Annotated in this window: 93 protein-coding genes, 3 tRNA genes, 1 other RNA gene, 4 pseudogenes and 1 CRISPR repeat array (2 of these 102 running past the window's edge); of the genes and pseudogenes, 40 read left to right on the top strand and 61 right to left on the bottom strand. The window is 65.1% G+C overall.

Annotation, left to right across the window (positions count from 1 at the left end):
- The 3 genes from ACMHYJ_RS09875 to ACMHYJ_RS09865 all read left to right on the top strand — a co-directional run.
- Positions 1-181, top strand: the final stretch of a protein-coding gene (locus ACMHYJ_RS09875; protein WP_414245997.1) for a hypothetical protein. It extends 464 nt beyond the left edge of the window; only the last 181 of its 645 coding nucleotides appear in the window; its start codon lies beyond the left edge, outside the window; the stop codon is at positions 179-181.
- Positions 182-332: 151 nt separating this feature from the next.
- Positions 333-842 (top strand): peptidylprolyl isomerase, encoded by a 510-nt coding sequence (locus tag ACMHYJ_RS09870; protein ID WP_414246036.1) that lies wholly within the window; start codon positions 333-335, stop codon positions 840-842.
- Positions 843-900: 58 nt separating this feature from the next.
- Positions 901-1,644 carry a UDP-2,3-diacylglucosamine diphosphatase gene (locus ACMHYJ_RS09865; RefSeq protein ID WP_414246035.1) on the top strand — a complete coding sequence of 248 codons (744 nt, stop codon included), beginning with the start codon at positions 901-903 and terminating at the stop codon, positions 1,642-1,644.
- A gap of 83 nt (positions 1,645-1,727) precedes the next feature.
- Here ACMHYJ_RS09865 and ACMHYJ_RS09860 read toward each other — a convergent pair whose 3' ends face one another.
- A complete protein-coding gene (locus tag ACMHYJ_RS09860) occupies positions 1,728-3,308 on the bottom strand; it encodes a TerC family protein (protein ID WP_414246034.1) in 1,581 nt (526 codons plus the stop codon).
- Between the two features lie 13 nt (positions 3,309-3,321).
- Positions 3,322-4,104 (bottom strand): inositol monophosphatase family protein, encoded by a 783-nt coding sequence (locus ACMHYJ_RS09855; protein ID WP_414245996.1) that lies wholly within the window; start codon positions 4,102-4,104, stop codon positions 3,322-3,324.
- A gap of 39 nt (positions 4,105-4,143) precedes the next feature.
- Here ACMHYJ_RS09855 and ACMHYJ_RS09850 point away from each other — a divergent pair, with 39 nt between their 5' ends.
- Positions 4,144-4,983 (top strand): RNA methyltransferase, encoded by an 840-nt coding sequence (locus tag ACMHYJ_RS09850; protein ID WP_414245995.1) that lies wholly within the window; start codon positions 4,144-4,146, stop codon positions 4,981-4,983.
- Positions 4,976-5,485 (top strand): annotated as a pseudogene (cysE, locus tag ACMHYJ_RS09845) (serine O-acetyltransferase); the annotation flags it as partial. The gene ACMHYJ_RS09850 and the pseudogene cysE, both read left to right, overlap by 8 nt.
- Before the next feature lie 524 nt (positions 5,486-6,009).
- Here cysE and ACMHYJ_RS09840 read toward each other — a convergent pair.
- The 8 genes from ACMHYJ_RS09840 to ACMHYJ_RS09805 all read right to left on the bottom strand — a co-directional run bounded on the left by ACMHYJ_RS09840 (position 6,010) and on the right by ACMHYJ_RS09805 (position 14,210).
- Complete coding sequence (locus ACMHYJ_RS09840) at positions 6,010-6,870, bottom strand: mechanosensitive ion channel family protein (protein ID WP_414245994.1); 861 nt, start codon at positions 6,868-6,870, stop codon at positions 6,010-6,012.
- A gap of 642 nt (positions 6,871-7,512) precedes the next feature.
- Positions 7,513-8,580: an ABC transporter substrate-binding protein gene (locus ACMHYJ_RS09835; RefSeq protein WP_414245993.1), complete on the bottom strand. Its 1,068-nt coding sequence runs from the start codon at positions 8,578-8,580 to the stop codon at positions 7,513-7,515.
- A complete protein-coding gene (locus ACMHYJ_RS09830) occupies positions 8,565-9,749 on the bottom strand; it encodes an NAD(P)/FAD-dependent oxidoreductase (RefSeq protein ID WP_414245992.1) in 1,185 nt (394 codons plus the stop codon). Before ACMHYJ_RS09830 ends, ACMHYJ_RS09835 begins: the two co-directional genes overlap by 16 nt.
- Positions 9,742-11,172 carry an NAD(P)/FAD-dependent oxidoreductase gene (locus tag ACMHYJ_RS09825; protein WP_414245991.1) on the bottom strand — a complete coding sequence of 477 codons (1,431 nt, stop codon included), beginning with the start codon at positions 11,170-11,172 and terminating at the stop codon, positions 9,742-9,744. Before ACMHYJ_RS09825 ends, ACMHYJ_RS09830 begins: the two co-directional genes overlap by 8 nt.
- Positions 11,169-11,474: a (2Fe-2S)-binding protein gene (locus ACMHYJ_RS09820; protein WP_414245990.1), complete on the bottom strand. Its 306-nt coding sequence runs from the start codon at positions 11,472-11,474 to the stop codon at positions 11,169-11,171. Before ACMHYJ_RS09820 ends, ACMHYJ_RS09825 begins: the two co-directional genes overlap by 4 nt.
- A gap of 14 nt (positions 11,475-11,488) precedes the next feature.
- The gene (locus ACMHYJ_RS09815; RefSeq protein WP_414245989.1) at positions 11,489-12,283 is read right to left on the bottom strand and encodes an ABC transporter permease; all 795 of its coding nucleotides are present in this window, start codon (positions 12,281-12,283) and stop codon (positions 11,489-11,491) included.
- A gap of 5 nt (positions 12,284-12,288) precedes the next feature.
- Entirely contained in the window at positions 12,289-13,143 is an 855-nt protein-coding gene (locus tag ACMHYJ_RS09810) for an ABC transporter permease (RefSeq protein WP_414245988.1), read from the bottom strand.
- Positions 13,144-13,145: 2 nt separating this feature from the next.
- Complete coding sequence (locus tag ACMHYJ_RS09805; protein ID WP_414245987.1) at positions 13,146-14,210, bottom strand: ABC transporter ATP-binding protein; 1,065 nt, start codon at positions 14,208-14,210, stop codon at positions 13,146-13,148.
- Positions 14,211-14,444: 234 nt separating this feature from the next.
- On the opposite strand from ACMHYJ_RS09805, the gene ACMHYJ_RS09800 reads away from it, so the two are divergent.
- Positions 14,445-15,305 (top strand): IclR family transcriptional regulator, encoded by an 861-nt coding sequence (locus ACMHYJ_RS09800; RefSeq protein WP_414245986.1) that lies wholly within the window; start codon positions 14,445-14,447, stop codon positions 15,303-15,305.
- A 118-nt stretch (positions 15,306-15,423) separates the two neighbouring features.
- Positions 15,424-16,998, top strand: coding sequence for a serine hydrolase (locus ACMHYJ_RS09795; protein WP_414245985.1), 1,575 nt, complete (start codon positions 15,424-15,426; stop codon positions 16,996-16,998).
- 23 nt (positions 16,999-17,021) lie between these two features.
- Here the strand turns inward: ACMHYJ_RS09795 and ACMHYJ_RS09790 are convergent, their stop codons facing one another.
- The 5 genes from ACMHYJ_RS09790 to ettA all read right to left on the bottom strand — a co-directional run bounded on the left by ACMHYJ_RS09790 (position 17,022) and on the right by ettA (position 21,511).
- Complete coding sequence (locus ACMHYJ_RS09790; RefSeq protein ID WP_414245984.1) at positions 17,022-18,089, bottom strand: 5'-methylthioadenosine/S-adenosylhomocysteine nucleosidase; 1,068 nt, start codon at positions 18,087-18,089, stop codon at positions 17,022-17,024.
- 32 nt (positions 18,090-18,121) lie between these two features.
- Positions 18,122-18,679 carry a DUF2799 domain-containing protein gene (locus ACMHYJ_RS09785; protein ID WP_414245983.1) on the bottom strand — a complete coding sequence of 186 codons (558 nt, stop codon included), beginning with the start codon at positions 18,677-18,679 and terminating at the stop codon, positions 18,122-18,124.
- 18 nt (positions 18,680-18,697) lie between these two features.
- Complete coding sequence (locus ACMHYJ_RS09780) at positions 18,698-18,925, bottom strand: hypothetical protein (RefSeq protein ID WP_414245982.1); 228 nt, start codon at positions 18,923-18,925, stop codon at positions 18,698-18,700.
- A 187-nt stretch (positions 18,926-19,112) separates the two neighbouring features.
- A complete protein-coding gene (locus ACMHYJ_RS09775) occupies positions 19,113-19,670 on the bottom strand; it encodes an isochorismatase family protein (RefSeq protein ID WP_414245981.1) in 558 nt (185 codons plus the stop codon).
- A 167-nt stretch (positions 19,671-19,837) separates the two neighbouring features.
- Positions 19,838-21,511, bottom strand: coding sequence for an energy-dependent translational throttle protein EttA (gene ettA / locus ACMHYJ_RS09770; protein ID WP_414245980.1), 1,674 nt, complete (start codon positions 21,509-21,511; stop codon positions 19,838-19,840).
- A gap of 150 nt (positions 21,512-21,661) precedes the next feature.
- On the opposite strand from ettA, the gene ACMHYJ_RS09765 reads away from it, so the two are divergent.
- On the top strand, positions 21,662-22,138 hold the full coding sequence (locus ACMHYJ_RS09765) for a hypothetical protein (protein ID WP_414245979.1): 477 nt from the start codon (positions 21,662-21,664) through the stop codon (positions 22,136-22,138).
- A gap of 70 nt (positions 22,139-22,208) precedes the next feature.
- Here ACMHYJ_RS09765 and ACMHYJ_RS09760 read toward each other — a convergent pair whose 3' ends face one another.
- Together ACMHYJ_RS09760 and ACMHYJ_RS09755 are read right to left on the bottom strand one after the other, a co-directional pair.
- Positions 22,209-23,150, bottom strand: a complete 942-nt coding sequence (locus ACMHYJ_RS09760; protein WP_414245978.1) for a glycosyltransferase family 2 protein — start codon at positions 23,148-23,150, stop codon at positions 22,209-22,211.
- Between the two features lie 186 nt (positions 23,151-23,336).
- On the bottom strand, positions 23,337-23,465 hold the full coding sequence (locus tag ACMHYJ_RS09755) for a hypothetical protein (protein ID WP_003803595.1): 129 nt from the start codon (positions 23,463-23,465) through the stop codon (positions 23,337-23,339).
- Positions 23,466-23,541: 76 nt separating this feature from the next.
- Here ACMHYJ_RS09755 and uvrA point away from each other — a divergent pair.
- The 5 genes and pseudogenes from uvrA to ACMHYJ_RS09730 form a co-directional block, all read left to right on the top strand.
- Positions 23,542-26,451, top strand: a pseudogene (gene uvrA, locus ACMHYJ_RS09750) (excinuclease ABC subunit UvrA); the annotation flags it as partial.
- 78 nt (positions 26,452-26,529) lie between these two features.
- A pseudogene (locus ACMHYJ_RS09745) lies at positions 26,530-29,163 on the top strand (excinuclease ABC subunit UvrA); the annotation flags it as partial.
- On the top strand, positions 29,160-30,422 hold the full coding sequence (gene pabB / locus ACMHYJ_RS09740; protein WP_414245977.1) for an aminodeoxychorismate synthase component I: 1,263 nt from the start codon (positions 29,160-29,162) through the stop codon (positions 30,420-30,422). The pseudogene ACMHYJ_RS09745 and the gene pabB, both read left to right, overlap by 4 nt.
- A 15-nt stretch (positions 30,423-30,437) precedes the next feature.
- Positions 30,438-31,181, top strand: a complete 744-nt coding sequence (locus ACMHYJ_RS09735; protein ID WP_414245976.1) for an aminotransferase class IV — start codon at positions 30,438-30,440, stop codon at positions 31,179-31,181.
- Positions 31,182-31,264: 83 nt separating this feature from the next.
- Complete coding sequence (locus ACMHYJ_RS09730) at positions 31,265-31,927, top strand: C40 family peptidase (protein ID WP_414245975.1); 663 nt, start codon at positions 31,265-31,267, stop codon at positions 31,925-31,927.
- A gap of 257 nt (positions 31,928-32,184) precedes the next feature.
- On the opposite strand, the gene ACMHYJ_RS09725 is transcribed toward ACMHYJ_RS09730, so the two are convergent.
- Positions 32,185-32,550, bottom strand: coding sequence for a DUF2325 domain-containing protein (locus tag ACMHYJ_RS09725; protein WP_414245974.1), 366 nt, complete (start codon positions 32,548-32,550; stop codon positions 32,185-32,187).
- A gap of 259 nt (positions 32,551-32,809) precedes the next feature.
- Positions 32,810-33,772, bottom strand: coding sequence for a CysB family HTH-type transcriptional regulator (locus ACMHYJ_RS09720; protein ID WP_414245973.1), 963 nt, complete (start codon positions 33,770-33,772; stop codon positions 32,810-32,812).
- 177 nt (positions 33,773-33,949) lie between these two features.
- Between ACMHYJ_RS09720 and ACMHYJ_RS09715 the strand changes: the two genes are divergently transcribed.
- From ACMHYJ_RS09715 to ACMHYJ_RS09700, 4 genes and pseudogenes are all read left to right on the top strand, one after another.
- Positions 33,950-35,356: an MBOAT family O-acyltransferase gene (locus tag ACMHYJ_RS09715; protein ID WP_414245972.1), complete on the top strand. Its 1,407-nt coding sequence runs from the start codon at positions 33,950-33,952 to the stop codon at positions 35,354-35,356.
- On the top strand, positions 35,343-36,659 hold the full coding sequence (locus ACMHYJ_RS09710; RefSeq protein ID WP_414245971.1) for a DUF459 domain-containing protein: 1,317 nt from the start codon (positions 35,343-35,345) through the stop codon (positions 36,657-36,659). The genes ACMHYJ_RS09715 and ACMHYJ_RS09710 overlap by 14 nt, the downstream gene beginning before the upstream one ends.
- A 16-nt stretch (positions 36,660-36,675) precedes the next feature.
- Positions 36,676-38,010 carry a GDSL-type esterase/lipase family protein gene (locus tag ACMHYJ_RS09705; RefSeq protein ID WP_414245970.1) on the top strand — a complete coding sequence of 445 codons (1,335 nt, stop codon included), beginning with the start codon at positions 36,676-36,678 and terminating at the stop codon, positions 38,008-38,010.
- A gap of 97 nt (positions 38,011-38,107) precedes the next feature.
- Positions 38,108-39,413: direct repeats of the CRISPR family, unit length 32 nt; unit sequence GTTTCAATCCACGCGCCTACATGAGGCGCGAC.
- A 98-nt stretch (positions 39,414-39,511) separates the two neighbouring features.
- Positions 39,512-40,662: pseudogene (locus ACMHYJ_RS09700) on the top strand (IS3 family transposase).
- A gap of 179 nt (positions 40,663-40,841) precedes the next feature.
- Here the strand turns inward: ACMHYJ_RS09700 and ACMHYJ_RS09695 are convergent.
- On the bottom strand, positions 40,842-41,318 hold the full coding sequence (locus ACMHYJ_RS09695; RefSeq protein ID WP_414245969.1) for a PBECR2 nuclease fold domain-containing protein: 477 nt from the start codon (positions 41,316-41,318) through the stop codon (positions 40,842-40,844).
- 239 nt (positions 41,319-41,557) lie between these two features.
- Between ACMHYJ_RS09695 and mutS the strand changes: the two genes are divergently transcribed.
- Positions 41,558-44,158, top strand: a complete 2,601-nt coding sequence (gene mutS, locus ACMHYJ_RS09690) for a DNA mismatch repair protein MutS (protein ID WP_414245968.1) — start codon at positions 41,558-41,560, stop codon at positions 44,156-44,158.
- A gap of 31 nt (positions 44,159-44,189) precedes the next feature.
- Here the strand turns inward: mutS and ACMHYJ_RS09685 are convergent, their stop codons facing one another.
- Complete coding sequence (locus ACMHYJ_RS09685; RefSeq protein ID WP_414245967.1) at positions 44,190-45,293, bottom strand: substrate-binding domain-containing protein; 1,104 nt, start codon at positions 45,291-45,293, stop codon at positions 44,190-44,192.
- Between the two features lie 203 nt (positions 45,294-45,496).
- Between ACMHYJ_RS09685 and ACMHYJ_RS09680 the strand changes: the two genes are divergently transcribed.
- The 8 genes from ACMHYJ_RS09680 (at position 45,497) to cysG (ending at position 56,796) form a co-directional block, all read left to right on the top strand.
- The gene (locus ACMHYJ_RS09680) at positions 45,497-45,976 is read left to right on the top strand and encodes an NAD(P)H-dependent oxidoreductase subunit E (protein WP_414245966.1); all 480 of its coding nucleotides are present in this window, start codon (positions 45,497-45,499) and stop codon (positions 45,974-45,976) included.
- A gap of 1 nt (position 45,977) precedes the next feature.
- Positions 45,978-47,540: a formate dehydrogenase beta subunit gene (locus tag ACMHYJ_RS09675; RefSeq protein WP_414245965.1), complete on the top strand. Its 1,563-nt coding sequence runs from the start codon at positions 45,978-45,980 to the stop codon at positions 47,538-47,540.
- Positions 47,541-47,551: 11 nt separating this feature from the next.
- Positions 47,552-50,419, top strand: coding sequence for a formate dehydrogenase subunit alpha (fdhF, locus tag ACMHYJ_RS09670; RefSeq protein WP_414245964.1), 2,868 nt, complete (start codon positions 47,552-47,554; stop codon positions 50,417-50,419).
- Positions 50,420-50,433: 14 nt separating this feature from the next.
- Positions 50,434-51,288, top strand: a complete 855-nt coding sequence (fdhD, locus tag ACMHYJ_RS09665) for a formate dehydrogenase accessory sulfurtransferase FdhD (RefSeq protein ID WP_414245963.1) — start codon at positions 50,434-50,436, stop codon at positions 51,286-51,288.
- The gene (locus ACMHYJ_RS09660; protein ID WP_414245962.1) at positions 51,285-51,545 is read left to right on the top strand and encodes a formate dehydrogenase subunit delta; all 261 of its coding nucleotides are present in this window, start codon (positions 51,285-51,287) and stop codon (positions 51,543-51,545) included. Before fdhD ends, ACMHYJ_RS09660 begins: the two co-directional genes overlap by 4 nt.
- Before the next feature lie 211 nt (positions 51,546-51,756).
- Positions 51,757-53,565 (top strand): assimilatory sulfite reductase (NADPH) flavoprotein subunit, encoded by a 1,809-nt coding sequence (locus ACMHYJ_RS09655; protein ID WP_414245961.1) that lies wholly within the window; start codon positions 51,757-51,759, stop codon positions 53,563-53,565.
- 35 nt (positions 53,566-53,600) lie between these two features.
- Entirely contained in the window at positions 53,601-55,262 is a 1,662-nt protein-coding gene (gene cysI, locus ACMHYJ_RS09650) for an assimilatory sulfite reductase (NADPH) hemoprotein subunit (protein ID WP_414245960.1), read from the top strand.
- 115 nt (positions 55,263-55,377) lie between these two features.
- On the top strand, positions 55,378-56,796 hold the full coding sequence (cysG, locus tag ACMHYJ_RS09645; protein WP_414245959.1) for a siroheme synthase CysG: 1,419 nt from the start codon (positions 55,378-55,380) through the stop codon (positions 56,794-56,796).
- A gap of 108 nt (positions 56,797-56,904) precedes the next feature.
- Here cysG and bamC read toward each other — a convergent pair whose 3' ends face one another.
- The 4 genes from bamC to ACMHYJ_RS09625 form a co-directional block, all read right to left on the bottom strand.
- On the bottom strand, positions 56,905-58,032 hold the full coding sequence (bamC, locus tag ACMHYJ_RS09640) for an outer membrane protein assembly factor BamC (RefSeq protein WP_414245958.1): 1,128 nt from the start codon (positions 58,030-58,032) through the stop codon (positions 56,905-56,907).
- Position 58,033: 1 nt separating this feature from the next.
- A complete protein-coding gene (gene dapA / locus ACMHYJ_RS09635) occupies positions 58,034-58,936 on the bottom strand; it encodes a 4-hydroxy-tetrahydrodipicolinate synthase (protein WP_414245957.1) in 903 nt (300 codons plus the stop codon).
- A gap of 117 nt (positions 58,937-59,053) precedes the next feature.
- Positions 59,054-59,707, bottom strand: a complete 654-nt coding sequence (locus tag ACMHYJ_RS09630) for a site-2 protease family protein (protein ID WP_414245956.1) — start codon at positions 59,705-59,707, stop codon at positions 59,054-59,056.
- A 110-nt stretch (positions 59,708-59,817) separates the two neighbouring features.
- Positions 59,818-60,447: an L-threonylcarbamoyladenylate synthase gene (locus ACMHYJ_RS09625; RefSeq protein WP_414245955.1), complete on the bottom strand. Its 630-nt coding sequence runs from the start codon at positions 60,445-60,447 to the stop codon at positions 59,818-59,820.
- A gap of 123 nt (positions 60,448-60,570) precedes the next feature.
- Between ACMHYJ_RS09625 and ACMHYJ_RS09620 the strand changes: the two genes are divergently transcribed.
- The 5 genes from ACMHYJ_RS09620 (at position 60,571) to ACMHYJ_RS09600 (ending at position 63,532) form a co-directional block, all read left to right on the top strand.
- Positions 60,571-60,646: transfer RNA gene (locus ACMHYJ_RS09620), tRNA-His, on the top strand.
- 92 nt (positions 60,647-60,738) lie between these two features.
- The gene (locus ACMHYJ_RS09615; protein WP_414245954.1) at positions 60,739-61,167 is read left to right on the top strand and encodes a multidrug/biocide efflux PACE transporter; all 429 of its coding nucleotides are present in this window, start codon (positions 60,739-60,741) and stop codon (positions 61,165-61,167) included.
- 63 nt (positions 61,168-61,230) lie between these two features.
- Complete coding sequence (locus tag ACMHYJ_RS09610) at positions 61,231-61,470, top strand: hypothetical protein (protein WP_414245953.1); 240 nt, start codon at positions 61,231-61,233, stop codon at positions 61,468-61,470.
- A gap of 10 nt (positions 61,471-61,480) precedes the next feature.
- Complete coding sequence (locus ACMHYJ_RS09605; protein WP_414245952.1) at positions 61,481-62,935, top strand: phospholipase D-like domain-containing protein; 1,455 nt, start codon at positions 61,481-61,483, stop codon at positions 62,933-62,935.
- 117 nt (positions 62,936-63,052) lie between these two features.
- Positions 63,053-63,532 carry a carboxymuconolactone decarboxylase family protein gene (locus tag ACMHYJ_RS09600; RefSeq protein ID WP_414245951.1) on the top strand — a complete coding sequence of 160 codons (480 nt, stop codon included), beginning with the start codon at positions 63,053-63,055 and terminating at the stop codon, positions 63,530-63,532.
- A 61-nt stretch (positions 63,533-63,593) separates the two neighbouring features.
- Here ACMHYJ_RS09600 and ACMHYJ_RS09595 read toward each other — a convergent pair whose 3' ends face one another.
- The gene (locus ACMHYJ_RS09595) at positions 63,594-64,811 is read right to left on the bottom strand and encodes a trans-sulfuration enzyme family protein (RefSeq protein ID WP_414245950.1); all 1,218 of its coding nucleotides are present in this window, start codon (positions 64,809-64,811) and stop codon (positions 63,594-63,596) included.
- Positions 64,812-64,986: 175 nt separating this feature from the next.
- Between ACMHYJ_RS09595 and ACMHYJ_RS09590 the strand changes: the two genes are divergently transcribed.
- The 5 genes from ACMHYJ_RS09590 (at position 64,987) to ACMHYJ_RS09570 (ending at position 69,493) form a co-directional block, all read left to right on the top strand.
- Positions 64,987-65,063, top strand: a tRNA-Arg gene (locus ACMHYJ_RS09590).
- A gap of 310 nt (positions 65,064-65,373) precedes the next feature.
- Positions 65,374-66,654 carry a phospholipase A gene (locus ACMHYJ_RS09585; protein ID WP_414245949.1) on the top strand — a complete coding sequence of 427 codons (1,281 nt, stop codon included), beginning with the start codon at positions 65,374-65,376 and terminating at the stop codon, positions 66,652-66,654.
- A 22-nt stretch (positions 66,655-66,676) separates the two neighbouring features.
- Entirely contained in the window at positions 66,677-68,575 is a 1,899-nt protein-coding gene (locus tag ACMHYJ_RS09580) for an LTA synthase family protein (RefSeq protein WP_414245948.1), read from the top strand.
- A 39-nt stretch (positions 68,576-68,614) separates the two neighbouring features.
- Positions 68,615-68,691: transfer RNA gene (locus ACMHYJ_RS09575), tRNA-Pro, on the top strand.
- A gap of 394 nt (positions 68,692-69,085) precedes the next feature.
- Entirely contained in the window at positions 69,086-69,493 is a 408-nt protein-coding gene (locus ACMHYJ_RS09570; RefSeq protein WP_414245947.1) for a DoxX family protein, read from the top strand.
- Here the strand turns inward: ACMHYJ_RS09570 and ACMHYJ_RS09565 are convergent.
- From ACMHYJ_RS09565 to ppk1, 8 genes are all read right to left on the bottom strand, one after another.
- On the bottom strand, positions 69,490-70,875 hold the full coding sequence (locus ACMHYJ_RS09565) for a sensor histidine kinase (protein ID WP_414245946.1): 1,386 nt from the start codon (positions 70,873-70,875) through the stop codon (positions 69,490-69,492). The two genes, ACMHYJ_RS09570 and ACMHYJ_RS09565, sit on opposite strands and share 4 nt — an antisense overlap.
- Positions 70,872-71,543, bottom strand: a complete 672-nt coding sequence (locus ACMHYJ_RS09560; RefSeq protein ID WP_414245945.1) for a response regulator transcription factor — start codon at positions 71,541-71,543, stop codon at positions 70,872-70,874. Before ACMHYJ_RS09560 ends, ACMHYJ_RS09565 begins: the two co-directional genes overlap by 4 nt.
- Positions 71,543-71,887: a PepSY domain-containing protein gene (locus ACMHYJ_RS09555; protein WP_414245944.1), complete on the bottom strand. Its 345-nt coding sequence runs from the start codon at positions 71,885-71,887 to the stop codon at positions 71,543-71,545. Before ACMHYJ_RS09555 ends, ACMHYJ_RS09560 begins: the two co-directional genes overlap by 1 nt.
- Before the next feature lie 329 nt (positions 71,888-72,216).
- Positions 72,217-73,011: a phosphate ABC transporter ATP-binding protein PstB gene (pstB, locus tag ACMHYJ_RS09550; RefSeq protein ID WP_414245943.1), complete on the bottom strand. Its 795-nt coding sequence runs from the start codon at positions 73,009-73,011 to the stop codon at positions 72,217-72,219.
- A gap of 15 nt (positions 73,012-73,026) precedes the next feature.
- Positions 73,027-73,887 carry a phosphate ABC transporter permease PstA gene (pstA, locus tag ACMHYJ_RS09545; protein WP_414245942.1) on the bottom strand — a complete coding sequence of 287 codons (861 nt, stop codon included), beginning with the start codon at positions 73,885-73,887 and terminating at the stop codon, positions 73,027-73,029.
- Between the two features lie 8 nt (positions 73,888-73,895).
- Positions 73,896-74,831 (bottom strand): phosphate ABC transporter permease subunit PstC, encoded by a 936-nt coding sequence (gene pstC / locus ACMHYJ_RS09540; protein WP_414245941.1) that lies wholly within the window; start codon positions 74,829-74,831, stop codon positions 73,896-73,898.
- Between the two features lie 150 nt (positions 74,832-74,981).
- Positions 74,982-76,028, bottom strand: coding sequence for a phosphate ABC transporter substrate-binding protein PstS (pstS, locus tag ACMHYJ_RS09535; protein ID WP_414245940.1), 1,047 nt, complete (start codon positions 76,026-76,028; stop codon positions 74,982-74,984).
- A gap of 227 nt (positions 76,029-76,255) precedes the next feature.
- Positions 76,256-78,325, bottom strand: a complete 2,070-nt coding sequence (gene ppk1, locus ACMHYJ_RS09530; RefSeq protein WP_414245939.1) for a polyphosphate kinase 1 — start codon at positions 78,323-78,325, stop codon at positions 76,256-76,258.
- A gap of 66 nt (positions 78,326-78,391) precedes the next feature.
- On the opposite strand from ppk1, the gene ACMHYJ_RS09525 reads away from it, so the two are divergent.
- Positions 78,392-79,900: an exopolyphosphatase gene (locus ACMHYJ_RS09525; RefSeq protein ID WP_414245938.1), complete on the top strand. Its 1,509-nt coding sequence runs from the start codon at positions 78,392-78,394 to the stop codon at positions 79,898-79,900.
- Positions 79,901-80,004: 104 nt separating this feature from the next.
- On the opposite strand, the gene ACMHYJ_RS09520 is transcribed toward ACMHYJ_RS09525, so the two are convergent.
- Positions 80,005-80,784 carry a helix-turn-helix domain-containing protein gene (locus ACMHYJ_RS09520; protein WP_414245937.1) on the bottom strand — a complete coding sequence of 260 codons (780 nt, stop codon included), beginning with the start codon at positions 80,782-80,784 and terminating at the stop codon, positions 80,005-80,007.
- A 392-nt stretch (positions 80,785-81,176) separates the two neighbouring features.
- On the opposite strand from ACMHYJ_RS09520, the gene ACMHYJ_RS09515 reads away from it, so the two are divergent.
- A complete protein-coding gene (locus ACMHYJ_RS09515) occupies positions 81,177-82,904 on the top strand; it encodes a methyl-accepting chemotaxis protein (RefSeq protein ID WP_414245936.1) in 1,728 nt (575 codons plus the stop codon).
- A gap of 84 nt (positions 82,905-82,988) precedes the next feature.
- On the opposite strand, the gene ACMHYJ_RS09510 is transcribed toward ACMHYJ_RS09515, so the two are convergent.
- The 5 genes from ACMHYJ_RS09510 to ACMHYJ_RS09490 form a co-directional block, all read right to left on the bottom strand.
- Positions 82,989-83,735 (bottom strand): GNAT family N-acetyltransferase, encoded by a 747-nt coding sequence (locus tag ACMHYJ_RS09510; protein WP_414245935.1) that lies wholly within the window; start codon positions 83,733-83,735, stop codon positions 82,989-82,991.
- On the bottom strand, positions 83,736-85,079 hold the full coding sequence (glmM, locus tag ACMHYJ_RS09505; RefSeq protein WP_414245934.1) for a phosphoglucosamine mutase: 1,344 nt from the start codon (positions 85,077-85,079) through the stop codon (positions 83,736-83,738).
- The gene (gene folP, locus ACMHYJ_RS09500) at positions 85,076-85,930 is read right to left on the bottom strand and encodes a dihydropteroate synthase (RefSeq protein WP_414245933.1); all 855 of its coding nucleotides are present in this window, start codon (positions 85,928-85,930) and stop codon (positions 85,076-85,078) included. Before folP ends, glmM begins: the two co-directional genes overlap by 4 nt.
- Before the next feature lie 21 nt (positions 85,931-85,951).
- The gene (ftsH, locus tag ACMHYJ_RS09495) at positions 85,952-87,856 is read right to left on the bottom strand and encodes an ATP-dependent zinc metalloprotease FtsH (RefSeq protein WP_414245932.1); all 1,905 of its coding nucleotides are present in this window, start codon (positions 87,854-87,856) and stop codon (positions 85,952-85,954) included.
- 130 nt (positions 87,857-87,986) lie between these two features.
- Positions 87,987-88,640, bottom strand: coding sequence for an RlmE family RNA methyltransferase (locus tag ACMHYJ_RS09490; protein WP_414245931.1), 654 nt, complete (start codon positions 88,638-88,640; stop codon positions 87,987-87,989).
- Between the two features lie 17 nt (positions 88,641-88,657).
- Between ACMHYJ_RS09490 and ACMHYJ_RS09485 the strand changes: the two genes are divergently transcribed.
- The gene (locus ACMHYJ_RS09485; protein ID WP_414245930.1) at positions 88,658-89,263 is read left to right on the top strand and encodes a YhbY family RNA-binding protein; all 606 of its coding nucleotides are present in this window, start codon (positions 88,658-88,660) and stop codon (positions 89,261-89,263) included.
- 96 nt (positions 89,264-89,359) lie between these two features.
- Here the strand turns inward: ACMHYJ_RS09485 and greA are convergent, their stop codons facing one another.
- The 5 genes from greA to carA all read right to left on the bottom strand — a co-directional run bounded on the left by greA (position 89,360) and on the right by carA (position 97,076).
- A complete protein-coding gene (greA, locus tag ACMHYJ_RS09480; protein ID WP_414245929.1) occupies positions 89,360-89,836 on the bottom strand; it encodes a transcription elongation factor GreA in 477 nt (158 codons plus the stop codon).
- 396 nt (positions 89,837-90,232) lie between these two features.
- Complete coding sequence (locus ACMHYJ_RS09475) at positions 90,233-91,564, bottom strand: solute carrier family 23 protein (RefSeq protein ID WP_414245928.1); 1,332 nt, start codon at positions 91,562-91,564, stop codon at positions 90,233-90,235.
- A 184-nt stretch (positions 91,565-91,748) separates the two neighbouring features.
- Complete coding sequence (locus ACMHYJ_RS09470; protein WP_414245927.1) at positions 91,749-92,645, bottom strand: SDR family oxidoreductase; 897 nt, start codon at positions 92,643-92,645, stop codon at positions 91,749-91,751.
- Between the two features lie 8 nt (positions 92,646-92,653).
- Complete coding sequence (gene carB / locus ACMHYJ_RS09465) at positions 92,654-95,893, bottom strand: carbamoyl-phosphate synthase large subunit (RefSeq protein ID WP_414245926.1); 3,240 nt, start codon at positions 95,891-95,893, stop codon at positions 92,654-92,656.
- Between the two features lie 16 nt (positions 95,894-95,909).
- Positions 95,910-97,076, bottom strand: a complete 1,167-nt coding sequence (gene carA, locus ACMHYJ_RS09460; protein ID WP_414245925.1) for a glutamine-hydrolyzing carbamoyl-phosphate synthase small subunit — start codon at positions 97,074-97,076, stop codon at positions 95,910-95,912.
- A 157-nt stretch (positions 97,077-97,233) separates the two neighbouring features.
- On the opposite strand from carA, the gene tal reads away from it, so the two are divergent.
- The gene (tal, locus tag ACMHYJ_RS09455; RefSeq protein ID WP_414245924.1) at positions 97,234-98,181 is read left to right on the top strand and encodes a transaldolase; all 948 of its coding nucleotides are present in this window, start codon (positions 97,234-97,236) and stop codon (positions 98,179-98,181) included.
- A gap of 24 nt (positions 98,182-98,205) precedes the next feature.
- Here the strand turns inward: tal and ACMHYJ_RS09450 are convergent, their stop codons facing one another.
- The 16 genes from ACMHYJ_RS09450 to gap form a co-directional block, all read right to left on the bottom strand.
- Positions 98,206-99,060 carry a MurR/RpiR family transcriptional regulator gene (locus tag ACMHYJ_RS09450; RefSeq protein ID WP_414245923.1) on the bottom strand — a complete coding sequence of 285 codons (855 nt, stop codon included), beginning with the start codon at positions 99,058-99,060 and terminating at the stop codon, positions 98,206-98,208.
- Complete coding sequence (locus ACMHYJ_RS09445) at positions 99,060-100,088, bottom strand: Gfo/Idh/MocA family oxidoreductase (RefSeq protein ID WP_414246033.1); 1,029 nt, start codon at positions 100,086-100,088, stop codon at positions 99,060-99,062. The genes ACMHYJ_RS09450 and ACMHYJ_RS09445 overlap by 1 nt, the downstream gene beginning before the upstream one ends.
- Positions 100,089-100,113: 25 nt before the next feature.
- Positions 100,114-101,106, bottom strand: a complete 993-nt coding sequence (gene iolG / locus ACMHYJ_RS09440; protein WP_414246032.1) for an inositol 2-dehydrogenase — start codon at positions 101,104-101,106, stop codon at positions 100,114-100,116.
- A gap of 53 nt (positions 101,107-101,159) precedes the next feature.
- On the bottom strand, positions 101,160-101,966 hold the full coding sequence (gene iolB, locus ACMHYJ_RS09435; RefSeq protein ID WP_414245922.1) for a 5-deoxy-glucuronate isomerase: 807 nt from the start codon (positions 101,964-101,966) through the stop codon (positions 101,160-101,162).
- 1 nt (position 101,967) lies between these two features.
- Positions 101,968-102,885, bottom strand: coding sequence for a myo-inosose-2 dehydratase (gene iolE / locus ACMHYJ_RS09430; RefSeq protein WP_414245921.1), 918 nt, complete (start codon positions 102,883-102,885; stop codon positions 101,968-101,970).
- 37 nt (positions 102,886-102,922) lie between these two features.
- Complete coding sequence (gene iolD, locus ACMHYJ_RS09425; protein WP_414245920.1) at positions 102,923-104,782, bottom strand: 3D-(3,5/4)-trihydroxycyclohexane-1,2-dione acylhydrolase (decyclizing); 1,860 nt, start codon at positions 104,780-104,782, stop codon at positions 102,923-102,925.
- Between the two features lie 34 nt (positions 104,783-104,816).
- Positions 104,817-106,772 (bottom strand): bifunctional 5-dehydro-2-deoxygluconokinase/5-dehydro-2-deoxyphosphogluconate aldolase, encoded by a 1,956-nt coding sequence (locus ACMHYJ_RS09420; RefSeq protein ID WP_414246031.1) that lies wholly within the window; start codon positions 106,770-106,772, stop codon positions 104,817-104,819.
- Between the two features lie 49 nt (positions 106,773-106,821).
- Positions 106,822-107,607 carry an ATP-binding cassette domain-containing protein gene (locus ACMHYJ_RS09415; RefSeq protein ID WP_414245919.1) on the bottom strand — a complete coding sequence of 262 codons (786 nt, stop codon included), beginning with the start codon at positions 107,605-107,607 and terminating at the stop codon, positions 106,822-106,824.
- Positions 107,608-107,779: 172 nt separating this feature from the next.
- Positions 107,780-108,916, bottom strand: a complete 1,137-nt coding sequence (locus ACMHYJ_RS09410) for an ABC transporter permease (RefSeq protein WP_414245918.1) — start codon at positions 108,914-108,916, stop codon at positions 107,780-107,782.
- Positions 108,917-108,937: 21 nt separating this feature from the next.
- The gene (locus ACMHYJ_RS09405; RefSeq protein WP_414245917.1) at positions 108,938-109,966 is read right to left on the bottom strand and encodes a sugar ABC transporter substrate-binding protein; all 1,029 of its coding nucleotides are present in this window, start codon (positions 109,964-109,966) and stop codon (positions 108,938-108,940) included.
- Between the two features lie 334 nt (positions 109,967-110,300).
- On the bottom strand, positions 110,301-110,909 hold the full coding sequence (recR, locus tag ACMHYJ_RS09400) for a recombination mediator RecR (RefSeq protein WP_414245916.1): 609 nt from the start codon (positions 110,907-110,909) through the stop codon (positions 110,301-110,303).
- Between the two features lies 1 nt (position 110,910).
- Complete coding sequence (locus ACMHYJ_RS09395; protein ID WP_414245915.1) at positions 110,911-111,237, bottom strand: YbaB/EbfC family nucleoid-associated protein; 327 nt, start codon at positions 111,235-111,237, stop codon at positions 110,911-110,913.
- A 43-nt stretch (positions 111,238-111,280) separates the two neighbouring features.
- Positions 111,281-113,605, bottom strand: coding sequence for a DNA polymerase III subunit gamma/tau (gene dnaX, locus ACMHYJ_RS09390; RefSeq protein ID WP_414245914.1), 2,325 nt, complete (start codon positions 113,603-113,605; stop codon positions 111,281-111,283).
- Positions 113,606-113,634: 29 nt separating this feature from the next.
- An RNA gene (gene ffs / locus ACMHYJ_RS09385) (signal recognition particle sRNA small type) lies at positions 113,635-113,732 on the bottom strand.
- Positions 113,733-113,781: 49 nt separating this feature from the next.
- Entirely contained in the window at positions 113,782-114,972 is a 1,191-nt protein-coding gene (locus ACMHYJ_RS09380; protein WP_414245913.1) for a phosphoglycerate kinase, read from the bottom strand.
- A 216-nt stretch (positions 114,973-115,188) separates the two neighbouring features.
- A protein-coding gene (gene gap, locus ACMHYJ_RS09375; protein WP_414245912.1) for a type I glyceraldehyde-3-phosphate dehydrogenase crosses the window boundary here: on the bottom strand, positions 115,189-115,343 show its 3' end. 856 nt of this gene lie beyond the right edge of the window; only the last 155 of its 1,011 coding nucleotides appear in the window; its start codon lies beyond the right edge, outside the window; its stop codon occupies positions 115,189-115,191.

The raw sequence follows: 115,343 nt of genomic DNA, 5'->3' as shown, positions 1-115,343 counted from the left end.
GAACGCCCTGGCCGTCGAATACGCCGGCCAGGGCCAACTGCAACTGGCGCGCAACGCCCTGAACATGGCCCTGACATCCGACGCCCAATTCGCCCCCGCCCTGGAAAACCTGGGCCACGTGCAGATGGCGCTGGCCCAGGAAGCCTTCGCCAAGGCGCGCGCGGCCCAGGGCAACCATTGACTATTTTTCTTACAATCCCATGCACATGATTTCTTTGTCGCCGCGCCTCCTGCCCTGGATGCGCGTTTTCAGCTTCGGCTGCGCCCTGGTTCTGGCCTCCGGCCTGGCCAGCGCCGCAACGCCGTCCACCCACACTACCCAAGGCCAAGCCATGAGCACAAATCCGCAGGTCAAACTCCACACCAACAAGGGCGACATGCTGATCGAACTGGATGCCGACAAGGCCCCCAAGACGGTCGAAAACTTCCTCAGCTACGTCAAAGACGGCTTCTACGACGGGACGGTTTTCCATCGCGTCATCAATAATTTCATGATCCAGGGCGGCGGCTTCGAGCCCGGCATGAAACAAAAGCAAACCCAGGCGCCCATCGAGAACGAAGCCAACAACGGCCTGAAGAACGACCGCTACACCCTGGCCATGGCCCGCACGGCCGACCCGCATTCGGCCACGGCCCAGTTCTTCATCAACGTTTCGGACAACGACTTCCTGAACTTCACTTCGCCCACCCCCAATGGCTGGGGCTACGCGGTGTTCGGCCGGGTCATCGACGGCACGGACGTGGTCGACGAGATCAAGAAAGTCAAGACCGGCAGCAAGGGCTTTCACCAAGACGTCCCGGTGGACGACGTCGTCATCGAATCCGCCACGATTGTCGAATAACTCCGCGCCGCGGGGGCCGGCCAGCGGGGACGCCCCCGCCGTGCCGCCCGGCCAGGCGCTGTGGCTCGCCGCCGACATCCACCTGGGCGCGGAAGTCCCCCGAACCAATCGCGCTTTCTACGATTTCCTCGCGCTGGCCCGCCGGCAGGCCCAGGGCCTAATCCTCTGCGGCGATATTTTCGATGCCTGGATCGGCGACGACCACGCCTTGAACCACCCGCCCGATTGGTTGGCCGAGGCGCTGCGCGAACTGCGTCTGACGGCCCAGGCCATCCCGCTGTGGCTGATGCACGGCAACCGGGATTTCCTGCTGGGGCCCGCCCTGGCCGAGGCGCTGGGGGCCCGGCTGGCGGCCGCGCCGCTGCGCCTGGACACCGCCGCCGGGCCCGTCCTGCTGGCGCACGGCGATGAATACTGCACGGACGATGTCCAATACCAGCGTTTCCGGGCCGTCGTCCGCACCCGTTGGGTGCAGCATCTGTTCCTGGCCCTGCCCCTGGGCCTGCGCCGGGCCATCGCCCGCCGGGCCCGGGCGCACAGCCGCCAGGCGCACGCCGGCAAGCCCCCGCGCATCATGGATGTGAACGCGACCGCGGTGGCCCAGGCCCTGCGGGCGGCGGACTGCACGGTGCTGATCCACGGCCATACCCACCGGCCGGCCATCCACGCCCTCCGCTTCCATGGACGGGACGGGCAACGGTTCGTCCTGCCCGACTGGGAGTTCGACCATGCCCAGCCGCCGCGCGGCGGCTGGATTTCCCTGGACGGCCAAGGCATCCAGATGCACACCTGGCCGGCCTGAGCGCAGGCGGCCGGGACAACGGGCGGCCGGGAGAAGCCTGCGGACCCCCGCGCGCCCTGGCAATGCCCCGCTCGGCCCCGTCGTCAGCCCAATGACTCGGCTTCCGGGGCGGCGGCAGGCAGCAGGCGTTCGATCTGGACGGCGGCGATGCGGCGGCCTTCCAGCGCGGCGATCGTGAAGCGGAACGCGTCGTAGTCGTGCACCAGTTCGCACTGGTCGCCGACATCGGGCAGGCGGCCGAAGCGACTGAGCAGATAGCCCGCCATCGTGGAGTATTCCTCGTCCTCGTCGACCAGGCCGTCGGTATGCAGCAGCTGTTCCAGGTGGTGCAGGTCGGCGGCGCCATCCACGCGCCAGCGGCCGTTGCCCTGGTCGATGATGTCGGGGGCCTCGTCCTCGTCGGGGAACTCGCCCGCGATGGCCTCGAAGATATCAATGGGCGTCACGACCCCCACGATGGATCCGAACTCGTCCGCCACCAGCACCAGCAGGCCGTGCGAACGCTTGAGGGTTTCCATCAAGGGCAGGATCTGAATGGTTTCGTGCACGATGATGGGTTCGCGCAGCCGCGTTTCGCGGATGCCGCCGTGCTCGATGATGTCCAGCAGGAGTTCCTTCGCCCGCCCCACCCCGACGACTTCGTCCAGCGTGCCCCGGCACACCGGGAAAAAACTGTGCGGTTCGCGGATGAGCTGTTCGCGCAGTTCATCGACCGGGGCCGCCAGGTTGATCCAGGACACATCGGTGCGCGGCGTCATCACCGAATGCACATTGCGGTCACTCAGCGTCAGCACGCCGCTGACCATATTGCGTTCTTCATCGCCAAAGGCCGGCGCGGACTGCGACTGCAGATCGTCGGCATCGGGTTCCGGCGGGCCCGCCAGGGGCCTGCGCCCCAGCATCAGCAGCACGGTCTCGGCGGTGCGCTCACGCAAGGGACGGCGCATCTCCGCCCGGCGCACATTGCGCTTGGCCCATTGATTGAGGGCCTCGATGACCACCGAGAAGACGATGGCCGCATACAAATAGCCCTTGGGCACCGGGAACTTGAAGCCATCGGCCACCAGCGAAAAGCCGATCGTCAGGAGGAAGCACAGACACAGGATGACGACGGTCTGGTGGGCATTGACGAAGGCCGTCAGCGGCTTGGAAGCCACCAGCATGATGGCCATGGCGATGATCACCGCCGCCATCATGATGAACAGATGATCGACCATCCCCACCGCGGTGATCACCGAATCAATGGAGAAGACGGCGTCCAGAATCACGATCTGGGTGACGATGACGGCGAAGCCGGCATGGATGCGCGCCCCGGTGGCATGCTGGGTGCGGCCCTCGATGCGGTCGTGGAGTTCGAAGGTGCCTTTGAACAGCAGGAAGAACCCGCCGATGATCAGGATGATGTCGCGCCCGGAAAACCCCATGTCGCCGACGTGGAACAGCGGGGCGGTCAGGCGGATCAGGTGGGACATCACCGTCAGCAGCAGCAGGCGCATCAGCAGGGCCAGGCCCAGCCCCAGCACCCGGGCGCGGTCGCGCTGCTTGGGCGGCAGTTTATCGACCAGGATGGCGATGAACACCAGGTTGTCGATGCCCAGGACGACTTCCAGGACAACCAGGGTGAGCAAGCCCACCCATGCCGCCGGATCCTGCAGCAGTTCTATCATGGATTCCATGTCAGGCCGGCAGGTGCGCCATCATCTGGGTGAAAACCTTCGGCGTGCCCGCCAGCACATTGCCCGATTGCAGCCAGCCCTGTTCGCCGTGGAAATCGGCGATCAGGCCGCCGGCCTCCAGCACCAGCAGGCTGGCCGCCGCCATGTCCCAGGGTTTCAGGCCCACGCCGCAAAAGCCGTCCAGACGCCCGCATGCCACCCAGGCCAGGTCCAGCACGGTGGAGCCGGTGCGCCGCGCCGCCGCGCAGTCGGCCAGCAGCGGGACAAAAGGCGACCCCGACGGCAGCGCGGTGGATTGCGGGATATGCGACGCCAGGAGGGCCTCGTGGTAGCGCAGGCAAGACGACACCCGCACCCGGCGGTCGTTCAGGAACGCGCCGCTGCCCCGGCTGGCGGTGAACATTTCGTTGCGGGTGGGATCGAAAATAACCGCATGCGCGGCCACCCCGCGATGCATCAAGGCGATGGACACCGCATAATGCTGAAAGCCGTGGATGAAGTTGGTCGTGCCGTCCAGCGGGTCGATGATCCACTGGAATTCGGGCTCGTCGCTGCCGTCCGGGGCCTTCAGCACGCCGGATTCTTCACCCAGAAAACCATGATCCGGGTAGGCTGTGCGTAAAATGTCGATGATGGATTCTTCGGACGCGCGGTCGACTTCGGTGACGTAGTCCTTGGGGCCCTTGCGCGCCACGTTCAGGCGTTCGAGATCCAGGCTGGCGCGGTTGATAATGGCGCCTGCGCGGCGTGCCGCCTTGATGGCGGTGTTAAGCATCGGGTGCATAAATTTCCAAAGATCACAGGTAACAAGCTGCTATTTTAAATGACTCTACCAGTTTCCTCCGATTCGCCTCAATCCGGGGCGGATTTTTTCGCGCGCGTGCGCTTCGTCATGGTCAGCCCCAGCCATCCCGGCAATGTCGGATCCGCCGCGCGGGCCATCAAGACCATGGGTTTTCAAGCCCTGCATTTAGTCACCCCAGGGACGCCGGACGTGCTGCGGCACCCCGACGCCGTGGCCCTGGCCAGCGGGGCCACCGACGTCCTGGCGCACGCCCGCCTCCACGACAGCCTGGCCGATGCCCTGGCCCCCGCCACCCTGGCCTTCGCCCTGACGGCCCGCGCCCGCGCCCTGGGCGCGCCGCCCTGCGACATCCGCGAGGCCGCCCAGCAGTCCGCCGCGGCGCTGGCCCACCCAGACGCCGAAATCGCGCTGGTGCTGGGCACCGAACGCTCGGGCCTGTCCAACGACGACATCCTGCTGTGCCAGCAGGTATGCCACATTCCGGCCAATCCGGCCTATAGTTCGCTCAATGTGTCCCAGGCGCTGCAACTGGCGGCCTGGGAAATGCGCTACGCGCTGCTGCCGGCCAGCGGCCAGCCCCGGCTGCCCGACACTCGCGGGCGCCATGACCCCGGCGGCGATCCCGCAGGCAATGGGGCGATCCAGGCCATGCTGGCCCACCTGGAACAAGCTCTGGTCGCGGTGGAATTCCTCGACCCCGCCCACCCCAAGAAACTGGTGCCGCGCATGCGCCAGATGCTGACCCGCAACCACCTGAGCGCCGACGAAGTCGACATGCTGCGCGGCCTGTGCACCGCGATGCTGCGCACCGCGCGCAAGGCCCATCCCCAAGACCCCGATCAAAGCCACCATGTTTGAACAGCTACGCGAAGACATCGCCTGTATCCACGAACGCGACCCCGCCGCCCGCAGCCGCATCGAAATCCTGACGTGCTATCCGGGCCTGCACGCCATCCTGATCCACCGCCTGGGCCATCGCCTGTGGCGCGGCGGCTGGTACTGGGCGGGCCGCTTTGTCTCGCACCTGGGCCGCTTGCTGACGGGGATCGAAATCCATCCGGGCGCCGTCATCGGACGGCGCGTGTTCATCGACCACGGCTTCGGGGTCGTGATCGGCGAAACCGCCGAAATCGGCGACGACTGCACCATCTACCAGGGGGTCACCTTGGGCGGCACCCGGCTGTACAAGGGCGAGAAACGCCACCCCACCCTGGAAACCGGCGTGGTGGTGGGCGCCGGCGCGCAGATTCTGGGGGGCTTTACCGTGGGCGCGCACGCCCGGGTGGGATCCAACGCGGTGGTGATCAAGCCCGTCCCCGCCGGGGCGACCGCCGTGGGCAATCCGGCGCGCATCATCCTGGCCGAAGACCATCAGGACGACGGGCACGCCCAGGCGGCGGATCGGGCGCCCGCCGCCGATGCCGAAACACCGGCCGGCGGCGAAGCGGCCCGCCGGCCGGCCCGTGCCGGCCAGAGCGGCGCGCCCGAGCCGGCGGCGGGATCGGCGGACGACGCGCCGGCGCGACCCGCCCCGGCCGCCGGCCCGGGCGGCGACGGCCTGCCCTGCCAATCCGACTGGGCGGCCCAGCCGCTGCAAGCCTTGCTGCAGCGCGGCCAGCAGCCGGATGCCGCCACGCGGCCCGCGGACGCGCAGGCGGACGATGATTTCGCCCCCTATGGGGTGGGCCGCTCGGACGACGACCCCCTGGTCAAGGTGCTGCACGAACTGATCAACCACACCGCCCAGCAGGACGCCCGCATCCACCGCCTGTGCCAGGCCATGGAAGACCTGGGCCAGCGCATAGAAAACGGCCAGCACCCCCTGGACGCCGAACGGCTGAACCGGATGGTGGAATAGCGCGCCGCCGCCCGGCGGCGCGGGGCTCAGGCCTCGTTGGCGGCCGCGTCTTTGTCGGGCGCGGCGGCGTTGTCGGGCGCGGTGCGCACTTCGCGCAGCGGAATCGGGCTGCGCAGGCCTGCGCGGCGCAGCGCCTGCGGGGCTTGGCGCTGCAGGTCGAACAGCAGATCCCAGTACTTGCCGGCCTGGGCCCAGGCGCGGATATTGAGCATGATGGTGCTGTCGCGGTATTCCATGACCATGACCTGGGGCGCGGGATCGCGCAGGACGTCGGGGTGCCCGGCCGCCAGGCTCTGCAGGGCCGCCAGCGCGGCTTCCAGGTCATCGTCGTAGCGCACCGCCACCATCAGATCCAGGCGACGGGTCGCGTTGCGGCTGTAATTGACGATCGGGTTGCCCCACACCAGCGAATTGGGCAGCAACAGGTGGATGCCGTCGAACTGCACAAGACGGGTCATGAACAGGCCGATTTCATCCACAGTGCCCATGCCCTTGCCTTCGACCGAAACGAATTCTCCCGCCCGCACGGGCCGCAGAACCAGCAGCATGATGCCCGCTGCGAAGTTCTGCAGCGTCCCCTGCAGCGCCAGGCCGATGGCCAGGGCGGACGCCCCCAGCATGGCGACCAGGCTGGCGGTCTGCACCCCCAGGCGCGCCAGGACGGCCAGGAGCACCACGATGCGCACCGCCCACACCACCACGCTGCACACGATCGGCACCACGGTGGGGTCGATCCGGCTGGAACGCCGGGCCAGGCGCCGCACCCAGCCGCCCAGCAGATTGGCGGCCATCCAGCCCACCACCAGGATGGCCAGGGTCACGGCCAAGTGCACCACGATCCCGCTGAGGTTCGGCAGGGTCGCCCAAAATGTTTGCAAGTCTTCCATGGCGTCGGTTCATCCTTGATTGAAACCATCCCATTTTACCGTGGCCCGCTTATCCACCCGGATTGTGGACAATCATTGGGACAAGCGTTTAGCTATTCAGTTTTATATTTTGAAATCAATCAGATAAACACGCAGATCAAAGATTGACCACTGACTTTATCGCCGGGCCGACACGACTTATCCACGCAAATTGTGGATAAGCCCATGGATAAACCAAGGGTTATCCCTGGTTTCCATCTGAGATCAAAGACTTAGGATCAGTGGTGCAAAAAGGCCCCCACGCCGCACGGGCTGCGCCCGCTTGCTGTCCACCTCGTGGCTTGCAAGCCACTCGGATGCGCCAGGCGTGCATCCGTCTTGGAACCGATGCACGTCCGGGCTTATCCCCCAAGGGGGCTGTTTTTGCCTTGGGGCGGCCTGGCGGCACAGCCCAGTCCGCAGCGGATTGGTCTGTGCCGCCGGGCTTGTCCACAGCTTCTGTGGACAAAACCTGGGATAAGGTGCGGGCATCTCCAGGGTCTTCTATCAGATCAAAGACTTAAGAGGAAAGGATCAAAAGCGACCAGGCCGTCTGGGGCGCCGGGCCGAGCGGCCAGCGGCATCCCGGCGCGCCGGGCGCGGGCTGCCGCCCGGACGCGCCGGTTATTGCTCGACCGTGCGATTCCAGCGCGTATTCCACTCGGGGCGATGCTGATTGATCTGGTCCCAGTCCAGCACGACGGCGTGCGCCACCGCCGTCTTGAAGTCCGCCAGATATTTCTGCTGGGCGGCATCGCCGCCCTTCGCATTGGGATTGGACGGCACGTTGCCGCTATGCTGCAAGGCCAGTTCCTGCGCGGGGGCGGACAGCAGATAGCTGGCCAGCGCCTGAGCCAATTTGGGCTGGTTGTTGCCGGCAATCACGCATTCGCCCACCGACAACAGCACCGGGCCTTCTTTCGGGGCCACGAACCCGAAAGGCTGCCCGCGATCGGCCAGCCGGGCCACGGCGGTGAACGTCAGCGGAAAGATGCCCGCCTCGCCGGTTTGCACCATTTCGGATATTTTCGACGAATTGGAAATGTATTCCAGCACATTGCCGCCGATGGCGTCATTCCACCGCTCGAAGCCTGGATTCACATCCTGCTCCGTCCCACCCTGAATGCGGTTGAACATCAAGAAAGCATGCAGTCCGTATGAACTGCTGGGCATGGACTGCATCACCACCTTGCCCTTGTATTTCGGATCCGCGAAATCCGCCCAGGACGTCGGCGGCGCCCAGCCCTGGTCGGCGAACATCTTGGTGTTGTAGGCCACGCCAGTCAGGCCCATGTCCACCGCCGCCGCCATGTCGTCCTTCATCCGCGCCGTGGGATACAGCTGGGACAGCGCTTCCGAAGGTTCCAGCTTTTCGCACAAGCCCATCGAAATGGCCCGGTACATGACGCCATCATCCAGGAACATGACGTGCATCTGCGGGTTGTCCTTGTAGGCCTGCGCCTTGGCCAGCACATCGGCGGACGTGCCGGGCACCACCACGACCTTGACTCCATGCTCTTTTTCAAACGGCGGGAAGACATACTGGGTAAAGGCGCGCTCCATATCGCCCCCGTTCATCCCGATATACAAAGTAGCCTGGTCGGCCTGCGCCCCGCCCGCCCAAGCGGCCAGCAAAGTGGCGGCAAGCAGGCTACCGGCTTTCCTCGCGGTACGTTTCATTTGTGTAGACATATTGGCTCCTGTCCTCGCTGCCCGGCTATGTTCAAGGCCGGTTCGAGCTGCCGGGACTGAGCCCCGAACCGGCGGATATCAAAAGCGTCAAGGGGAATGCGCGCACGCCCTGCATGCACCAGGTCGGCCAGCGCCTCGCCCACCGCCGGCCCCAGCTGGAAGCCCGCGCCGGAAAAACCGAAGGCATGAAACAGGCCCGGCACCTGGTCGTCCGGCCCCAAGACCGGGTTGCCGTCATCGAAGCCGCCCTCGTAGCCGCTCCAGAAACGGATCACCTGCGCGTGCGCCAGCGCGGGAATCAGGCGGCCGGCCTCGCGCATCAGCGTATTGATCGCCCGCCCCCCCGGCCGGGCGAATTGGGTATTCGAGGCATAGCCCCGGCCGCCGCCGATGACGCAATTGCCGCGCTCCACCTGGCGCGCATACACCCCGCCACCCTGCATGCCCAGGCTGACGGTCATGAACAAGGGCAAAGGCTCGGTCACCATCATCAGCGGGTACAGGGCTGATTCAGGCACCTCGCGGCCGAACAGCCGGGCGATTTCGTGCCCCCACGCCCCCGCGCAATTGATGACGGACTCGGCCCGCACCCGCAGGCCCCGGTCGCAGACCAAGAGAAAGCCCGCCTCGGTTCTGGCGGCTTGCAGCACCCGCGTCTGTTCGTGGACTTCCGCGCCCGCGCGGCGCGCGGCCTGGGCCAGGGCGGGCGACACCAGCCGGGGATTCGCATGACCGTCCTCGGGGCACAGCGAGCCGCCGACGAGCGTCTGATCCAGCCATGGAAATTGCCGATGAAACGCCGGCCCCGACAGGAGGCGCAGGTCGAGGCCAAAGCCCCGGCTGGTCTGCCGGTAGGCTTCCAGCGCGGCCATGTCCGCCGCCGTGCGCGCCAATTTCAGATGGCCGGAACGCACATATTCGCCCTCTATGCCGGCCAGTTGCCGGATATCGCGCCACAGCGCATGCGCCCGCTGGCTCAGGGGCAATTGATCGAGCGACCGCCCCTGCCGCCGGACGCCGCCGTAATTGACGCCGCTGGCCTTGGAGCCGCACAGCGCGGCCTCCAGCAAGATCACCGAATGGCCCAGACGGCGCAGGAACAGCGCGGCGCAGGCCCCCATGATGCCGCCGCCGACAATCGCCACATCGGCGGCCCGCGGATCAGTCATCGTCGGCCTCCCCGGTCGATTCCCACGGCTGTGGCGCAGGGGCCAGCCCCATGACCAGCGGCTTGACCGGCGGCTGGCTGCGCAGGCAGCCCACCGCCCGGAGGTCGACCCCCGCCGCCTGCGCCACGATCTCTGCCGCCGCCATGCCGCACATCCGGCCCTGGCAGCGGCCCATTCCCACCCGCGTCAAGGCTTTGACCCGGTTGATGTCCTGCGCGCCGGTTTCCCGCGCCACGCGGCGGATTTCCCCCGCCGTGATTTCTTCGCAGCGGCAAATCACCAAAGTGTCGTCCGCTTGGGCGGCCCAGTCCTGCGGACAAGGGAAAGCCTGTTCCAATGCGCGGCGCACCCCGGCCAGGCGCTTGCGCCGCCGCCCACAACGCTGGATCGACTGCGGGTCGGGCGCGTGGCCCGCGTCGGCCAGCAGGGCCAAGGCCGCCTGCCGCCCCCGTATGCCGGCGGCTTCGGCCCCTTCGATACCCGCCCCATCGCCCGCCGCATAGACCCCCGGGCGCGACGTCCTGCCCATGTCGTCCAGGACGGGCAGCCAGGCCCGGGAACGCTCATCGAACTGAAAAGCGCAGCCCAGCAAACTGGCCAGCTGGGTTTCCGAACGCAGGCCATAGGCAAAGCCGATGGCATCGCAGGGGGTTTCCCGGCGGGTGGCAGCATCGCCCGCCCGAGCCTCCCAGACCAGCGACTGGACGCGCGCATCCCCGCGCGCGGTCACCAGCCTGGCCCCGGTGTGCACCGGAATTCCACGCGCCCGCAGCCCGCCGACATACCACAAGCCTTTGGCCAACAGACCCGGACTGGCGGCCAGCCCGGGCACGGCGCGGACTTGATCGAGAAAACGGGATGAATCCAATACGGCCCGCACCCGGACACCGGCTTTTGCGTACTGCCAAGCCACCAGATAAAGCAAAGGGCCCGTGCCCGCCAGCACCACCGTCTGGCCGATGACGCAGCCCTGGTACTTCAGCGCCACCTGCGCCCCGCCCAGGGTAAACACCCCGGGCAGCAGCCAGCCGGGAAAAGGCAGAGTCCGGTCGGTGGCGCCCGTCGCCAGGATCAGATGGCTGAACGTCAGGCTGTCCAGCCCCGTCGGCGACTGGAAATGCACGGTGCGATCCTGGATGTCCCACACCAGCGTTTGCGGCCGGTAGTCCGCCAGGTCCGCCAGGCGTTCGCCCAGTTGATGCGCCGCCCGGGCCTGGCGCGCATCAAAACCATATAGCGCCCTGGCATCGCGGCGCATGCCCGGCGGTGCCTGGCGGTAAATCTGCCCGCCCACCGCAGGTGCCTCGTCCAGCAGCACGGGCCGCAAGCCATGCGCCGCCAGCGTCTGCGCCGCCGCCAAGCCGGCGGGACCCGCGCCGATGATCACGGGCACGCACCGGCCCGGGGCGTCCGGGGGCGTCATGCGACCTCCGGGGGCGTGGTCCGCAGCGCCATGCCGGGCTGGACCAGCGTGGTGCAGGCGCGCACTCGGCGGCCATCCTGCAGCCAGAGCCAGCAATCCTGGCAGGCTCCCATCAAACAGAATCCAGCACGCGGCCCGCCGGAAAACTCGGTATGCCGCAAAAAAGCCTGCTGGCTCAGCACGGCGGTGAACACGGTGTCGCCCGCCAGCGCCGTGCACGGTTCGCCATCCAGCAGAAAACCGCACACCGGCCGATCCTGCTCGGCGACGCGGCGCAAAAGAGGAGAAAGCTTCGACATCATCCCGGCATCCCCGCTCAATGGCGTCCCACAAGGACCTTGTCCAGGCCGTACACGCGATCCAACACCAGCATCGCCACTGCCGTCAAGGCAATGACCACGGCGGAGACCGCCGCCATCATGGGGTCGATGGACTCCGTGGCGTACAGGTACATGCGCACAGGCAGCGTCACGGTCGCGGGCGAAGTGACGAAGATCGACATATTCAGTTCATCGAAACTGTTGATGAAAGCCAGCAGCCAACCACCGGCCAGGCCCGGCAGGATCATGGGCAGCGTCACTTTGAAGAAAACAGCCGTCCGGCTCGCGCCCAGCGACAACGCCGCATGTTCGATGCTGCGGTCGAACCCGACCAGCGCCCCCAGCACCAGGCGCATCACATAGGGCGTGATCACCACCACATGCCCCAGCACCAGCCAGAAGAACGACCCCGTCTGGTTCAACAGCGCGAAGAAACGCAGCATGGCAATCCCCAGCACCAAGTGCGGAATCATCAAGGGCGACAGGAACAGGCCATTGAGAAAGTCGCGCCCCGGAAACTGGTGGCGCGCAATGGCCAGCGCGGCGGGCGCCCCGAGACACACGGCCAGCGTGGCCGACAGAAAGGCCAGCCACAGGCTGATCTTGAACGCCTGGACAAAGCCGCCATGATCGAAGATGGCGCGAAACCAACGCAGCGAAAACTGCGTGAATGGCAGCGTGAGCGTGGGTTCGGGCGTGAAGGCGACCCAGCAGACGATAACCAGGGGCGCCAGGATAAACGCCACCACCAGGGCATGGAACATCAATGCGAAAGGCCCGTTTTTCATCATGGCATTCACCCCAGGCTGCGCTTGTAGACACCTTCGACGAGGCGTCCGTAGGACATCATGATGAGCACGTTGGCCACCAGCAGCAGCATGGCGATGGCGGCCCCCAGCGGCCAGTTCAGCTGGATCAGGAACTGGTCGTAGACCACCGACGCCGCCATTTTCTGGCGGCTGCCGCCCAAGAGCGCCGGAATGGCGAAAGAGCTGGCGGTCAGCCCAAAGACAATCAGGCTCCCGGACAGCACGCCGGGCAGCGCCTGGGGCGCCACGATCTGCCAAAACACCCGCGCCCGGCTCGCACCCAGGGAATACGCCGCCTGCTCGGCCGAGGGATCGGCTTTTTGCAGCGAGGTCCAGACGGGGATGACCATGAAGGGCAGCATGACGTGCACCAGCGCGATGATGACCGCCGTGGGGGTATACATGAGCCGTCCGAACCCAAGCCACCCGGCCAGCTGGCCCAGAACCCCGGCGGGATTGAGCAGAATGGTCCAGCCAAAGGCGCGCACCACCAGCGACACCAGCAAAGGGGAAAGCACCAGCAGCAAAAAGACAGAATTCCAGGGCCTGCGCATGCGGCTGAGAATATAGGCCTCCGGCCCGCCGATCAGCACGCACAGCAGGGTGGTCACCACCGAAATCCACAACGTGCGCCAAAAAATCCTGAGGAAATAGTCATCGGTCACAATGGTCAGGTAGTGTTCGACGGTGTACCCCGGCAAAATCCCCTGCTGGTAATCGTACTGATGAAAAGACAGCATCAGGGTCAGCACCAAGGGGATCAGCACCAGCAGCGCAAACAGCGCCCCCAGCGGCAGCGCCCCCACCCCCCTCAGCAAGCCCCGCGATCCAGTGATCTTCATAGTCAGGCCTCTGCGGAAAGCACACGGACGGCATCGGGCAACCAACCCAGGCCCACACGGGCGCCAACCTCGACTGCGGGCCGACCATCGTTTGTCACCACAACCGTGACCGGGCCCAAGGCGGAATCGATTTCATAAAGCCACTGACTGCCCAGGAAATAGCGGGCGCGCACAAGGCACGCGGGCAGTTGGGCCGCCGCCTGCGTCAAATGCAGTTTTTCGGGGCGCAGGCAGACCTGCACCGCATCCCCGCCGGCAAAGGCCCCGGCCGGCACGCCGGACAGCTCGAAGTCGATCTCGCCGCAAGACACCACCGGTTGGCCGTCGCGTTGCCGGTAGACGCCCTCGAACAGATTGGCCTTGCCCACGAAGCCGGAAATGAAGCGGGAGCCGGGATGTTCGTAGATGCGGTAGGGCTCGTCGACCTGAATGGCGCGGCCGTCTTTCATCACCACGACCCGGTCGCTGGTGGACATGGCCTCGGATTGGTCGTGCGTCACCATCAGCGTCGTCGTGCCCACGGCCCGCTGGATACGCCGCAATTCGTACTGCATTTCCTCGCGCAGCTGCGCATCCAGATTGGAGAGCGGTTCATCAAGCAACAACACCGGCGGTCGGATGACCAGCGCCCGGGCCAGGGCGACGCGCTGGCGCTGCCCGCCGGACAGCTCGCGCGGATAGCGTTCGGCATAGGGTTCCAGCTTCACCAGGCGCAGCGCCTCGGCAACCCGGGTCTGCTGTTCGGCACGCGGCACTTTGCGGACGTCCAGCCCGAAGGCCACATTGCGCGCCACGGACATATGGGGGAAAAGCGCATAGGTCTGAAACACGATGCCCAAGCCCCGCGTGTTCGGCGCCGCATGGGTGATGTCCACCCCGTCCAGCATGATCGACCCGCGCGTCGGGTCGGTCAGCCCGGAAATCAAGTGCAGGGTCGTCGTCTTACCGCACCCGGAAGGCCCGAGCAAGGATACGAATTCGCCCTGCTCGATGCTGAGGTGCAGGTCGGACACGACCTGCAGCGCGCCGTAGCTTTTTGAAACGCCGATCAAATCGAGGAAAGACATGCGGGCTCCTGGTTGACGGGGGGCCGAGGGCTGCCGCGACAATCGCGCCGGGGCACGAAAGACGCCACTCTGGTATCGAGTCTAGTGAGCAATTCATTCGAGCGTCAATTGGATTTTACAAATAACAAAATTAATTTTTAATTAATTTCATTAAATGGAATATTTGTTGACATAAATATTTATTTATTCTAAAAAACAGAAAATCAACGATTTATTTTTTATAGGAATGTCCGTATGGCCAAAAGCCTGGAAACCCGCCCGCCCGCCCAGTCGGCCGGGCCTTCCGGTTCGCTGTCCCGCGGGCTCGCCATCGTCCGCATCCTGGCCGAGGCACCGGACGCCGGCCTGCGCCTGAAAGAAATCGCCAGCAAAACCGGCATGGCCCAGCCCACCGCGCACCGGCTGCTGAAAACCCTGATGGATGAAAACGTCGCCGAACAAACCGCCTCGGGCAAGGCCTATCGGCTGTGCGTGGCCTTCTACGCGCTGGCCGCGCGCGCCGGCTGCGGGTATTCCACGCTGCGCGCCCTGTGCCATCCCGCGCTGTTGCGCCTGTCGGGCGTCTTGAACGAAACCGTCTTCCTGATGGTGCGCAGCGGCTTCGACGTGCTGTGCTTCGACCGCGTGGAAGGCCCCCTGCCCATCCGCTCATATACCAGCGACATCGGCGGACGCATTCCCCTGGGCCTAGGCCAGGCCGGCACCCTCATCCTGGCCCTGCTGCCGCCACAAGAACAAGAAGAAATCATCCGTTTCAACACCCCCCGGCTGCGCCACCTGGGCTTTATCGACGAAGTCCACCTGCGCGCGCAAATTGCCCAGGCCAAAACGCAGCACTATGCCGTCAGCCAGGGCCAGGGGCTGATTCAGGGCATGGGCGGCGTGGCGGTTCCGATCACCGATATCAACGGCCGCACGGTCGCCGCCCTCAGCATCGGCACACTCAGCGAACGCCTGAACGACGAACGCCTGCCGCACGTCCTGGACATTCTGCAACGCGAAGCGCAAACCATCAGCCGGCAGATCAACCCCTTCGATCCCGCCCTCGGACGCCCCGCCCATTACCTGGGGCCCGCGCATGCGCCAAGCCCTTGACGGCCGGCAACATCCGGCATGCCCGCGCCCCGGCGTTACAAAATAAACGTGCGGCGGCGTTTTCAGCCTCAATTAAAATAGCCGCCATCGCTCCACGCCTCTTTCGGGCCATACCACCATGCCAACCCCCCGCCTGCGCATCTTGTCCATCGCCATCGTCCTGCTGAGTCTGGCGGGATGCGACAACGGTTCCTCCTCGGTGGCCGACGGCGCCGCACCCGGCCCCATCCCCGCCAGCCACGTCACCCAGGCTGTGGCCCAGTTGGACAACATGGCCGCCGAGGTCATGCGGCGATCCGGCATCCCAGGCATGGCCGTCGCGGTGGTGCACCAGGGTAAAACCGTGTACGCCAAGGGTTTCGGGGTGCGCCGCCTGGGCGACAGCGCGCCCATCGATGCCGACACCGTGTTCCAGCTGGCTTCCTTGTCCAAGTCCATCGGGGCCACCGTGGTGGCCAGCCAGGTGGGCAAGGGGCTGATCACCTGGGATACGCCGGTCGTCAGCCAACTGCCCTGGTTCGCCCTGCACGACCCGGATGCCACGCGGGCAGTCTCGGTGGGCGATCTGTACGCCCACCGCGCCGGCCTGCCCGAACACGCGGGCGACGACCTGGAAGAACTGGGCTATTCCCGCCAGCACATCCTGGAACACCTGCGCTACCTGCCAACCGAACCGCTGGGCACCCACTACGCCTATACCAATTTCGGGCTGACCGCCGCCGCTCTGGCGGTCGCCCAGGCCGCCGGCACCGACTGGGAAACCCTGTCCCAACGCGAAATCTACCAACCGCTGGGCATGCTTTCCACCAGTTCGCGCTTCAGCGACTTCATGGCCCGCGAAAATCGGGCCAGCCCCCACATCCTGGTCAACGGGGTGTTCGCCCCCAACCCGCGGCAGCGCCAGCCCGACGCCCAATCACCGGCGGGCGGGGTCAGTTCCAGCGTCCAGGACATGGCCCGCTGGATGAACCTGGTGCTGCACCAGGGCCGGGTCGACGGCCGCGTCCTGGTGCCCGCAGCCGCCCTGCAACCCGCCCTGAGCCCGCAATACACGACCGCGCCGCCCAGCGACAGCAACCCCGCCAGCGGCGCCTACGGCTACGGGTTCAATGTCACAACCCAGGCCGACGGCCGCATCCGCTACAGCCACTCAGGGGCTTTCATCCTGGGGGCGGGCACCAATTTCAACCTGCTGCCCGACGCCGACACAGGCATTGTCGTACTGACCAACGCCCGGCCCGTGGGGGCCGCCGAAGCCCTGGGCATGATGTACATGGATTGGGTTCAGCACGGAAAGGTCACCCGCGACTGGCTGGCCGGCTACGAGGCCGTGTTCGCCCAGGAACTTGCCCCGTTCGGGCAGTATGCGGGCCAGGCCTTCCCGGCCCGGCCCGTCCCGCCGCGCGCCTTCAACGCCTATACGGGCGCTTACGCCAACGACTACTATGGCACGGCCCGCATCACGGAAACCGCCGGCCGGCTGACGATGGCCATCGGGCCCGCCGGAGCGGAACAAACGATTCCCCTGCAACACTGGGACGGCGATGTGTTCGTCTATCCGGTGGACGACGAGATGGCCAGCCCCGGATCCCGCTCCGCCGTGCGCTTCGACATCGGCCCCGGCGGGATCAGCAACCGCCTGAGCATCGAACTCTACGAAAAGAACGGGCGCGGCACGCTGGATCGGCGCTGACGGCCCCTTGCGCGAACGGGTGGCTAATCCTGCGACGGCCAGGCCCGCAGGAAAGCCAGCAGCACGTGGGCGGCATTGTCGGCGGCGATCTGCATGAACACCTGCATTTCGTTTTCGCCCGCCCCGCCCCCGGCCAGATCGCTCAATGAACGGAACGCAATGAACGGCACCTGGTTGCTGTAGGCCACCATGGCGCACGCGGCGCTTTCCATATCCAGCACATTGGCCTGGAAAACCTCGTGGGCGTAGCGCCGATAGGCCGCGTTATCCACGAACGCCTGGCCGGACACCCCATTGCCCCCCACCACCAGGCGCGGCGTCCGGCTGACGCACTGGCCGGCGGCATCGCAGGACTTCAACGGCACCCCTTGGATGCGGCGGGCGACCGCCAACATGGCCGGATCGGCTTCGAACCAGAATTTTTCCTGAAAATCCGGCTGCCCCGGACGGCGCACGCGGACAGCGCGCGGCTGCATCATGCCATAGGGCGCGAACTGGAATTGCCCCTTGGAGGCCGGGGCCTGGAAGCGGCCCGGCGCGGTTTCACGCATCATGACGACTTCCAGATACTGGCCCCAGCGCTGCGGCACACTGACATCGCCCAGATGCAGGTCCGGGTTGACCCCGCCGGCAATCCCGCTGAACACCAGACGGGTCACCTGGAAGCGGTCGAACAGCAGCTGCGTATTCATGGCGGCATTGACCATGCTGATGCCGCTGAGTAGCAAGACCACCGGCTGGGATTCGAGTTCGCCGGTGGTGAACACCACCCCGTTGACCTGATACGTGCGGGCATTTTTCACACGCTGGCGCAGCAGGGCAAGCTCGGGCGCAAACGCCGACATCACGGCAATCCGGGGGGTATCGTCCAGCCGGCCCGATGCGGACACCGCCGGGGACGCGGCGGCAGCCGGCGCGGGAACCGCCGCCAGGGCGGGGGCTGCGACCGGAGCCAGCCCCGTGTCCGGGACAGCCGCCCCGCTGGTGCGCACAGGCGCCGACCCACAGGCCGCCAGCGCCCCGGCCAGCACACCGGCGGCCAGCATGCGCCCCCAAGGCGCAAAGCCGCTTTTCAGCACATCAAATGGCATGAAGCACATATAAGCCCCTGCCCGCAAGTGGATCAATAGGGCCGGTTCCGATCAATATTGGCCAGATCGGCCCGCGCCCGCCGCAAGCTGTCGTCCAAATCCCGCAACTGGTTGCGCAGGCGCCGCTGCTTGTCCGGGTCTTTTTCCTTATCCAGCGTGTACTGCAGCTGCCGGGATTCGTTGTTCAGGCGCTCGACCCGCTGCTGGGCGTTATAGACGGCCAGCCCATGTCGATACGGCGCCAGGAAAGCGGCTTCCAGGTGCGCCGGGCAAACCCCGCGATACGAGCGCCCCGCCCGCCCCTGGTTAGCCCCGTTTTCGGGGGTGCAATACTGCGCAATGCCTTTGTCGTAGCCCTGGCGATATTGGGCCGTATCGGGCACCACCCCGACCCCTGCACAGGCCTCGTAGTGATCCGCCACCCGCGTGACGGCGTAGCCCTGGCGGCCATCCCGCATGCCTTGATCGACCCAATCGGCCGTCAAGCATTCACTTTCGGACATGGAGGCGCACGCCGACAGCAGCGCGACGCCCAGCCCGAGCATCAACCAGTGGAACGAACGATAAAAGACATGGGGATGTGCAGGCATGAAAGGAGAATAGATGGCTTATTTGTTTTTTCCGACTTGGTCGCCAATGACCCCGCCGATGGCGGCACCACCTACTGTGCCCAAAACCCCACCGCCGGTGACCACTGCGCCAGCAACGCCGCCGATCCCGGCCCCGGTCACGGCGGATTTCTGGCGATGGCTCATGTTGTCCCAAGAAGAACAACCGGCCATGGCGCCCACCACAATCAATACAGCACTGAATTTAACAAGCGCGCGAATCATCATAAAAGACTCCAGTGAGTTGTAACCTATTTCCGTTATAACGGGAAGCCTTTCTTTAAATTGTAAGCTCGTTGTACAGTTTGGTGAGCACCTGTCCCATCCCCAAAAGAGGCGGCAACAAGAGGCGGCAACCCGCCCCCGCCGCCGACCGGCCCCCGGGCCGGCGCCCGCCCCGCGCGCCGCAGACCCGCTACTTGACCAGCGCCAACACCTGCCGAAAAGCCGGATTGGCCGGAGTTTCCAGCCATTCATACATGACCATCTCCATCGTGACGGTTTCCAAGCCATAGCGTCGCCAGCGGCGGCAGGCCTCCGTCCGGTCCGACGCCCGGCGCGACCCGATCCCGTCGACCACCAGCACAGGATCGAAACCCGCCTGCGCCAGCCCCAGCCCTGTCTGCAACACGCAGATATGGGCCTCGGTGCCGGTCAGCAGCACTCGTCGGCGCCGGGCGGGCCAATGCGGCAAAAACCCGGGCTCCCGGCAGGCATTGAAATATGTTTTGGTTACAACCGTATCCTCGGCGGACAACAGCCCCGGCCGCGTCGGCCCGATTTTCCCGGGCCAATGCTCCGTGGCCCACACCGGCACCGACAACAGCCGCGCCGCCTGCGCCAACCGCGCCACCCGACCGCACAAGGCATCCGCATCCTGAATCGCGGGCAGCAGTTTTTCCTGCATATCCACGATCAGCAGCAGGCTGGTCTCCGCCGACACCAGCGCCTGGCTCAAATCCATATATTTCATCACCCCGCTCCTTCGATCATCCCGCCTCCCGGTGCAGCCGCCAAATGACGGCCCGCCCACCGATCCACGGCGAAAGACCGCAAAAACACAGCAAGGCACCCGAAAAACGAGGCGGGCGCTCGACTTCCACCCATGGATACCCGCTTATTCCACCCGTGGATACCCGCTTATTTCAGCGCCTTATATCGAATCCGCTTGGGTCGGGAAGCTTCCTCGCCCAGCCGCTGGCGCTTGTCCGCCTCGTATTCCTGGTAGTTGCCATCAAAGAACACGACTTTGGAATCCCCCTCGAACGCCAGAATATGCGTCGCAATGCGATCCAGGAACCAGCGGTCGTGGCTGATCACCAGCACCGACCCCGCGAATTCCAGCAAGGCGTCTTCCAGCGCCCGCAGCGTTTCCACATCCAGGTCATTGGACGGCTCATCCAGCAGCAGCACATTGCCGCCCGCAATCAGCGTCTTGGCCAGATGCAGGCGCCCGCGCTCGCCCCCCGACAGCTTGCCCACCTGCTTGTTCTGGTCGCCGCCCTTGAAATTGAAGCGCCCCAGATACGCCCGCGCCGGCATCTCGAAGCGGCCCACCGTCAGGAGATCCGCGCCATCGGCAATCGCATCGAACACGCTCTTGTCGTCCGGCAAGGCATCGCGCGACTGATCCACAAACGCCAGTTTGACCGTCTGGCCCAGCGTCACCTCGCCCGAATCCGGCGCCTGCTGCCCGGCAATCATGCGAAACAGCGTGGACTTGCCCGCCCCGTTGGGCCCGATGATCCCGACAATCGCCCCGGGCGGCACTTTGAAGCTGAGGTCGTCAATCAGCAGGCGATCGCCGAACGACTTGGACACGTTGGCGAATTCAATGACTTCGCTGCCCAGGCGCTCGGCCACCGGAATGAAGATTTCCTGGGTCTCGTTGCGTTTCTGGTATTCGTGCGAAGACAGCTCCTCGAAGCGCGCCAGACGCGCCTTGGCCTTGGCCTGGCGGCCCTTGGGGTTTTGCCGCACCCATTCCAGCTCTTTCTTGATGGTGCGCTGGCGGGCGGACTCGGCGGCTTCCTCGTGTTTCAGGCGGTCTTCTTTTTGTTCCAGCCAGGAACTGTAGTTGCCCTTCCAGGGGATGCCGTGCCCGCGATCCAATTCCAGAATCCATTCGGCCGCATTGTCCAGGAAATAACGATCATGGGTTACCGCCACCACCGTACCGGGAAACTGCCGCAAAAAGACTTCCAGCCATTCCACGGATTCCGCATCCAGGTGGTTGGTGGGTTCGTCCAGCAGCAGCATGTCGGGTTTGGACAGCAGCAGGCGGCACAGCGCCACCCGGCGCTTCTCGCCGCCGGACAAGGTGGCCACCGCAGCCTCCCAGGGCGGCAGGCGCAGGGCATCGGCGGCGATTTCCATTTGTGTTTCGATATCGTCGCTGCCGCTGGTGGCCGCCGCCGCGATCACAGCTTCGAGTTCGGCCTGCTCGGCCGCCAGCGCATCGAAGTCGGCGTCCTCGTCCGCATAGGCGGCATATACCTCGTCCAGCCGCTTGCGGGCCTCGAATACCTTGCCCAGGCCGGCCTCGACCGCCTGGCGCACGTTATGATCCGGGTCGAGCTGGGGTTCCTGGGGCAGGTAGCCGATGTTCAGGCCCGCCATAGGAATGGCTTCACCCTCGATATCCTTGTCCACCCCCGCCATGATTTTCAGCAGCGTGGACTTGCCCGAGCCATTGAGACCCAGCACGCCGATCTTGGCGCCGGGAAAAAACGACAAGGAAATATCGCGCAGAATCTGGCGCTTGGGCGGCACGATCTTGCCCACCCGGTTCATTGAATATACATACTGTGCCATGGCGTCACCGTCAAAGCTGTGGCCAAGGGATTTGGCCGCACAAAGCCAGTATTGTAGGCCGGACCGGGCAAAAGCACCGGCCGGCCGGCGCCCCCGCGTGCGCCGGGAACGGCGATAATGGCGGGAACGACACCGCAGCCGGAGGCTTCCATGACCCTACACTTCACCGATACAGACGCGGATCTCCTGGGACGCACCGCCGACGCCCTGTGCGCTTACATGGGCAAGCCGGTCATCGCCGAAATCGTGGTCGAAACCGACGACGACTACGAATGGGCCTTGTTCGCCCTGCCCCTGGGGCCGGATGACGATGACGATTGCCCGCGTGTCCAGGCGGGCGGCCCCGGCGCCCGGTTCGTCGGCAACCAGGGCGGGCTCGACCTGTCCGACGGTGAGCCCATCGACTGCGAATTCCTCTGGGCCATTCAACTCAGCGCACTGGAGGGCTGCCGCTATATCAAGGTGGATGCCGACGGCGAAGAAACCGGCTGGTCGGACGACCTGGCCGAACTGCTGCCTTTCCAGTTGGCCGACGACCCGCAACCCGACGACCAGGACGACCCCACGGAACTGGACGAACCGGACAACGACCCCGCCGGATCGGACGACCGCCCGGCCGGGCCGTAAGCCCGGGCGCCGCCGGGGCCGGGCCTGCTGCGGCCCGGAATGCCGCGGACGCCGGGGCGCCCGCGCCCTGTTATTTCGTGTTGTCGGCCACGCAATCGCGCACGAACAGGCCCAGCCCGACCGGCCACATGCACAGCACCAGGCAACGCGCGCCCAGGTGGGTCAGCTGCCGCCCGCCGGGCCGGGCCAGATGCCGCTGGCGCAGGTGCAGGGAAAACCGGGTATAGCGCGCCGCCGCCTTCAGAAACGCCACCGGCTGGTAGCGCAGCCACGGCAGACAGCATTCCACCGTGTCATAGGCCAGCAGCCACAGGCCCAGGGCGTGCCGGCTGCTGTCGGCCGCCTGGCCCTGACGGGACAGGCTGTCGGGGCTGTCGTGATATACCCGGAACACCTGATTGACGAAGCGGGTCAGGTAGCCCGCCCGGGCGATGGCCCGCCAGACCAGGCTCTCGGGGACAAAACCCGGGATGTCCTCGGGAAAAGGAAACTGGCGCAGCACGTCGGTGCGCAGACAACCGAATTTCTCACCCCGCACATGGTGGCGGAACGTCATGTCCAGCGACGTGATGTCCATCACATCCCGCGGGTACATATCCCCCACGATGCGCCCGTCCGGCCGGGCGCACAAACCGGTGATCGCCACATAGCGATGGCGCTGCGCCGGTGAAATCTGGTCCCAAACGGAAGCCATCTGATACAAGGCATTCGGATCCAGTTCGTCGTCGCTGTCGATGGCCACCAGCCACTCGCCACGGGCCTGGCGCACCCCATTGTTGAAGGCGGTTTTCTTGTGCTGGTTGGCTTGCCAGGTGTAGCGGATGGGAAAACTGGCCTCGGCCTGCCAGGCCTGCACCAGATCGCGCGTGTGGTCGGTGGAGCCATCGTCGATGATGACCCACTCGAAGTCCTGGAAGGACTGTTCGCGCAGCGACAGGTACACGCGCTGCAGCGTATGCGCCCGGTTGTAAGTGGGGGTCAGCACGGTGAACAAGTGACGCCAGCCTGCCATGCAAATGGGCTCCTCTGTCTTGTAATGGGCTGCCATGCCGAAACTGCGGGCGACAGCCACCCGCAAGGCTGGACTCAGCCGACTGATGCGAACCATGATAGCGGCAAAAAAAAACCACGGACTGTCGTATCCGTGGTTTCCATGAGGCCGAATTGTATGAAAACAATACGGCGGGCCGGGCGCGAATCAGACGCGCTTGACCTTTTCGAGCATCTTGAAGACGCCTTTGGGGGCGCGCACGAAAAGACGCTTGAAAGCCTTGCCTAAGCAACGGCGTTCTAGCGTGTTGCGCCGGGTGCGTTTGATTTCTGCCATGAGGTTCTCCGAAGCGGGCAATATGCGAAACATGGCATTTTAGCAAATATCCCGGGGAGAAGATTATGATGATGCCATGAACGCACCCATCCGTATTTTTGGTGCCCGCCAGAACAACCTGAAGAACCTGGATGTCACCATCCAGACCGGCGAATTGCTGGTGATCACCGGGGTGTCGGGTTCGGGCAAATCCTCGTTGGCCTTCGACACCCTGTATGCCGAAGGCCAACGCCGCTATGTCGAAACCTTTTCGCCCTATGCGCGCCAGTTCCTGGATCGCATGGACAAGCCCCGGGTGGATCGCATCGAAGGCATCCTGCCCGCGATTGCCATCGACCAGGTCAACCCGGTGCGCAATTCGCGCAGCACCGTGGGCACCATGACCGAGCTGAACGACCACCTGAAGCTGCTGTACGCCCGCGCGGGGCACCTGCACTGCGCCCAGTGCGCGCGCCAGGTTCAGCGCGACAACCCGGCCAGCATCCGGCAGCAGCTGGACGCGCTGTGCGCGCAAGACGACCCGCGCCTGGTCGTCGCCTTCCCGGTCGCCGTGCCGGACAACTTCACCGAAGACGAAATCCGCGGCTTCCTGCAGCAGCAGGGCTATACCCGGGTGCACACGCCTGCCGACACATCCAGCCGCACGGCCCCGGCTTCGGCGGGCACCCGCCGCTTGTTCGTGGTGCAGGATCGTTTCCGGCTGGGCAATGCCGAAGCCGCCCGGGTGGACGAGGCCCTGGAAACCGCCCTGCACCAGGGCAAGGGACGCCTGACCGTGTTCGCCCTGCGGGACGACGGCCAGGAAACCGTCTGGCGCTTCAGCGCGGGCCTGCACTGCGCCCACTGCGACATCGAATACAGCACGCCGCTGCCCAGCACCTTTTCCTTCAATTCGCCCCTGGGGGCCTGCGAAGCCTGCAAAGGCTTTGGCCGCGTCATGGGCATCGACTACGGCCTGGTCATCCCGGACGAGCGCCGCAGCCTGAAGGACGGGGCCATCAAGCCCTGGCAAACCCCCAGCTACCACGAATGCCAGGAAGAACTGGGAAAATACGCCGCCAAGGCGGGCATCCGCTTGAATGTCCCCTGGCAAGACCTGAACGCCGCCGAAAAATCCTGGGTCATCCACGGCGCCCCGGACTGGAAAGGCGGGCCATCGGCCTGGAAACGCCAGTGGTACGGCATCCAGCGGTTTTTCGACTGGCTGGAAACCAAGTCGTATCGCATGCACGTGCGCGTGCTGCTGTCCAAATACCGCAGCTATACCCCTTGCCCGCAATGCCGGGGGGCCCGGCTGAAACCCGAGGCCGGCCTGTGGCGCCTGGGGCGCGACACCCAGCCGATTCCCGGCTATCCGCGCTTCAGCCCGGCCGGGACGCACTGGACGACCGGCCAGCTGGCCGCGCTGCCGGGCCTGGGGCTGCACGACTTGATGCGTCTGCCCATCGAACGGGTGCGCGACTGGTTCGACGCCATCGAACTCGGCCAGGCGCTGGACGACGCCTTGATCGAACTGCTGGACGAAGTGCGCACCCGGCTGCGCTTTCTGTGCGACGTGGGTCTGGGCTATCTGTCGCTAGATCGCCAAAGCCGCACCCTGTCCGGCGGCGAAGTCCAGCGCATCAACCTGACCACGGCCCTGGGCACGTCCCTGGTCAATACCCTGTTCGTGCTGGACGAGCCCTCGATCGGCCTGCACCCGCGCGACATTCACCGCATCGTCCAGGTCATGCGGCGGCTGCGCAACCACGGCAATACGCTGGTGGTGGTCGAACACGACCCCCAGGTGATGGTGGCCGCCGACCGTATCCTGGACGTCGGCCCCGGGCCGGGCGAACGCGGCGGGCAGATCATTTTCGACGGCAGCCCGGCCCAGCTGGCCGCCGCCGACACGCCGACCGGGCGCTACTTCAGCGGCCGGCAGCGCATCGAGGCCCCGCGCCCCATGCCCGTGGCCGACAACACCCCGCGCCTGCTGCTGCAGGGGGTGCGGGCCAACAACCTGCAAAACATCGACCTGTCCTTACCCCTGGGCCGTCTGGTCTGCCTGACCGGGGTGTCGGGTTCCGGAAAATCCACCCTGGTGCAGGATGTGCTGTACCCCGCCTTGCTCAAGCACCTGGGGCGGCCCACCGAAGCCCCGGGCGCATTCGACACGCTGCTGGGGGCCGAGCAGATCGCCGACGTCATGCTGGTGGATCAGACCCCCATCGGCAAGACCGCCCGCTCCAACCCCGCCAGCTATGTCGGGGCCTTCGATGCCATCCGCAAGCTGTTCGCGGCCGCCCCCCTGTCGCAGGAGCGCGGCTACACCCCCGGCACCTTCAGCTTCAACTCGGGCGACGGCCGCTGCCCCGGCTGCGGCGGCACGGGCTTTGAACACGTCGAAATGCAGTTTCTGTCGGACGTCTACCTGCGCTGCCCGGATTGCGACGGCCGCCGCTTCCGGCCCCAGATCCTGGAAGCGCGCATCGAACACCTGGGCCGCAGCGCCTCCATCGACGAGGTGCTGGACATGACCGTCAGCGAGGCCCTGGATTTCTTCAAGGGTCTGCGCGACGTGCAATGGGGGCTGGCCCCGCTGGCCGACGTGGGCCTGGAATATGTGCGCCTGGGCCAGCCGGTGCCCACCCTGTCAGGCGGCGAAGCCCAGCGCCTGAAACTGGCCGGCCACCTGGCCAAGGCCGCTAAATCCCGCGCCCCGCAGCATTTGCTGAAGGGCAATCTGCTGTTGTTCGACGAGCCCACCACCGGCCTGCATTTCGACGACATCGCGCGCCTGATGCAGGCCTTTCGCAAGCTGCTGGCGGCCGGCCATTCGCTGCTGATCATCGAACACAATCTGGACGTGATCCGCGCCGCCGACTGGGTCATCGACCTGGGCCCCGAAGGCGGCGACCAGGGGGGGCGGGTCATGGCCCAGGGCACCCCGGACACCCTCATGCGGCATCCAGACTCCCACACGGGCCAGGCGCTGGCCGACTATCTGCGGCAGCTGGACAACCCCGCCCTGACGCTGCAAGAGCCCGCCCCGGCCTCGGCGCAGCCCGCGTTCAGCCGCGATATCCAAATCGTCAACGCCCGTGAGCACAACCTGAAAGGCATCGACGTCCACATTCCCCGGGACACCTTCACGGTCATCACCGGGGTATCAGGCTCGGGCAAGTCCACCCTGGCCTTCGATATCCTGTTCAACGAAGGCCAGCGGCGCTATCTGGAATCCCTGAACGCCTATGCGCGGGCTATCGTGCAGCCCGCCAGCAAACCCGACGTGGACGCCATCTACGGCATTCCGCCCACCGTGGCCATCGAGCAGCGCACCAGCCGGGGCGGGCGCAAATCCACCGTCGCCACCATGACGGAAATCCACCACTTCCTGCGCCTGCTGTACGTGCGCCTGGGCACGCAGATGTGCCCGGATTGCCAGGTGCCGGTGGCCCCGCAGACCGCGGATCAAATCGTGGCCCAGCTGCTGCGCGACCACGCGGGCGACCACATCGGCCTGCTGGCCCCGCTGGTGACGGCGCGCAAGGGCTACTACACCGACCTGGCCAAATGGGCCGCCAGCCACGGTCACAGCCACCTGCGGGTGGACGGCGAATTCACCCCCGTCAAGCCCTGGCCCCGGCTGGATCGCTATCAGGAACACACCATCGAACTGCCGGTGCGCGACTTGATCGTAGACGTGCGCGACGAAGCCGCTCTGCGCGACGCCGTGCGCGAGGCGCTGGTGCTGGGCCACGGCACTTTCCGGGCGCTGTGCGGGCTGACCGCCCCCGGGCCGGATCTCGCCGCCCGCCGCGCCGCCGGCCTGGCGCCCCACCCCCTGGTTCTGACCTTTTCCATCAAGCGCGCCTGCCCGGAGTGCGGCACCAGCTTCCCGGAACCCGACCCGCGCCTGTTTTCCTATAATTCGCGCCACGGCTGGTGCCCCGGCTGCTTCGGCACCGGGCTGGCGCTGGCGGGCTTCACCGCCGACCAGACCGGCGAGGAAGCCGGCTGGCTGGAAGACGGCGACGCCCCCCTGGCGGCCTGCCCGCAGTGCCAAGGCCAGCGCCTAAACCGGGTGGCGCTGGCGTTTCGCTGGCGGGATCTCTCCATCGCGGATCTGGCCGCCCTGCCCGTCAGCGACGCCCAGCGCTTTTTCCTGAGCCTGGGCATCCAGGGGCGCGAGGCCGAGATCGCCCGCGACATCCTGGCGGAAATCCGCGGGCGGCTGAACTTCATGATGGACGTGGGGCTGGGCTATCTGGCGCTGGATCGCGCCGCGCCCACCCTGTCGGGCGGCGAAGCCCAGCGCATCCGCCTGGCCGCGCAGCTGGGCTCCAACCTGCAGGGCGTGTGCTATGTGCTGGACGAGCCCACCATCGGGCTGCATCCGCGCGACAACCGCATCCTGCTGGACGCCCTGGCCCGCCTGGAAGGCAATGGCAATACCCTGGTGGTGGTGGAACACGACGAAGACACCATCCGCCGCGCCGGCCACGTCATCGACATCGGCCCGGGGGCCGGCGTGCGCGGCGGCATGGTGGTGGCCCAGGGCCGCGTGGACGACATCGCCCGCCACCCGGCGTCCCTGACGGGGCGCTACCTGCGCCAGCCCCTGATCCACCCCATGCAGCCGCGCCGCGCGGTGGACAAGCAAACCCCGGCCGTCGAAATCGTGGACGCCACCCTGCACAACCTGCGCCGCGCCCGGGCACGCATCCCCTTGGGGCGTCTTAGCGTGGTGACCGGGGTGTCGGGGTCCGGCAAATCCACCCTGGCGCGCGACGTCCTGCTGGACAATCTCAGCCGCCGGGTGGGCAGCCGCCTGAGCACCCCCTGGCAGGGCTGCCGCGACATCCGGGGCTGGGAAGCCATCGACCGCGTGCTGGAAGTCGACCAGACCCCGATCGGCAAGACCCCCCGATCCTGCCCCGCCACCTATATCGGCTTCTGGGACGACATCCGCAAGCTGTACGCCAGCACGCGCGATGCCAAGCTGCGCGGCTGGACGGCTTCGCGCTTTTCCTTCAACACGGGGGCGGGCCGCTGCCCCGAATGCGACGGCCAGGGCATGCGCACCATCGAAATGAGTTTCCTGCCCGATGTCAAAGTGCCCTGCGAAGCCTGCCACGGGGCGCGCTTCAACCACGAAACCCTGGCCGTGCAATGGAACCAGCTGAACGCGGGCGCCGTGCTGCGCATGGAAGTGGACGACGCCATCGGACATTTCGCGGCGCACCGCAAAGTCGCTCGCGCCCTGCAGCTGATGCAGGACGTGGGGCTGGGCTACCTGACCCTGGGCCAGCCTTCACCCACCCTGTCGGGCGGCGAAGCCCAGCGCATCAAGCTGGTGACCGAACTGACCAAGGCGCACCTGGACGAGGGCGTGATCCGCACCGGCCGAGCCTCGCGCATCCCGCACACTCTGTACGTGCTGGACGAGCCCACGGTGGGCCTGTCCACCGCCGATGTGGAAAAGCTGATCGGCGTACTGCACCGGCTGGTGGATGCGGGCCACACCGTGGTGGTCATCGAACACAACCTGGACGTCATGGCGGAAGCCGACTGGATCATCGACCTGGGCCCCGAAGGTGGCGACCAGGGGGGCCGGGTCGTGTCCCAGGGCAGCCCGGAAGATATCTGCCGGGACAGCACGCACACCGGCCGCATCCTGGCCGAATTCCTGCAGCGCCAGGCGGCGGCCGCATGAGCCCCGCCCTGGAGACCCCCTGCGCCGTCCAGGACGCCGCCGGCGCCCGGCAGGATCACCGCCGCCCGGCGGCATGCCGCTTCGACGACGCCTTATCGGGCTGGTCGCTGCGCCTGGATCAGCCAGCCGAACGCATTGCCGTGCACCGCCAGGCCGACCTGCCCGATGCCTGGGCCGCCATCGCGCAGGCCGGCCGGCAGGGCCACTGGGTGGCCTTGCTGCTGGACTACGAATTGGGCGATTGGCTGAACGACCCGCCCGCCGCGCCGCGACCGACCCAGCCGATCGAGCCCCAGCCCCGCCTGACAGCCCTGGTGTTCCGGCAGGCCAGCGAACAGGGCCAGCGCCCCGACCCCCGGCGCCGGATCGCCCACGCCGCCCGTCCGTCGCCCGCCGACCCGGACGATACCCACTGGGCCATCCACGACGCACAGGCCAGCCAGACCTTGGCGCAATACCGCCTGGCCATCGCGGCCATCCGCCAGGGCATCGCCCGAGGCGATTATTACCAGATCAACCACACCATCGCGCTGCAGCTGGACTGGCCGGCGGCGCTGCCCCCGGATCAGGCCTATCACGCCCTGATCCGGCAGCACCCCGTGGCGCATGGCGCATTCATCCAGGACGGCGCGCGCCAGGTGCTGTCCCTGTCGCCGGAACTGTTCGTGGCCCGGCGCGGCAACACCCTGTATACCCGCCCCATGAAAGGCACGGCCCCGCGCCACACCGACCCCATTCAGGATCGGGCCGCCGGCCAGGCCCTGCTGCGCAGCGAGAAAAACCGCGCCGAAAACCTGATGATCGTGGATCTGCTGCGCAACGACCTGGGCCGCATCGCAACGCCCGGCAGCGTCCAGGTGCCCGCCCTGTTCGACCTGGAAGCCTACCCATCGGTCTGGACGCTGACCTCGTCCATCCAGGCCGAGGCCCCGGGGGCGTCGCTGGCCGACATCCTGCGGGCCCTGTTTCCCTGCGGTTCCATCACCGGCGCGCCCAAACTGGCGGCCATGCAGGCCATCCGCAGCCTGGAAGGCCGCCGCCGGGGAATTTACTGCGGCAGCGTGGGCTGGCTGGCCCCCGACGGAGACTTTTCACTGAACGTCGCCATCCGCACCCTGGAACTGCATGGCCGGCGCGCCCAGTTCGGCGTGGGCGGCGGGATCGTCTTCGATTCCGACGCCGACCAGGAATGGCAGGAATGCCACTGGAAGGCCCGCATCCTGAATGGCTGGAATGCCGCCGGCAAGCCAGCGCCTTGAACATCCGCCACGCCCATGCCGCAGACCCCGCCCGCCCTGATTGAAACGATGCGACTGGCCGATGGCCAAATCGCGCTGTGGCCCGGACACCGCGCCCGGCTGCTGATGTCGGCCCAGGCGCTGGGCTATCCGGTGGATCCCAGACACATCGACGCGCAGATCGCCGAGGCCATACGCCGCCTGAAGCACCCGGCCGAACCGGCCCGGACGCCCCAAACCGCCGAGCCGGACGATGCAAGCGGCCCGGCTGTCTGGCGTCTTCGGCTGCTGCTGCAGGCAGACGGCCAATGCGCCATCCAGCACAGCCCCCTGCCGGCCACCCCGGAACCGGTGCAATTGGCTTGGGCCGACCACGTCCTGACGACGCGGGCAAGCGATTCGGCCCTGGATCAGCACAATGTCTGGCTACGACACAAAACCACCCACAGGCCCTGGTTTGCCGCCGCCCAGGACTGGCTGCAGCGACATCCAACGCACTTTGATCTGCTGTTCTGCAACCAGGCCGACGCCCCGTGCGAAGGCAGCCGCTGCAACCTGTATGTCCGCGATCCCCAAGGCGGCTGGCTGACGCCGCCCCTGGCCAATGGACTGCTGCCGGGCGTACAGCGCCAATGGCTGCTGGATCAAGGCCGGGCACGGGAGGCCCCACTCAGCCGCCTGGATTTGGAAACCGCCCCGGCGCTGCGGGTTTCCAATGCCCTGCGCGGCTGGCTGAACGCCCGGCTGGAATTCGCTGGTCGGATTCACAGCTTTACCTGACTGGCCTCATCTATTAGAATCTTCGGGCTACCCGCTGGCTGGGTAATCCACCAACAAGACCGCACGACACCCGCTAAAAAACCATGCCACCGCCACACGCCGCCCACGCCAGATCATTCTCTCCGATTTCGTTGTCTCGCTGGGCCAGGCTGTGCCTGTGCGCTGGCCTGGTGGTGCTGGCCGGTTGCGCCACCACCCAACCCCGCCAGACCGCGGATGCCGGTTCCAACCACCTGCTGCGCGACAGCTATCTGCTGTCCACCCAGGCCGACCCGCTGGGCGCCTGGCTGGACAGCAAAGACAGCCTGGCGCTCGACTATCCCCAGTCCACCTCGCGGCACGCCACCCCCGCCCCCAAAACCCTGGCCAACACGGCGCTCAAGTTCCTGGGGGTCAAGTACCGCTACGGCGGGGACGCGCCCGGCGAAGGCTTCGACTGCAGCGGCCTGGTGGCCTACGCCGCCGAAAAATCCCTGGGGCTGAAGCTGCCCCGCACCGCCAGCGGCCAGGCCCAGGCAGGCATCTCGATCGATCGCAACGAGCTCCGCCGCGGCGACCTGGTGTTCTTCAACACCCTGGGGCGCCGCTTCTCTCATGTGGGCATCTACCTGGGAGACAAGAAATTCGTCCACGCCCCGCGCTCGGGGGCGGCCATCCGGGTCGAAAGCATGGACATCGCCTATTGGCGCAAGCGCTACAACGGCGCGCGCCGGCTGAAGCCCCAGTCCGCCACGGCGCAGCGCTGAGGGCCGCCATGAAAAATGCCGGGGATGCCCCGGCATTTTTCATGGCCCGCGCCACCGAATGGCTCTGAACCGACAACACGGCCCGACAATGCGCCGGGCGGGCCTGCACCCGTCCAGACACGAAATCCCCATCCGCTAAGACATTCGACGGCAACCCGCTGCTGAAAATGGGGGCTTACCGCCCCCATCGTCTGGCGGAGCGCGCCCGGGCCAAGCCATGAATACGCGCACAGGAAACCGCTGGATCGGAGCGCGCCTCAGTGCGCGTGGGCCAAGCGCCGGGCTGACGCCTGGGAACGCAACGGACACACAGTGCTTTTACAGAATCCGCACTGATCCAGGGCTTGCTGCATGCTGCACACCGAGCGGCGGCACGTCATGACCCGGATGCCGGCGCGCTGCGCGGCGGCACGAAACGTCTTCATCACGTTATGCCCCAGGAAATCCGTCAGCAAAATGACCAGATCGGTGCCGGACGGCAGACTGGGAGCTTTTTTCTGGTGGGCCGTATCGCGGCCGCTGATGTGATGCGAGATGGCGATATTGTGATCACGCAGCAAATCGGGAATGTTTCCCAGGCGATCCGCACCGACGACCAAGGCATTGACTTGTGACTGCTCCATGGGGATGACTCCTGAACCAATTGAAATTGTTCTTTCTATGATTTGAAATAATAATGATTCTTATTTAGAAAATCAATTGCGATCAGGGATATTTTTTAGTTCGTCACACTTGAGACATACGATGGTCAGGTTCCGCGCACGCAAAAACGGGACACGATCCGCGTGTCCCGTCCGGTTGGTCAACGTTTTATCTCGGCGGACAGCGCCCCGGCCGCCGAAGCCAGGGCCGCGCACGCGCCGGGCAGGCCAATCAGGCGTGTCAGGCGACTTGGCGGATGGCCGGGGTCGGCTGGGAAATGACTTCGGACACCCGTTCGCGGCTGAGTTCGGGCGCCAGCATTTCGAGCAGCACATAGACAAAGTCGCGCAGGAATACGCCGCGCTTGATGGCCACGCTGGTGGTGTGTTTGCCAAACAAGTGGCCGGCGGGCAGCCCCACCAGGCCCTTGTCGCGGCGCGGATCGAAGGCCACCCCGGCGATGATGCCGATGCCCAGGCCGATATCGGCATAGGTCTTGACCACGTCGGCGTCGATGGCCTCCAGCACGATGTCGGGCGTGATGCCCGCCTGCTCGAAGGCGGCGTCAATCGCCCGGCGGCCGGAAAACGCGCGGTCATAGGTCACAATGGGGTATTGCGCCAGGTGTTCCAGCGACAGGTTGCGCGCCGCGCTGGACGTCAGGCTGGTCAAGGGATGATCGGGCGGCACCACCAGGGTGTGCTCCCAGCAGTAGACCGGCAGGGCCACCAGGCCCGGCGTGTCGGCCAGGGTTTCGGTGGCGATGGCGATATCGGCCTGCTCGTGCAGCACCAGCTTGGCCAGGTGCTCGGGGTTGCCCTCGGCCAGGGACACATGAACCTTGGGAAACCGCGCCCGAAACGACGGAATCACTCGCGGCAGCAAGTAGCGCGCCTGGGTGTGGGTGCAGGCGATCACCAGGGCGCCTTCATCGCGCTGGGCGAACTCGTCGCTGACCTTTTTCAGGTTGTCCACCTCGCGCATGATGCGGTCGATCACGCCGGACACCGCCAGCCCCGGCTTGGTCAAGCCCTTGAGCCGCTTGCCGTGGCGTTCGAAGATCTTGATGCCCAGTTCGTCCTCGAACTCGATGATGGCCTTGGAAACCCCTGGCTGCGAGGTATACAGGGCGCGCGCCGCTTCCGTCAGGTTGTAGTTGCGCCGGATGGTTTCCCGGACAAACCGAAATTGCTGAAGATTCATATGCCATAGCCCAATTAGAGAAACTATTATATGGAATATGAAACACCTTTTATATAACTTTTTGTTATTTGTTTAGGGAAAATTCTCCAGCGCCCCGATCAGCCGACCCCGACGGCAGCGCGGCAGCGCCGCCTCGCGCGGACTACAATCCCACGATTGTCCGGCCACACGACCCCCATGAGCTTTCTTTCGCTGGAATTTTCCGGCTTCTTCCTGCTGTTCCTGATCCTGTACTGGAGCTGTGTCCGCTGGCCCGACGTGCAGAACACGCTGCTGCTGGCCGCCAGCTATTTCATCCTGGCCAGCGCGCATCCCTGGTTCGCGCTGATGATCATTGCGTACACCGCGGGCATCCACGCCTGCGGCCTGCTGATCCTGCGCACCCGGGAAAAAAACCGCGCCGGCCTGGCCCTGGCCCTGGTTCTGGCCGTCCTGAACCTGGCGACATTCAAGTATTTCGATTTTTTCCGCGACGGCATCAACGCCGCCCTGACGGCGGCGGGTCTCGCCCCCTGGGTGCCCGCCCTCCAGATCATGGTTCCGCTGGGGATTTCGTTCTACACCTTCCATTCGATCAGCTACCTGGTCTCCCTGCAGCGCGCAGAGATTCAGGCGGCCTCCCTGCCCGCCTTGGCGCTCTACCTGGCCTTTTTCCCCAGCGTCGTGGCGGGCCCCATCAACCGGGCCCGGGTTTTTTTGCCGCAAATCGACTGCAACAGCCCGCGCCAGCTGTTGCAATATCGCAAGGGCCTGCTGCTGATCGCGCTGGCCCTGCTCAAGGTGGTCTACCTGGGGGCCTGGCTGGCCGACACCTGGGCCGACCCGGTATTCGCCAACCCGGCCGGCTACCATGCCCTGGACGCCCTGCTGGGCCTGCTGGCCTACTCGTGGCAGCTGTATCTGAATTTTTCCGGCTACACGGATCTGGTCACCGGGCTGGCCCTGCTGCTGGGATTCACCCTGCCGGTCAATTTCCGCGCCCCTTACGCGGCCGGCAATCTGCGGCATTTCTGGGAACGCTGGCACATCAGCCTATCCACCTGGATACGCGACTATCTGTACATCCCGCTGGGCGGGTCGCGCCACGGCTGGTGGCGCACCCAGGCCAATCTGATGATCGCCATGCTGCTTTCCGGCCTGTGGCATGGTTCCAGCGCCAATTTCCTTATCTGGGGCGGCATCCATGGCCTGGGCATGGTGCTGCTGAATATCGGCGACCGCTGGCTGGGCCGCGACCGCATCCAGCAAGTCACGCCGGTGCTGGCCCATGTCTGTACTTTCCTGCTGGTCTCCGCGGCCTGGATCTTTTTCCGCAGCACCGACCTGGATCAGAGCCTGGCTTTCCTGAACACCCTGTGCACCCACTACAACCAGGCCCTGCAGTTCAATTCGCCCCTGTATCTGCTGGGGATGTGGGTGGCCCTGCGGCTCTATCCCCTGGCGGCGCGGATGACACAATGGGGGCTGGACAACAGCCACCGCCTGCCCGGCGCCGCGCTGCCCCCGATCATCGGCCTGCTGGGATGGCTGGCCTTGTCTCTGTCGCCGCCGGGAATCCCCGCCTTTATCTATGCCAGCTTCTAAACCCCAAACCCCGCCCGCCCGGCCAGCGGCATCATCGCTGGCCCAGGCGCTGCTGGGCCTGTTCGCCACCCTGGCCACGGTGGCCGCCGTCCTGGTCTGGCTGATGCAAGGGTCGGTCAACGAATACTGGCGTCAAACCTACCACCAGGAACCGCGCTGGGCGGCCTGGTCTGCCTGGCCCGCCTGGCAGCTGGGCGGACAATGGCAGCAGGACATGACCGCCAAGCGGCAAGCCTGGGCCGACCGCTGGCGCCAGTTCGACGCGCACGCCGCGCAGGTCTTCAGCCAACTGTGGCAGTCTGCGCCCGGGGCGAGCGCCGCGCCGTCCGCCGCTGCGCCGAGACAGCCGATATCTGCTTCAACGCCCGAACCCGCGCCCGTCGCACCACCAGGCAAGCGCCCCGCGCCGGCCGCCAACCCGGCGTCATTGCCGGCCTCCCAGGCCCAGCCCAGGCCTGCGGCACAGCGCACCGCAAGCCCCGAGCCGGCGGCCGGATCGATGCTCGAATCGCCGCCCGAACCCGTGTCGGCCGCCACGGCGCCGCCCGTCATGGCGCCGACCATCATGGCCGCCGCCCCGGCGGGGAAACCCGCGACCTGGGCGCAGGCCGGCGGAACGATCGCGCTGGACAAAACAGACCGCGTTTTCTTTGTCGGGGATTCGATGATGCAAGGCGTGGCCCCCCATGTGCGCCGCATCCTGACCAAGGAATACGGCATCGACAGCCTGGATCTGAGCAAGCAGAGCACAGGCCTGGCGTATCCCGGTTTTTTCGACTGGCCCAAAACGGTGCAAAACACCTTCGCGCAGCACCCGGACATCCGCTTGATGGTGGTCTTTCTGGGGCCCAACGACCCTTGGGCCTTCGCCGTGGAAAAAGGCCAGCCCTACGCGAAATTCAAGTCCGAAGCCTGGGAGACCGCGTACCGCGCACGCATTCGCGCCCTGCTGGACACGGCCAGGACGCACCAGGCCGCCATCATCTGGCTGCAAGTGCCGGCGATGAAAAACCAGAAACTGGACAGCGGCATGCAATACTTGAACAGCCTGTACGCCGCCGAAGTCCAGACCGCCCACGGCATGCTCATCGACAGCAACCAAGTGCTGGGGCAGACCGAAGGCCGCTTCAATGCCTATGCCGACATCGACGACAAAAAGGTGAAGATCCGCATCGACGACGGCGTGCACTTCACCGTCGCGGGGCAAAAACTGCTGGCCCAGGCGATCCTGGCGCGCATCCAGCCCGTCGCGGCGCCGGCCCTGCAGGCCCAACGGGACGCCAGCAACCCCGAAACCCCTTGATTCCTGGATGCACCCTGTGACCCGCCATTCCATTTTTCGATCGACTTCCCGCCTGCTGGCCGTCCTGGGCATCATGGGCGGCAGCCTGCTGCTGGGCAGTTGCACCGCCCCCCCGCCCCCAGAAGCGTCCGCGCCATCGCCCTCGCCGGCCCCGCCCCCGGACTACCAGCGGCCGGCCCGGCACCTGGGCCTGCAGGATTTTGGCGACCCCAACGCCGACCGGCTGCGACAGCGCCTGCGGGCGGGAAAGCAAGCCGATACAGTCTTGCGCATCGTGCAGCTGGGTGATTCGCACACCGCCTCCGACACCTTCACCAAAGGCCTGCGAGCCCGCCTGCGCACCGATCTCGGCGATGCCGGCATCGGCTGGATCACCCCCATGAACGTGCGCGGCATGGGGCACAGCCTGATCAAGATCCAATCCAAGAACTGGCGGCTGACCAGTAGCCGCACCGACGAATCCGACCATTTCCCGTTGGGCGGCTATATTGCCCAGGCCGCCCGGAAAAACGCCTGGATACGCGTCGACGCCCACCAGCCGGACGACCAGCCCTACCGGGCCACCCTGCTGCTGCGTCAAACCGCCGACGCCCGTCCGCTGCTGCTGCAAAGCGGCGCCCAGCGCCACGCCCTGTCGGCCCGGCAAGCCGCCGCCCCCCGCATCGGCGGATGGCGCTACTTGAGCACCCGTGTGCAACTGCCCTTTACCCTGACGGCCGCCGACGCGGGCAAAACCGAACTCGGCGGCATCTGGTTGGAAAAAGAAACCCGGCACGGCGTGCTGATCTCGCCCATCGGAACAAACGGCGCACGCCAAGGCATCTGGGGAAAATGGCAAGCCGACTGGCCCGCCCAATTGGCCGCGACCCGGGCCGACCTGGTCATCATTGCCTACGGCACGAACGAATCCTTCGACCCGGATCTGGATCCCGCCGCCCTGCGGGCCACGCTGGAAGAAGGCATCCGCGTCGTGCGCGCCGCGCTGCCTCGCGCCGCTGTCCTGCTGATTGCCGCCCCCGACGCCCTGCGCGCCGCCACGAACGAGCATCTGCCTTGTGCCCAGCGACGCCCACTACACCACAAGACGGTCAAGCAAGCCCAATTGACCGTGGCCAAATCCCAGCACACGCTGTATTGGGATTGGGAAAGCGCCCAGGGCGGGGCTTGCCCCATGCTGGATTGGCAGGCGCGCGGCCTGGTCGGCAAGGATCTGGTGCACTTCACCCGGGACGGCTACCAGGAAAGTGCGCGGCGGCTGTATCTGGATTTGAAGCGATGGGAGCGGCAAGGTAATGAGGCGCTGGGAGCGGTCGCCGGAGAAGACGGTTCAGTTACGGAAACATCACACTGAGCCGCGACAACTATCGCCTGCCTCCGCTTTGGATACAGCCGGTCACTGTCCGTGATGCGAGCATTTGCTGGTTAATGTCAGGCGAGCTGTAGCTGATGTTTCGATCCACGCGTCTGCATGAGGCGCGACCAGGGTCGGGGGTTGCATGGTGACCACCGGCGTGGTGTTTCAATCCACGCGCCTACATGAGGCGCGACCTTGGCTATATGGGCCACATGACACCCGAAGAAATGTTTCAATCCACGCGCCTACACGAGGCGCGACGCCGGATGCGTCTGGCGCATCGCTTGCTTTCAGCGTTTCAATCCACGCGCCTACATGAGGCGCGACCAGCCCGTGGTGGGTAGGCGACAAACGAAAGATCAAGTTTCAATCCACGCGCCTACATGAGGCGCGACATAGGGCGTCCGTCAAGCTCTGGCCCACCTGATCGTTTCAATCCACGCGCCTACATGAGGCGCGACCGCCACAATTCATCCACTTCGCCAATAAGCCCGTCGTTTCAATCCACGCGCCTACATGAGGCGCGACCCGGCTCCTGGGCCGCGCCGCTGCACGACACGGGCGTTTCAATCCACGCGCCTACATGAGGCGCGACTATGCAGCCGCAACAGCTCGGCAGCTACGGGCACCGGTTTCAATCCACGCGCCTACATGAGGCGCGACGCGGACGCGGCCAGAAACTCGTCCACAGTGCCGGAGTTTCAATCCACGCGCCTACATGAGGCGCGACTGCCGGAGCCGTAGGGCGTGGATGTCCAATACCAGGTTTCAATCCACGCGCCTACATGAGGCGCGACGTCCTGGACGAGTCCAGCGAGATTAAGAGCATCGGCGCGTTTCAATCCACGCGCCTACATGAGGCGCGACTGGCGGCGCAACTTCAGCACATGGTTCGAGCGGGGTTTCAATCCACGCGCCTACATGAGGCGCGACTTTGGTCAATCTGGGTGCGGGCGTTTTCTTCCGCCGTTTCAATCCACGCGCCTACATGAGGCGCGACGTCCGTGCGGGTGTCGTCGAAGCCGGGACGCTTGTTTCAATCCACGCGCCTACATGAGGCGCGACCCTTGGCGGTGCCGCGCAACAAGCCACCAAGATTGTTTCAATCCACGCGCCTACATGAGGCGCGACCCAGTTCCACTGACTTTCAAGCCGATTGAACAGCAAGTTTCAATCCACGCGCCTACATGAGGCGCGACCTCAAAATCAAGACAACACCGCGCATCGACGGATGTTTCAATCCACGCGCCTACATGAGGCGCGACGTGATTGGATCACGAAGGACCCTTATGAATCTACAGGTTTCAATCCACGCGCCTACATGAGGCGCGACCTGCGGCTGCTGGCTGAAATGCCGGCATACAGTGCGTTTCAATCCACGCGCCTACATGAGGCGCGACCTCCCAGTTCCTGTGCGAGTGCGGCGTCAATTGTCGTGGTTCAATAAAAGTGGACAGCTCGATAGGGGATTTTTTCCTGAGAGGACACTTTGAATACCATGACAACACCACGAGCCCGTAGATCTTTTGACGCAGCGTTCAAGCTGCATGTCGTGCAGATGATCCGAGATCAGGGTCTGAGCGTAGGCCAAGTCTGCCGCGACCTGGATTTAGTCGATAGTGCCGTGCGGCGCTGGTTGGCTCAGTATGATGCAGACCAGAATGGTCAGCCAGGGGTTGGCCTGCCGCTGACACCTGAGCAACAGCGCATCCGCCAATTAGAGCGAGAGAACCAGCGGCTACGAGAGGATGTCTCCTTGCTAAAAAAAGCCTCGGCCTTCTTCGCCCGGGAACTGAAGTGATCCAAAAGATGATCGAACAGTGGGAGAAGAAGGCCGATACGGCTCGGCTGTGCCGTCTGTTAGGCGTGAGCCGTTCAGGGTTCTATGCGGCACGGCGTCGCCGCCAAACGTCACGCCCCTGTGAGCTCTCAGCGCCCTTGCGAGCCGCCTTCCAGGGCAGCGGAGGCAGTTACGGTAGTCGCCGTCTGAGCATTGTCCTGAAGGCCCAGGGATTGCCGGCGGGACGCCATCGGGTACGACGGCTCATGAAGCAAAACAAACTGCAAGCACGCTGGAGGCGCAAGTTCGTTCATACCACCGACAGCAAGCATGATCTGCCGGTCGCTGCCAACGTTCTGGATCGGCAGTTTTCCCCAAGCGGAGCCGACCAAGCCTGGACGGCGGATATCACCTACATCCGCACCCAGCGCGGCTGGCTTTATCTCGCGGCTGTCCTGGACCTGTACTCGCGTAAAATCGTGGGCTAGGCCATGGCACCGAGCATGTCGGCAGAACTCGTGTGTACGGCCTTGCGAATGGCCATCGCGCTACGCCAGCCCCAACCAGGCCTGATCGTACACACAGACCGTGGTAACCAGTATGCCAGCCAGGCCCATCGTGACCTGTTGGCTCGACACCACCTGGTTGCAAGCATGAGTGGTAAAGGCGATTGCTGGGATAATGCCGTCATGGAGAGGTTCTTCCTGAGCCTCAAGATGGAACGGGTATGGCAGCGCCGTTACGCCAACCAGGCTGCAGCCCGTGCCGACATCACCCAATATATTGTCGGCTTCTACAACACACATCGACTGCATTCCACGCTGGGCTATCGTTCACCGGCTGACTTCGAGAAAGTCACTAACCCATAGCCCCTATCTCCGTGTCCATTAATACTTGACCACGACAGCCACAGCCTCCAATCCTACCCCCGGGACAGTCCAGATGGAGCAGCGTCTGGGCTTTTTCATTCTTGTCGTCGATAAAGCCGAAAGCCAACTCGCCAGTCGCCTTCTGATGGGGTCTGGCCTTGGAATACCAAGCCCCCCGATCAACCATCCGGCCCGATATCAAACACAGACAGAGCCGGTGCAGCTTGGCCCTCGATCTCATACCGAGCAGCATAGCGGCGGCGCACCACTGCCTTGTTTTCACTGTACAGCCATTCAATACGGACCCACCCTTCATCGGGGTCACGTAAAGCATCGGCCAGCATCAGCAAATACTGTTCTCGCCCACGATTGGTCGCTTTCCATCGACCACATGCATCCCGGAACAGATCCGCGCCCACGATCAGGCACTCACCCACGGCAACGCGCACCGTCGGGCCGCCGGAACGGATTGTCGCCGGGGCGTCCCGTGATTGGCATTGTTCTTTTTTCTCCAAAACAAGGTCGATGCCATCGTCCCGACGCTTGCGCGGCACCTCCCATTGCTTGGACGCCTTCAGGCGAAGCCCTGGTTGCTCGTCAATGGTAATGTATCGCCCTGGGCGCAGAAGCCGGGCTGCGCGTGCGTCGAAAGCCATATATGGCATGAAAGGTCAGCGTAACTTTTTCGCGGACATTAAAATCATTTAGCGTGACCTGTACAGAACCATCAAAAAGCTACGCGATTGGCGTAAGTGCAGTTGGGGTTTGTTGGGCATTGTTGGATTTTTAGAGAGTGAGGGATGGCGTGAAGAATCAGCCTGAGAACGGGCAAAAACAAGGGCTTTCAGAGAAAAATCAACGTTCTCAGGAACTGAGTTTCGCCAATCATACCCCGATGATGCAACAATACCTGCAGCTCAAAGCGCAGGCCGGTTCGCACCTCCTGTTCTACCGCATGGGCGATTTCTACGAGATGTTCTACGACGACGCGGAGCGTGGGGCGCGCCTGCTGAATCTCACCCTGACCAAGCGCGGCACCTCCAATGGTGCGCCGATCCCCATGGCGGGGGTGCCGCACCATGCCATGGAAGGCTACCTGGCGCGCCTGGTGGCGCTGGGCGAGTCCATCGCCATCTGCGAACAGGTGGGCGATCCAAGCGCCAGCAAGGGGCCGGTGGAACGCCAGATCGTGCGCATCGTCACGCCGGGCACGCTGACTGACGATGCCTTATTGCCCGCCCGTGAAGACCGCTGCATCGCGGCCTGGGTGACCAGCCGCAGCCATGGGCGCGAACGCATGGGGCTGGCCTGGATGAACCTGGCCAATGGCGAATTCAAGGCAGGGGAATGCACGCCTGAATTGCTGGACACTGAACTGGGCCGAATAGCGCCGGCGGAGCTGGTCTGTCCTGATCAGACTGAGCCGGATGCGCTGGAAGCCGCCGGGCTGGACGCGGCCATCAGCCGCGTGCCCGACTGGCATTTCGATGCGGACGGGGCCCGCGATGCGCTGCTGCGGCATTTCGGGGTGGCAGACACCGGCGCATTCGGGCTGGATCACCGCCCCCTGGCGGTGCGGGCGGCGGGGGCGCTGCTGCGCTATGTGGGGGCCACTCAGGCCCAGTCGCTCAAACACGTCCACAGCCTGTCGGAAGACGCCAGCGGCGATTATGTCATTCTGGATCCGGCCACACGGCGCAACCTGGAAATCACCGAAACCCTGAATCACGGTGAAGGGCCCACGCTGTTCAGCACCCTGGATCACGCCTGCACGCCCATGGGCAGCCGGCAATTGCGCCGCTGGCTGCAGGCCCCCTTGCGGGACAACCCGCTGGCCCAGGCCCGCCAAAACGCCATCGGCCAGTTGCTCGGGGCCGGCCCTCAGGCCTTGCCGGGCTTGCGCGACGCGCTGAAATCACTGCCCGACCTGGAACGCATGGCGACCCGCCTGGCGATGGGCACCATCCGCCCCCGCGAACTGGCCAGCCTGCGCGATGCGCTGGCGGCGCTGCCTGCGCTGACGATCCGCATCAAAGAAAACTTTCTGTCCGCACAGCCGTCCCCTGCGGGAGAGGCGGCCCACGGCGAACCGACGTTCACCCTGCTGGCCGACCGTCTGGCGGCCATCGCGGTGGATCCCGCCCTGGCCGGGTTGCTGGCCCGGGCGCTGGCCGCCGAGCCCGCGCTGGCGGTGCGCGACGGCGGCGTCATCGCCCAGGGTTTCGATGCCGAACTGGACGAACTACGGCAGTTGGCGGGAGACAACGGCACCTTTCTGATGGACATGGAAACCCGCGAACGGGCGCGCACCGGCATCGCCAACCTGCGGGTGGAATACAACCGCGTGCACGGGTTTTTCATCGAGGTGTCGCGCGGGCAGGCGGATAAGGTGCCGGACGATTACCGCCGCCGCCAGACTTTGAAAAACGTCGAGCGCTACATCACCCCGGAATTGAAGGCCTGGGAAGACAAGGTTCTGTCGGCCCGCGACCGCAGTCTGGCGCGCGAAAAATGGCTGTTTGATCAACTGCTGGCGCAAGCCGCCCCCCATGCCCCGGGGCTGGCCCGCTGCGCGGCCGCTCTGGCCAGCCTGGATGCCCTGGCGGCACTGGCCCATCACGCCCGCCAACACGGCTGGGTAGCCCCGCAGCTCTGCGTGGATACCTGCCTGGACATCCAGGCGGGACGCCACCCGGTGGTGGAGCACAGCATCGAAGCCTTTACCCCGAACGACTGCAAAATGCATGACGATCGGCGCATGTTGCTGATCACCGGCCCCAATATGGGGGGCAAATCCACTTATATGCGCCAAATTGCCCTGATCGCCCTGTTGGCGCGCGCGGGCAGCTATGTCCCCGCCACCCAGGCCCGCATCGGGCCGGTGGATCGCATTTTCACGCGCATCGGGGCCGCCGACGATCTGGCCGGGGGGCGCTCCACCTTCATGATGGAAATGATGGAGGCCGGGGTGATCCTGGCTGCGGCCACCCCGCACAGCCTGGTGCTGATGGATGAGATCGGCCGGGGAACCTCAACCTACGATGGCCTGGCCCTGGCCTGGGCCATCGCCCACCGCCTGCTGACCCACAACCGCGCCTTGACGCTGTTCGCCACGCACTACTTTGAAATCACCCGCCTGCCGGAACAGGCCCATGGGGTGGCCAATGTCCATCTGGCCGCCGCCGACGCCCCCGACGGCGTGGTGTTTCTGCACGAGGTTCGCCCCGGCCCCGCCAGCCAGAGCTATGGCCTGCACGTGGCCCAGCGCGCCGGCATCCCGCCCGTGGTGATCCGCCACGCCCGCAAGCAGCTGGCGGAACTGGAAGCCCGCAGCCGCCCGGATTCCCAGCTGTCCTTGTTCATCGAGCAGGTCGAGGAAGAAGAAGGCGACAGCGAAGCGCCGCTGCGCACCGCGCTGAAGGCCCTGAACCCGGATGCCCTGACCCCGCGCGAGGCGCTGGATCTGATCTACCAACTGCGGCGCGACTTCCTGTAGCGGCCCACGGCGCTGGCGCGCGCGGGGGCGCTCAGGAGGCCGCCGCATACGCCGGCCCGAAGGCCTGCGCCAGGGTCTGAACCCGGCCCATCAGGCGGCAGTCATAGCCGATCAGATCCCGCACATAGGCCTGGTATGCGTCACCGTTCATCAAATCCAGCAGCCGCTGCAGGGATTGGGTGCCCACCAGGTCTTTGTTGAGGCCGAAAAAATAGCGCTCCCGGGCCAAGGGGATGAAGGCCAGGCCGCAGCGCCACGCGGCGGTTTCCACCCCGATGCCGACATCGGCCATCCCGCTGGCGATGTGCGCGGCCACCGCCATGTGCGTGAACTCGCCGCTGTCGAAACCCGTGATGCGGCGGCTGTCGATGCCCTGCTCATCCAGCATCAATTGCACCAGGAATCGCGTGCTGGAGCCAAACTGGCGGTTCACGAAACGCACGTCCGGCCGCAACAGGTCGGCCACGGACTGGATATTTTTGGGGTTGTCCGGCAAGACGATCAGGCCGGTTCGGCGTTCGGCCACATGCAGCAACAGCACCCGATCCGGGTCCAGCCAGGGCTGGTATCGCGCCAGGATCGCGGATTCGAATTCGCCCACGGGCACTTGGAAGCCCGCCAGATCGCATTCGCCACGATTCAGCGACAACAGGGCCTCGATCCCGGTGCGGTAGCGCAGTTCCAGCGGCAGCAGACCCTGATCCTTGGCCAGGCGCATCAGGCCTTCCACGGCGAAGCCATGGCTGGCGTGCAGGCGAAGCACCGAGGCTTCTTCGGAATACAGGCGCTGCAGTTCTTCCTGCAGCTCGGAGGCGATGCTTTCAAACGTGGGGGCCAGGCGCGCGTCGATACGCCGATTGGCCCACAGCAAATGCTGGGCAAAGCTGGTCAGCCGCGATCCCCGCCTGCGCGAGGTTTCGATCAAGGAGACCTGGAAATCACCCTCGGCCTTGCGCAGCAGCCCCCAGGCATGCCGATACGACAGCCCCCTGATCCGACAGGCCCCGGCAAGATTGCCCTGTTCGTCGATGGCAGCCAGCAGGCGCATGATCTCGCCCATGGGCAGTATTTCCCCGGATGGCTTTTCCAGCACCCATTCGGAATTGAGCTTGGGCTTGAAGCGATAGACCGTCATGTCTCCTCCTGCGCAGGGTTTGAATCTCATTTATAGGAAATAAAAAACATATAAATAGAATCCCACGTGCTTAATATGCTTTTTATATCTTATTGAAAGAACCACATTTTTAATAGTAGATTAAATAAACGGCAAATCATATATATGAAATTAAAAACATATTAAAGCCGCATGGGGCCGTCCATGCGACAGGAGACACACTTATGGACAGCCGCCCCGCGGATTCCGGTCTTGACCCGCAAGACCACAGTCGCCTCATCCAGGACATCCTGGCGCGGCATGCCGGACAACAAGGCGCCCTGCTGCCGATCCTGCACGCCGTGCAGGACACCCTGGGCTATATCCCCGACGCGGCCGTGCCGCAAATCGCGGCCGGCATCCAGCGATCCCGGGCCGAAGTCCATGGGGTCATCCAGTTCTACACCCATTTCCGCACCACGCCGCCCGCCCGGATCCGGGTGGAAATCTGCCGGGCGGAATCCTGTCAGGCCTGTGGCGGCAATGCGCTGTATGAACACGCCCGCCAGCACCTGGCGGGCCGCCCGGCCGATCCGTTTTCCCTGGCCCCCGTTTTCTGTCTGGGGCTGTGCGCCCAGTCGCCCGCCCTCCTGATCAATGGCCAGCCGCACGCCCGCGTCACCCCGGAAAAACTGGATGCCCTACTGGCATCCCAGGAGGTCTGAAATGCGCCATACCCTGTATATCCCGCTGGACACTTCAGCCCTGGCCCTGGGGGCCGATGGGCTGGCCAGCCACTTTCAGGCCCGGGCGGCCCGCCGCGGCCTGTCCCTGCACATTGTGCGCAACGGATCGCGCGGCCTGAGCTGGCTGGAGCCCCTGGTCGAGCTGGACACCCCGGCGGGCCGGATCGCCTACGGGCCCGTCCAGGCGGACGACGTCGACAGCCTGCTGGATGCCATCACCAGCCACCCCGGCCAGCACCCCCTGTGCCACGGCCCGACGGCCGACATCCCATTCCTGAAAAACCAGGAACGCCTGACCTTCGCCCGCGTGGGCATCACCGATCCCCTCAGCATCCCGGACTACCTGGCCCACGGGGGCTTTGCCGGGCTGCGCCAGGCCCTGGGGATGGCCCCGGCCGCCATCGTCACCTGTATCACCGAATCCGGCCTGCGGGGCCGGGGCGGAGCCGCTTTTCCCACCGGCATCAAATGGCGCACCGTGCTGCAGACCCCCGCCCCCCAGAAATACATTGTGTGCAACGCCGACGAAGGCGATTCGGGCACGTTCTCCGACCGCATGCTGATGGAGGGCGACCCCTATGCCCTGATCGAAGGCATGACGATCGCCGGGCTGGCCACCGGGGCCACCCGGGGCTACCTGTACGTCCGATCCGAATACCCGCAGGCCGAAAACATCCTGTCCCAGGCGCTGGCGGCCGCCCGCGCGGCCCACTGGCTGGGAGACAACCTCCAGGGGTCCGGGCACGATTTCGACATCGAACTGCGCCGGGGGGCGGGCGCGTACATTTGCGGCGAAGAAACCGCGCTGCTGGAAAGCCTGGAAGGGCGGCGCGGCCTGGTGCGCGCCAAGCCCCCCCTGCCGGCCATCCGCGGCCTGTTCGGCTGCCCCACCGTCATCAACAACGTGATCTCGCTGGCCACCGTGCCCTTCATCCTGGCCCAGGGCGCGGCAGCCTACCGCGATTACGGCATGGGCAAGTCGCGCGGCACCCTGCCCTTCCAGCTGGCGGGCAACATCCGCCAGGGGGGGCTGGTCGAAAAAGCCTTTGGCCTGACCCTGCGCGAACTGCTGTTCGACTACGGCGCGGGCAGCCGGTCCGGGCGGCCCCTGCGGGCCATCCAGGTGGGCGGGCCTCTGGGGGCCTATCTGCCCGAATCCCAATGGGACACCCCGCTGGACTACGAAGCCTTCATCCAGATTTCCGCCATGCTGGGGCACGGCGGCGTGGTGGCCTTCGACGACACGGTCGACATGGCCGCCCTGGCGCAATACGCCATGGAATTCTGCGCCATCGAATCCTGCGGCAAATGCACGCCCTGCCGCATCGGCTCGGTGCGCGGCCAGGAAATCGTCCAGAAAATCCGCGCCGACGAACACCGAGAAAACCAGGCCGCCCTGCTGCACGACCTGTGCGACACCATGATGGCGGGGTCGCTGTGCGCCCTGGGCGGCATGACGCCCTACCCGGTGCTGTCCGCCTTGCGCCATTTCCCCGAAGATTTCGGCCTGGCCCCGTCCACCGCCGCCTTGCAAACCGCCTGAAGGAGCCCGCCATGCTGGAAACCGTCCTGAAACGTGACCGCGATCTGGGCACGCCCGCGTCCCTGGCCACCGAAACCGTCCGCCTGACCATCGACGGCCAGGCCATCACCGTCCCGGCGGGAACCTCCGTCATGCGCGCCGCCGCCGAGGCCGGCATCCAGATCCCCAAACTCTGCGCCTCGGACAACCTGGAAGCCTTCGGCTCCTGTCGCCTGTGCCTGGTGGACATCGAAGGGCGGCGCGGCCACCCCGCCTCCTGCACCACGCCGGTCGAAGACGGCATGGTGGTTCACACCGCCACGGGCACGTTGCGCGCACTGCGCCGCAACGTCATGGAACTCTATATTTCGGATCACCCGCTGGACTGCCTGACCTGTCCGGCCAACGGCGACTGCGAACTGCAGGACATGGCCGGCGTGGTGGGCCTGCGCACGGTGCGCTACGGCTTCGACGGGGCTCACCACCGCGACGCGGCCATCGACGATTCCAACCCGTACTTCACCTACGACCCCGCCAAGTGCATCGTCTGCAGCCGCTGCGTGCGCGCCTGCGACGACGTCCAGGGCACATACGCTCTGACCATCGAGGCCCGGGGCTTCGATTCGCGCATCGTGGCGGGGCAGGACGACGGCTTCCTGGACAGCGATTGCGTCTCCTGCGGGGCCTGCGTACAGGCGTGCCCCACGGGTTCCCTGATCGAAAAAACCATCATCGAGCAAGGCCAGGCCGAGCACGCCGTCATCACCACCTGCGCCTATTGCGGGGTGGGCTGCGGCTTCAAGGCCGAGATGCAAGGCGACCACGTCGTGCGCATGACCCCCTGGAAGGACGGCAAGGCCAACCGCGGCCACTCCTGCGTCAAGGGCCGCTTTGCCTGGGGCTACGCCACCCACGCCGATCGGCTGACCACGCCCATGATCCGCGAGAAAATCACCGACCCCTGGCGCGCAGTCTCCTGGGAAGAAGCCATCCAGCACGCGGCCGCCGAGCTGCGCCGCATCCAGGCAAAGTACGGGGTCGACGCCATCGGCGGCATCACCTCGTCGCGCTGCACCAACGAAGAAACCTACCTGGTGCAAAAGCTGGTGCGGGCCGCCATGGGCAACAACAACGTGGACACCTGCGGCCGGGTCTGTCATTCGCCCACCGGCTACGGCCTGAAAACCACGATCGGCGAATCCGCCGGCACCCAGACCTTCGATTCGGTCATGCACGTGGACGTCGCCGTCATCCTGGGGGCCAACCCCAGCGCCGCCCATCCCGTGTTCGCCTCGCGCCTGAAGCAGCGCCTGCGCCAGGGGGCCCGGCTGATCGTGATCGACCCGCGCCAGACCGAACTGGTCGACGGCCCGCACGTCAAGGCCGACTTCCACCTGCCCGTGCGCCCCGGCACCAACGTGGCCGTCCTCAATGCCATGGCCCACGTCATCGCCACCGAAAACCTGATCGACCACGCCTTCGTCCAGGCGCGCTGCGAAGACCCCGCCTTCCAGGAATGGCTGCAGTTCATCCGCCGCCCGGAACACGCCCCGGAAGCCACCGCGGCCATCACCGGCGTGCCCGCCGCCGACCTGCGCGGGGCGGCGCGCCTGTACGCCACGGGGGGCAACGCCGCGATCTACTACGGGCTGGGCGTCACGGAACACAGCCAGGGATCCACGGCGGTGATGTGCATCGCCAACCTGGCCATGGCCACGGGCAATATCGGGCGCGAAGGCGTGGGCATCAATCCCCTGCGCGGCCAGAACAACGTCCAGGGTTCCTGCGACATGGGTTCGTTTCCGCACGAATTCCCCGGCTACCGCCACGTGTCCGACGACGCGGTGCGCGGCCTGTTCGAGCAGGCCTGGGGGGTTCGCCTGCAGGCCGAGCCCGGCCTGCGCCTGCCCAATATGTTCGACGCGGCGCACAGCGGTTCATTCAAGGGGCTGTACTGCCAGGGCGAAGACATCGCCCAATCGGACCCCAACACGCAGCACGTCATCCAGGCCCTGCGCGCCATGGAATGCGTCATCGTGCAGGATCTGTTCCTGAACGAAACCGCCAAATACGCGCACGTTTTCCTGCCCGGTTCGTCCTTTCTGGAAAAAGACGGCACGTTCACCAACGCCGAACGGCGGATTTCCAGGGTGCGCCAGGTCATGGCGCCCCAGGCGGGCAAGGCCGACTGGGAAGTCACCTGCGCCCTGTCGAACGCCATGGGCTACCCCATGGACTACCGGCACCCGGGGGAAATCCTGGACGAGATCGCCCGCCTGACGCCAACCTTCAAAGGGGTGTCCTTCGGCCGCATCGCCGCCCTGGGCGGCAGCATCCAGTGGCCCTGCAACGAGGCGGCCCCCGACGGCACGCCTATCATGCACGTGGATGAATTCGTGCGCGGCAAGGGCCGCTTCATGATCACCCGGTACGTGCCCACCGACGAACGCTCCTCGCGCCGCTACCCGCTGCTGATGACCACGGGGCGCATCCTGTCGCAATACAACGCGGGGGTGCAGACCCGGCGCACGGCCAATCACGCCTGGCACAGCGAGGACGAGCTGGAAATCCACCCCCACGACGCCGAGGATCGGGGCATCCAGCAAGGCGACCGCGTCGCCATCCAGAGCCGCGCGGGCGAAACCACGCTGCGCGCCGAGATCACCGAGCGCATCCAGGCCGGGGTGGTCTACACCACCTTCCATTTCCCCGAATGCGGCGCCAACGTCCTGACCACCGACAACACCGACTGGGCCACCGACTGCCCGGAATACAAGGTCACGGCGGTGCAGGTGCGCAAGGTCACCGCCCCGGCCCCCTGGCAGGACAGCTGGCAGGACATCGACCAGCAACAGGACGCGCTGCTGCGGGCCAGCGCCGCCCTGGCCACGAACCACTGACCAGGAGAAACCCCATGCATCCCGCCGACTACAACCCCCTGGCCGCGCAGCCGGGCGGCGCGGCCGCCCACCAGCTGTGCGCCGTCACCCAACTGCACGGCCCGCAGGCCAGCCAGTCCCAGGACGCCGTGGCCTGCGAACAGGCCGTAGCCCTGGAATACAACGGTATTGCCCACGCCACGCTGCTGGCCTCTCCGCAGCATTTGGCCGAACTGGCCCTGGGCTTTTCCTTCACCGAAGGGATCATCCGGTCGCCCGCCGATGTGCTGGATCTGGACATCGAAAGCACACCACTGGGCCTGGTCATCCACCTGACCATTCTGAACGCCCGCCTGCACGCCTTGAAACTGCGGCATCGCAATCTCGCGGGCAGCACGGGCTGCGGCCTGTGCGGGGTCGAGGGCCTGGCGCAAATCCCCCGCAGCCTGGCGGCCCTGCCACCGCCCGCCCGCCCCTGGCGGCAGGCCGCCATCGACCGGGCCGTGCGGCAGCTGCGGGCGCACCAGCCCCTGCACAACCTGACGGGGGCCACCCACGCCGCCGCCTGGGCTGATGCCGATGGCCGACTGGCCTGGGTCTTCGAGGACGTGGGACGCCACAATGCGCTGGACAAGCTGATCGGCCACCTGCTGCGCCAGCCCGGCAACCACCAGGACGGTTTCGTGGTGGTGTCCAGCCGGGCCAGCTTCGAGATGGTGCAAAAAGCCCACGCCGCCGGCATCCGCGCCCTGGTCGCCGTATCGGCCCCCACCGCCCTGGCGGTGCAATTGGCGCTCACCGCCCCCATGCTGCTGGCCGGTTTCACCCGGGACGAGCGCTTCACCGTCTACAGCCGCCCCGACTACCTACAACACAGGAGCCAGCCGTGAGCAACATCGCACACCTGATCCGCCTGGCCAACCGCATTGGTTATTTTTTCGAAGCCATGCCGGATCGCGCCGCCGCCATCGACAGCATCGCCGACCACATCCGGCGCTACTGGGAGCCCCGCATGCGCCAGGCGTTGCTGGACTACCTGCACAGCCACCCCGACGGGCGCTGGGGCGACACCGCCCTGAGCCCCATCTGCCAACAAGCGATCACGCGCCACCGCGACCGGCTTTATCCCGCCCCGGCCGGACGCTGAAGCGCGTGGGCGCGCGGCGCGTTTCATTCACGCTCATGAAGACGAAAAGCGTGCGGGCGCAAGGCGCGATGCCCGCGTGAACAACGCGCCCAAGCAGGCGAAAATCCGGCTATTTGCTTATATCGGCATAAAAACATAAGCATCCATTCGTTCACGCCCAGGCCGAAGCGTCCCAGAATGGACGCTTCTTTCGTTTTGACTAGGCTTTGCCATGCTTGCGCCGAACTACTTGCCCGATACGCACCACGCCCTGATCGCCGAACTGGCCGACGCGCTGGAGTCTTCCAGCCTGCACTGGCTGTCCGGCTATTTTGCCGGAGTGGCCCAGGCCCGCCAGCCCGCCCGCGAAGCCGCCCCGCCCTTGGCGGTCGCCGCCGCCCCCGCCGCCCCCGCCGCCGCGGCCCAGCGGCTGACCATTCTGTACGGCAGCCAGACCGGCAACGCCAAGCGCATCGCCACCCAGCTGCACGACCAGGCGCAGGCCCAGGGCCTGGCCGTGCGCCTGGCGCGGGCCGACCAGTACAAGCCCAAAGAGCTGAAAGACGAAGAACTGCTGTACGTGGTGATGAGCACCCAGGGCGACGGCGACCCGCCCGACGATTCCATCGCCTGGGTGGAATTCCTGCTGGGCAAGCGCGCGCCGAAGCTGCCCAAGCTGAAATACGCCGTGCTGGGCCTGGGCGATTCCAGCTATCCCTCGTTTTGCGGGATTTCCCAGAAAATCGACGCCCGCCTGGCCGAATTGGGGGCCGAGCGCCTGCAAGACGCGGGCGCGGCCGATCTGGATATCGAAACGGTCGCGGCGCCCTGGCAAGCCAAGGCCCTGGAACAGGCCGCCGAGGCCCTGAAAGCCGCCGGCGCGCCGGTACAGGCCACTGTCACTCCTTTGCACCCCCAGGCCGAAAAATACACCCGCGACCGCCCCTTCTCCGCCGAAGTGCTGCAAAACCAGGCGATTACCGGGCGCGACAGCGACAAGGACATCCGCCACCTGGAGCTTTCCCTGGAAGGCAGCAAACTGGTCTACGAGCCGGGGGACGCCCTGGGGGTCTGGCCCGTGCAGGACGACACCCTGGTGGCCCGCATCCTGGAAGCAACGGGCCTGAATGCCGCCGACAGCGTGACGCACCAGGGTCAGCAGCGCCCGCTGGGCGAATGGCTGGGGCGCACCCGCGAACTGACGGTGTTGACCCGGCCCTTCCTGACGGCATTGGCGGCCCGCGCCGCAACGGATGAACTCACGCAGCTGCTGCTGCCCGAATCCCGGGACGCGCTGGCGGACTACCTGGGCGGCCATCAACTGATCGACGCCCTGCGGCAATGGCCGGTGGCCTGGACCGGCCCCGACCTGGTCGCGGCCCTGCGCCCGCTGGCCCCCCGCCTGTATTCCATCGCCTCCTGCGCGGCGGCGGCCGAGGACGAGGTTCACCTGACGCTGGCGCACGTGGCTTTTGAACAGGACGGCGAATCCCGCTGGGGCGTGGCCTCGCACTTCCTGGCGGAGCGTGCCGAAGGCGAGACAGTGCCCATCTTCATCGAGGAAAACACGCGCTTCCGCCTGCCCGCCGACGGCAGCCGCGACATCATCATGATCGGCGCGGGCACCGGGGTGGCTCCTTTCCGGGCCTTCGTCCAGGCGCGCAGCGAAGCCGGGGCCAGCGGCCGCAACTGGCTGTTCTTCGGCAATCCGCACTTCACCAGCGATTTCCTGTACCAGACCGAATGGCAGCAGGCCCTGAAGGATGGCGATCTGACGCGCATCGACCTGGCGTTTTCCCGCGACCAGGCGGAAAAAATCTACGTCCAGCACCGCCTGCTGGAACGCGGGGCCGACGTCTACGAATGGATTCAGGCCGGCGCCCACGTGTACGTCTGCGGCGACGCGAACCACATGGCCCGCGACGTGCACGCCGCCCTGCTGGAAATCGCCCGCGACCAGGGGGGCCTGAGCGAAGAAGGCGCCCGACTCTGGCTGGACGAACTGAGCGCCCAGGGCCGCTACGCCCGGGATGTGTACTAAGCACCCCTCAACCCTGGATATTGTTGTAGACCGATATGAGCATTTCTCCCTTGTCTCCGCTGGAAGACATCAAGACCGCCAGCCGATTCCTGCGCGGTTCCATCGCCGCCGAACTGGAAAACCCCATCACCGGGGCCATCCCCGAAGCCGACACCAAGCTGCTGAAGTTCCACGGCAGCTACATGCAGGACGACCGCGACATCCGCGATGAGCGCCGCAAGCAGAAGCTGGAACCGGCCTATGCCTTCATGGTGCGGGCGCGCCTGCCGGGCGGGGTGATCCCCCCGGCGCAATGGCTGGCGCTGGACGCGCTGGCCCAGCAATATGCCAGCAGCGGCCTGCGCATCACCACCCGCCAAACGTTCCAGTGGCACGGCATCCTGAAGCGCAATCTGCGCGCCTTCATGCAAGGCATCCACGCCGCCCGCGCCACCACCATTGCGGCCTGCGGCGACGTCAACCGGCAGGTGATCAGCTCGGTCAACCCGCACCTCTCCAGCCAGCACGCCCTGGTTCAGGACTGGGTGCTGCGCCTGTCCAACCATTTCCTGCCGCGCACCGGCGCCTATGCCGAAATCTGGTTGGGCGGCGAGCGCGTGGGCGAGGCGGCGGACGAGGAGCCCATCTACGGCAACAACTCCGCCTACTTGCCGCGCAAGTTCAAGATCGGCATCGCCATCCCGCCCACCAACGATTGCGACGTCTTCGCCAACGACCTGGGCCTGGTCGCCATCATTGAAAACGGCCGGCTGCAAGGCTTCAACGTGGCCGTGGGCGGCGGCATGGGGGCCACGGCGGGCGACCCCAGCACCTATCCCCGGCTGGGATCGCTGGTGGGCTTCACCACCCCGGAAGACCTGATCGCCGTGGCCGAGGCCGTGGTCACCCTGCAGCGCGACCACGGCGACCGCAAAGAACGCCAGCACGCCCGCCTGAAATACACCATCGACCGCCTGGGGGTGGACTGGTTTCGTGAGCAGATCCAGCAGCGCAGCGGGCGCACGCTGCAAGCGGCCCGCCCCTACCAATTCGAGCGCAATGGCGACCGCTACGGCTGGTCGCGCGGCGAGGACGGCCGCTGGCACCTGGGCCTGTATATTGCCTCGGGCCGCCTGTGGGACCGCGACGGCCTGACGCTGCAAACCGGCCTGCGTGAAATCGCCCGGGTGTTGAAGGGCGAATTCCGCCTGACCTGTAACCAGAACCTGGTGATCGCCAACGTGGACGAGGCCGACCGCGCCCGGATCGACACCCTGGTCGAACAATACGGCCTGGACGGCTACAAAGAACAAAGCGGCATCCGCCGCCACCATATTGCCTGTGTGGCCCTGCCGACCTGCGGCCTGGCCATGGCGGAAAGCGAACGCTACACCCCCATCCTGCTGCCCAAACTGGAAGCCCTGCTGGATCGCCACGGGCTGCGCGATGCGGATATTTTGCTGCGCCTCTCGGGCTGCCCCAACGGCTGTTCGCGCCCTTACCTGGGCGAGATTGCCCTGGTGGGCCGCGCCCTGGGCCGCTACGATCTGCGCCTGGGGGCCGATTTCGTGGGTGAACGCCTGAATCGCTTGTACAAGGAAAACATCGCCGAGGCGGAAATCCTGGACAGCCTGGACGCTTTGTTTGGCCAGTACGCCAGCCAGCGCCAGACCGGCGAGGCGTTTGGCGATTTCCTGGTGCGCACCGGCGTGGTTTGAACCGCCGGCGGCGGCCTTCGCCCCGGCGGACAGCCCGGCATCCCGTGCCGTGGCGCCAAGATTTGGCGCCACGCGCCTGGGCAGGATGCCGGATCGGCTTTGTTTTGGAATACAGATGCAACATTTTCCCTTATTTACCGACCTGCATGACCGCACCGTCCTGGTGGTGGGGGCCGGCGTGGTCGCCGACCGCAAGATCGGCCTGCTGCTCTCGGCCGGGGCGCGGGTGGTGGTCGGCGCCCACGCGGCGCATCCCCAGGTGCAGGCCCGCGCCCGGGCAGGACAGATCATCCTGAAACTGGCGCTCTTCGATCCGGCCTGGCTGGACGAGGCCTGGCTGGTGATCGCCGCCACCAGCGACCGCGCCCTGAACCAGCGGGTGGCCCAGGCCGCCCAGGCCCGGCGGCTGTTTTGCAATGTGGTGGACGACGCCGAACTGTCCAGCGCCCAGGTGCCCGCCATCGTAGATCGCGCCCCACTGACGGTGGCGATTTCCTCGGGTGGCAGCGCCCCCGTGATCGCCCGCCGGCTGCGCGAACGCATCGAAACCCTGATGGAACCCGCCCTGGGGCCGCTGGCGGCCCTGGCCCGGCGCAAGCGCCTGGCCATCCGCCAGGCCCGGCCCCAACTGCACGCCCGCCGCGCCTTCTACGACTGGCTGATGGACGGCCCGGTGCTGGACGCTTTGCGCCGCCAGCGGCCCGATGAAGCCGCCGCGCGGCTGGACGCGGCGCTGGCCCACGAGACACCGGCCCCGGCGGGTAAAGTGCTGTTGGTGGGTGCCGGCCCCGGCGACCCCGGCCTGCTGACCCTGCGCGGCCTGCGCGCCCTGAACGAAGCCGACGTGATCCTGGCCGACCGCCTGGTCAGCCCGGAAATCCTGGCCCTGGCCCGGCGCGACGCGCAGATCATCGACGTGGGCAAGGCCATCGGCGGCCCGCACGACAGCACCCAGGCGCGCATCCACGCCCTGATGGTGTCGCATGCCCGGCAGGGCCGCTGCGTGGTGCGCCTGAAAGGGGGCGACCCCCTGGTGTTCGGCCGGGGCGGCGAAGAACTGCAGCACCTGAAACGCCACGGCGTCCCCTACGAGGTCGTGCCGGGCATCACCGCCGCGCTGGCCTGCGGCGCCTACGCCGGCATCCCGCTGACCCACCGGGATCACGCGCAGTCGCTGACGCTGGCCACCGCGCACCGCCGCGCGGATGCGGACGCCGCCCCCACGGGCCAGACCCGGGTGTATTACATGGGTATTGGCCGGCTGCCCGGCCTGTGCCGGCAATTGCTGGATGACGGGGTGGCGGCCGACACGCCGTGCGCCCTCATTGAAAATGGTTCGCGGCCCAACCAGCGAACCGTCCTGGCCACATTGACCACGCTGCCGTCGGCAGCCGTCCGGCACCAAGTGTCGTCCCCCGCCCTGATCCTGGTCGGCGAGGTCGCGGCGCTGGGGGCCGACCTGGCCTGGTTCGGCCAGACGCTGGACGCTCAGGCTTTCAGCCCGGAACCGGCGTATTTGCACGCGTTGGCATAAACGCCCTACCTCGGGCGCGTCAGGGACACGCCCATACTGAACGCGCCTGGCCTGTAAAACAAGAAGCCCTGCCGAGGCAGGGCTTCCAATGCGCCAGGCGCTGGCGACTCAGCGGGTGGTTTTCAGGTTTTCACCCAGCACCGTCAGAATCCGCCGCGCCGTGGCATCGGTGCGCGTCTGGCCGTTTTGATCCAGCACGGTCACCTGGGTGCCGCCGCCCTGTTCGGCCAGATGCACCCGCAGCTTGAGGGGCTCGGCCGCATTGCGCGACCCGAACAGGCGCCCGAAGACGGTTTGCTGTTCGATTTGCTCGCCCGTGTCGGTATCCAGGTAGCGGATGTAGTAATCGCCCTGGGCCCGATTGCGGTCTTCGACCGTGAAGCGCGCCGAATCGATCGCCACCCCGACCCGCCGCCAGGCACGGTCGAAGGACTCATTGACGACCAGCGTTGCCTGGCCATCGCTGAGGTGGGCCGTGGTATTGCCGCGCCCATCATCCTGGGTGGCGTCCTGGATGTCGCGCGCGGCCTTTTGCTGGTCGGATCCCAGGTATACCATCAAGCGGGCCAGCATGGCCGCGTTCAGGCCCGGGTCTTCGGGGCCGAAGACCCACTTGAAGGCGGTGCCGTCGCCCGTGGGGGTCTCGACCATGTGCTGGTGGCTGATATAGACCTCGGTCTTGCCGTTGATGCGTTCCAGGCGGGTCGTGAAGCGGTCGCGCTCGCCGCTGTCGAAGACCTGATCCAGGATGCTGCCCAGCGCGCTGCGCAGCCAGCCTTCGGGGATCTTGGCGCGGTTCTCGGCCCAGTCGGTTTCAATCAGGCCGGCCTTGGGGTTTTGCGACTGGATGGTGAAGCCCTGGTCGCCCCAGAATTCGATCAGCTTGGGATACAGGACTTCGGCCGGCTGGTTGACCACCAGCCAGCGCAGCGCGCCATCGCGCTGTACCTGGATGTCATCGCTTCGGGGCAGGACGCGATCCGCCGGATTGGCGCTTTGGTTGCGCTGGCTGGCGGAATACGCGCTCAGGGTGGCCACGCCCTCGGGGGCCTTGTAGTGCGTGTTTTCGTTGGCCTGGGTCAGATCGGGCGGAATGACCAGGGGGTCGCCCACGACGGTGCTTTTGTATTCGACCGATTCGGTTTGCCCGGTGAGCTGCCCCAAAGAGGAGCAGCCCGCCAACAGCGAGACCAAAGCGAGCGTGGTCAGGGAGAACGATGTGCTTTTGGGGATCATGTCAGAGGCAACCTGCATCAACGAGGGCTTGGCGCACGACGGCGCGGAAGGAATCGGACAAGGGGGTAAGCGGCAGGCGATAGCCCAGCTGGATCAGGCCCATTTCGGCCACCGCCCATTTGACCGGAATGGGATTGGATTCGACGAACAGCACCCGGCCCAGGGCGGCCAGCAGATTGTTGAGGCGGCGGGTTTCCGGGACGTCGCCCCGCAAGGCGGCGGCGCAGAGTTCGTGCATCAGGCGCGGGGCGACATTGGCCGTGACGGAGATATTGCCCCGTCCACCCAACAGGATTAGCGCGGCCGCGGTGGGATCGTCGCCGCTGAAAATCTGGAAATCCGCCGGCGCGGCGGCGATCAGCTGGGCGCCCCGGGCGATATTGCCGGTGGCGTCTTTCACCCCGATGATGCCCGGCACCTGGGCCAGGCGCAAAATGGTGTCGTTGGACAGATCGGCCACGGTGCGCCCCGGCACGTTATACAGAATGCTGGGGAGTTCGACGGATTCGGCGATGGCGCGGAAATGCTGGTACAGGCCTTCCTGGGTGGGCTTGTTGTAGTAGGGCGCCACGGTCAGGCCCGCGGAGGCCCCCACGGCATAGGCGTGACGCTGGAGCTCGATGGCTTCGGCGGTGGAGTTTCCGCCCGTCCCGGCGATGACGGGCACCCGCCCGTCGGCGTGGCGCACGGCCAGTTCGATGAGTTCGGCCTGTTCCTGCACTGTGACGGTGGGGGATTCGCCCGTGGTGCCCACCACCCCCAGGGCATCCGTGCCCTGGTCGATGTGCCAGTCGATCAACCGGCGAAAGGCTTCGAGGTCCAACTGCCCGTCGGGGTGCATGGGCGTTACCAAGGCCACCACGCTGCCCTGAAACGAGGGAAAGGATGAATCCACACCGGCCATGATAAAAGAATCTCCGTGAGACACCCAGGCGCCAACCCGGGCAAGACAAAAAAGCAAGTTTACCGGATTCGGGCACCGGACATCGACAAATCGCCGTGCGGCGCGCCAAGCTGAAAACTACAGGAAGCCGCGCACCACCCACTGGCCGAAATGCAGCAAGGGCATCATCAGGGGCCACAGCCACCCCATGACCATCAGGACAATCAAGATGGCGAAGCCATAGGGTTCGATGCGCCCATATTGCCAGGCCATCCGGGGCGGCAAGAGGCTGAAGACGATGCGCCCGCCGTCCAGCGGCGGCAAGGGCAGCAGGTTGAGGGCCATCAGGATCAGGTTGATTTCGACCCCGGCCTGGGCCATCAAGGCCCAGAAATTATCGGCGTGCTGAATCAGCCCCGCCGACAGCATGACGCGCAGGAACAGTACCCAGAAAATCGCCTGCAGCAGATTGGAGGCCGGCCCGGCCAGGGCCACCCAGAGCATGTCCTGTTTGGGCCGGCGCAGGCGGCTCCAGTTGACCGGCACGGGCTTGGCCCAGCCAAACAGCAGCCCGCCCCCCATCAGGCGCGTGACGAACAGCAGCGCCAGCGGCACCACGATGGTGCCCATGGGGTCGATGTGACGCAGGGGATTCAGGCTGATGCGGCCAGCCTGGTACGCGGTGGGGTCGCCAAAATAACGCGCCACATAGCCGTGCGCGGCTTCGTGCAGCGTAATGGCGAAAAGAACGGGCAAGGCATAGACCGCGATGGTCTGGATGAGCTGATCCATGAAAAAACGCAACAGGGCGTCGGCCCATGCCGACAATCCCCGTTAGCATAACCGCTGCCCGGCCAAACCGGCAGCCTTATTTCGATCTCGAAACGTCGATCCCGAAACGCCTACATTTGAATCCCCAAGGCGGCGGGATCCCCGCGCCCCACACGCACGACCAGGGGTTCGTCGCCGGTCAGGTCGATGACCGTGGTGGGATCCAGCGGGCACGCCCCGCCATCGACGATGGCGGCGAGGTCGTGCTGGTAGCGCGCCAGGATGTCCTGCGCGTCGTTCAGGGCATGGGTCTCGCCCTGCGGGATCAGGGTGGTGGACAACAGGGGCGAACCCGCCGCGTCGATCAGGGCGCGGGCCACCCGGTGGTCGGGCACCCGGATGCCGATGGTCTTGCGCGAAGGGTGCGATACCCGGCGGGGGACTTCCTTGGTGGCTTCCAGGATAAAGGTCCAGGGCCCCGGCGTGGCCATTTTCAGCAGACGGTAATGGGTGTTCCCGACCTTGGCGAAATGGCTGATTTCGGCCAGATCGCGGCACAGCAGCGTCAGGTGGTGACGTTCGTCCAGGCCGCGCAGGCGACGCAGGCTTTCGGCGGCGGCTTTGTCGTCCAGGCGGGCCACGACGGCATAGCTGGAATCGGTGGGCACGGCCACTAGGCCGCCTTGGGTGAGGAGATCGCCCGCCTGCTGCAGCAGGCGCGACTGGGGGTTATCGGGATGGACGACAAAAATCTGGGCCATGTTTTTTCCTTTAGATGAAATCCATCATCCCATAACATGACTGAAAATCCGGCCGGAATCAAGCGTCCACCGCCATCCCTGCAAAAGCAATTTAGTCATGCTAGAATCCCTTTTCTTTCAGTGGTGACCGTAGCTCAGTTGGTAGAGTCCCGGATTGTGATTCCGGTTGTCGTGGGTTCGAGCCCCATCGGTCACCCCATCCTTTCCCCGGTTTCTTCCGGCCAGGCAGGGACGACCCGCCTGCGATGCATGAATGTGGTGACGACACCACCGCCATGACACCCTATCCCCATGCAGATTCACCATCGGTCTCTGTCCGAACGCGTCTTCCACGCCCTGGCGTTCGAGGTTCTGGCGATTGGTATTTCCGCGCCCCTGGCCGCCTGGATCACCAACCGCTCGATACTCAGCATGGGCATTCTGACCGCCGTCATCGCCACCATCGCTGTCGTCTGGAACATGCTGTACAACTGGCTGTTCGACCGGCTGCAGGCGCGCTGGGGCTTCGAGCGCGGCTATTGGGTGCGGGTGGGCCACGCCTGCGGCTTCGAAGCGGGCCTGATCGTGATCGCCATCCCCTTCGTCGCCTGGTGGCTGGACGTTTCCCTCTGGCACGCCCTGCTGCTGGATATCGGTTTCGTGCTGTTTTATCTGCCTTATGGCTTTCTTTTCAACCTGGGTTATGACAAGATTCGTCAGAATCTGGTCGCAGCCCACTGATTGCCTCTCGGCGCCGGTTGGCGCGCGGCCAGGCCGGTACGACCGCCCAACCCCGCACTTGCCATGACCCCATCCTCCACTTTCCCTTCCCCGGCGCCCGACTGGTCCACCGCCCCCGACGGCTGGGACTGGCTGGCCCAGGACGCCGACGGGCGCTGGTTCTGGTATCGCACCCAGCCCCTGCCGGGCATTGGCGGCGGGGTCTGGCGCGCCAATTCCCGTAACCAGCGGCTGGCCGCCCAGGGCGCCCCCAATCCAGACTGGCTGGAATCCCTGCGCCAACGCCCCGCCTCATCCCTCTGAAAACGCCGCCATGCTCGCCATCTCGCAGTTTTTTTCCGACTACTGGCCGCACCTGGTGGCCATTGCCTCGCTGACGCTCAGTGCGGTGGCCGCCGTCCATGCCGCCATGAACAAAAACGACGTCCGCGCCGCCATCGCCTGGGTCGGGGTCGTGATCATGTCGCCGTTCGTGGGGCCTTTCCTGTACCTGGTGGCGGGCATCAACCGCATCCGCCACGACCAGTTGTCCACCCAGCGCAGCCGGCTGATCAAGGACTACGTCAACCACACCCACGACCCGGTGGCCGAAGTCGCCTCCATCGCCGGGCCGCAATTCGATTCGCTGCGGCTGCTGTGCGACCGCGTCAGCCGGTTTCCGCTGCACGACGGCAACCACATCACCCTGCTGGACAGCGGCGACGAGGCCTACCCGGCCATGCTGCAGGCCATCGACGGCGCGCAGCATTGCATTGCCTTGCAAAGCTATATTTTCGACCACGACCGCATCGGCCTGCAGTTCGCGGCGGCCCTGCGCCGCGCCCACGAGCGCGGGGTCACGATCCGGGTGCTGATCGACGCCGTCGGTGCCAAATATTCGCACCCACCCATCGTGGGCCTGCTGCGGCGCGACGGCATCCGCACCGCGCTGTTCATGTCGCACGTGCTGGGCCTGCGCATGCCCTACGCCAATCTGCGCAGCCACCGCAAAATCCTGTTCATCGACGGCCACCTGGGATTCATGGGCGGCATGAACATCCGCGAAAGCTTCCTGGCGTCCCTGATGGGCAGCCACGCCGCGCACGACACGCACTTCCGCATCGAAGGCCCGGTGGCCGCCCAATTGTTCGCGGTCTTCGCCAACGACTGGGAATTCACCACACGCGAACGTCTGCGCATCGAAGACTGGTGCCACCAGGCGCCCGACGCCCCCCACCCCCAGGTGCCCGCCCGCTGCATCCGTTCCAGCCCGGACCGCTTCATCGCCGCGACGCACAACGTACTGCTGGGCGCGCTGGCGGTGGCGCAGCACCACGTGCGCATCCAATCGCCCTATTTCCTGCCCGACCAGACCCTGATGGGGGCGCTGAACACCGCCGCGCGGCGCGGGGTGCGGGTCGATATCGTCATCCCGGGCAGCAACAACCTGCGGCTGGTCAGCTACGCCATGGACGCCCAGCTGGCCCAGGTGATTTCCGGCGGCTGCCGGGTATGGGCCAGCCGGGGCAATTTCGACCATTCCAAGCTGCTGACCATCGACGACGGCTGGTCTTACGTGGGTTCGTCCAACCTCGACCCTCGCAGCCTGCGGCTGAATTTCGAGCTGGATCTGGAAATCTACGACCCGGCCCTGGCGCGGCAGATCGCAGGCCGCATCGACCGCGAAATCGCCAATGCCGATCAGGTCACCCAGGAAACCCTGCAGGCGATCCCTTTCTGGAAGCGACTGCGCAACCGCGTGATCTGGCTGGCCAGCCCCTACCTGTAGATGCAGGCGGCCGGCGGCACGGGGCCAACCCCCTGCCGGCATATCAGGCATCCCGGCAAACAAGACCGGAATGGTGCAGAATGAATGGGTTTGTTGAACGAATCCATTGGATACACCATGACACTGCGCCTCAATTATTATCAAGCTTCCCCCGAAGCCGCCAAGAAATTCTCCGAGTTCAGCCAATTGCTGCACAACAACCCGTTCCTGGCCAAGATCGGCTATCTGGTCACGCTGCGCGCCTCGCAGCTGAACGGCTGCGCATTCTGCGTGGACATGCACGTCAAAGAAGGCAAACTGGCGGGCGAACGCGAACTGCGCCTGCACCATGTGGCCGTCTGGCGCGAATCCCCGTTGTTCGACGCCAAGGAAAAAGCCATTTTCGAATGGACCGAAGCCCTGACCCAGCTGCCGCCGCACGGCATCCCCGACGAACTCTTTCAGCGGGTGCGCCAGCAGTTGTCCGAGCAAGAACTGGCCGATCTGTCCTTCCTGATCGTGGGCATCAACGGCTGGAACCGCCTGGGCGTGGCCTTCCAGGCCGTGCCGGGTTCATCCGACAAACAAATGGGCCTGGACAAGGCCGGGCTGGTCTGATTCCCACCGGCCCGGCCCGCCCCCCATGGCCCGCGCTACGCGGCGGCCATGGGGGCGTTGCTTATTGGCCAGCCACCACGCTGGCCGCCAGTGCCTGGCCCAGATCGGCGATCAGGTCGTCGATGTGCTCCACGCCCACCGACATCCGCACAAAATTGGGCTGGATGCCCGCCGTCTGCATTTCGGCCTCGGTCATGGAACTGGCCCACATGGACGCCGTATGCACGGCCAGGGTCTCGACCCCGCCCAGGCTGACCGCCTGGGTCGCCAGGCGCAGGGCCGAGACAAAACGCTGCGTGGCCGCGTAGCCGCCCCGGATGGAATACGCCACGATCGCGCCAAAACCCTTCATCTGGCGAACGGCCAGGGCATGCTGGGCGTGGCTGGCCAGGCCCGGATACAAAACAGATTCGACTTCGGGGCGGGTTTCCAGCCACCGGGCCACCGCCAGCGCGTTGGCATTGATGCGCTCCATGCGCAAGGACAGGGTGCGCAGCCCGCGCAACAGCAGCCAGGCATCCATGGGCGACAGCACCGCCCCCAGGGTGATGTGCATTTTCCAGATTTGTTCGGCCAAGACGGCGCTGCAGCAAATGGCGCCCGCCATGATGTCGCTGTGCCCCCCCAGGTATTTGGTGGCGCTGTGCACCACGATGTCGATGCCCAGGTCGTGGGGCCGCTGATTCAGTGGCGACGCGAACGTGTTGTCGGCCACCGTCAGGATGCCCCGCGCACGCGCGATGTCGGCCACCGCGGCCAGGTCGGTGATCGACAGGCTGGGGTTGACCGGGGTTTCCACCATGATCAGCCGGGTGTCGGGCTGCAGGGCCGCCCGCAGGCTGTCCAGGTCGGTCTGGTCGAAAAAGCTGACCCGCACGCCGTAGCGGGGCAGGACGTCGGTGAACAGCTTGGAAGTGCTCATGTAGTGGCGCTGCTGGGCCACGACGTGGTCGCCCGCCTTCAGCAGGGCCAGGATCGTGGTGCAGATCGCCCCCATGCCCGAGCCCGTCAGCAGCGCGGTTTCCGTGCCCTCCAGCCCCGCCAGAATGGCCTCGACGTGCTTGTTGACCGGGTTGCCGTGCCGGGTGTAGAAATTGGCCGGACGCACCGTGGTGGCCATGGCCGAGAATTCTTCGGCGGACTGCGCCCGGAACGTGGTGCTGTAGTGGATGGGCGGCACCACCGAGGCATCATGGTGGCAGGCGGCATCGCCATGCAGCACCAGGGTCTGTTCGTGCCAGGTGGCGGGATCGGAAACATCGGGCGGCAAAGCGGTCATGGGGCAGGTTCCTACGGTCATAAAATAAATATGATACGCCGAGGGCCGGCGCCCATGGCCCCGGCGCGGCCTTGCCGCAGCACCAGGATGCACGGCACCGGGAAAATTGGCCGGCGGCCAGCACGCGGGACACGATGACGCTAAAATCCGAGCTGATCGGCTGCGCGCAGCCCCGCCGCCCTTAGCTCAGTTGGATAGAGCAACGGCCTTCTAAGCCGTAGGTCGCTGGTTCGAATCCAGCAGGGCGGGCCATCGCTTCTGGGCAAGCCCTGAATGGTTCGGAAAGACCAGCGATCACTTTCCCGCCAAATCTTGCCGGCACGACGACGATGTCCACTGCCTGCCCGGCCAAAACGAAGTACTGGGATTCCCGCGGACTCAAGCTCCATTCCACTGGCCGCGCTTGATCGATGCGCCACAGCACGGGCCGCAATACCCATGGCCACAGCGGGGCCGCCGGCGTCCAGACACGATCTTTTGCCAATGATTACCCGCGACGGTGCCGAGTCGAGTTTCAATCCTGGTGGTAGCATCCCATATCCCCTTTTCTTGTTCCACAGCCGTGCCGTCCCTTATCCCACGTTTTGTCTTTTTCCTCTTGCTGGCCGTCCCCTGGCTGGCCGTCCCCTGGGCGGCACAGGCTGAACTCGTCCTGCGGCTGGGCCAGACCCAGGCCGCGCCGGGCGACACGATTGAAATCGAAGGTTTGCTGGTCAATGACAGCGGCAATCCCCTCAGCGCCCCCATCGTCCCCCAGTTGCAAGGGACATGGACCGACGCCCTGGGCCAGACCAGCCCGGCCGTTTTCCAGCTGCGCACCTCAGCGGATGCCACCAACCTGCCGGTCAATGCCTTTACGCGCATGGCCTGGGCCGGCCCGGTGCCCGCACAGCGCCACGGCCTGTTGACCCTGACCATCCAGGGGGCGGAAGACACGCTGCTGGCGCTGCAGGTGGCCGATACCCCGCGCCCCGGCGGTTCGGCGGCGGGCAACCCGGCCACCGCCTTGCTTCAACAGCCGCGAGCGGCCAGCCAGCCGGCCCAGGTCGGCGCCGACCTGCCCGCCACCGAGACCATCCTGCCCGCCACGGCGGCATCCAGCCCCGCCACCGCGGGCCTGTCCCCGTTCGAGACCTTCCGCAACGCCCTGTCGCCCTACGAGCCGATTTACTTCGCGCTGGGCAACCGGGGCGGGGCCAACGCCCGTTTCCAGCTCAGTTTCAAATACCGGCCCTTCAGCCCCGCCGACCCCGCCCACCCGCATTTCATGAATCACTGGTACGTCGGCTACACCCAGACTTCGCTGTGGGATCTGCATTCGGATTCCCTCCCCTTCGTCGATACCACCTACAACCCCAGCCTGTTCTGGGCCCGGGAATCGCTGTGGGAAACCGCCGACGCCCGCTGGACGCTGGGCCTGAACGCCGGGGTCGAGCACAAGTCCAACGGCAAGGACGGCGACGCCTCCAGATCCCTGAACGACACCTACCTGCAGCCCGAGATCAGCTACCGTCTGGACGACGGCAGCCGCCTGCAGTTCATGCCGCGTTTCAAGGCGTATTTCGGCACCGACCCGGATATGCATTACCCGGCCTACCTGGGCTATGTGGACTGGAAGCTGCGCTGGGCGCAAGACAATGGCCTGGGCCTGTCGGCGCTGTACCGCCAGGGCGGCAGCGGACACGCCACCCAGCTCGAAGCCACCTGGCCGCTGCAGCGCACCTTTCTACACATGAACGGCCACCTGTATGCCCAATATTTCCAGGGCTACGGCGAGACCCTGCTGGGCTACAACGAAAAATCCAGTCCGCAGTTTCGCATCGGTATCGCCCTGGTTCCCTGACCGGACTGATTAAGGACTTCCCATGTTTACCCAGATCGGCCTGTTCAGTCTGTCGCTACTCTTGATGCTGATGTTCAGTCGCCTGCTGCTGACGGCCTGGCAATGGCCGCGTGTGCGGGCGGCGGGCGGCCCCGGGGCCATCGTGCGCTGGGGCCTGCGCATCGACCTGAACCAACTGGCCATGTGGGCGGGCATTCCCGCCTTGCTGGCCCCCTGGCTGGCCGACCAGCCCCTGGCCATCTGGCTGACCGGGCTGTGGCTGCAAGGCGTCTGGCTGCTGTTCGTGCTGCTGGAAATCTCCACTCCGCAATTCATCCAGGAATACGACAGCCGCCCCAACCGCCTGTATCTGGACTACCTGAAATACCCCAAGGAAGTCTTCGGCATGCTGTGGAAGGGCTACAAACCCGTGCTGGCGGCCGCCGGGCTGACGCTGGCGCTGGCCGGCTGGCTGGGCCACGCGCTGTTTGCCCAGGCCCAGCCCAACGCCCTGCCCGCCTGGCCCTGGCGCATCGGCCTGACCCTGCTCATCGCCGCCGCCATTGTGCTGGCGATCCGGGGCACCCTGGGCCACCGGCCGATCAACCCGGCCTCGGTGGCCTGGTGCGGCGACAGCCTGCTCAACACCTTGCCGCTCAATTCCCTGTACAACGTGCTGTTCGCCCTGTACGCCATCAAAAACGAACGCGCCGCCGCCGACGTCTACGGCGACCTGCCCGACGCCGAAATGCAGGCCATTATCCGCGAACAGGCCCGCATCCCGGCCGGCCCGCCCGAGCTGCCCACCCTGCACCACCAACCGGCCAGCCAGACCCCGGCGCGGCCCCGCAATATCGTCCTGATTGTGCAAGAAAGCCTGGGGGCGCAATACGTGGGCAACCTGGGGGGCGCGGGATTGACCCCCTGCCTGGACGCCCTGGCCGCCACCGGCTGGAACTTCACCCGCGCCTACGCCACGGGCACGCGATCCGTGCGCGGCCTGGAAGCGGTCGCAGCGGGCTTTCCGCCCACCCTGTCGGACGCCGCCCTGCGCCTGGCCAACGCCCAAAGCCGTTTCTTCACCCTGGCCCAGCTGCTGCGCCGACAGGGCTACCGATCCCGCTTCATCTACGGCGGCGAAGCCCATTTCGACAACATGAAAAGCTTTTTCCTGGGCAACGGCTTCGACGAACTGCACGACCTGCCCACGTTCGAGTCCCCGGCCTTCGTCGGCACCTGGGGTGCCAGCGACGAAGACATGTTCGACAAGCTGCACACATTGCTGTCCCGCGGCGGAGACCAGCCGACCTTGCACCTGGCGTTTTCCGTCAGCAACCACACCCCCTGGGAATACCCCGCCGGACGCATCCCGGTCGACGGCGACCCCGCCACCGTGCAAAACACGGTGCGCTATGCCGATTGGGCCATCGGGCAGTTTTTCGCGCGCGCCCAGGCCAGCGATTACTGGCGGGACACGATCTTTCTGGTGGTGGCGGATCACGACGCCCGCGTGGGCGGGGCGCAGCGCATTCCGCTGCGCCACTTCCACATCCCAGCGCTGATCCTGGGGGCCGGGGTTCAGGCCCGGCGCGACGCGCGCATCATCAGCCAGATCGACCTGCCCACCACGCTGCTGTCGCTGGCGGGCATCCAAGATGCTCACCCCATGATCGGCCACGACCTGACCCAGGCGGGCACAGGCGGACGCGCCATGATGCAATACGAAGACCGCTACGGCTATCTGCGGGGCGATACCCTGGTGGTGCTGGAGCCCGAACAGCCCGCGCTGTGCTTCGACTACCGGGCTCCCGACACCTATACCCCCCTGCCCACCGATCCCGCCCTGGCGAAAATCGCCCTCGCGCACGCGCTGTGGCCCACCTGGGCATACCGCAACCAGGCGCATTCCCTGCCGGAATTGCGGCACGCGCACCCAGCATGAGGCAGCATGACATGATAAAATGCCGAGTTCTGGATCAGTCGGGGCGTAGCGCAGCCTGGTAGCGCATCTGCTTTGGGAGCAGAGGGTCGCATGTTCGAATCATGTCGCCCCGACCAATAAAATCAATGGTTTGCAAGCACACACTTGCAAGCCATTTTTTTACCGCTTCACAAGGGGTAAAAAAAGGAGTAGCCGCAAAGGAGTAGCCGAGGATTGGGCGCGATTTTTTGGCGTTCAACCCCGAAACCGAACAGGTGCGGGCAGCTTGGGAGCATGTCAATATCGGCAGGCTGGATTCAACTTCGGCGGCTAGCGAAACCGACAAGCCGCCTCTATCGCCGATGATATCGCCCACCCAATCGGCGGGGGCAGGCATTTGCATAGATCCATTTTCCACAGTAGCAAGTTAAGGCTCAGGTGAATCGCGTACAATCCCCATGCAACCCCACCCCGCGTGTGGCTATCCATCGGCCACCGCTTCTTTTCAATCGAATCGCCAAGGACTCCGCCATGTCATCCACCAACACCGACGATCTGGGCAAATTGATCTTGCGTCTTTCATTGGGCATCTTCATCCTGCTTCACGGCCTGGGCAAGCTGGGCGGCGTAGGCTGGATTGTCGGCATGCTGCAATCCCACGGGCTGCCCGGATTTATCGCCTACGGCGTGTACATCGGCGAAATCCTCGCCCCCATACTCCTCATCATCGGCGTCTGGACGCGCATCGGCGCGCTCATCATCGTCATCAACATGCTGTTCGTGCTGGGCCTGGTGCACATGAACGAACTGTTCACGCTGGGCAAGAGCGGCGGCTGGGCGCTTGAACTGCAAGGCATGTTCCTGTTCGGCGGCGTGGCCGTGGCGCTGCTGGGCGCAGGGGCCTATGCACTGGGCGGGCGCAACGGCCGCTACAACTAAGCCACCGCCCCCGGCAGGGTAATCACCACGCACGCCCCCCCCAGGGGGCTGGCCTCGATGCGGGCCCAGCCCCCATACAAATCCGCCAGGTCACGCACAATCCCCAAGCCCAGGCCCGACCCCGGTGTGCGTTCATCCGCCCGGATACCGCGCTGAAACACCGTTTCGGCGCGTTCCGGGCTCAGGCCCGGGCCATCGTCCTGCACGCGCAGTTCCAGTTCGCCATCCCGACAGCTCGCCAGAACCCGAACTTGCCGGCGCGCCCACTTGCCCGCGTTGTCCAGCACATTGCCCAGCATTTCCTCAAAGACCTGAGACTCTCCCAGAAACACCAGGTTCGCCCCGACCGCGCTCAGGTCGTATTGCAGATCGCGTTCGGCATGCACGCGCCGCATGACCCGCACCAGCCCTTCCAGCAACGGCAAGACCGGACTGCGCAGGCCCGCCACTCGCACAGCGGCGGCGGCCCGGGCGTGGGTCAGGTAGAAATCCACGTGGCGCCGTGCTGTGCCGACCTGCTCGGCGACCAGGCGCGGCAAGGCGGGATCTTGGGCCGCCGCCGCATTGGCCATGACCGCCAGGGGTGTTTTCAGCGCATGAGCCAGGTTGCCGGCCTGCTGGCGGGCGCGTTCCAAGCCCTGGGCATTGCGCTGCAGCACCTGATTGAAATCATCCACCAAGGGTTGGACCTCGGAGGGAAATTCGCCCGCCACCCGCTGGGCGCGGCCCTCGCGCAGATCGGCCAGACGCTGGCGCAGCCGCAACAGGGGGCGCACCCCATAAGACACCTGCAACCAGGCCGCCAGCAGCATGCCCAGCACCAGAACCCCCAAGGCCATCCACAACATGCGGTCGAAACGGCTGATGGGCTCCGCCCACAGCGCGCGGTCGGCGGCCACGACCAGCACGACGTCATCATAGGGGCCTTCGGCAGGCTCGACGGCGCGCACGCGCAGCCGCAAATCGGTATTGCCGGGGCCCGGGGCCCGGGCGCGCAAGTCCTGTCCCCAGCGCAGATCGGGATAGGCAACCGGCAGCCGGGCATCCCATAGAGACCGCGAACGCGCCAGGATTCTTGGCGGCGCACCGTCCTGGGCGGGCAGGAAAACCTGCCAGTACAGGCCCGAAAACGGATGACTGAAGCGAGGGTCGGTCGGCAGGGTCGAGGGGAGCACCGTGCCGTCGGCGTCGATCTGCAGGCTGGCCGTGAGCTGATCCAGATGAATATTCAGTTCGGACTGCAATTGCGCCAGGATGTGCTGGCGGAACAACTGTTGTATGCCCCACCCGGCCACCGCCACACTCAACAAGACCCAGGCCAGCACCGCCACCAGCAGCCGCAGGCGCAGAGAACGTGCATGCCCGGCGATGACGCGCATCATGGGGAATCGCCGGGCGCATCCAGCCGATAGCCCAGCCCCCGAACCGTCTGGATCAGGCCCGCCGGGATCTTGCGGCGCAGACGCGCCACAAAGACCTCGATCGTATTCGAATCACGGTCGAAATCCTGGGCATAGATGTGCTCGATCAGCTGGCTGCGCGACACGACTTCGCCCCGATGCATCATCAGGTACGCCAAGACCCGGTATTCGTGGCTGGTCAGATCCAGCGGCGCGTCATCCGCCAGGATGCGCGACTGTCGGGTATCCAGCGTCAAAGGGCCGCAGCGGATATCGGCGCTGGCGAACCCGCCGGCGCGGCGCAGCAGCGCCCGCACCCGCGCCTGCAGTTCTTCCAGATGGAACGGTTTGGTCAAGTAGTCATCCGCCCCGGCGTCGATCCCCGCCACCTTGTCATGCCAATTGTCCCGCGCGGTCAGGATCAGAACCGGCGTGCGTTTGCCGGCGTCGCGCCAGAACCGCAGCACAGTCAGGCCATCGCGCCCCGGCAGGCCCAGATCCAGCACCACCAGGTCATAGGGTTCGACCAGCCCCTGGTGCTGGGCCTCCAGACCGTCATGGGCGACATCCACCACATAGCCGGCGGATTCCAGGGCGGCCTTCAGCTGCGCGGCCAGCAAGGGCTCGTCTTCGGCGACCAGCAAGCGCATCAGTACCCGCCTTTGTCGTGCTCGCCGTGTTTGTCGTGGACAGTGCGCTGGCGCACGGACAGGATCTTGCCGTTGCGGGCGTCCACCTCCAGCTTGACCAAGCGGCCCCGGCCCTGCAAGAGCTTGAACTCATAGATCCATTGCCCTTTTTCTTCCTCAAATTCGACTTTCAGGACTTGTCCGGGGTAATCCTTGGCCACCAGGGCCAGGACATCCTGCAGCGGCATGACTTCGCCCAGGGCTTGCAGGCGTTCGGCGGTTTCCCGATCATGGCTATGGGCTTGGGCGCCGGCGGCAAAGACCCCCAGGGCCAGGCTGGCAGCCAGTAATTGGCGGCGTTTCATGGATATCCTCCTGTATGCGTTATCAAAAGGATAGCAAGGCCGGGATGAACGGCGGGTGAATGGTGGAGGGGGATTCGGGCGGCGGGGGGGCTTCGATTGGAGCATCCCTCCACGTCGCGGCCTGCAGGCCGCTTCGATTCGATAGGCATGGCGCAGTCCGCAGGGGACTGCGCCATGTCCGATCTCATCCACGTCGCGCCCTGCAGGGCGCTCCGATTCGACCGGCGGGGACTATCTTCAATTGAAGCATCCCCCCACGTCGCGCCCTGCAGGGCGCTCCGATTCGACCGGCACAGGACAGTCCTCAAGGGACTGTCCTGTGTCCGGTCTCATCCAAATCGCCCCGTGATGTAGTCTTCGGTTTCCTTGCGGGCGGGTTTCACGAAAATCTGGTCGGTGGGGCCGAATTCCATGAGTTCGCCCAGGTACATATAGGCCGTGTAGTCGGAGCAGCGGGCGGCCTGTTGCATGTTGTGGGTGACGATGACCACCGTGTAGTCGTCCTTGAGCTCGGCGATCAATTCCTCGATCTTGGCGGTGGAAATCGGGTCCAGCGCCGAGCAGGGTTCGTCCAGCAGCAAGACTTCGGGTTTTATCGCCACGCCGCGGGCAATGCACAGGCGCTGCTGCTGCCCCCCCGACAAGCCATTGCCGTTCTGGCCCAGCTTGTCTTTGACCTCGGCCCACAGGGCGGCTTTGGTCAATGCCCATTCCACGCGTTCATCCATTTCGCCCTTGCTGAGGCGCTCGAACAGGCGCACGCCAAACGCGATGTTGTCGTAGATGCTCATGGGAAACGGGGTGGGTTTCTGGAACACCATGCCCACTTTTGCGCGGATCAGGGAAATATCCAGGCGCGAGTTGAGCAAATCTTCGCCGTCCAGTTCGATGGCCCCCTCGGCCCGCTGGCCGGGATAGAGCTCGAACATGCGATTGAACGTGCGCAGCAGGGTGGATTTACCGCAACCCGACGGCCCGATGAAGGCAGTGACCTTGTTTTCGGCAATCTGCATGTTGATGTCGCGCAGCGCATGGAAATTGCCATAGTAGAAATTCAAGTCGCGCACGGCCAGTTTGGTGCGCTCGGCAATCGGGGTCGAAATCGGGGTCGAGGACGGAGTCATGGTCAGGGAATGGATTTATTTGCGAAACAGGCTGCGAGCGACGATATTGATCCCCAGCACCAGCAGGGTGATCAGCGCGGCGCCCGCCCAGGCCAGGCGGTTCCAGTCCTCGAAGGGGCTGGCGGCATACTGGAAAATCACCACGGGCAGGTTGGCGATGGGGGCGTTCATGTTCCAGGACATGAACTGGTTGTTCAGCGCGGTAAACAGCAGCGGCGCGGTTTCACCGGCGATCCGTGCGACGGCCAGCAGAATCCCTGTCAGAATCCCGGAGCGCGCGGCCCGATAGCAGATGAACACCACCACCCGCCACTGGGGGCAGCCCAATGCCGCGGCGGCTTCGCGCAGGCTGTTGGGCACCAGGGACAGCATATTGTCGGTGGCGCGCACCACCACGGGGATCACCAGTATCGCCAAAGCGAAGGCCCCGGCCCAGCCCGAGTAATGCCCCACCTGGGCCACATACGCGGCATAGATGAACAAGCCGATCACGATGGACGGCGCCGACAACAGCACATCGTTCAAGAACCGGGTGGCGGGCGCCAGCCAGCCGCGCCGGCCGTACTCGGCCAGATACGTGCCCGCCAGCACCCCGATGGGGGTGCCGATCAGGGTGCCCACGGCGGACATCAGCACGCTGCCCACGATGGCATTCAACAGGCCGCCGGCTTCGCCGGGCGGCGGTGTGCTTTCGGTCAGCAGCGCGATGGACAAGGCCCCCCCGCCCTTGAGCAGCAAGGTGGCGATGATCCAGGCCAGCCAGAACAGGCCCATGCCCAGCGCCAGGCTGGACAGCCCCAGCATCAGCCGGTTGAAGCGCCGGCGGCGGCGGTAGATCGGATTGTCCAGCGCGACGGGAGAATGAGATGGGGACATGGCCAGCCTCAGGCGCCTTCTTTGCGCGATAGTTTCAACAGCATGAACTTGGACAGGGCCAAGACGATGGTCGTGATCAGGAACAGAATCAGGCCGAGTTCCAGCAATGCGGACTTTTGCAGCCCCCCGGCCTCGTTGAATTCATTGGCCAGGGCGGAGGCAATCGAGTTGGACGGCGAAAAGACCGACGTCGGCAGGTTGAAGGCATTGCCGATGACGAATGTGACCGCCATGGTTTCGCCCAGCGCCCGCCCCAGGCCCAGCATGATGCCGCCGATCACCCCGTGGCGGGTATACGGCAGCACCACTTTCCAGACGACTTCCCAGGTGGTGCCGCCCAGGGCGTAGGCGGACTCTTTCAGCATGGGCGGGACTTGTTCAAAGACATCGCGCATCACCGCAGCAATGAAAGGGATCACCATGATGGAGAGAATCAGCCCGGCGGTAAACAGGCCGATCCCCATGGGCGGCCCGGCAAAAAAATCACCCAGAATCGGCACGTCTTCGAATAGATCGACGATCACCGGCTGCACGTAGCGCTGGAACAGGGGAACAAAAACGAACAGGCCCCACATGCCATAGATGATGGACGGGATGGCGGCCAGCATCTCGATGGCAATCCCCAACGGGCGACGCACCCAGGCCGGGGCCAGTTCGGTGAGGAACATGGCGATCCCGAAAGACACGGGCACGGCGATCAGCAAGGCCAACAAGGCGCTGACGACGGTCCCCAGCACCGGCACCAGGGCGCCATAGCTTTGCTTGACCGGATCCCAGTCGTTGGTCCACAAAAAAGCGATGCCGTCGCGCACCAGGGTGTCGCGGCTGCCATACACCAAGGACGCCAGAATCCCTGCCAGCAAAATGAATACCAGGAAGGCAAAGGCCCGCGTCAGATGACGAAAACCGGCGTCTACCAGCAGACTGCGTTGTTGATTGATCATGGGGGAGTCGGATAATGAGGGATCAGGCGGCCCGGCGGCCTGGCCCATCGGAAGTCAAGATCGGTATTTTCCCACAAGCACGAAACCATGCCACCGATCGAACAACGGGCGCCCCGCGCCGCCTGACGCGGGGCGCCCATCCCGCAAGGCTCAGGGCCAGACTGCGGCGCCATCCTTGGCCTTGATCTGCGTCGTCCAGACCGCCCGGATTTGTTCGGTCACGGCATCCGGCAGCGGCACATAGTCCAGCTCGCGCGCCATATCGGCCCCTTCGCGCCAGGCCCAGTCGAAGAACTTCAGCACTTCGCGGGCACGCTGGGCATCGTCCTGCCGCTGATGCACCAGGATGAAGGTGGCGGCGGTCACCGGCCAGGATTCCGCACCGGGCTCGTTGTTCAGCACCAGGCCCATCCCGGGGGCGGCGGCCCAATCGGCGTGCGCCGCGGCGGCGGCAAAGGCCTGCTGCGAAGGCTGCACGAACTGCCCTTCACGATTCTGCAGCTGCGCCCAGGCCAGGCCGTTCTGGTGGGCGTAAGCGTATTCGACATACCCGATGGAATGCGCCAGCTGGCGCACATAGGCCGCCACCCCCTCATTGCCCTTGCCGCCTTGGCCCGTGGGCCATTTCACGGCCTTGCCTTGGCCGACGGTGTCTTTCCAGGCCGGCGACACCTGGGACAGATAGTTGGTCCAGCCAAACGTGGTGCCCGACCCATCCGAGCGATGGACCACGACGATCCCCTTGGCGGGCAGTTGCAGATCGGGATTGAGTTGCGCAATCGCCGGATCGTCCCATTTCTTGACCTTGCCCAGGAAAATATCCGCCAGCACCGGGCCCGTCAGCTTGAGCTGCCCGGCGTCGATGCCCGGCACATTGATGACCGGCACCGTCCCGCCGATCACGGCCGGAAACTGCAGCAGCCCGTTCTCCTGCAGCGCTTCGGGCTTCATGGGGTCGTCCGAGGCGCCGAAATCGACCGTCTTGGCGATAATTTGCTGCTGTCCGCCGCCTGAACCGATCGACTGGTAATTGATCCGATTACCGGAAACCTCGTGGTATTTCGCCGCCCATTTTGCGTAGATCGGATAAGGAAACGACGCGCCCGCCCCGGTGAGGTCGACCGCCCAGGCAGAGGCGCTGCCCGCCGACAGCAGCGCCAGGCCCGTTGCGCACTGAAGCAAAATTCGTTTGATCATTCAAAACCTCTGTGTGGATATCGGAGATAAGTGAGCTTGAGCCCACGAATAGGCATGATAAAGAGGCTTCGTGACAGTTTAATGACACGGCGCGTCGGCGGGGGGTGCTGATGCGCCCGGGACGGGAGGATGTCTTCAATTGCGACGACTCCCCCACGGTCTCGCCTGCAGGCGAGACCGATTCGCCTGGCACAGAACAGTCCGCGGGGACTGTCCTGTGTCCGGGCTCATCCCAATCTCGCCATGAGGTGTTGGTGGAGGTTGACCGGGGCGCGGCGGTTGCGCACCCGCTGATAGCGGCCATCGGGCTGGACGGTCCAGGCCAGTTGGTTATCCCGCCAGGCGAAGGTGAAGGCTTCGTCGATGACGCGGCGGCGCAGCGTTTTGTCCAGCACCGGAAAGGCCAGTTCGACCCGGCGCAGGAAATTGCGATCCATCCAATCGGCCGAGGACAGGTACAAGGGCTCGGCCCCATCCTGGTAGAAATAGAACACCCGGGAATGCTCCAGGAAGCGGCCGATGACGGAGCGTACCCGGATGCGTTCGGACAGGCCCGGCACGCCGGCCTGCAGGGCGCAGGCCCCGCGCACGATCAGGTCGATGCGCACCCCGGCCTGGCTGGCTTCGTACAGCGCCAGGATGACGGAAGGTTCGAGCAGGGAATTCATCTTGGCTCGGATGCGGGCGCGCTTGCCCGCCCGGGCGAATTCGGTTTCGGAGCGGATCAGATTCAGCACGGTCTCGTGCAGGGTGAACGGCGACTGCAGCAGCAACTTCAACGTGCGCCGGGCCCCCAGGCCGGTCAGCAGGGAAAATACCTGATCCATGTCCTCGCAAATGGTCTGGTTGGCGGTAAGCAGGCCGAAATCGGTATACAGCTTTGCCGTGCGCTGATGGTAATTGCCCGTGCCCAGGTGGCCGTAGCGGTGGATGCGGCCGTCTTCGCGGCGCAGCACCAGCGCCATCTTGGCGTGGGTCTTGTGCCCCACCACGCCATAGCTGACATGCGCGCCGACTTCTTCCAGGCGCGCCGCCCAGTTGATATTGGTCTGCTCATCGAAACGGGCCATGAGTTCGACCACCACGGTGACTTCCTTGCCGGCCCGGGCGGCCGACAACAGCAGGCTCATGAGTTCGGAATCTTCGCCCGTGCGGTAGATGGTCTGCTTGATGGCCACCACGTGCGGGTCCAGCGCAGCGGCCCGCAGAAACATCAGCACCGGCTGAAACGACTGGTAGGGGTGGTGCAGCAGGTGGTCGCGCGCGGCCAATGCCGCGAACAAGGCGTCGGGGCGCTGCATGTCGCCATCGAACGGCGCCGGCGTCCGGGGCCGATACACCGGGTATTCCAGGTCGGGGCGATCGGCCCGATTGCACAGCTGCCGCAGGCGGCCCAGGTTGACCGGGCCATTGACCCGGTAAGTGTCCGCCGTGGACAAGTTGAATTCACGCTGCAGGAAAAGCTCCAGGTCGGGCGGCATGGCATGGGCGATTTCCAGGCGCACCGACGCGCCGAAATTGCGCTGGGACAATTCGCCCTGCAAGGCCTGGCGCAGATTGGTGATTTCTTCTTCGTCCACGAACAGATCGCTGTTGCGCGTGACCCGCCACTGATAGCAGCCCTGCACATCCATGCCGGGAAACAGATCCCCCACGAAGGCATTGATCATGGTGGTGAGCAGCATGAAGCCGTCTGGAATCCCCGCGATTTCCGGGGGAACCTTGACCATGCGCGGCAACGCCCGGGGGGCCTGCACAATGGCGATGTTGCCTTCGCGGCCAAAGGCGTCCTCGCCCGTGAGCGACACGATGAAGTTCAGGCTTTTGTTGTAGACCCGGGGAAAAGGATGGGCTGGATCCAGCCCGATGGGGGTGAGCAGCGGCATGACTTCGCGCTGGAAAATGCCATACGCCCATTCGCGCTGCAAATCGGTCCAGCCGGTGGAATAGATCAGCCCCACGCCGCATTCCATCAGCTTGGGCATGACCTCGCCGGTCAGCAGGCGGTTTTGGCGATCCACCAGCGCGTGGGCGGCGCGCTGCACCCGGTCGAAGGCTTCGGCGGGCAGCAGGCCGTCGGCGCCGGCCAGATCCGGTGTCTGGCGCTGCTGTTCTTTCAGGCTGGCCATGCGGATTTCGAAGAACTCGTCCAGATTGGAGCCGACGATACACAGATAGCGCAGGCGCTCCAGCGCCGGGACGTCGAGGCGTTCGGCCATGGACAGGACGCGTTCGTTGAACTTCAGGACGGAGAGTTCGCGGTTCAGTAAAAGAGGGGTGGCAGCCGTACCCTGCATGGGCGCTCCGGTAGAGTCTGTTATCGGCCTCTATAATCGCACAATGTGACATTTGCAGGTAAGCCCATGGACGATCGTCTGGCCTCCATTGATCTCGGATCAAACACGTTTCGCCTGTCCATCGGGCGTATCGTGCGCCAGGGCGGCGGCGCCCAGCTGTACACCGAAGACCGCTTGCGCGAACTGATCGCCCTGGCCGAGGGCCTGGACGATCACCAGCGCATCCGCCCCGCCACCGTGGCCCAGGCCATCGAGGCCCTGCAGCGCTTTGGCGAACGCCTGCGCGGCTTCGATCCCGCCAATGTGCGGGCCGTGGCCACCAACACCTTCCGGGTGGCCCGCAATGCCGCTGAAATCATCCCCGAGGCCGAACGCGCGCTGGGGTTTCCCATCGAAATCATTTCCGGCCAGGAAGAAGCCCGCCTGATCTATCTGGGCGTGATCCAGGATCTGCCGCCATCCGACGACCGGCGGCTGGTGATCGACATCGGCGGCGGATCCACCGAATTCATCATCGGCCAGCGGGCCAAGCCCCTGCAATTGGCGTCCCTGCAACTGGGCTGCACCATCTGGACCAAGCAGTTTTTCCCCGGCGGGCGGATCACCAAGGCCCGGATGCTGCGCGCCGTCGTGGCCGCGCGCAGCACGATCGAACCCATCAGCCGGCCCTATCGCCACCTGGGCTGGCAGCAGGCCTACGGTTCTTCGGGCACCGCCAAAGGCCTGCTGGCCGTCTTGGTGGAAAACGGATTCAGCCAACACGGGATTACCCTGGACGGCATGCAGCGGCTGTCGGCCGCGCTCATCCAGGCGGGCCGGGTGCGTCTGCAGGACTGGGCCGGGCTGAAGGCCGAACGCGCGCCCGTCCTGGCCGGCGGGCTGGCCATCATGATGGCGGCCTTCCTGGAACTGGGCATCGAGAACATGGGCGCCGGCGACGGCGCCTTGCGCGTGGGCGTGCTGCACGACCTGCTGGGGCGGGATTCGCACCACGACCAGCGCGACGAAACCGTGCGCCTGGTGGGGCTGCGCCATCAAGTGGACGCCCAGCAGGCCGAGCACGTGCGCCAGTTGGCGCTGGTGTTCTTCGACCAACTGAATCTGGACACCGCGCAGCCGCAGGGGGCCGAGCTGCGCAAGGCGTTGGGTTGGACGGCGGCCCTGCACGAAGCGGGCCTGGCCATTGCGCGCAACCACTACCATAAGCACAGCGCCTATATCCTGGAACACGCCGACATGCCCGGATTTTCGCACGACGATCAGCAGTTGCTGGCATTCCTGGCCCTGGGCCAACAAGGCAAGCTGGCCAAGCTGCGCGCCTATGCCCCCACCCGGGACGAATGGCTGGCCCTGTGCTGCCTGCGCCTGGCCGTCCTCCTGCTGCGCCGCCGCGAAGCCCGCGATGCCCTGCCCATCCACCTGCAGGCCCAGGATCAGCACATCACCCTGACCGTCCCCGAAGGCTGGCTGGAAGACCATCCCCTGAGCTGCTTTCTTTTAAAAGGCGAAACCGATATCTGGCGCAAAGCGGGATTCACGTTGGAACTGGCCGAACAGCCCTCCGCATCCGATTGAATAGACCGCATCCTCCGTGCTTCAGCGTACTCGAAACCAGGCCGCCTTATCTGCCTGATTATGCCCCGCCCGCTTGACAGGCAAGACGGTATCTGCGGTGTCGATCAAGATGCTGGACGGTCACGACTGACCTGCCTGCGATAGGCGCCCGGCGACAAACTGAACGCCTTGCTGAAGTGCCGCCGCAAACATACCGCCGAACCAAACCCCGCCTGCTGGGAAATTGTTTCGATCGTGCTTGTGGTGGTTTCAAGCAAGCACTTGGCATACTGCAGCTGCTGCTTCAGGCGCCATTGCACCAACGTCATCCCGGTCAACTGGCGAAACCGGCGCGTCAACGTGCGCACCGACATGTGGGTTTGCGCGGCCAGTTCGGCCAGACCCGCGACGTCCCACGGATTCGCCTGCATCTCGTGAATGATGCGCTGTAGTTTGGCATCGCGTCCGCGAGCCGCCAGCGGGCGCGCTACCCGCTGGGCCTGATCCCCCAGGCGCGGCAGACCGGCCACGAGTTCCTGAGCGATCCGCTCCGCCGCCTCCGCCCCGCACAGGGCCTGCAGCAAGTGCAGGCACGTGTCGATGGCGGCGGCCCCGCCCGCGGAAGTCCACACAGAGCCATCCCGGATAAATAGGATGTCGGACTTCAGGTGGATGCCCGGAAAACGTTGGGAAAAAAGCGCGGCATAGCGCCAATGCGTGGCGGCGGAGCGGCCTGCCAGCAACCCGGCTTCCGCCAGCACGAAAGCACCCAGGCCGCACCCCAGGATTTGCGCCCGGCGCGCATGCGCCCTGAGCAGGGCCTGTTTCAGGCTATCCGGCACCGGGGTGTCGGCCCCGCACCAGCCGGGAATCACGATGGCGTCCGCGGTATCCAGGATTTCCAAACCATGCGCGGTGCTTGGCCTTGTCGTGCCGGTCGACGGCGCCGATCGGCAATGTAACTCATGGATACAAAAAACCCACGAGAGAGAGGGGGGGGGGGGGGGGGGGTGACCAATTGCTACGGAAAAGACCAGTTGCGGCCCCGCTAAATCGAAGGGCCTCGCATCATCGCACCGCAACATGACGACTTTGGGCCGGACATCTCGGGGGAAGCCTTGTCGTTCTGGCGACATAGATCAAACCATATTTGTAATGACCTGAATTGTTTTGATAATAGCCTGAAATGTTCTTGTATGACCACTGTCAAGCCCGGAGAATCAGGCCGTATCCCTCTCCATTTTTACGGCATGCGGCATCACCGCCTGCCACTTCAACGGCGAACAAAGGAGTCCCTATGCGTAACCTCAAGATCAGCACGCGGCTGTGGCTTGGCTTCGGCCTGCTCATTCTGCTTATCCTGCTGATGTCGGGCATCGGCGGCTGGCGCATGATAAGCACCGAGGAAGACAATGCCGCCATCCAGAATCGCCAGATCAGAAGCGCGATGATTCTCCGCTGGGAGGGCATCATCCGGGTCAATGCCAGCCAAACGCTGGCGCTGGCCAACCTGATCGACCCGGAGATCAAGTCCGATTTTCAACAAGCCATGCAAGCGACGGATCAACAGGCCGAAGCATTGGACAGTCAGATTGAAGCCGCCCTGCGATTTCCAAAGGCCCAGGCCATCTTCCAGGAAGCCATGAAGTACCGCCAAGCTTTCTACGAAGGGCGAGACCGGGCATTCAAGAACCTGGAAAACGGAGACCAGGACAGCGCCCGGAAATTCTTCCGTGAAGACATGCCCAAACTGACCGCCAGCTACCTTGAACAGGTTGATGCACTGGCGAAGTTCCAGGAAAACTATGTGGCCAGCACGATTTCAAGCAGCGATCAGGCCAATACACGCGGCATGATGATCCTAGCCATCGCCACCCTGCTGGCCCTGCTGTTCAGCCCCTGGTTCGCCTGGCAAGTCACCCGGTCGATTACGCGCCCGCTGCGCGCGGCAGTGCAACTGGCTGCCGACGTTGCCCAGCGCAACCTGAACGTCGCCATCCGGCCCACAGGTCGCGACGAGGTCACCCAACTGGAAACCGCCCTGAACGACATGATCCACGGCCTGCGCGACATCGTCAGCCAGGTGCGCCTGGGCGCCGACACCATCGCCACGGCGGCGGGCCAGATTTCCGCCGGCAACCTGGATCTTTCGGCGCGCACCGAGCAGCAGTCCGCGTCCCTGGCGCAGACCGCCGCCTCGATGGAAGAAATCACCTCGACTGTGCGGCAAAACGCCGACAACGCCCAGCAGGCCAACACCCTGGCCGCCACGGCCACCCAATCCGCCGACGGCGGGGGCAAAACCGTCCACAAACTGGTGGACACCATGAGCAGCATCAACACCAAATCCCAGCAAATCGCCGAAATCGTCGGGGTCATCGACAGCATTGCCTTCCAGACCAACATCCTGGCCCTGAACGCCGCCGTCGAAGCCGCCCGCGCCGGCGAGCAGGGCCGCGGCTTCGCCGTCGTCGCCGCCGAAGTCCGTGCCCTGGCCCAGCGCAGCGCGACATCGGCCAAGGAGATCAAAGACCTGATCGACGCGGCGGTGGACATCATTACCCACGGCAACGAGGACGCCAGCCAGGCCGGAACCAGCATGCAAGGCATCGTCGGGGACATCGCCCGCGTCACCAGCATCATGAGCGAAATCAGCGCCGCCAGCCAGGAACAAACCACCGGCATCGAACAAGTCAACATCGCCGTCACCCAGATGGACGACGTCACCCGTCAAAACGCCAGCCTGGTGGAGGAATCCGCCGCAGCCGCCAGCAGCCTGGAGGCGCAGGCGCAGACCCTGTCCCAACTGGTGGCGACCTTCCAGCTGGACGACGGCACCCGCGACGACGTCGGACAGGCCCGATACCTGCCCGCCCCGCTGGAAAAAACACTGCCCTCGGCCGCGCCGCGCCGGCAGCCCGGCCAGCCAGCCAGGAGAACCGCCCCGACGGGCGGCGGCCGGCCCGCGCTGGGTGCCCCGGCACAGCCCGTCGCGGTGCAAGAACCGGAGTGGTCGCGCTTTTGATTACGCGGCGCCCCAGGGCACGCCCCGGCGCCGGGCGGCAAACCCGCACGAATATCAAGCGTGCGGGTTTGCCGCCCGACGTCGCTATATCCCGAAATGCCGCCGATAGCGGGCATCCAGACGTTCCAGATCCAACAGGATCGGAAAATCCGCCGTGCCGAAATCCGTGTCCCAGGCGGGCGCGCCGCAAATCGTGGCGCCCAGTTTCAGGTAGCCCTTGATCAGGGGCGGCACGCGCGCGGGCCGGGTGCTGTTCAATTGGCCCAGCGGATAAGGATGCAGGGGCTGTATCCGGGGATCAGCGGGAAACCGGGCCATCAGGGCCTGCGCCCGCCGCCAGACCTCGGACGCCGTGACCCCGCCATCGCGCAGGCTGACGCTGGCGCAGCCCAGCATGTAGCGGTAGCCTTCTCGCACCATCACCTGCCCCAGGGCGGTCCATAGCAGCATGATGGCCGTCCCGTGGCGATACTGCGCGTCAATGCAGGAGCGGCCCACTTCCACCAGCAAAGGCAGGCGGCCCTGCAAAGGGGCCAAGTCGAATTCGGACGCCGAGTAATACCGGCCGGCCTGCGCGGCCGCCTGGGGCGTCAACAGGCGATAGGTGCCCACCACCTGGCCGCTGGCCTGGTCGGAGACCATGAAATGCACGCACCAGGGATCGAAGGGGTCGATGTCGTGTCCATCGACGGCCAAGGGAAAACGGGCGCCCAGTTCCTCGGTGAAAATCCGAAAGCGCAGGCGCTGCAAGGCGCGCAGTTGATCCGGCGTGCGGGCGATGCGCAGATCCAGGCCGGCGGCCTGGATGCCGGGCCAGTCCAGCAGCTGCATTTAGCCGAGCTTCACCGCCACCAGACGGCGCACGCATTCGTCCGCCAGGGCGGCATCGTCGGCCTCGACCATCAGCCGCAGCTTGGGCTCGGTGCCCGACGCCCGGATCAAGACCCGGCCCCGATCGCCCAGTTGGGCCTGCACGGCCTGGGCGGCTTCCCGCAGGCCCGCATGGGCTTGCCAGTCCAGGCCAGGCGCCAGGGGCACATTGACCATCTTCTGGGCGTACATCCTGAGATCGGCCACCAGGGCGGCCAAGGGCAGGCTGGCGTGGCGCATGGCCGCCAACACCTGCAGGGCGGCGACAATGCCGTCCCCCGTGGTGTGGCAATCCAGGCACAGCAGGTGGCCCGAGCTTTCGCCGCCATACAGCCAGCCATGCTGGCGCAGGCGTTCCAGCACATAGCGGTCGCCCACCTGGGCGCGCTCGAAGGGAATGCGCAATTCCTTCAGGCGGCGCTCCAGGCCGAAATTGGTCATCAAGGTGCCCACCACCCCATTGATGGGGTTCAGCTTGGCCCGGTCGCGCACGATGGCATAGAGCAGCTCGTCGCCGTTGTACAGACGGCCGCCGGCGTCCACCATCTGCAGACGGTCGGCGTCGCCATCCAGGGCGATGCCCAGGTCGGCCCCCTGCTCGGCCACGGCCGCCACCAGCGCCTCGGGATGGGTGGCCCCCACCCCTTCATTGATGTTGAAACCATCGGGTTCGCAGCCGATGACGCAGACGTCGGCGCCCAGTTCACGAAAAACGTGGGGGGCGATGTGGTAAGCCGCCCCATGGGCGGCATCCACCACCAGCTTCAGGCCCTGCAGGTCGAGTTCGTTGGGAAACGTGCTTTTGCAGAATTCGATGTAACGCCCGGCGGCATCGCTGATGCGCCGGGCGCGGCCCAGGCCGGCGGAATCCGCACAGCCCACCGGCTGCGCCAGCATGGCCTCGATGGCGGCCTCGGTGGCGTCGGGCAGCTTGGTGCCTCCCGAGGAAAAAAACTTGATGCCGTTGTCGTAGTGCGGATTGTGCGATGCGCTGATGACGATGCCGGCGGCCAGACGCCAGGCCCGGGTCAGGTACGCCACGGCCGGCGTGGGAATGGGGCCGGCCAGCAGGACATCCACCCCCGCCGCCGACAGGCCGGCTTCCAGGGCGGCTTCCAGCATGTAGCCGGAAATCCGTGTGTCCTTGCCGATGACCACCGTCGGCCGCCCGCCGCCGCTCTGCACCCCTTGGGACAGCACGCGGCCGGCGGCATAGCCCAGGCGCAGGGCGAATTCGGCATTGATGCGCTCGCCGCCGACGACGCCGCGAACCCCGTCCGTCCCGAAATACTTGCGTGCGCTCATGCGGCGGCTCCTTGAGAGAGGGTCGGATCGTCGATGGCCGACCAGATTGTCAGGGCATCCAGGGTATCGGCCACGTCGTGCACCCGAAGGATATGCGCCCCGCGGGCGGCGGCGGCCAGGGCGGCGGCCACGCTGCCCCCGAGGCGCTGGTTGGCGGGCCGGCCCGTCAGGGCGCCGATCATGGATTTGCGCGAGACCCCCACCAGACTGGGGTAGTCGGCCCCCACGGCCTGCGGCAAATGATGCAGCAAGGCGTAGTTGTGGGCCGCCGTCTTGCCAAAGCCAAAACCCGGATCCAGCACGATGCGCTGCGCGGCCACCCCGGCATCGCGCAGACGCCGGGCGCCGGCCGCCAGGTAGGCCCGGACTTCCGCGACCACGTCATCGTAGTGCGGCGCCTGCTGCATGGTGCGCGGCTCGCCCTGCATGTGCATCAGGCACAAGGCGCAATCGGCCTCGCGCACCGCGTCCACGGCCTGCGGGGATGAAAACCCCCGAATGTCGTTGATCATGTCCACGCCCGCCTGCAGCACCTGCCGCATGACTTCGGGCTTGCAGGTATCCACCGACAAGGGCACCCCCGCACTCAGCAGGCCCTGAATGACCGGCAGGATGCGGAAGATTTCTTCGTCGGCCGAAACAGCCTGGGCGCCGGGCCGGGTGGATTCTCCGCCGATATCCAGGATGTCGGCGCCTTCCTCCACCAGTTGCAAGCCATGCTCTATGGCCTGATTCACCCGGAAATGCGCATTGCCGTCGGAAAAAGAATCGGGGGTGACGTTGACGATCCCCATGACCAGCGGGCGTTTCAGGGACAGCTGAAAACGCCCGCATTGCAAAGTGGCAAACATAGGACGGAATGAATGGCCTGGTTAGACAGGGGTCGCCGCAGGGTCTTGGTCGGGCTTGGCGGCCGACGGGCCCGCGGAAGGCGGCGTGTGCGGAGTATCGTTGCCCGACGACGAGGTTTTCGGCGGACGGGGCGGGCGGCCATCCATGATGTCGTTGATCTGTTCGGCGTCGATGGTTTCCCATTCGAGCAGCGCGTTGGCCATGGCGTGCATTTTGTCCTGGTTGGACTCGATCAGGTGGCGCGCCACGGCGTATTGCTCGTCGATGATGCTGCGGATTTCGGCATCGACCTTCTGCATGGTGGCTTCGGAGACATGCGTGGTCTTGGTGACGCTGCGGCCCAGGAAGACCTCGCCCTCGTTTTCGGCGTACACCACCGGCCCCAGGGAGTCGGTCATGCCGTAGCGCGTGACGATGTCGCGGGCGATGGCCGTGGCGCGTTCGAAGTCGTTGGACGCGCCGGTGGTCATCTGGTTCATGAAGACTTCTTCGGCAATGCGCCCGCCGAACAGCACGGCGATGGTGTTCAGAAGACGATCCTTGTCCATGCTGTAGCGGTCGGTTTCGGGCAGCTGCATGGTGACCCCCAGGGCCCGGCCACGCGGGATGATCGTGACCTTGTGGACGGGGTCGGTCTTGGGCAGCATGCGCGCCACCAGCGCATGGCCGGATTCGTGGTAGGCCGTGTTGCGGCGTTCTTCTTCGGGCATGATCATGGAGCGGCGCTCGGCGCCCATGATGATCTTGTCCTTGGCCTTTTCGAGGTCGTTCATGTCGACGGTGCGGCCATTGCGCCGGGCGGCGAACAAGGCGGCCTCGTTGATGAGGTTGGCCAGGTCGGCCCCGGAAAAGCCCGGCGTGCCGCGTGCCAGCACGCTGGGATCGACGTCCTGGGCGATGGGCACCTTGCGCATGTGCACCTTGAGGATTTGCTCGCGGCCACGGATGTCGGGCAGCGACACCACCACCTGGCGGTCGAAGCGCCCCGGGCGCAGCAAGGCGGGGTCGAGCACGTCGGGACGGTTGGTGGCGGCGATGACCAGCACGCCCTGGCCGGTTTCGAAGCCGTCCATTTCGACCAGCAGCTGGTTGAGGGTTTGTTCGCGTTCGTCGTTGCCTCCGCCCAGGCCCGCGCCGCGCTGGCGGCCCACCGCGTCGATTTCGTCGATGAAGATGATGCAGGGGGACTGCTTCTTGGCGTTTTCGAACATGTCGCGCACGCGGGCCGCGCCCACGCCGACGAACATCTCGACGAAATCAGAACCCGAAATGCTGAAGAACGGCACCTTGGCTTCGCCCGCGATGGCCTTGGCCAGCAGGGTTTTACCCGTGCCCGGCGGCCCGACCATCAGCACGCCGCGCGGGATGCGTCCGCCCAAGCGCTGGAATTTGGTGGGGTCGCGCAGAAAATCGACCAGTTCCTGGACGTCTTCCTTGGCTTCGTCGCAGCCGGCGACATCGGCAAACGTGATGTTGTTATTGTTTTCGTCCAGCATGCGGGCGCGCGACTTGCCGAAGCTGAAGGCCCCGCCCTTGCCGCCGCCCTGCATCTGGCGCATGAAGAAAATCCAGACCCCGATCAAGAGCAGCATGGGGAACCAGGAAATGAACAGGCTGGCCAGGAAGGAGGGTTCTTCGCGGGCCTTGCCGGACACCTGCACGCCGTCCTTGACGAGTTCGGGCACCATCCAGAGATCGCCCGGCGACGTCAGGCTGTAAGCCCGGCCAGATTCGGGCGTGACATAGATGGTGTCGCCCTGGATGTCGACCTTGTTGATGCGGCCGGCGCGGGCGTCGTTCATGAATTGCGTGTAGGTGACGGTGTCGTTGCCGGTGACCGGGCGTCCGTCGAACTGCTTGAACACCGTAAAGAGCACGAGCGCGATCACCAGCCAAACCGCAACCTTGGAAAACGAGTTGTTCAAAACAAATCTCCTGGGTTTACTGCTGCCAGCCTGCCACGCAGTAAGGGGCGCGATTACAGCAAGCTGACAAATCCGTCAATATTTCATTCTACCTGAATCCAGGGCCATGCCACCGGGCCGGCCTGGACATTTAAGCGGCCCGGTCTTGAGAAACCTTAAGCCCGCGCGCCACCAGAAAGGTTTCGGCGGATTCGGTGCGCGAGGCCTTGGGCTTGCGTTCGACCACGCGCACGAAATGCTGCTTGAACAACTGCACGATCTGGGAAAAACCGCTGCCGTGAAAGGCCTTGACCACCAGGACGCCATCGGGCTTGAGGTGGCCGCAGGCGAATTCGAGGGCCAGTTCGCACACATGGGCGATACGGGCCGAATCCGCCGAAGCCACACCGGATAAGTTGGGGGCCATATCCGAAATGACAAGGTCCACCGCCTGGCCTTGCAGCCGGTCGTGCAGCTGTTGCAGGACATCGTCCTCGCGGAAGTCGCCCAGGATGAATTCCACCCCGGCGATGGGCGCCATCGGCAGGAGATCCAGGGCGATGATCCGGCCATCGACCACGCCGCCCGCGCCCAGCAGGCGTTCGCGCGCGATCTGCGACCAGCTGCCGGGCGTGGATCCCAGATCGACCACCACATCGCCCCGGCGCAGCAGTTTTTCGGCATCCAGGATTTCAGACAGTTTGAAGGCCGCCCGCGCCCGATAGCCCTTTTGTTGCGCCATTTTGACGTAAGGGTCCTGAATATGACGCTGCACCCAGGCTTTGGAGAATTTTTTCTTGGCCATTCCCGTACAATTCCAGTATGCCGAAACTTGAACTAAACCCCCAGCAGCGCCGCAGTCTGCGTGCCGCTGCCCACCCTTTGCATCCGGTCGTCCTGATCGGGGACAAAGGCCTGACCGACGCTGTGCTGGGTGAAATCGACCGCAGCCTGGCGGCCCACGAACTGATCAAGGTGCGTGTGTCGGGCGCCGAGCGCCCCGACCGCGAAGCCATGCTGGAAGCCATCTGCGACGCGCTGTCATGCGCGCCCGTGCATCATTTGGGCAAAACGCTGATTATCTACCGTCCCGATGTGCTTGCGCAACAAGCCGCCGCCGAAGCCCTGAACGCCACCCGGGCCGTGCGCAAAAAATCCGAACCTTACGTCCCCAAGAAACAAGCCGCCAACCCGGCCTCGGCCAGCGCGGGCCAGCGGCCCAGCCGGCGACCCGCCGATGCGCCGGGCCGCGACAGCCTGGACGCGCCGCGCCGCCGCGCCGATGGCGACCGCCGTCCCGCCCAGGACGACCGCCGCCCCAGCGCCCGGCGGGCGCGCCCCGCGGGCGCTGCTGCCGCCCACGGCATTCCGCGCCGCAGCGGCAGCGCCCTGTCGCTGCGGGCAGGCGCCCGGCGCGGCTCTCGATAAGCCCCCAAAAGCCCCCCACAGACGGCCCGGCACGCGGGGCGCCAAGCGCCCCGGGTCGGCATGCGCCGCCGGGGCTGGTTCGCAGGCGCGTGCCGATTACTGATAGCTGACCGAGCAGACTTCGTATTCGCGCACCCCGGCCGGGGCGCGGACTTCAACGACATCCCCTTGGCTTTTGCCGATGAGCGCACGCGCCACGGGGCTGGAGACCGAAATCATATTGGCGCGGATGTCGGCTTCCAGGTCGCCCACGATCTGATAGGTCAGGCGTTCGCCGGAGGCCAGATCTTCGATCTCGACGGTGGCGCCGAACACGGCCTGGCCGTCCAGATCCAGATCGGCGGGATTGATGATCTGGGCATTGGACAAGGTGCCTTCCAGTTCCTGGATGCGACCCTCGACGAAGCCCTGGCGTTCGCGGGCCGCGTCGTATTCCGCGTTTTCGGACAGGTCGCCCTGGGCGCGGGCTTCGGCGATGGCGCTGATGACCTCGGGACGCTCGACGGTCTTCAGACGATGAAGTTCGGCTTGTAAACGCTCGGCTCCGCGAGCGGTCAAAGGAATCGCAGCCATAGTTTTCTGACTCAAAGTAAAAAGACGCCCCATGCGCTGGGGCGCCTGACAACAAGAAAAATACAAGAACGGGAGATACCCGGTGTTTGTACCCCGACAGCCTGGATGGATGAACCAGGAAGGAATACGGATCGGACGCCGCGGCACGACGCCTGGTGGCGCAAAGCGACGGCAAAGCATGCCGGTGACTGCCCGTGGTGGCCAGCGGCGGCGCCCGTGAAAAACCCCGGCCGCAACCGGGGTGACAGGCACATTGTGGTCAATCTCAAGGAAAAAAGCAAGCGCCGCCCTGAAAAATCAACCAGGCGCGGAACCGGCGGCCTCTCCTACCCGCGCGAACCGCGTGGGACGCCGGAGCGGGCGGCGCCCCGGCAGCACCGCCGAGGCCCGTCGCGCCTATGCCGCAGACGCCGCGGGCCGCCGGCGGCCGCGCAACAAGGCGTACAAGAGAATGGCGCCGAACGTGGCGGTGCCGATGCCATCGAGCTTGAAGCCGCCGATTTCCAGCGAAAAATTGCCCGCACCCAGAATCAGGGTGACCGCGGCCACGATCAGGTTGCGGTTATCGGAAAAATCCACCTGGTTGACCACCCAGATGCGGGCCCCGGCAATCGTGATCAAACCGAACACCACCACGGCCATGCCCCCCAGTACGGGGGCCGGAATGGCCTGGATGACCGCCCCGAACTTGGGCGAGAAGCCCAGCAGCAAAGCCACCAGCGCCGCCACCACGAACACCAGGGTGGAATAGATTTTGGTGACCGTCATGACCCCGATGTTTTCGGCATAGGTGGTGACCCCGGTGCCGCCCATGGCGCCGGAAATCATCGTAGCCACCCCGTCGCCCAGAAAGGCGCGGCCCAGGTAGCGATCCAGGTTCTGCCCCGTCATGGCGCTGACGGCCTTGATGTGGCCCAGGTTTTCGGCCACCAGGATGATGGCCACCGGCGCAATCACGCTGATGGCATGGGCCTCGAACACCGGCGCGGTCAGCTGGGGCAAGCCCAGCCACGAGGCCGCCGCAATCGCCGAAAAGTCGATCGGCGCGCCCAGGCCCAGCCCGTTGGTCAGGATGGCATACAGGATACAAGCCAAGAACAGGCCGACCAGGATCAGCAGGCGCTGGATCAGCCCGTGGGTATACACCGCCACCCCGCCGACGCACAACACGGTGACCAGGGCCATGACCGACTCGAACAAAGACCCGCCCATGGCGCTCTTGGCGGCCAGGGGGGCCAGGTTCAGCCCGATCACCGCCACTACCGCGCCGGTCACCACGGGGGGCATCCAGTGGTCGATCCAATCGGCGGCGGCCCCCTGCCGGGCATTGACGGCCATGGTCAGCAGGCCGATCCCGGCGTAGATCAGGCCGCAGACGATGATGGCTCCCAGGGCCACCCCGATATTGGGGTTGGGCCCGCTGCCGGCATAGCCGGTGACGGCCACCACCCCGCCGATGAAAGCGAAACTGGATCCCAGGTAGCTGGGCACCCGTCCGCCGACGAACAGGAAGAACACCAGCGTGCCCACCCCGGACATGAGGATCGCCATGTTCGGGTCGAAGCCCATGATCAGCGGGGCCAGGATGGTGGAGCCGAACATGGCGACCACGTGCTGCGCGCCCATGGCCACGGTCTGCGGCAAAGGCATGGTTTCATCGGGCTGCACGACAGCGCCTTCAGCGGTGCCCGAAACCCGCCGCCAGCGCGGAAAATAAGTGTTGTTCATGATGTCGCGGCCCAGTGGCCGCCGGTGTGGGATAAAAGTGGGAAGCTGCGCAAGTTTACGGCGAAACGCCGCGCCGATGAAACACCAGCGGCACTCAGCAGGAAAACGGCATGATCCGGCGCGCTGCGCCGCGAATCCCCCGACCGGATCGAGACCCCTGCGCCCGCCACGGCCCAAGGCGGGCTCAGGGTTTCCCGTCTTCCGGTTTCCCGTCGTCCCCGCCCGGCAGCCGGGGCTTGCGCTTGCGGCCCGCCGCCACCGCGTCATACAGGGCATCGGGCACCAGCCGCAGCAGTCGTCCCACCCAGGCCATGGGCCAAGGGATGACGCGGTAGCGGTCGCGCGCCTCGATGGCGCGCACGGCCTGCGCCGCGAAACGCGCCACCGGCATCAGAAAAGGCATGCGGTAAGGGTTGTGCGCCGTCATGGGGGTGGCAATGAAGCCCGGGGCGATGGTCACCACATCCACCCCGGAGCCGCGCAATTCTACGCGCAGACTCTCGCAATAGGCCCGCACGGCGGCCTTGGAGGCGCTGTAGGCCCCCGCTCCCGGCAGGCCGCGCACGCCGGCCACGCTGCCGATGCCCACCAGCACGCCCCGCCGCTGGGCGCGCATCGGCGCGATGAACGGCTCAAACGTGGCCACCATGGCCAGGACATTGGTGTCGAAAATCGCTTGAAAGACCTGAAAATCCTCTGGTTCGGCAGTCAGGGTGCCCGCGCTGATGCCGGCGCAGGCGATAACGCCATCCACCGGCCCCAGAGACAGGAAATCCTGGGCGGCCGCCCGCAGGGCGGCGCGGTCGCGGACATCCAGGGCATAGACCCGGTGCCCCGCCCCCGGCAAGGTGTCGCACAGCGCCCGCAGGGCATCCACGCGCCGTCCGACCAGGCCCAGGGCGGCCCCCCGGGCCGCGTATTGCCGCGCCAGGGCCTGGCCAATACCGCTACTGGCCCCGGTGATGAATATCCGGTGATGCGCATCACTCGCCGCCAAAGGCGGCGGCCCGGATGGCGCGGCCCCCGTCGCGCCATCCGGGGCGGCGGGCGCTGCCGCAGGCACGGGCTGCGCGTCGGCCATGGCGCGCGTCAGCCCGCCACGGCGGCGTGCATGGCCTGCAGGGCGTAGACTTTCAGCCCGCCGCCGTGACGCAGATACTGCAAGCCTTCGACCGCCGCCCGCGCCCCCGCGATGGTGGTGAAGAACGTGACCCGGTTGGCCAGCGCCTGAGTGCGGATGGTGCGCGAATCGGCAATGGCGTTGCGGCGTTCTTCGACGGTATTGATCACCATGGCGATCTCGCCGTTTTTCAGCATGTCCACAATATTTGGACGGCCTTCGGTGACCTTGTTGACGACCTCCACCGCCAGGCCGGCGGCCTCGATGACGGCGGCCGTGCCCCGGGTGGCGATCAGTTGGAAGCCCAGGCCCGCCAGGCCACGGGCGACTTCGACCGCGCGCGGCTTGTCCTGGGCGCGCACGCTGATGAAGACTTTGCCGGATTCGGGCAGCCAAGCCCCGGCGGCGATCTGGGATTTGACGAAGGCTTCGCCAAACGTATCGCCCACGCCCATGACTTCGCCGGTGGATTTCATTTCCGGCCCCAGGATGGTGTCCACGCCGGGGAATTTCACGAAGGGGAAGACGGCTTCCTTGACGCAATAATGCACGGGGGCCGGAATGGCCGTGACGCCTTGCTGGGCCAGGGTGCGGCCCGCCATCACGCGGGCGGCGATCTTGGCCAGCTGGCGGCCGGTGGCCTTGGACACATAGGGCACGGTGCGCGAGGCGCGCGGGTTGACTTCCAGCACGTACACATCGCCGTCCTGGATGGCGAACTGCACGTTCATCAGGCCCTTGACGTTGAGCGCGCGCGCCATCAGCGCCGTCTGGCGCTTGATCTCGTCCACGATCTCGGGGGACAGGGAATACGGCGGCAGGCTGCAGGCCGAGTCGCCCGAATGCACGCCGGCCTGTTCGATATGTTCCATGACACCGCCCACGACGACGTGTTCGCCATCGGCCAGGCAGTCCACGTCCACTTCGGTGGCGTTGTTCAGGAAATGATCCAGCAGCACGGGGGAATCGTTGCTGACTTTGACCGCCTCGCGCATATAGCGTTCGAGATCCTGCGGTTCGTGCACGATCTCCATGGCGCGCCCGCCCAGCACATAGCTGGGGCGCACCACCAGGGGATAGCCGATTTCGCCGGCCAGGGCCAGGGCTTCGCTTTCGGTGCGGGCCGTGCGGTTGGCGGGCTGGCGCAGGCCCAGCTTGGTCAGCAGTTTTTGAAAGCGTTCGCGGTCTTCGGCCACGTCGATGGAGTCCGGGCTGGTGCCGATGATGGGCACGCCGTTGGCTTCCAGGGCGCGCGCCAGCTTGAGCGGCGTCTGGCCGCCGTACTGCACGATCACCCCCACCGGGTTTTCCTTGTGGACGATCTCCAGCACGTCTTCGAGCGTCAGCGGCTCGAAGTACAGGCGGTCGGACGTGTCGTAGTCGGTGGAGACTGTCTCCGGGTTGCAGTTGACCATGATGGTCTCGTAGCCGTCCTCGCGCAGGGCCAGCGCGGCGTGCACGCAGCAGTAGTCGAACTCGATGCCCTGCCCGATGCGGTTGGGGCCGCCGCCCAGCACAATGATCTTCTTGCGGTCGGTGGGCGCGGACTCGTCTTCTTCTTCGTAGGTGGAGTACATATACGCCGTGGTGGTGGCGAATTCAGCCGCGCAGGTATCCACGCGCTTGTACACCGGGCGCACATTCATCTGGTGGCGCAGCTTGCGCACTTCCGCTTCGGTGGTGTCCAGCAAGAACGCCAGGCGGCGGTCGGAAAAGCCCCGACGCTTCAGGCGGCGCATGGTGTCGTCGTCCAGCTCGGACAGCGTGTGCTGTTCCAGGGCCAGCTCGATATCGACGATTTCCTTGATCTGCGCCAGGAACCAGGGGTCGATCTTGGTCAGCTGGTGGACTTCGTCCAGACTGAAACCCTGGGCAAAGGCGTCGCCCACGTACCAGATGCGTTCGGGGCCGGGCTCGCCCAGCTCGATCTGCAGGCGTTCGCGGTCGGTGGTTTTCTGGTTCAGGCCATCGACACCGACTTCCAGCCCGCGCAGCGCCTTCTGGAAGGCTTCCTGGAAGGTGCGGCCAATCGCCATGACTTCGCCCACCGCCTTCATTTGCGTGGTCAGGCGGGAATCGGCCTGGGGGAATTTTTCAAAGGCGAAGCGCGGCACCTTGACGACGACGTAGTCCAGGGTGGGCTCGAAGGACGCCGGGGTGGCCCCGCCGGTGATTTCGTTGCGCAGTTCATCCAGCGTATAGCCCACGGCCAGCCGCGCCGCGACCTTGGCAATGGGAAAGCCCGTGGCTTTAGAGGCCAGGGCCGAGGAACGCGACACGCGCGGATTCATCTCGATGACGATCATGCGGCCATTGGCGGGATTGACGGCGAACTGCACGTTCGACCCGCCCGTATCCACGCCGATTTCGCGCAGCACCGCGATGGAGGCGTTGCGCATGATCTGGTATTCCTTGTCCGTCAGCGTCTGCGCGGGGGCCACGGTGATGGAATCCCCCGTGTGCACGCCCATGGGATCAAGGTTTTCGATGGCGCAGACGATGATGCAGTTGTCCGCGCTGTCGCGCACCACTTCCATCTCGAATTCTTTCCAGCCCAGCAGGGATTCTTCGATCAGGAGTTCGCGCGTGGGCGAGGCTTCCAGGCCGCGACGGCAGATGGTCTCGAATTCTTCGGCGTTGTAGGCGATGCCGCCGCCCGTGCCCCCCAGCGTGAAGCTGGGGCGGATCACCGCCGGGAAGCCGGACGTGCCGATCTCGGCGGCGATGCGTTTTTGCACCGCCCAGGCTTCGTCCATGCTGTGGGCCACGCCGGATTTGGCGGATTCCAGCCCGATGGCGGTCATGGCGTCCTTGAACTTCAGCCGGTCTTCGGCCTTTTCGATGGCCGCCGCATTGGCGCCGATGAGTTCGACCCCGTGCCTGGCCAGCACGCCTTCACGATCCAGATCCAGGGCGCAGTTGAGCGCGGTCTGCCCGCCCATGGTGGGCAGCACGGCGTCCGGTTTTTCGGTTTCGATGATTTTTTCGAGCGCCTGCCAGGTGATGGGTTCGATGTAGGTGACGTCGGCCGTTTCCGGGTCCGTCATGATGGTGGCGGGGTTGCTGTTGACCAGAATGGTGCGAAAGCCATCGGCCTTCAGGGCCTTGCAGGCCTGCGCCCCGGAATAATCGAATTCACAGGCCTGGCCGATGATGATGGGGCCCGCCCCGATGATGAGAATGCTTTTGATGTCTGTACGCTTTGGCATGGGATGACGATATCGGTTATTTGGACTGGGCTTTGTGCTGGGCCATCAGGTCGATGAATTTGTCGAACAGCACCAGGATGTCGTGCGGGCCGGGGCTGGCTTCGGGGTGGCCCTGGAAGCAGAACACGGGCTTGTCGGTGAGCTCGAAGCCCTGCAGGGTGCCGTCGAACAGGGACTTGTGCGTGATGCGCGCATTGGCGGGCAGGCTGTCGCCGTCCACGGTGAAGCCATGGTTCTGGCTGGTGATGAACACGCGGCCCGTGTCCAGGTCCTGCACCGGGTGATTGGCCCCATGGTGGCCGGTTTTCATTTTCAGGGTGCGCCCGCCCAGGGTCAGGCCCAGCACTTGCTGGCCCAGGCAAATGCCGAACAGAGGAATCCCGCGATCCAGCACGGCCTGGCAGGTGTCCACCGCATACTGGCAGGCGGCGGGGTCGCCGGGGCCGTTGGACAGGAACACGCCGTCCGGGTTTTGCGCCAGGATGTCGGCCACCGGCGTGGTGGCGGGCACCAGCGTGATGCGGCAGCCGCGGTCGGCCAGCAGGCGCAGGATGTTGGTCTTGATGCCGTAGTCGTAGGCCACCACGTGGTATTGGGCGTTTTCCTGGCGGCGGAAGCCCTGCCCCAGCTGCCAGGTGCCCTGCACCCAGGCGCCGGCCTTGGGGGTGGTGACCTTCAGGGCCAGATCCTGGCCCTCCATGCCGCCGAAGCCCTGGGCGAATTCCACGGCGCGGGCCACGTCGTCGCCCACCAGGATGCAGGCCCCCTGGGCGCCGCGTTCGCGCAGGATGCGGGTGAGTTTGCGGGTGTCGATGTCCGCGATGGCCACGATGCCCTGGGCTTTGAGGTATTCGGGCAGCGATTGCCGGGCCCGGAAATTGGACATCAGGGCCGGGCAATCGCGCACGACCAGGCCGGCGGCGTGCACGTGGTTGGATTCGACGTCTTCGCCATTGACGCCGGTGTTGCCGATGTGGGGATAGGTGAGCGTGACGATTTGGCCGTTGTAGCTGGGGTCGGTCAGGATTTCCTGGTAGCCGGTCATGGCGGTGTTGAAGACGATCTCGGCGACGGTGTATCCGTCGGCGCCGATGGAAACGCCCCGAAATACAGTACCATCAGCCAAGGCGAGAATTGCTGGAACATGCCCTGCGGGCCCCTCTGGAAATATGGACGACAGCAAAATGTACCCCGGTTGTAAAGTCGATATATAAACCTTCCTATTATACAGCCCGATCAGGGTTTTTCCTCATGACCACCCGGTTTCGCCTGCCAATTTTCTTCTGCAAAATGGTCTAAAGTAAGTCTTTTCAACTGCTTTCGCCAAGGTCTCAGCCTTCATGACCCACCAACTCGACGCCTTGCGCGCACTGACCACCGTTGTCGCCGACACGGGCGATTTTGAAACCATGCGGGCGTACCGGCCCACGGACGCCACCACCAATCCGTCGCTGATCCTCAAGGCCGTGCAGCAGGACGCCTACCGGCCGCTGCTGGATCAGGTGCTGCGCGACTACCCCGCCGCCCCCCTGGCCGAGCAGGTCGACCGCCTGCTGGTGGCGTTCGGCCGCGAAATCCTGGCCATTGTGCCGGGCCGGGTTTCCACCGAGGTCGATGCCCGCCTGTCCTTCGATACCCAGGCCAGCATCGAGCGCGCCCGCCAGATCATCGGCCTGTATGAATCCGTGGGCATCGGCCGCGAACGGGTGCTGATCAAACTGGCCGCCACCTGGGAAGGCATCCAGGCGGCCCGGGTGCTGCAAGCCGAGGGCATCCAGTGCAATCTGACGCTGCTGTTTTCCCTGACGCAGGCGATTGCCTGCGCCCAGGCCAAGGTCACGCTGATTTCGCCGTTTGTGGGGCGTATTTACGATTGGGTCAAAAAAGCGGCGGGCAGCCAGTGGGATGAAGCGGCGCACACGGGGGGGAATGATCCCGGGGTGCAGTCGGTGGCCCGCATTTATCGTTATTTCAAGGCCTACGATCTGCCCACTCAGATCATGGGGGCCAGTTTCCGCAATATCGGCCAGATTCGGGCGCTGGCGGGCTGCGATCTGCTGACGATCAGCCCGGCGCTGCTGGGCGAACTGGCGGCATCCACCGATCCGCTGCCCGCCTGCCTGACGGTCGAGGACGCGAAGGCGAATGCGCCCGAATGGCTGGCCAGCAACGAGGTCACGTTCCGCACGCAGCTGAATCAGGATGCCATGGCGACGGAAAAACTGGCCGAGGGGATTCGGGTTTTCACGGCGGATGCGGTGCAGTTGGATGGCTTGCTGGGGAGGTGAATGGCTTGGCGGCGGTGCGATGGCTTACTTCGGGTCCTGCGCCAGCTCCAACCGGTAGGACAATGCGACAAACAGGCTCTGGGCCAGGCAAAGGGTGCATGTCAGCGCACGAAAACCGAAAATTTCCGCTTCCTGGACTGTCAGCGTGGCGCTGGCCCGGCTGGACAGGGCATTCAATCGGCTGTCCGTAATGGCCACCAGTTTTGCGCCATTTTCAAGCGCCTGATCGACGATGTCCTGGGTTTCCGTCGCATATGGCGTGAAAGACACCGCCAGCATCACATCGCCCGGCCTGAGTGAACGCAACTGACTGGCTTGCTGGCTACCCAGGCCGGTCACGAGCTGGATGCGCTTATTGGTATGCTGCAAGGCATAGCTCAGATAGGCGACCACCGAAAAAGATCGGCGCACCCCCACCAGCCAGATCGTATCGGCTTCAAATAACAAATCAACGGCGCGCGTCAGGCTGGACTCGTCCAGCATGTCCCGCAGTCGTTCCATGCCAACGATGCTGCCTTCCAAAAAGGCGCGGGAAATCTCGCCGCTGCCCATGGGGTCGTTTTGATCAATGACGCCGCGGATACGGGCTTGGTAATTGCGCCAGGGCGCAACATGCTGGGCGATCGCATCACGAAACAACCGCTGCATTTCCGAAAATCCCGAGAAACCAAAATGTTTGGCGAACCGGACAACCGCCGAGGGCTGTACCTCGCAGGCATGGGCGACATCCTGAATGCCCATGAGCCCAAGCCGTTCGCTATTGGCTTCGATAAACCGGGCGATCTGCTTGAGCTGCCGACTGAGCCGAGGATATTGCAGCGTCACTTCGCTCAACAATTGATCCGGGCTGGCCGGCGGGGGGGTCTGGGGGGCCTGCATCACAGATCGACCGGCTGGCCGCTGGACAGCGACTGCGTGATGGCCAGGCCGATCCGCGTGGCTTCGCTCGCGTCGTCCAGCGTCAGCGCCACCGGATGTTCGCCACGGCAAGCATCCACAAAATGCTGCATTTCCCTTAAAAACGCATCGGCGAAGCGTTCGTAGAAATCGGCGGTGGATTGATAGCGCACACCATATGCGTCGCTGACCACCACCCGATCGCTGGCAGCCCCATGGCCGACCAAGAGCTTGCCTTCTGTGGCAATCACTTCTGTTTGTGTTTCGTGGCCATGCGCAAAAGTGCGGGAGGCATAGAATACGGCACGTGAACCATCCTGGAATTCGACGATCGCCAGTCCGTTATCCACATCATGATAAGGCTGCAGCCCTGTATGCACGGCAATTGTCCCGGTCGCAAAGGCGCGCGTCGCTTTCGGCCCGCCCAGCAGCCATCTGGCAAGATCAATGTCATGCACACTGCAGTCCATGAAAATGCCGCCCGACTGGCCGGCATAATCGACAAAAAACCCTGAAGGATCATTGCGGTCGCAAGTCTGTGAGCGCACCAGGAAAGGCCGGCCCAGCACCCCGGACGCCAACTGCCGCTGCGCGTTCTGATAGCTGAGATCGAATCGGCGCACGAACCCCACCATGGCGACCTGTTCAGGGTGCTGTCGGCCAACCGCCAGCACCCGCTGGCACGCCGCCATGTCCAGCGCCAGCGGTTTCTCGACAAAGACGTGTTTGCCCGCTTGCAACACCGCGATCACTTGATCCGCATGCAAGGCCGTGGGGGTCGCCAGGACAACCGCGTCCAGCGTCCGGTCATTCAGCACGGCGTCGAAATCCGTATCAAAATCAGGAACCCCCAGTATGTCGCAAGCGTAATGCCGATCCTGTTCGTCCGCACTGCAGGCCCGACACAGTGTTGCGCCGGGGATATGCTGGGCAATATTGGCGGCATGCCGACGCCCCAGTCGGCCCAAACCGACAATACCGACACGCAAAGAAGTGTTTGTCTTAACCATAATGAACCATGATGAACGACAGGAATCAATCAAAAACGACGGCCTGGCCACTGGCCAGGGATCGCGCAGCCGCATCGGCCAAGCGCTGTGCCGCCACGCCATCGGCGATGCCGGTTCGAAAAGAGGCACCGGTTTCCAACTGCTGAAAAAAGTGCTCTATTTCCAGCCGATACGCCTCGCGGTAGCGTTGCAGGAAAAAATGCTCGGGCTTATCGAGATGCACACCCCGCGCATCCATCTGGCATACGGCGGTAGGGCGCAGATTCTCGCAAGCCAGCAGGCCGGCGGATCCCAGCACTTCAAAGCGCTGGTCATAGCCATAGGCGGCACGCCGCGAAGCGTTGATCTGGCAGAGGCGGCCCGAACGGGTACGAAGCGACACCACGACGCTGTCGACATCCCCTGCCCGCCCGATCGCCGGGTCGACCAGACTGGCGCCTGTTGCACTCAGCCAAACGGCCTCATCGCCAAGTATCCAGCGGAATACGTCAAAATCATGAATCAGCATGTCACGAAAAATCCCCCCCGAACTGCGGATGTAATCTATCGGGGGCGGGGCGCAATCCCGGCTGGTAATCACCAGCATTTCCGGCGTGCCGATCTCGCCGTCATCCAAACGCCGCTTGGCTTCGCTGAAACTTGGATCGAAGCGGCGTTGAAAACCGATCATGCAGGCCACCCCAGCTTTGGCAACCGCTTCGGCGCACTCCTGGGCGCGGGCGGTTGAAAGATCGACTGGTTTTTCACAAAAGATATGCTTGCCGGCCGCTGCCGCCTGCTGGATCAAGGCGCTGTGCGTCGTCGTGGGCGTACCGATGATGATGGCGCTGACCGCCGGATCCTGGAAAATTGCGTCGGGGTGCGCGTCCGCGCGGGCCCCGTATTTTTCAGCAAGCCGCCGCGCCGCCTCGGCAAAGGGATCGCTGATGTATTTAAGCTGAACACCAGGCAAACCAGCCAGATTGGCGGCATGGATGCCGCCGATGCGGCCCGCACCAAATAACGCGACTTGCTTCATGGAAAAGTCCTTGTGTTGACTTGCTTTATGAATAATATTCATGAACCGGCGGCCTACGCTTTCAGTAGCCACTCATGCCGTGGATCATTTTTGAACACCCAGTTTCTCTGCGGCCCCGCCATGACGTTCAAATAATAAAGATCGTAGCCATGCGGCGCCACGACCGGATGGTAGCCGCGCGGCACCATGACCGTATCGTGATTTTCTATGACAATGGCTTCATCGAGGCTGCGGTCATCTGTATAGACCCGTTGGAAAGCGAAACCCTGGGCCGGATCGAGCCGATGGTAATAGGTCTCCTCCAGCTGTGTTTCCTGCCCCTCGATGTGTTGATCATGCTTATGCGGCGGATAACTGGATGAATGGCCCGCCGGCGTCACCACCTCGACAACCAGCAGATGCGCCGCGGTCGGATCCGTGTGCGGCAAAATATCGCAGATATGCCGCTGATTGCTTCCCTTTCCCCGGGTCGAGCGCTTCATGGCCGCCGGATCCAGGACACGCACAAGCCGTTCACGCGTATCGGAAGGGGCGGAACAAAGCGCGATCTCGGCATCCCGCGTCGCCCGCAGTTCGAGATGGCGGCCCGCGGGCACATAAACGGCGGCGGGCGCCTGATCCTCGAAAACGCTATCCCGGGTTCCCAAGGCGGAATACATCCGGCCCTCGATCCTCAGATCAATCTGGCCCCGCAAGACCACCACGCAGAGTTCGCGGTGTCCGGTGTCGAGCGGCTCGGCCTCGCCGGCCGCCAGCCGGATGGCCCGAAAGCCGGTGTACGTCCAGCCTGCGCGTTCTGGCGTCACATCCACAATGGTGCGCCCGGCGGCCGCCTTGATAAGCAAAGGTGAATAGGCCATCTCATGCCTCCCTGGTATTGATCCGCTCGACAAGGGCACGCAGCGTTTCGTAGCCTTTTTTCGCATAGCGGTAGCTGGGCGCCACGGCGGGGTCTTGTTCGGCTTCGACAACCAGCCACCCTTCGTAGCCATTGGCCCGCAGTAAATGCAAGATGGCATCGAAGTCCAGATCGCCGTCCCCCGGGACGGTAAACGCCCCGTTGAGCACAGCCCCCAGGAAAGACCAGCCTTCATTGCGCGCCTGCTGGACAAGACTGGAACGCACATCTTTGCAATGCACATGGATGACCCGGTCGAGGTGCCTGCGCAGCAAAGACGCCGGATCGTGGGCGCCGCCAAAAAACGCGTGGCCGGTGTCGAACAACAGGCCAACGCTGTCTGGATTTGTCAAAGCCATCAACTGGTCGATGTCTTCCGGCGACTCGACATAGGCGCCCATGTGGTGGTGATACGCCAAGGCAATGCCATAGTCTGTCTTCAAATGCGCACCGAACGCATCCAGGCGTTGCGCATAGGCTTTCCATTGCGCAAGGCTGATGAAGCGCGGCCGCTGCGACAGCGGCGTATCCTGGCGGCCCTGAATGGATCCCGAGACTTCTCCGTAAACGACGACCTTGCACCCGTTGTCGCGCAGCTTTTCCATGTGCGCCCGGCAACGGGACACTTCTTCGTCCAGAGTCCCTTCGGCAAGATGGCCGGAATACCACCCAGACACGCAAACCAGCCCGAATTGGGCAAGTTTCGCACCCAATGCCTGGGATTCCTGGGGAAACTTATTGCCAAGCTCGAAGCCGGCGTAACCGATCTCCGCGCCCTCGGACAACGCGGTATCCAGTGGCGTGTCGCCCCCCAGCGCGGGCAGATCATCATTCATCCACGAGATGGGATTGATACCAATACGGACATTCCAGGGTTTCATAACAGCCTTGTCGAATCAATTGAAGAAGACGGCGCAATCAATCGCCTTGCTTTTGCTTGTTCTGCACATAGCGCGCGCGGGCTGCCGCGACCGCCGTGCGCTCGGTGACTTCAGGAATGGGCACGTCCCACCAGCAGCCCCCCTCATCGGTTGTCCGCTCGGGCGTCGTGTTGATGACAATCACCTGGGTAAGCGATGCCGCGCGCGCAGCGGCCATGGCGCGCCGAAGCGCCGGCACATCGGCCACGCGGCAGGCCTGGGCACCCAGGCTTGCCGCGTGGGCCGCCAGGTCGATATTGGCCGGCGCGCCGCCGTCGGCAATGCAATCCGCCAGCAGATTATTGAAGCGCGGGCCGCCACTGGCCTGCTGCAAACGATGGATGCACCCATACCCTTGATTGTCCAGCACCACGATAATGAGCTTGCGGCCCATCTGAACCGAAGTCGCAATCTCGGAATTCAGCATCAGATAAGAACCATCGCCGACCATCACAATGACTTCGCGCTCTGGATGGGCAATCTTGACCCCCAGGCCGCCCGCGATTTCGTACCCCATCGTGGAATAACCGTATTCCATGTGATAGCCACCCGGGGTGCGGGTGCGCCAGAGCTTGTGCAATTCCGCCGGCAAGGTGCCGGCCGCGCACACGACGATATCGTGTTCCGCCGACTCGGCCAGGCTGGCCTGGACGGCGCCAATGACCTCGGCGTCATAGGGCAGCACACCCACCGGCGGCTGCGCCGCCGTCAGGGCATCGACACCGGCATTCCACCGGGCGGCGGCTTCCCGGGCGCGTTGGGTCCATGCGCCATCGGGCCGCCAACCCGTCAGGCCGGCGGCAATGCGCTCCAGCGCGCTGCGAGCATCCGCCACGACAGAAAAGGCTTTGCGCTTGGCGGCATCCAGCGGCTGGACGTTCAGCCCAAGCAAGGGGACATGGGCAAACAGGCTATTCGAGCCCGTCGTGAAATCCTGCAACCGCGTGCCCACGGCAATGATCAGATCCGCATCGGCAACCAGGCTATTGGCCGCGGGCGACCCCGTCACCCCGATGGCGCCCAGATTCATGGGGTCATCCCAGGCCAGGCTTCCCTTGCCGGCTTGAGTCTCGGCGACGGGAATACCATAGGCAGACGCCAGGTCGGCCAGCGCCGCCCAGGCCTGGCTGTACAGGACGCCGCCTCCCGCAATAATCAGCGGACGTTTCGCATGGCGCAACCGCTTGAGCGCGCCATGCAGAACTTCCGGATCCGGGGCGGGCCGCCGCAAACGCAACGGCGCCGGGTGAAGAAAATCTTGCGGACAATCAAAGGCCTCGGTCTGCACGTCCTGCGGCAACGCCAGGCAAACCGGGCCGCAGGCGGCAGGATCGGTCAGGACATGAATGGCATGGGGCAAAGCCGCCAGAATTTGCTCCGACCTTTGGATACGATCGAAATAGCGCGTCACCGGCCGCAGGCAGTCATTGACCGAAATATCCCCCTGATCAAAGGATTCCAGCTGCTGCAGCACCGGATCAGGGCGGCGGCTGGCAAACACATCCCCCGGCAACAACAGCATAGGCAGCCGATTGACGTGGGCCAGCGCCGCGCTGGTTACCAGATTGGTCGCCCCGGGCCCAATGGACGTGGTCACGGCCATGATCTGCTGCCGGAATCTGGCCTTGGCATAGGCTGCGGCCGCATTGGCCATGCCTTGCTCGTTGTGCGCGCGCCACGTCGGCAGGACATCACGGGCAGCCCACAAGGCATCCCCCAGGCCCGAGACATTGCCATGGCCAAAAATGGCAAAGACGCCACGAACATAGGGCACGATCTGGCCATCGTCCAATTCGATCCTCAGCGCCGCCAGATGACGAACCAATGCCTGGGACAGCGTCAGTCTTTGCGTATGCATTCAATCTCTCCGAAATCGGTTACCGCCCAAGCGATCAGGCCACTTCCGCGGCGTGCCGCTCGAACCAGGCGTCGGTCAGGGCGGCAAAGTTGCCGGCCACGCCGCGAATCAGCGCATCGTCGTCAATCTCTTGGGCAAGCCATTGCGCCGCCGGCGCGGCCCAAAGCGTGCGGCCCACCATAAAGCCTTTGACGATCGGGTTTCTGGCCTGCGCAAAGCTTGCCGCCAAATCCGCCAGCGGCTGGTTCAGCCCAAGAATGACCGCGCCGCGACAGTAAGGATCGTGCTGCTGGATCAAATCCGCCAGTGCCTGCCAGCCGGCAGGCGCCATGGGCGCAAGCTTCCACCATTCGGGCTTGAAGCCCAGATTGTAGAAACGCTTGACCGTGCGCAGGATGGCCGCGTCCCGGGCGGCTACGGTGCCCGGGACAGGCAGCGTCGAAGGGGGCGTAATGACCTCCAGCAGCAATTCATGACCGCTGATCCGCGTTGCCTCCCAGAGTTCGCGCAACCGGGATTCCTGGGCCAGCCGCAAGCCATAAGCCTCATCGGGATGGGTGTAAATCAAGCATTTGACCGTATGCTCGCGGGGCCAGCGCGCCAACTGCGAACCCAGGGAAGCCGTGCCGTCGAAGACCAAAGGGCGGGACAAAGGGTGTTCTACAGGCCGCCCGATCCACCAACCACGCCCGGTGGCACTGGCAAGCGCATCCAGCCCATATTTTTCATCAATCAGCACGCCGACACGACCCTGCAAGCGGTGACTGGATTCCACGGACTCGGCCGCGCGCACCAGCAGTTTTTTCAAGTCGGGCAAGCGTGCGGAATCAGCCCCCGCCTGGCGGGCCAGCTCAAAGAACTGCGCCCGATGATCGAAAGCCAGCACGCACAGCGCATCCCATTCGGGGCGTTTGACACTGACGCGGTGCAAATGGGACAGCGTGTCATCCTCGCCGGGGTTTGCCCGGCAACGGCCTGAAAACCAATGATGCAATTCCGCCTGCGTCGGCATCGCCGGGGCGCAGGCATGACGCGACACAACGATCGCACCGCAAGCATTGGCAATCCGTGCCGCCTGAGAAAAATCCTGATGCCGCAGAAGGCCAGACAACAAGCCTGCCGCAAACGCATCGCCGGCACCCAGCACGTTCAGGACTTCGACCGCCTCGCCGGGCACGGTCATCGCCTCGTCCAGGCGACCCGGCACCTCGCCGTCGATATAGCAGCAGCCCCGGGGGCCCAGCTTGACCACCAACCCAGCCCCGGTAATGGCACGCACGGCCCGCAGCGAGGCCAGCAGATCGCCAGGCACCCCGCCGGCAATCAGGAATTCTTCTTCGGTGCCGATCAACAGGTCGAACCGCGGCAACAAGCCCTGCAACTGCCGGGTCACATCCGCATTGGCGACAAAGCGGTTTTCACCATCGCCACGGGGCGTCAACCCCCATAGAACGGGCCGATAATCAATGTCAAGCACACGCAACACGCCATGCGCCTGCGCGTAGTCAAGCGCCGCAACCGAGGCGGCGCGCACACCCGGCGTGCTGAGATGCGTGCCCGTTACCAGCAATGCCCGGCACTGCGCGATGAACCGCGCATCAATCTGTGCCGCATCAAGGGCCATATCGGCGCAATTTTCACGATAGAAGATCAAGGGAAAGGTATCCCGATCTTTCAGGCCGAGCAGGGCCAAAGCCGTCAGGCGGTGGGGATCGACCTGCACCTGGGAAACATCGCAGCCTTCGCGCTGCAGTGTTTCCAGGAGGAAACGGCCCATCTGTTCATCCCCCACACGGGAAATCATCGCCGTGCGCAAGCCTAATCGAGCCGCCCCGAAAGCAATATTGGCCGAACTGCCGCCCAAGTATTTGGCGAAACTGGCGACATCCTCCAGGCGGGCGCCAAACTGCTGGGCATACAGATCGACCGCCAGACGGCCCAGGCAGGCCAGATCGTAAGGGCGATCATCGGGAATGTTCATCATGGGTATCCTGTTCATAAAAATGCAAGAAATGGCTGGCGGGCCCGATTTGAAAAAATCAAATCGTGACGCCAGCCAGGTCGTTCATCATGGTTTGCATTTCCGCGCCGCCGGCCATCATGTCAAGCACCGCCTCTTTGGAAATATCCGATTTTTCATAAGTGCCCAGGGTGCGGCCACGGTTCAACAAGGTGAAGCTGTCGGCAATCGGATAAGCGTGATTGACATTATGGGTAATGAAAATAATGGAGATTCCGCGCTCACGGGCACGCACAATGAGTTTCAGGACATTGACGCTTTGCTTGACGCCAAGCGCCGCCGTCGGTTCATCCAGGATCAAGACCCGGGCACCGAAATGAATGGCGCGCGCAATGGCCAGACACTGTTTCTCGCCCCCGGACATACTGCCGATCATCTGATTCGGATCGCGCACCATGATGCCCATTTCCGCCAATTTCGCGCAGGCGGTATCGGCGGCCAGCGCATGATCCATGATGGGGAAAAGGCCAAATAAACGCCGCTGCGGCTCACGGCCCATGAAGAAGTTTCTTGCCACGCTCATCAGGGGAACCAACGCCAGATCCTGATAGACCGTGGCAATGCCACGATCCAATGCCGCTCGCGGCGAATCGAAGGCAACCGGCTGGCCATCAATATGGTAATGGCCCGCATCCGGGCGGTGAACGCCGGCCAGCACCTTGATCAGCGTGCTTTTACCCGCCCCGTTGTCTCCCAGCAGGCAATGCACCTCGCCGGGCCGCAAGCGCAAAGTGACATCCTGCAAGGCAATGACGGCGCCAAAAAACTTACTGATGGATTCCAATTGAAGAATGTATTCGCTCATGCTCGACTCCCTAGTGTCCTGTTTGGCTAATTCAAATACTCATCTTCGGCGCCTGGGCTCGCCATACTGCGTTGCAAATCCTCGCGATAGCACTGGCTATCGCTGCGGTTTGCGCCTTGTCTGGCAAGCCCATGCATCCGAATCTGAATACACGAACCAACCAAACAGGACACTAGCGAACCGACTGGGCAAAGCGGCGCCGGATGTAATTATTGAAGATCACGGCCATCAACAGCATCAGGCCCAGGAAGACGCGATACCAGTTATTGTCGATGCTGGTATAGCCAATGCCGATTTGCACCATCCCGAAAATCAGCGCGCCAAAAGCCGCGCCGATGACCGAGCCATAGCCGCCTGTCAATAAACACCCGCCAATCACCGCTGCAATAATGGCCTCGAACTCTTTTTGCAAGCCCCGGTCGGCGGCGGCGGATCCGGCATCGGCCACCTGCAGCGTGGCGAACAAGGTGGCCGCGAAAGCGACGAAGACAAACAAAGCGATCTTTACCCGCGTGACGGGAATCCCCACGTTCTTGGCCGCATTGGCGTCGCCGCCACAAGCCATGATCCAATTGCCCAGGCGAGTCCGCGCCAGCACAAAAGCGCCAGCCAAGGTCAGGATGCCCCACCAGACAATGACCTTGGGTATCCCGATCGCCAGGGCGGTGCCATCCGCGCGGGCGTCCAGCCAGCCAATCCCCGCCAAATAGTTGAACAGCCCGGTAAAGACATGGCCCAGAAACAGCAGGCCGATCACCGGGTCGGCGGCCATGGCATCGCGCAGGATGAGGTCGCCCTCGCCTGAAATAATGGTGCGCCCCGTCAACAGCACGCTGATCGCCAGGCTGAGTCCACGCAAGATGAAGTAAAACGCCAGCGTGACGATAAACGAAGGCAGGCCTGTCTTGATGACCAGCCAGCCATTCAGCCAACCCAGAGACATGGCGACGAAAAAAGAAAATGGCACGGCCACCATCGGCGGCCAGCCCCAGTACAAAATGGGGATAGCCACCATCATGCCGGCAAAACCAATCATCGAGCCGATGGACAGATCGAATTCGCCGGCAATCATCAATAGCGCCGCCGCGACGGCAATGATGCCCAGATAGCCGGCCACCGTGGCCCAATTGATGATGCCCTCCATGCTGAACATACCCGCATCGCCTGCCACGATGATAAACATCAGGGTGATCAGCAACGTGCCGGACAGGGCGCCGAATTCTGGCCGCATCAGCAGCTTCTGCAGGAAGCCGACCGAGCGGATGCGTTCGTCCGGCAGGCGGGCCGCCGACGTTGAAATATTGGACATGGTGGTACTCATGGCGCGGGATTAGCGGTACTGGCCGGCGTAGCGTTCAACTTTGGCGATGTTGTCGCGCGTGACAAAGCCCGGGCCCGAACTGATATTGCGCGGGCCGTAATTGGGCGTCAGCCCATAGGCCTCCAGGCGCTTGGCCACCTTCGAATCGATTTTGAAGGCCGTGGTCGCGGCTTCCAGATCGGGATTGCCGGTCTGCTTCATGATCGCCATGATGGCAATCGGAATATAGCCTTGCAGATAAGGCTGCTGATCGACGGCGAAAGCAATCGTGCCGTCTTTTATGCCGCGCGATATTTCATTGGACAAATCCATCGTCGCGAAATAAATCTTGCCCTTCAAGTCCATTTTCTTGATCGTCTGCAAGACACCCTGCGCGGAAATCGGCCCCAAGGCAAAAACGGCCTGGGTGTCCGGGTTGCGGCGCAAATAAGCGCTGGTCATGCTCTCGATCTGGGCGGGGTCAACGCCCGTGTCGATTGTGCTTTTTCTGAAATCCACGCCCAGCGCATCCCCGAAGCCGCGGCAGCGCTCGAAAGAGGCGGGGTTGGTCGCATAATGGTTGACACAAACAAAACTGCTCACACCGGCCGCTTTGGCCCGCTGGCCCGCGCCATAACCGGCGCTATATTCCTCCTGGCCCACGTGCATGATGGCCCCGAGCTTTTCACTCTGTTCGGCCGTGCCGGAATTGGCCGTGATCAGCGGGATATGCTTGTCCGTGACCTTTTTGATGGCCCCTTGCAGCACGTTGAAATCCGCAATCGAAACCACCACACCATCGTAATTTTGCGCAGCGGCTTGTTCGACCAGACGCGCCATATCCGCCAAATCGCCGTTTGGCGGGTTGCGGTAGTCGACCGTGACGTCGAAATCGGTTGCCGCCCCCTTCAGCGCATTGCGAACGGTACTCCACCACGAATCCGAGTCCGGCGCATGGCTGATGAACACATAGCGCCCGGCCGCATGGGCCGACCCTGCCGCCAGCAGGGTCGTGATCGCCAGTGCGCCGAGAAATCGCCCACATTGAGTAGCCTTCATGTTGTCTCCTTGGATGGTCGGGATACTGCACGCCTGTGCCGGCGTGGCAATGACCTGGCCACCTGTGCCGGCGTTCAGATCATGGCGTCATTATCCTTTAGTCAGAAATTTTTTTCTTTTAGTGTTAACCATTAGAAATTAATTTCTGATTTTCTTCGGAAGGAAGACTGCAAGCAGTGCGTTCATGATCACGGCTTCCAGGCTTCTGACTCAACGGGACGGGCCGCACGGACGGTCTCGCAGTCCACGGCCGCTGCCATCCGGCCGGAACCGATAGCGCACAACAATTGGGTAGGGGGAATCCGCCAGCCCCCAGCAGGACAGCCCGCGAAGCTTACTGCTGGCGGCGCTCCATCAGCGCCCAGGCAATGGTGCCGGCATCGACGTATTCCAGTTCGCTGCCGCTGGGCACGCCCCGGGCCAGGCGGGTGACGGTCAGGCCGCGGTCGCGCAGCATGTCGGCCAGGTAATAGGCCGTGGTGTCGCCTTCAGCGGTGAAATTGGTGGCCAGGATGACTTCGCGCACCTGGTCGTCGGCCACGCGCTGCAGCAGCTGGGCGAAGCGCACTTGGTCGGGGCCGACACCTTCCAGCGGGGCCAGGCGGCCCATCAGCACATAATACAGGCCCCGGTAACCGTGGCTGGATTCGATCATGTTCTGGTCGGCGGGGGTTTCCACCACGCACAGCTGGCTGGCGTCGCGGTCGGGGTCTTCACAGATGGCGCACACCGGGGTCTGCGAAAACGAATGGCAGCGGCTGCAGTGGCACAGGCCGTCCACGGCGGCGCGCAGAGCGTCGCCCAGGCGCACCGCGCCATCGGGGTCGTTCTGCAGCAAATGATAGGCCATGCGCCGCGCACCGCGCACCCCCACCCCGGGCAAGCGGCGCAAGGCGTCGATCAGCGCCCGCAGGGGCTCGGGCTCGGGCAGGCTGCGGGCCATCTCAGAAGGGCAGCTTCATCCCGGCGGGCAAGGACATGCCCGCCGTGACGGCGGACATTTTTTCCTGGGCGGTGGCTTCGGCCTTGCGCTGGGCGTCGTTGAAGGCCGCCGCGACGAGGTCTTCGATCATGTCGCGGTCGTCATCGAACAGGCTGGGGTCGATGACGACGCGCTTGACGTCGAACTTGCAGCTCATGGAGACCTTGACCAAGCCGCCGCCCGCCGCGCCTTCAACCAGAATATCGGCCAGGGCGTCCTGGGCTTTTTTCATGTTTTCCTGCATTTGCTGCGCCTGGCGCATCAAACCGGCAATCTGACCTTTCATCATCGTCTTGTCCTGATCGAATAGGGAGTGAAAATAAAAACAAGGACTATACCGCAGGCGGGCGCACCGACCCCGGCACAAGGCGGGCGTCAAATTGCGCCGTCAGCGCCTGCACCAGGGGGTCTTGCGCAGCGGCGTCTTCGGCGGCCCGCTGGCGCCGGGCCTGGGCGGCCTGATCCACGGCATAGGCGGTGTCGCCGCCGGTATGGCCGTATTGCACGTCCAGCCGCAGGACGCGGCCAAAGTGCTCGGTCAGCCCGGTGCGCAGGCGATCCAGCGCCCCGCCTTCGGTGAGGGTGTGGATGGCCACCTGCAGGCGGATCTGATGATCGTCGCCCGACAGCCATTCGCTGTTCAGGGCCAGGGCGCGGGCCGCCCCGGTCACCGGCAGCGCCTGGGCCACGGCGGGCCAATCGGCCGAGGTCAAGGTGGCGGGGTCGGGCACGGCCGGGGCCGCCTCCGCCCCGGCGCCGGATTTGGGCAGGCCCGGCAGCTTGACCGGCAGATCAGCGCCGGGCAGGTCAGGCAAGCTGGCGAGGGGCAGGCCATCGTCCAGCAATACATCGTCCGGGTCGGCGGCCTGGCCGAAATGATCGGGCAAGTCCGCCAGCTGGGTGGTCCAGTCGGCGTCCAACGCCGCCTGGGCATCCTGGACGTCCTCGACGTCGGGAACCTGCGCCGTCCAGTCGGCGCCCGAGGCGTCGCCGTCAGCGGGCCGCGTCACCGGTTGGCTCACAGGGATTGGGTCGGCCGACGCGGCGGGCAAGACCGCCGCTTCGGCACGCGGCGCATCGACGGCCGCCGGGGCCGGTGTTGCCGTCGACACGGTCATTGACACGGCCGGGGATACCGCCGTTGGCGAAGCATCCGGGCAAGGCTCGGATGTCCGATCCGCCGATCCACCCGCCGGGTGCGCGAGTCTTGGCCCACTCGGCGGGGCAGCCGATTGATCCACAGCCGGCAGGGACGGCGACGCCGATGGCGAAGCGGCCGGGATGGCCGCCGGCGGCGGGTCTTCCCAGGCCGGGGGCTCTTGCACCCCAGACCCCTGGATCGGGGGCTCCGGGGCCATGCCCGCCTGCCCCAGCGGCACCTCGGCGGGCGTCGCCGCATCGCCGGGGGCCCGCGCCTCGGCCGGGGCCGCCGCAGGGGCTGGTGCAGCCGATTCGGCCGCCGGCGGCGCGGCGGGCGGCAACGCCGCCACCGGCCCGGCCCCGACGGTATTGGCCGGTTCGGCCGGGGCGGGGCCGGCGGCGCGGGCAGGATCCAGGCGCACGGGCGGCAGGCGGTCGGGGGGCAGCAGCGCCAGCATGCGCAGACAGGCCATGACAAAGCCGGCGTATTCGTCCGGGGCCAGGGAAAGTTCCTGGCGGCTGTGAACGGCCACGGCGTAGAACAGCTGCAGGTCGTCGGGCGACAGCAGGCCCGCGAGTTCGGTGATGACGTCGGCCTGAGGATCGTCCGCCTGCGCATGGCCCAGACGCTGGGCGATGGCCACCCGGGACAGCAGGATGGCCAGATCGGCCAAGGCCGCCTGGAACGACAGGCCCCGGGCGGACAAGTCGTCGGCCACGGCCACCACGGCCTGGGCATCCGCCTGCGCCAGGGCGCGCAACAGGGCCGCCAGGTGTTCCTGATCCAGCGTGCCCAGCATGTCGCTGATCGCCGCGGCGGTGAGATTGCCCGCCGCATAGGAAATGGCCTGATCGGTCAGCGACAGGGCATCGCGCATGGAGCCCGCCGCCGCCTGGGCGATCAGGCGCAATGCGGGGACATCGGCCGGAATGGCTTCCTGCTGCAAAATATATTGCAGGTGTCCGGTGATGGCCGGCACGGTCATTTGCTTCAGATTGAACTGCAGGCAGCGCGACAGCACCGTGACGGGGATTTTTTGCGGATCGGTGGTGGCCAGGATGAACTTGACGTGCGGCGGAGGTTCTTCCAGGGTCTTCAGCATGGCGTTGAAGGCATGCCCGGTCAGCATGTGGACTTCGTCGATCATGTAGACCTTGTAGCGGCCCGACGACGGCGCGTAGACGGCCTGTTCCAGCAGCTGGGTCATTTCGTCCACCCCCCGGTTGGAGGCGGCGTCGAGCTCGATGTAATCGACAAAGCGGCCCGCGTCGATTTCGGTGCAGGCCTGGCAATGACCGCAGGGCGTGGCCGTGACGCCATCGGCGCAATTGAGCGATTTGGCCAGAATGCGCGACAGCGTGGTCTTGCCGACCCCGCGCGTGCCGGTGAACAACCAGGCGTGGTGCAGGCGGCCCGACGACAAGGCGTGGATCAGGGCCCGGACGACGTGATCCTGGCCAATCAGGGTATCGAAGGAACGGGGGCGCCACTTGCGCGCCAGGACAAGATAGCTCATGGAGCGGCCACCCGGAAAAGACCAAAAGAAAAGGCGAGCCTGACTTCGGCACTGGTTCCGCACGGCTGTGGCTGCTTCGTTCCCGACCTGACCAGGTTGACCGCCGAACCATGCGAAGGGGCCCGCCGCATGAATTCTAACAGACCTTGGGGGATCCCGCGCCCAAGACTCCCAGCTTATTGGCCGCTGCGCGCCTGCAGGGCGGCCACGGCGGGCAGGGTCTTGCCTTCGAGGAATTCCAGGAACGCGCCGCCGCCGGTGGAGATATAACCGACGCGATCGGCGATGCTGTATTTGGCGATGGCGGCCAGGGTGTCGCCCCCGCCGGCGATGGAAAAACCGCTGGAATCCGCAATCGCCTGGGCGATGGTTTGCGTGCCCTGAGCGAAGGCCTCGAATTCAAACACGCCCACCGGGCCGTTCCAGACAATGGTGCCGGCCTGGCGCAGCTGCTGCGCCAGCCGGGCGGCGGTCTGCGGGCCAATGTCCAGGATCAGGTCATCCGGGCCGACGTCGGCGGCCGCCTTGACCGTGGCCGGGGCATCGGCGGCAAAGCGCGTGGCCACCACCACGTCCACCGGGATCGGCACTTGCACGCCCCGCGCCTGCATGGCCTGGATGACGGCCTTGGCCTGATCCACCTGGTCGGGTTCGGCCAGGGACTTGCCGATCGGCAAACCCGCCGCCAGCATGAAGGTGTTGGCAATGCCGCCGCCCACGATCAACTGGTCGACCTTGTCGGCCAGGGCCTGCAGGATGGACAGCTTGGTGGAGACCTTGGAGCCCCCCACGATGGCCACCAGGGGCCGCTGCGGGGCCTGCAGGGCGCGGCCCAGGGCGTCGAGTTCCGCCGCCAGCAGGGGGCCGGCGCAGGCCGCCGGGGCAAAGCGGGCAATGCCTTCGGTGGTGGCTTCGGCCCGGTGAGCGGTGCCAAAGGCGTCATTGACGTAGACATCGCACAGGGCCGCCATGCGGCGGGCCAGATCGGGGTCGTTTTTCTTTTCACCGGGGTTGCAGCGGCAGTTTTCGAGCAGGACGACTTCGCCGGGCTGCACGGTGACGCCATCCAGCCAGTTGGCCACCAGGCGCACGGGCCGGCCCAGCAGTTCGCCCAGGCGCACCGCCACCGGCCGCAGGCTGTCCTCGGGGTTGAGCACGCCTTCCTTGGGGCGCCCCAGGTGCGAAGTCACCATGACGGCGGCCCCCGCCTTCAGGGCGAGTTCGATGGCCGGAACGGAGGCCCGCACGCGGGTGTCCTCGGTGATTTCGCCGCCATCCAGCGGCACATTGAGATCGGAACGGATGAAGACGCGCTTGCCCGCCAGGGCGCCAGCCTGCGCCAGGTCGGAGAGGGTTTGTATCGTCATGAGAGTCCTTGGTGAAAGCAAGCGGCCGATTGCGTATCCCAGCCCGGGAGGCAAGCAGCCGGCCAAAACTGAAAAAAGGGCAGGTTTCCCCGCCCTTTGCGGCACCTCGCCCAGCCCATCGCCCGGCAGGGTGCCCCTGGCCCGCAGGCCAGCCGTGCATCAGTGACGCCGCAATCAGTGACGCCGCATCAAGACGCGGCCATCACGTCGCGGTCATCACTGGGCGGCCATGAGGGCCACGGTGGTGTCCAGCATGCGGTTGGAGAAGCCCCACTCGTTGTCGTACCAGGAGGAGACCTTGACCAGCGAGCCGGTGACCTTGGTCAGGGCCGCATCCACGGTGCTGGACAGCGGGCTGTGGTTGAAGTCCA

Source organism: Castellaniella hirudinis, assembly GCF_047468865.1.
Lineage (GTDB): Bacteria > Pseudomonadota > Gammaproteobacteria > Burkholderiales > Burkholderiaceae_B > Castellaniella > Castellaniella hirudinis_A.
Note: the sequence above shows the minus strand (reverse complement) of the source record. Positions and strands in the feature narration are given on the sequence as shown.

Coding starts and splice junctions, on each gene's coding strand:
- iolE (WP_414245921.1), bottom strand. CDS start 102,885: ATGAAACCCTGGAATGTCCGTATTGGTATCAATCCCATCTCGTGGATG.
- tal (WP_414245924.1), top strand. CDS start 97,234: ATGACCCACCAACTCGACGCCTTGCGCGCACTGACCACCGTTGTCGCC.
- ACMHYJ_RS09485 (WP_414245930.1), top strand. CDS start 88,658: ATGCCGAAACTTGAACTAAACCCCCAGCAGCGCCGCAGTCTGCGTGCC.
- ACMHYJ_RS09710 (WP_414245971.1), top strand. CDS start 35,343: ATGCCAGCTTCTAAACCCCAAACCCCGCCCGCCCGGCCAGCGGCATCA.
- ACMHYJ_RS09470 (WP_414245927.1), bottom strand. CDS start 92,645: ATGGCCGACGCGCAGCCCGTGCCTGCGGCAGCGCCCGCCGCCCCGGAT.
- ACMHYJ_RS09780 (WP_414245982.1), bottom strand. CDS start 18,925: ATGATGATTCGCGCGCTTGTTAAATTCAGTGCTGTATTGATTGTGGTG.
- ACMHYJ_RS09720 (WP_414245973.1), bottom strand. CDS start 33,772: ATGAATCTTCAGCAATTTCGGTTTGTCCGGGAAACCATCCGGCGCAAC.
- ACMHYJ_RS09600 (WP_414245951.1), top strand. CDS start 63,053: ATGACACTGCGCCTCAATTATTATCAAGCTTCCCCCGAAGCCGCCAAG.
- ACMHYJ_RS09565 (WP_414245946.1), bottom strand. CDS start 70,875: ATGATGCGCGTCATCGCCGGGCATGCACGTTCTCTGCGCCTGCGGCTG.
- ACMHYJ_RS09410 (WP_414245918.1), bottom strand. CDS start 108,916: ATGTCCAATATTTCAACGTCGGCGGCCCGCCTGCCGGACGAACGCATC.
- dapA (WP_414245957.1), bottom strand. CDS start 58,936: ATGGCCGGTGTGGATTCATCCTTTCCCTCGTTTCAGGGCAGCGTGGTG.
- ACMHYJ_RS09820 (WP_414245990.1), bottom strand. CDS start 11,474: ATGATGTCGAAGCTTTCTCCTCTTTTGCGCCGCGTCGCCGAGCAGGAT.
- ACMHYJ_RS09735 (WP_414245976.1), top strand. CDS start 30,438: ATGCCGCAGACCCCGCCCGCCCTGATTGAAACGATGCGACTGGCCGAT.
- ppk1 (WP_414245939.1), bottom strand. CDS start 78,325: ATGCAGGGTACGGCTGCCACCCCTCTTTTACTGAACCGCGAACTCTCC.
- ACMHYJ_RS09580 (WP_414245948.1), top strand. CDS start 66,677: ATGTTTACCCAGATCGGCCTGTTCAGTCTGTCGCTACTCTTGATGCTG.
- pstC (WP_414245941.1), bottom strand. CDS start 74,831: ATGATCAATCAACAACGCAGTCTGCTGGTAGACGCCGGTTTTCGTCAT.
- ACMHYJ_RS09760 (WP_414245978.1), bottom strand. CDS start 23,150: ATGGCAGGCTGGCGTCACTTGTTCACCGTGCTGACCCCCACTTACAAC.
- ACMHYJ_RS09870 (WP_414246036.1), top strand. CDS start 333: ATGAGCACAAATCCGCAGGTCAAACTCCACACCAACAAGGGCGACATG.
- bamC (WP_414245958.1), bottom strand. CDS start 58,032: ATGATCCCCAAAAGCACATCGTTCTCCCTGACCACGCTCGCTTTGGTC.
- ACMHYJ_RS09605 (WP_414245952.1), top strand. CDS start 61,481: ATGCTCGCCATCTCGCAGTTTTTTTCCGACTACTGGCCGCACCTGGTG.
- ACMHYJ_RS09800 (WP_414245986.1), top strand. CDS start 14,445: ATGGCCAAAAGCCTGGAAACCCGCCCGCCCGCCCAGTCGGCCGGGCCT.
- mutS (WP_414245968.1), top strand. CDS start 41,558: ATGATGCAACAATACCTGCAGCTCAAAGCGCAGGCCGGTTCGCACCTC.
- glmM (WP_414245934.1), bottom strand. CDS start 85,079: ATGAGCGCACGCAAGTATTTCGGGACGGACGGGGTTCGCGGCGTCGTC.
- ACMHYJ_RS09445 (WP_414246033.1), bottom strand. CDS start 100,088: ATGGTTAAGACAAACACTTCTTTGCGTGTCGGTATTGTCGGTTTGGGC.
- ACMHYJ_RS09765 (WP_414245979.1), top strand. CDS start 21,662: ATGACCCTACACTTCACCGATACAGACGCGGATCTCCTGGGACGCACC.
- ACMHYJ_RS09810 (WP_414245988.1), bottom strand. CDS start 13,143: ATGAAGATCACTGGATCGCGGGGCTTGCTGAGGGGGGTGGGGGCGCTG.
- ACMHYJ_RS09840 (WP_414245994.1), bottom strand. CDS start 6,870: ATGGAAGACTTGCAAACATTTTGGGCGACCCTGCCGAACCTCAGCGGG.
- ACMHYJ_RS09525 (WP_414245938.1), top strand. CDS start 78,392: ATGGACGATCGTCTGGCCTCCATTGATCTCGGATCAAACACGTTTCGC.
- ACMHYJ_RS09510 (WP_414245935.1), bottom strand. CDS start 83,735: ATGCAGCTGCTGGACTGGCCCGGCATCCAGGCCGCCGGCCTGGATCTG.
- cysI (WP_414245960.1), top strand. CDS start 53,601: ATGAGCATTTCTCCCTTGTCTCCGCTGGAAGACATCAAGACCGCCAGC.
- ACMHYJ_RS09755 (WP_003803595.1), bottom strand. CDS start 23,465: ATGGCAGAAATCAAACGCACCCGGCGCAACACGCTAGAACGCCGTTGC.
- ACMHYJ_RS09825 (WP_414245991.1), bottom strand. CDS start 11,172: ATGACGCCCCCGGACGCCCCGGGCCGGTGCGTGCCCGTGATCATCGGC.
- ACMHYJ_RS09570 (WP_414245947.1), top strand. CDS start 69,086: ATGTCATCCACCAACACCGACGATCTGGGCAAATTGATCTTGCGTCTT.
- pabB (WP_414245977.1), top strand. CDS start 29,160: ATGAGCCCCGCCCTGGAGACCCCCTGCGCCGTCCAGGACGCCGCCGGC.
- ACMHYJ_RS09775 (WP_414245981.1), bottom strand. CDS start 19,670: ATGAAATATATGGATTTGAGCCAGGCGCTGGTGTCGGCGGAGACCAGC.
- ACMHYJ_RS09680 (WP_414245966.1), top strand. CDS start 45,497: ATGGACAGCCGCCCCGCGGATTCCGGTCTTGACCCGCAAGACCACAGT.
- ACMHYJ_RS09685 (WP_414245967.1), bottom strand. CDS start 45,293: ATGACGGTCTATCGCTTCAAGCCCAAGCTCAATTCCGAATGGGTGCTG.
- ACMHYJ_RS09850 (WP_414245995.1), top strand. CDS start 4,144: ATGACTCTACCAGTTTCCTCCGATTCGCCTCAATCCGGGGCGGATTTT.
- ACMHYJ_RS09805 (WP_414245987.1), bottom strand. CDS start 14,210: ATGTCTTTCCTCGATTTGATCGGCGTTTCAAAAAGCTACGGCGCGCTG.
- ACMHYJ_RS09630 (WP_414245956.1), bottom strand. CDS start 59,707: ATGGATCAGCTCATCCAGACCATCGCGGTCTATGCCTTGCCCGTTCTT.
- ACMHYJ_RS09625 (WP_414245955.1), bottom strand. CDS start 60,447: ATGGCCCAGATTTTTGTCGTCCATCCCGATAACCCCCAGTCGCGCCTG.
- ACMHYJ_RS09615 (WP_414245954.1), top strand. CDS start 60,739: ATGCAGATTCACCATCGGTCTCTGTCCGAACGCGTCTTCCACGCCCTG.
- ettA (WP_414245980.1), bottom strand. CDS start 21,511: ATGGCACAGTATGTATATTCAATGAACCGGGTGGGCAAGATCGTGCCG.
- dnaX (WP_414245914.1), bottom strand. CDS start 113,605: ATGAGCTATCTTGTCCTGGCGCGCAAGTGGCGCCCCCGTTCCTTCGAT.
- cysG (WP_414245959.1), top strand. CDS start 55,378: ATGCAACATTTTCCCTTATTTACCGACCTGCATGACCGCACCGTCCTG.
- pstS (WP_414245940.1), bottom strand. CDS start 76,028: ATGATCAAACGAATTTTGCTTCAGTGCGCAACGGGCCTGGCGCTGCTG.
- pstB (WP_414245943.1), bottom strand. CDS start 73,011: ATGACTCCGTCCTCGACCCCGATTTCGACCCCGATTGCCGAGCGCACC.
- iolB (WP_414245922.1), bottom strand. CDS start 101,966: ATGGCCTATTCACCTTTGCTTATCAAGGCGGCCGCCGGGCGCACCATT.
- ACMHYJ_RS09835 (WP_414245993.1), bottom strand. CDS start 8,580: ATGTCTACACAAATGAAACGTACCGCGAGGAAAGCCGGTAGCCTGCTT.
- ACMHYJ_RS09795 (WP_414245985.1), top strand. CDS start 15,424: ATGCCAACCCCCCGCCTGCGCATCTTGTCCATCGCCATCGTCCTGCTG.
- ACMHYJ_RS09675 (WP_414245965.1), top strand. CDS start 45,978: ATGCGCCATACCCTGTATATCCCGCTGGACACTTCAGCCCTGGCCCTG.
- ACMHYJ_RS09790 (WP_414245984.1), bottom strand. CDS start 18,089: ATGCCATTTGATGTGCTGAAAAGCGGCTTTGCGCCTTGGGGGCGCATG.
- fdhD (WP_414245963.1), top strand. CDS start 50,434: ATGCATCCCGCCGACTACAACCCCCTGGCCGCGCAGCCGGGCGGCGCG.
- ACMHYJ_RS09405 (WP_414245917.1), bottom strand. CDS start 109,966: ATGAAGGCTACTCAATGTGGGCGATTTCTCGGCGCACTGGCGATCACG.
- ACMHYJ_RS09450 (WP_414245923.1), bottom strand. CDS start 99,060: ATGCAGGCCCCCCAGACCCCCCCGCCGGCCAGCCCGGATCAATTGTTG.
- ACMHYJ_RS09655 (WP_414245961.1), top strand. CDS start 51,757: ATGCTTGCGCCGAACTACTTGCCCGATACGCACCACGCCCTGATCGCC.
- pstA (WP_414245942.1), bottom strand. CDS start 73,887: ATGTCCCCATCTCATTCTCCCGTCGCGCTGGACAATCCGATCTACCGC.
- folP (WP_414245933.1), bottom strand. CDS start 85,930: ATGTTTGCCACTTTGCAATGCGGGCGTTTTCAGCTGTCCCTGAAACGC.
- ACMHYJ_RS09395 (WP_414245915.1), bottom strand. CDS start 111,237: ATGATGAAAGGTCAGATTGCCGGTTTGATGCGCCAGGCGCAGCAAATG.
- ACMHYJ_RS09490 (WP_414245931.1), bottom strand. CDS start 88,640: ATGGCCAAGAAAAAATTCTCCAAAGCCTGGGTGCAGCGTCATATTCAG.
- ACMHYJ_RS09415 (WP_414245919.1), bottom strand. CDS start 107,607: ATGAGCGAATACATTCTTCAATTGGAATCCATCAGTAAGTTTTTTGGC.
- ACMHYJ_RS09560 (WP_414245945.1), bottom strand. CDS start 71,543: ATGCGCTTGCTGGTCGCCGAAGACGAGCCCTTGCTGGCCGCGCAGCTG.
- ACMHYJ_RS09855 (WP_414245996.1), bottom strand. CDS start 4,104: ATGCACCCGATGCTTAACACCGCCATCAAGGCGGCACGCCGCGCAGGC.
- ACMHYJ_RS09715 (WP_414245972.1), top strand. CDS start 33,950: ATGAGCTTTCTTTCGCTGGAATTTTCCGGCTTCTTCCTGCTGTTCCTG.
- ACMHYJ_RS09595 (WP_414245950.1), bottom strand. CDS start 64,811: ATGACCGCTTTGCCGCCCGATGTTTCCGATCCCGCCACCTGGCACGAA.
- ACMHYJ_RS09610 (WP_414245953.1), top strand. CDS start 61,231: ATGACCCCATCCTCCACTTTCCCTTCCCCGGCGCCCGACTGGTCCACC.
- ACMHYJ_RS09475 (WP_414245928.1), bottom strand. CDS start 91,564: ATGAACAACACTTATTTTCCGCGCTGGCGGCGGGTTTCGGGCACCGCT.
- ACMHYJ_RS09515 (WP_414245936.1), top strand. CDS start 81,177: ATGCGTAACCTCAAGATCAGCACGCGGCTGTGGCTTGGCTTCGGCCTG.
- ACMHYJ_RS09695 (WP_414245969.1), bottom strand. CDS start 41,318: ATGGCTTTCGACGCACGCGCAGCCCGGCTTCTGCGCCCAGGGCGATAC.
- ACMHYJ_RS09380 (WP_414245913.1), bottom strand. CDS start 114,972: ATGACGATACAAACCCTCTCCGACCTGGCGCAGGCTGGCGCCCTGGCG.
- recR (WP_414245916.1), bottom strand. CDS start 110,909: ATGGCCCGCAGCCTGCCCGAGCCCGAGCCCCTGCGGGCGCTGATCGAC.
- ACMHYJ_RS09730 (WP_414245975.1), top strand. CDS start 31,265: ATGCCACCGCCACACGCCGCCCACGCCAGATCATTCTCTCCGATTTCG.
- carB (WP_414245926.1), bottom strand. CDS start 95,893: ATGCCAAAGCGTACAGACATCAAAAGCATTCTCATCATCGGGGCGGGC.
- ACMHYJ_RS09815 (WP_414245989.1), bottom strand. CDS start 12,283: ATGATGAAAAACGGGCCTTTCGCATTGATGTTCCATGCCCTGGTGGTG.
- greA (WP_414245929.1), bottom strand. CDS start 89,836: ATGGCTGCGATTCCTTTGACCGCTCGCGGAGCCGAGCGTTTACAAGCC.
- iolD (WP_414245920.1), bottom strand. CDS start 104,782: ATGCATACGCAAAGACTGACGCTGTCCCAGGCATTGGTTCGTCATCTG.
- ACMHYJ_RS09785 (WP_414245983.1), bottom strand. CDS start 18,679: ATGCCTGCACATCCCCATGTCTTTTATCGTTCGTTCCACTGGTTGATG.
- ACMHYJ_RS09830 (WP_414245992.1), bottom strand. CDS start 9,749: ATGACTGATCCGCGGGCCGCCGATGTGGCGATTGTCGGCGGCGGCATC.
- fdhF (WP_414245964.1), top strand. CDS start 47,552: ATGCTGGAAACCGTCCTGAAACGTGACCGCGATCTGGGCACGCCCGCG.
- ACMHYJ_RS09725 (WP_414245974.1), bottom strand. CDS start 32,550: ATGGAGCAGTCACAAGTCAATGCCTTGGTCGTCGGTGCGGATCGCCTG.
- iolG (WP_414246032.1), bottom strand. CDS start 101,106: ATGAAGCAAGTCGCGTTATTTGGTGCGGGCCGCATCGGCGGCATCCAT.
- ACMHYJ_RS09555 (WP_414245944.1), bottom strand. CDS start 71,887: ATGAAACGCCGCCAATTACTGGCTGCCAGCCTGGCCCTGGGGGTCTTT.